This window comes from Thioclava sp. NG1 (assembly GCF_003122275.1).
GTDB lineage: Bacteria > Pseudomonadota > Alphaproteobacteria > Rhodobacterales > Rhodobacteraceae > Thioclava > Thioclava nitratireducens.
In genome coordinates this window covers 55,873-169,507 of sequence record NZ_QFBB01000001.1, presented here as the reverse complement: position 1 = coordinate 169,507, position 113,635 = coordinate 55,873, and the positions used below count along the sequence as shown (strand labels likewise).

The following is a 113,635-nucleotide window of genomic DNA, read 5'->3' as shown; positions in this document are numbered from 1 at the left end:
CGGCGATGGAACTGATTTTCAAATCCGGCCGGCCGCTGCATGTCGATGCCGCCGGCAACCAGCTTTACGAGCCCGCCGAGGGCGCGGAAAACCACATCAACGCGATCCCGCTGGATGATCCGAAGACCTACAAGCTTTACGCGGACGCGAAGACGGTCGCGGTGTTCCAAGTGGAATCGGAGGGCATGAAATCGGCGCTGCGCCAGATGAAGCCTACCTGTATCGAGGACATCGTGGCGCTGGTGGCGCTCTATCGCCCGGGTCCGATGGAGAACATCCCGGTCTATTGCGAGGTGAAGAACGGTCTGCGCGAGATCACTTCGGTGCATCCGACCATCGACCATATCCTCGAAGAGACGCAGGGCATCATCGTCTATCAGGAGCAGGTGATGCAGATCGCGCAGGTCATGGCGGGTTACTCGCTTGGCGGCGCGGACCTTCTCCGTCGCGCGATGGGTAAGAAGATCAAGGAGGCGATGGACGCCGAGCGTCCGAAATTCGAGGCGGGCGCGGCCAAGAACGGGGTCGACAAGAAAAAGGCCTCCGAGGTGTTCGACCTTCTGGAGAAATTCGCCAATTACGGCTTCAACAAATCCCACGCAGCGGCTTATGCGGTGGTGTCCTATTACACCGGCTGGCTGAAGGCGAACCACGCGGTCGAGTTCATGGGCGGCGTGATGAACTGCGATATTCATCTGACCGACAAGCTCGCGATCTATGCCGACGAGGTGCAGAAGAAGCTGGGGATCGAGATCATTCCGCCTTGCGTGAACCGTTCGCTCTCGACCTTTGACGTGGTCGATCAGAAGCTGGTCTACGCGCTGGGCGCGCTGAAGAATGTGGGCGTGGACGCGATGCAGATGATCGTGACCGCGCGCGGCGACGAGCCGTTCAAGGATCTGTTCGATTTCGCGCGGCGTGTCGACATGAAGCGCGTCGGTAAACGCCCTCTCGAGATGCTGGCGCGGGCCGGGGCTTTCGATCTGCTCGATCCGAACCGCAAGCGCGTCTTCGAGTCGCTGGAATCGCTGATGGCGTGGTCGGGCGCGGTGATCGAGGCGCGCGAGTCGGCGCAGGTGTCGCTCTTCGGCGAGGCGGGCGACGATCTGCCGCCGCCGCGTCTGGCCGATACCGACGACTGGCTGCCGGGCGAGCGTCTGGCCGAGGAACACAAAGCCATCGGCTTCTACCTCTCGGGCCACCCGATCGAGGATTACCTGCCCGCGCTTAAGCGCAAGAAGGTGCTGAGCTGGGAAGAGGTGCAGCAAAAGGCCGTGGGCGGTCCCTTCGTCACCAAGATCGCGGGCGAGGTCGCCTCGGTGCGCGAGAAGAAATCCGCCAAGGGCAACCGCTTCGCCTTCGTCGCGCTGTCGGATGCCTCGGGCCCCTACGAGGTGGCTTTCTGGTCGGAGGCGCTGGAAGCCTGCCGCGACGTGCTGGAAACCGGTAACCTTCTGGTGCTGACCGTGAAGGTCGAGGTGGATGGCGAGTCGGTGCGCATGGTCGCCAACGCGGCGCAGACCGTTGACAAGGCGACGGCGGATGCGGGCTCCTCCGGGCTGCTGGTGCATATCGACGACAATGATGCGGTCGCCTCGGTGGCGAGCCTCGTCGAGCGGGTCGCCCGCGAAGGGAAGGTCCATTCGCGCGGGCCGATCAGCTTCATGGTCTATGACAACGAGCGCGGCTGCCGCTACCAGATCACCGCGATGCCCGAGGCGCCGGTCAATGCGCAGGTGAAAGGAGCGCTGCGCAGCCTGCGCGGGGTCAGCGAGGTCGAAGAGGTCTGAGCCTCACAGGCTGCGCGCCACCCATGCCAGCCGCAGCGTGATCGCGGCGGCCAGGGCGGTGGCGAACTCGCCCCAGCGCAACAGTGCCACGCCGCGCAGCAGATCGGGCTCGTTGATCCCGTCGCGCACCGCACCGGAGATCATGCCCATCTCCAGCCACGCGGCCGCACCCAGCAGCCCTGTTGCGAGGAAACTCAACGAAACCAGAAACATCGTCTGCCGATGGGCGCGCGTCTGCCAGATCAGCGCGCTCATCAGCGGCACGGCGAAGAAGACCTGCATCGCGAGGATGCCGCTTCCTTGCCACAGCTCGAACCGATCGATCGTCGAACGGAGGTCGATGCCCGGGGGCCAGACCAGCAAAGCGGTGTAGATGAGCGCCTGCGCACTCACGAAAACACCGTTTAGCCCCCAGAGCGCCGCGTCCATTACCAGTGCGGTGGTTTCTGATCGGCCAGAGGGATAGAGCCGCCGGTGTCATATTCGCGCTCGGCCTCGCGCTCCATCAGCAGGCCCAGATGCCGCTCCAGCCGTTCGATCTGACGGGCCTGCGCGACGATGACATCGGACAACTCGTCCACCGTTTGCGTCAGATAGGCGATCTGTTCTTCCGCCCGTTCGAGCCGTTCCTGCATCTGCCGTTCCTATTGCTTGCCGGGGCCTGCCCCTTGGGCTACACCCTCGCGCGAGATAAGATCAGGTGCAAGCCGATGGCGAAACAGAAAAAGCAGCCCCGTCCCAAGGCCGAGACCCCGAAGGGCTTCCGCGACTATTTCGGCACGGAGGTGACCGAGCGCGCCGATATGCTGGCGAAGATCGCAGAGGTCTATCGCACGCATGGCTTCGAGGCGCTGGAAACCTCGGCCATCGAGACGGTCGAGGCACTGGGCAAATACCTCCCCGATGTGGACCGCCCGAATGCGGGCGTCTTCGCGTGGCAGGAGGAAGACGACGGCAAGTGGCTGGCGCTGCGCTACGACATGACGGCGCCGCTGGCCCGCGTCGCGGCGCAATACCGCAACGATCTGCCGACACCCTATCGTCGCTTCACGATGGGCCCCGTCTGGCGCAACGAAAAGCCCGGCCCGGGCCGGTTCCGCCAGTTCTATCAATGCGATGCCGATACCGTGGGCGCGCCCTCGGTGGCCGCCGATGCCGAGATTTGCGGGATGCTTTCGGACGCGCTCGAAGCCGTCGGCATTCCGCGCGGCGATTATGTCGTGCGGGTGAACAACCGCAAGGTTCTGAACGGTGTGATGGAAGTCGCGGGCGTTCTCGACCCCGCCGATCCGACCAAGTTCGAGGAAGAGCGCGGCATCGTTCTGCGGGCCATCGACAAGTTCGACAAGTTCGGCGAGGAGGGCGTGCGCCTTCTGATGGGCGAGGGGCGTCTGGACGACTCCGGCGACTTCACCAAGGGCGCGGGGCTGTCCGAGGCACAGGCCGATACGGTCATGGGCTTCATGGAGGCCAAGCGCAAAGACAACGCCACCACCGTCGCGCGGCTGCGCGAGCTGGTCGAAGGCTCTGCGCTGGGTGCGGAAGGCGTGGATGAACTGGAGCAGATCGCGTCGCTTCTCGACGCGCAGGGCTACGGCCCCGACCGCATCGTGATCGATCCGTCGGTCGTGAGGGGGCTGGGCTATTATACCGGCCCGGTTTTCGAAGCCGAACTGACCTTCGAGATCACCGACGAAAAGGGCCGACCGCGGCAATTCGGCTCGGTCGCAGGTGGCGGGCGCTATGACGATCTGGTCAAGCGCTTCACCGGTCAGGTCGTTCCTGCCACCGGCGTCTCGATCGGCGTCGACCGCCTTCTGGCCGCGCTCCGCGCCAAGGGTCGCATCGGCGGCTCTGCTCAGGGCCCGGTCGTCGTGACCGTGATGGATCGCGACCGGATGGCAGAATACATGGCGCTGGCGTCGACGCTGCGCGGGGCAGGGCTGCGCGCCGAGGTCTATCTGGGCAACCCGAAGAACTTCGGCAACCAGTTGAAATATGCCGATAAACGCGAAAGCCCGGTGGCGATCATCCAAGGCTCGGACGAGGCCGAGCGCGGCGTCGTCCAGATCAAGGATTTGATCCTCGGCGCGAAGATCGCGCAGGACGCGACGGTTGAAGAATGGAAATCCCAACCGGCGCAATTCGAGGTTCCGACCGCGGAAATGGTCGCAAAAGTGCAAGAAATCCTCGCACGCTACGAGGCCGAGTAATGGCGGAAAAGGCGCAAGCGCGGGCACAGGCAGGCCGTCTGCTGGAGCAATTCCTCGCCGCCGGTGCGGTCGAGGTCACGCCCGATATCCTGCAGCCCGCCGAGGCGCTTCTCGACCTTTACGGCGAGGATATCCGCGCCCGCGCCTATGTCACCGCCGACCCGCTGCGCGGCGAGATGATGCTGCGCCCGGATTTCACCGTGCCGGTCGTGCAGGAGCACATGGCCAATGGCGCCGAGCCTGCGCGCTACGCCTATGCGGGCGAGGTGTTCCGCCGTCAGGATCATCGCGGCGCCGCGCGCGCCCATGAGTATTTTCAGGCCGGGTTCGAGATTTTCGACCGCGCCGACCCGGAAGCTGCCGATGCCGAGGTCTTCGTGCTGTTCTCGGGGCTTCTCGCCAAGCTGAACCTGTCTGCCACGATCGGGGATATGGGGCTGCTGCGCGCTGCCGTCGATGGGCTGGATACCATGCCCGAGCGCAAGGCCGCGCTCGCCCGCCATATCTGGCGCCCCAAGCGGTTCCAGCATCTGCTCGCGCGTTATTCGGGTCAGGTCGAGGTGCCCAAAGCCCGCGCCGATCTGCTGAGCGGCCAACGCTCCGGCGCGCCTTGGATCGGGCTGCGCTCGCGCGAAGAGATGGAGGCGCGGATCGCCACGCTCGCCGCCGATGCCGCTGCTGCGCCGATCCCGACCGACGCGGTCGCCGCGATGGGCAAGCTCGCCGAGCTGCGCTGTGCTGCGGATCAGGCGCCTGCCGCGCTGCGCGCTCTCGGCATCCAAGCGATCGAACCCGCCATCGCGCGGCTCGAAAAGCGGCTCGACGCGCTTGCCACCCGCGGCATCGACCTCGCTGCGATCAATTTCGACGCGAGCCACGGTCGCTCGACCATGGAATACTACGACGGCTTCGTCTTTACCTTCACCGCCGCCGATCCGGCACTTCCGCCGGTCGCCTCCGGAGGACGCTACGACGCGCTGACCCGGCAATTGGGGCAGGGGCGCGAAATCCCCGCCGTGGGCGGCGTGATCCGTGCAGGGTTGATGGCCGATCTGGAGGCGCAAGCATGATCAAACTCGGCGTGCCCTCCAAAGGGCGTCTGATGGAGAAGACCTTCGACTGGTTCGCGGAGCGCGGCATCACGCTAAAGCGCACCGGGTCCGAGCGTGAATATGCCGGCGCGGTCGAAGGGGCGGACGGCGTGCAACTCGTGCTCCTGTCGGCCGGAGAGATTCCGCGCGAACTGGCGGCGGGGCGTATCCATCTGGGCGTCACCGGCTCCGATCTCGTGCGCGAGAAGCTCGCCGATTGGGAAAGCCAGGTCGCCGATCTCGCGCCGATGGGCTTCGGCCATGCCGATCTGATCATTGCGGTGCCGGACTGCTGGTCGGACGTCGACAGCCTCGAAGACCTCGACGCCGCCGCCCACCGCTTCCGCGCCACCCACGGCTTCCGCCTGCGGATCGCCACCAAATATCACCGGCTGGTGCGTGAATTCCTGACCCGCGAAGGCGTAGCCGACTGGCAGCTTGTCGACAGCCAAGGCGCGACCGAGGGGACCATCGCGAACCTCACTGCCGAGGCCGTGGCCGACATCACCTCCAGCGGGGAGACGCTGCGCGCGAACCACCTGAAAATCCTCTCAGACGGGTTGATCCACCAGTCTCAGGCGACGCTGTTCGCATCGCGCGCCGCCGACTGGTCTGGCAAGGAAACCCGCCTCGCGGATCTCGCGAAGCAGATCGGTCTCGACGCGCCCGCGCTCTGATCTTCTTCTTGGCGTAAATATACCGGGGGATGAGGCGGGATCAGCAAGGACGCCCTGTCGAACGTCCGAAGCGCACGCGAAGGGCACGAGAGCGGTGCAGCGCCCCCTGCGCTCAATAGCCGCGCGAGCGATCCACGAGATAGAGGAACGGCTCGCCCGCCTCGCCCCTCCGGATATTTTCGGCAATCACCTCGGAGGCGGTCTCGGCCCGGCTCTCGGCGGCGATATGGGGCGTCACCGTCACCTGCGGATGCGCCCAATAGGGGTGCTCGGGGGGCAGAGGCTCGACGCGGAACACATCGAGCGTCGCGTGGCCGATCTGGCCGCGGTCCAGCGCTGCGAGCAGCGCGTCATCGTCGATCAGCGTCCCGCGGCCCGGATTGACGAGCCGTGCGCCTTTCGGCATCTGCGCCAGCGTGTCCGCGTTCAGAAGGTTGCTGGTTTCGGGCGTGTCGGGCAGGATCGAGACGAGAATCTCGGCGCGCGACAGCGCCTCCGCTAGCCCATCGTCGCCGCTCAGGCAGGTTATCCCGGGGATGTCCTTCTGCGTCCGGCTCCAGCCCGTGACGGCAAAGCCCAGCCCCGCCAGCGCTTCGGCGCAGGCTTTGCCCAACGCTCCCAAACCCAGCATCACCACCGAGCGGTCGCGCGCCAAGGGCGGCACGCCGTCGTCATGGCGCCAGACGCCGTCCTGCTGGGCGAGTGTCGCGTCAATTCCGAGGTGATAGCGCAGCACATGGCCGGTCACGTAATCGACCATGCCGCGCTCCAGCCCCGCATCCACCATCCGACACAGCGGCTGGGTCAGGGTGTCGTTGCCCACGACACGCTCCACCCCGGCCCAGAGATTCAGTACGGCTTTCGCGCCGGTATAGGCGGTGAAATCCTGCACCGGGCCTTGCGGTGAATAGACGACATAGTCGATCTGAGCCGGGTCGCTCTCGCCGGGCTGCACGATCTGCGCCTCGACGCCGGTCGCGGCGATCGCCTCGGTCAGCGGGGTTTCGTAACGGCCCCAGTTCTCGGGCTTGTCGGCGAAAAGGACGCGGATCATCTTTGCCTCGGTCTATGGATATGGGCGCTTTGCACCAACCCGAAGGCGGCAAGCAGGATCATCATCGCGGTGCCGCCGTAACTCACCAGTGGCAGGGGCACGCCCACGACGGGCATCAGCCCCATCACCATCGCCATGTTGATCGCGAAGAAGAAGAAGAACGTCCCCGCGACCCCGAAACTGAGGAGTGAGGCGAAGCGGTCCTTCGTGGCCATCGCGGTATAGAGGGCGAAGCCGATGATCCCGGTGTAAAGCATCAGCAAGCCGAAGGCGCCGACGAAGCCGAACTCCTCGGCGAGCGTGGTGAAGATGAAGTCGGTGTGCTTCTCCGGCAGGAAGTTCAGCCGCGATTGCGTGCCCTGCATGAAGCCGCGCCCCGACCAGCCACCCGAGCCGAGCGCGATCTGCGCCTGCATGATGTTGTAGCCCGCGCCAAGCGGGTCCGAGCCCGGATCGAGGAAGGTGTCGATGCGCTTGTATTGGTAGTCGTGCAGCAGCTGGTATTCCGTGCCCCGGCTTTCCATCACGCCGAAGACCAGCCCGACGACCAGCGCGATCACGGTGCCGAAATACCAAAACGACACCCCGGCCGCGAACATCACGAAGGCCCCGCCCAGCACCAGCATGACGGCGGTGCCGAGGTCGGGCTGGGCCAGCACGAGGAAGGTGGGCGCGAGAATGATCACCGCCGGGATGAAGACCCAGAGCGGGCGCGAGACCTTCTCGACAGGCAGCCAATCGTAATAGGCGGCGAGGAGCATCACGAGGGTGATCTTCATCAACTCGGAAGGCTGGATGCGCAGCGGGCCGATCTCCAGCCAGCGCTGTGCGCCCATACCGATTGCGCCGAAGAATTCCACCGCAACCAGCAACAGAAGCGCCACGAAATAGGCCAAGGCCGAGACGTTGCGCCAGAACCATACTGGAACGAAGGCCACGGTGAACATCGCGATCATGCCGAGCGCGAAGCGCTTCATCTGCGGTTCGGCCCAGGTGTGGATATTGCCACCCGCAACTGAGTAGAGCATCAGGAAGCCGGCGCAGGCGACCGCCGTCAGCAGGATCACCAGCGGCCAGTTCAGGTAGAAGATCTTGCGCCAGCCGACCGGGACGGTCTTTAGGTTGCTCTCGAGATAACTCATGCGCGCGATCGCTCCTGCGGCTTCTGCACGGTGTCGGGATCGACGAGATCGAGCGTTTCGTTCAGCTCCTTGGCCTTCGCGCGGGCGAAGGACGGATAGGCATCGTCCGGGGGCAGGCCGCCCGCCAGCGCGAACAGCAACACGTCGCGCGCGATCGGGGCTGCTGCCGTCGAACCGCCCGAGCCGTGTTCCACCACGACCGAGACGGCGTAGCGCGGATTGTCGACGGGGGCGAAGGCCACGAAGAGCGCGTGGTCGCGGCGGTTCCACGGCAGTTGGTCGTTGCGGATCACGCCACGGGCGCGCTCGGCCTTGGTGATGTTGCGGACCTGGGAGGTGCCGGTCTTGCCCGCCATCTTCCATTCCTTCATCGCGATGCGCGACCCGCGCGCGGTGCCGCGCGAGGAGTTCACCACTGCGGTCATGCCTTTGCGCACGCTGTCGAGATAGGCTTTCTCAACGCCGAGATCGTCGGTAACGCGGATCGGTTGCTCCACCCCGTCACGGGCGCGGATCAGGCGCGGCTCTACCTTCCGACCCGAGGCGATGCGCGCCGCCATGATCGCGAGATGCATCGGCGAGGCCAGAACATAGCCCTGACCGATCGCCGCGTTCGCGGTGTCGCCGATCAGCCAGTCCTTGCCGTAGCGCTCCTGCTTCCATTCCTTGGTCGGGGCCACGCCCTCTTTCACCGCGGACATCGGCAGGTCGGGCCGGACGCCCACGCCCAGGCGCTTGGCCATGTCGCTCATCTTGTCGATGCCGACGCGCTGCGAAAGCTCGTAGTAATAGACGTCGCAGGACTGCTCCATGCTCTTGGTCATGTTCACATGGCCGTGGCCGGCGCCCTTCCAGCAGTGGAAGCGGCGGCCCGCGATCTCGACATAGCCGGGGCACCAGATGGTTTCCTCCGGCGTCACCAGCCCTGCCTCGAGCGCGGCAAGTGCGGTGACCATCTTGTAGGTCGAGCCCGGAGGGTAGAGACCCTGGACGGTCTTGTCGGCGAGCGGCCGATGGTCGTCCTGCGTGAGGCGCTGGTAATCTGCGACGGAGATGCCGCGCACGAAGAGGTTGGGATCGAAGCTGGGCGCGGAGGCGCAGGCCAGCACGTCGCCATTGGTCACATCCATCACCACGGTCGCGGCGGATTCGTTCTCCAACCGCTGCAGCGCGTAGTTCTGCAGTCGATAGTCGAGCGTCAGTTGCAGATTCTCGCCCGGCTTGCCGGGCTCGCGCGAGAGTTCACGCATCTCGCGCCCGGCGGAGTTCACCTCGACGCGGCGCTGGCCGGCCTGACCGCGCAGAACGCTTTCCTCTTTCGACTCGATGCCGGTCTTGCCGAGCTGGAATTTCGGGATCAGCAGCAGCGGATCGGGGTCTTCCATCTTGCTCAGATCGTAATCCGAGACCGGGCCGACATAGCCGATCACATGGCCAAAATCCTCGCGGCGCGGATAGAGGCGCGACAGGCCGACATCGGGGCTGACACCGGGCAGCGAGGGGCCGTTCACCGCGACGCGCGAGAACTCGTCCCATGTCAGGCGGTCGGCCACCGTGACCGGCGTCGTCGGCGGGCGGCGGCGGATATCGTGCAGGATGTCTTTCGTATCGCCATCGGTAATCGGGATCAGACGGCGCAGCGCAGCGAGCGTCGCATCGACGTCGTCTGTATCCTCGCGCGTGATCGTGACGCGGTAATTCTGCTCATTACCGGCCAGAAGCACACCGTTGCGGTCGAAGATCAGCCCGCGCGCGGGCGGGATCAGCCGGATTTTTACCGAGTTGCCCTCGGCCAGCAGCCGGTATTGCTTGGCGTCTTCGAGCTGCATCTTGCGCATCCGCGCCGCCAGCACGGCCACGACCGCCGCCTGCGCGCCGCCCAAGAGCAACCCGCGCCGCGTGATGCGGCGGGTGCTGACTTCGGTCTCTTTCGGGGATCGTCTCATTCTGGGCCCCCTCACATTCGATGTCCGTAGGCGTCGACCTCGCCCGGTGCCGCGCGGCGCAGGCCGAAGGCCACCCGCGACACCAGCACCACCACCGGATAGGCGGCCAGCGTCACCAGCATCTGGAACAGCTCCAGCCCGAGGCTTGGCTGATCGACCATCGTGACAAGCAGGACGATGCGCTTCACCGACACCATAGCGAGCAGCACGCCCGCGACCAACGCCCATTCCAGCGCGAAGGGCAGATCGCGCAGGCTTTGTTCGCGGCGGCGCAGGAATTCGGTCGCGCCGAGGACGATCAGCGTCCAAAGTCCGATGGGCCGCCAGAACATGATGTCTTCAAGCAGAAAAACCAGAACGATCAGCAGGGCCGGGGCGTATTCGGGACGCCGCAGCACCCAGGCCAGCGTCAGCGCCAAGGTCAGGTCGGGGCCCGGCAGGCCGCCCGGCGAATGGTCGACCGGCATCAGGCGCACGAAGATCAGTACGAGGCCGATCACGACGAAAAGCGTGCGGTAGCTGACGCGGCGGCGGGTGATGGGGTCGATCATTGGCTGCCCCCGTTTCCGCCCTCCGACCCACCATCGGGTTCGAGTGCGCCCGCGGCGGCCTCGGCGCGCGCCTTCTCGGCCGCTTCCTGTTCGATGACTTTCGGGTCGGGCGCGATCAGCCCGCCCGCGTTCTCGATCCGCTCGGCCGGGTGCGAGCGCAACACGCGCAGGAAATCGAGCCGTTCGTAATCGGCGGCGAGGCGCACGCGCAGCCGCTTGTCGCGGCCCTGGAAGACCTGACCGACCAGCAGCCCCGCCGGGAAGACCCCGCCATCGCCCGAGGAGATCACGCGGTCGCCCGGGCGCACGCGGTCGGGATGTTCGAGGAAATCCACGAACGGGTAGGGGGAGTTGTCGCCCGCAAGGATCGCGTTCTGCCCCGAGGCCGGGATCGTGACCGGGATGCGGCTCGAGGCGTCGGTCAGCAGCAGCACCCGCGAGGTCGAGGAGCCCACGCCCGAGATTCGCCCCACGAGGCCCAGCCCATCCATCGTGGCCCAGCCATCAACAATGCCGTCGCGCTTGCCGACATTCAGCAGCACCGATTTCCGGAACGGCGAGCCGCTATCGGCCAGCACACGCCCCGACACAGAGGTGAGTTTCGGGTCGAGCCGCACCTTGTTCTGGGCAAGCAGCTTGGCGTTCTGCTGCTCCAGCTGAACGGCGGCTTCCTTCCACGCCTTCATCTGTTGCAGCTCGCGGCGCAACTCCTGGTTCTGCTCGTAGATGCGGGAATAGGACTGAAAGCCCTCGACCATGTCGGTGAGCTTGGTGACCGGGGCCATCACCCAATCGAAGCTGGGCACGAAGCGATCCACGAGGGCAGAGCGGAACCGCTCCATCCGCGGGCTGTCGATGCGCCAGACCAGGAAGAGAGCCAGTAGCACGACGACAAGAACCGCAACGCCCAGTCGGCGCAGCGGTCCGATATAGTCCTGATCGTCGCGATTTCTGGCCAAATCCGTCTCCGGTCAGATCACTGGCCGGGCGTGGTGCAATCCCGGGCCCGGCTCAGCTGTCGTAGTCAATGACGTGGCGAAGCTGCTTTTCATATTCAAGCGCCTTGCCGGTGCCGAGCGCAACACAGTTGAGCGACTGGTCGGCGATCGAAATCGAAAGGCCGGTCTGCTCGCGCAGCGCCAGATCGAGTTCGCCCAGAAGCGCACCGCCCCCCGTCAGCATCACGCCACGGTCGACGATGTCGGCGGCGAGGTCCGGCGGGGTGGTTTCGAGCGCCTGCATCACCGCGTCGCAAATCGACTGGACCGGCTCGGACAGCGCCTCGGCGACCTGGGCCTGCGTGATCTCGGTTTCCTTCGGCACGCCGTTCAACAAGTCGCGTCCGCGCACGTGAAGGCTCATGCCGCGCCCGTCATCGGGCATCCGCGCGGTACCGATCGTGGTCTTGATCCGCTCGGCGGTGGATTCGCCCACAAGAAGGTTCTGGTTGCGGCGCAGGTAGGAGATGATCGCCTCGTCCATCCGGTCGCCGCCCACGCGCACCGAGCGCGCATAGACGATGTCGCCCAGCGAAAGGACCGCGACCTCGGTCGTGCCGCCGCCGATATCGACCACCATCGAACCCGTGGGGTCGGTGATCGGCATGCCCGCACCGATGGCGGCCGCAATCGGCTCTGCAATCAGGCCGGCGCGGCGCGCACCTGCCGAGAGAACCGACTGACGGATCGCGCGCTTCTCCACCGGGGTCGCGCCATGCGGAACGCAGACGATTATCTTCGGCTTCGAGAAGGTCGAGCGCTTGTGCACCTTGCGGATGAAATGCTTGATCATTTCCTCGGCGCTGTCGAAATCCGCGATGACGCCGTCGCGCATCGGGCGGATCGCCTCGATAGAGCCGGGGGTCCGGCCGAGCATCAGCTTGGCGTCTTCACCGACCGCCAGCACCTGCTTCTTGCCGTCCTTGACGTGATAGGCGACCACCGAGGGCTCGTTCAGCACGATCCCTTTGCCTTTGACATAGACCAGCGTGTTCGCCGTCCCGAGGTCGATCGCCATGTCCGAGGAGAAGATCCCACCAACCATATTACGCCTGTCCCATCCCAAATTTCTTAGAAATACCGCGACTCGCGCCAAGCCACGGCCCGCGCCTCGTATAGTCAAAGCGGCCCTTACGGGGAAGCGGATTTGCGCCGTAGGCGAGGCCCCCTTGCGGTTATCCGCTGAGGCAAGGTCAAGCGATTGACCTTTTTCAACATTTCGGGCGGATTTCCCCGCGGAAATGCGCTTGAAATTGCAGATATGCGATGCGTCACGAAATCGTGCTGAAAACGGGAAAATCGCGCCGGGTCGACATGAAAACGGGCAGCCGTTCTCGGGCTGCCCGAAAGCTGTGCAACTGGCGGTGGGCTCAGAGCTTGTAGCTCACCGTTTTCACGTCCGCGTCGGGCGCGGTTTTCTGGCTGCGGAAGCGCAGGCGGTTGAGTGCGCCGACATAGGCCTTCACGCTCGCGAGGATCGTGTCGGTGTCCGACGCGGCCCCGGTGCCGATCCGCCCATCTTCCTCGAGGCGCACCGAAACGGTCGCCTGCGCGTCGGTGCCTTCGGTGACCGCGTGCACCTGATAGAGCTTCAGCTTGGCTTGCGTCGGATAGATTTCCTTGACGCAGTTGAAGACCGCGTCGACCGGGCCGTCGCCCTGGCACTTGCTGGATTTTTCCTCACCATCGACGAGCATCTTCAGCTCGGCTTCCTGACCGTCCGAGCCACAGACCACGCGCAGCCATTTGACCTGCAGGTAGTCGTCGGCGGTGTTCGCGGCGCTGTCGGTCATCAGCGCGATCAGGTCCTCGTCGTAGATTTCCTTCTTGCGGTCGGCCAGCGCCTTGAAGCGGACGAAGACGTCCTTGAGCTGGTTGTCGCCCAGCTCGTAGCCCAGATCCTTGAGCTTGGCGCGCAGCGCGGCGCGGCCCGAATGCTTGCCCATCGCGATATTCGCCTCGTTAAGGCCGATATCGGCGGGCTTCATTATCTCGAAGGTTTCGACATTCTTCAGCACGCCATCCTGGTGGATGCCGCTTTCGTGCAGGAAGGCGTTCTTGCCGACGATCGCCTTGTTGAACTGCACCGGGAAGCCCGACACCTGCGCCACGCGGCGCGAGATGTTCATGATCTTCGTCGTGTCTATATGGGTCTGGTAGGGCATGATGTCCTGACGAACCTTCATCGCCATCACCACCTCTTCGAGCGCGGTGTTGCCCGCGCGCTCACCCAGACCGTTTATCGTGCATTCGATCTGGCGCGCGCCTGCATCGACCGCGGCCAGCGCGTTCGCCGTCGCCATGCCCAGATCGTTGTGGCAGTGCGTCGCGAAGATGATCTCGTCGGCGCCCGGCACCCGCTCGAGCAGCATCCGGATCAGGTCGGCGGATTCGACCGGCGCGGTATAGCCCACCGTGTCGGGGATGTTGATCGTGGTGGCGCCCGCCTTGATCGCGATTTCGACGACGCGGCAGAGATAGTCATGCTCGGTCCGGGTGGCATCCATCGGCGACCACTGCACGTTGTCGCACAGGTTGCGCGCGTGGCTGACGGTCTCGTGGATCACGTCGGCCATCTCGTCCATCGTCAGGTTCGGGATCGCGCGGTGCAGCGGCGAGGTGCCGATGAAAGTGTGGATGCGCGGCGACTGCGCGTGCTGCACGGCTTCCCAGCAGCGGTCGATATCAGGCAGCCTCGCGCGGGCGAGCCCGCAAATGGTCGAGAACTTGGCGCGTTTCGCTATATCGCTGACGGCTTCGAAATCGCCCTCGGAGGCGATCGGGAAGCCGGCCTCGATGATATCCACGCCCATTTCGTCGAGCAGATCGGCGATTTCGAGCTTCTCGTCATGGGTCATCGTCGCACCCGGCGATTGCTCGCCGTCACGCAGGGTCGTGTCGAAAATCAGAACGCGGTTTTTGTCGATCATGGTCTGGGCCATCTGCTAGTCTCTTTCGTCTTGGCTCTTAGCGTTACTTGGGCCCGAAGGCCAGCATTGCGCGGTGGCTTTCGGGAGTTGTCCGGGCGCTGGCTACCCCTGAGCGTTCGCGCCCGAAGGCACGCTCAGAGGCTGCTAAGAAGAAGGAGACCACGGGGCATCGCGCCTTGGGCGAACGCCCCGGCTGCGGTGAGTTGAATATGCTTAACCCGTGTCATGAGGGGCACTATAGGCGCCAAGTGATAAATGAAAAGCAAAAAAGGAACCGCTGGAGGCGGGGCCGCGTAGCCTTTGGGCGCATATAACGGAGGCGACAGTGGCAGGTCAGGCAATCGTGATCGGAGATACGGGCGGGATCGGCGCGGCGATCCGGGCGGAGCTGGAGGCGCGCGGCTTCGCGGTGACGGGGCTGTCGCGGTCGCGCGACGCGTTCGATGTCACGGATGAACGCGCAGTCGAGGCGGGGCTGCGCGGGATCGACGGGCCAGTCGATCTGATCTTCGTGGCCTCGGGCGCGCTCGGTACGCCGGAAAAGGCCTTGTCGCATCTGACCCCCGAGGAATTGCAGAGCCAGTTCGCCGTGAACGCGATGGGTCCGGCGCTGGTCTTGAAACATGCAGCCCGCCTTCTGCCCCGGGACAAGCCCGCACGGTTCGCGGCGCTCTCGGCGCGGGTCGGCTCGATCGGCGATAACGGTTTGGGCGGTTGGTATAGCTATCGGACCTCGAAAGCGGCCCTGAACCAGCTGCTGCATGGCGCGGCGATCGAGCTGGGGCGCTCTCACAAGCAGCTCGTGATCGCGGCGCTGCATCCGGGCACGGTAGACACCCCCTTTACCGCAGATTACCCGCGCGACAAGCTCGCCCCCGAAGACGCCGCGCGCCGGTTGCTGGATGTGTTGGGCGCGCTGACGCCCGCGCAATCGGGCGGCTTTTACGACTACGCAGGCAAGGAGATTCCATGGTAACCCGAAACGCCATCGTCACCGGCGCCGCGCGCGGCATCGGTCGCGCCATCACCGAGGCGCTGCTGGATCGCGGCTGGCAGGTCGCGGCGCTCGATCTGGATATCGGCCCGCTGGAGGCGCGCGAAGGCTTGCAGGCGATCCGTTGCGATCTGGGGAGCGAAGACGATGTTCGGTCTGCGGTCGCCGAGGCCGGGTTCGAGACGCTCGATCTGCTGGTGAACAATGGTGGGCCGGCCGATCCCGAATGCGGACCTTTGGAGGAGCTGACGCTGGAGGCGTGGCACAAGTGGATCGACCCGCATCTGACCGGGACGTTCCTGATGGCGCGCGAGGCTTTGCCCGCCTTGCGCAAGGGTCGGGGGGCAGTGGTCAACATGGCCTCGACGCGCGCGCTGCAATCCGAGCCCGATACCTTCGCCTATGCGGCGGCGAAGGGCGGCGTTACATCACTGACCCATGCGATGGCGGTGAGCCTTGGGCCGGAGGTGCGGGTCAACGCGATCGCGCCCGGCTGGATCAATTCGAGCGGCGAGGCCTTGGGCGAAGCGGATCACGCGCAGCATCCCGTGGGCCGTGTGGGTGAGCCAAGTGACATTGCCGAGGCCGTGCTCTACCTCGCTGACGCGGGCTTCGTGACGGGGCAGGTGCTGGTCGTCGATGGCGGCATGACCCGGAAGATGATCTATGACTAAGCTGATCGCGGTGCTGGGCGATCAGCTGAGCCATGACGGCGCGGCTTTGCGCTGCGGCGACAAGAGCGCGGACGTGGTCGTGATGGCCGAGGTGCGCGAGGAAGCGACCTATACCGGCCATCACAAGCAGAAGCTGGCGCTGACCTTCGCCGCGATGCGCCGCTTCGCCGACGAGTTGGAGCGCGACGGCTGGCAGGTCCGCTACACCAAGCTGACCGATGACGACAACGCGGGCTCGTTGGTTGGCGAATTCGCGCGCCGCGCCGAAGAAGAGGGGGCCGACGAGGTCATCACACTCGCCCCCGGCGAATGGCGGCTTCGTCAGGCCTTCGAGAGCGCGCCGATCAAGATCCGGCAACTGCCCGACGATCGCTTTATCTGCTCTGAAAAGCGCTTCGCGGAGTGGGCCGAGGGGCGCAAGGAGCTCCGGATGGAGTGGTTCTACCGCGAGATGCGTCGCGAAACAGGGCTCTTGATGGAAGGTGACGACCCGGCGGGCGGCGAATGGAATTTTGACAAGGAGAACCGCAAGCCCGCCCAGCCCGACCTGTTCCGCGAGCCCGCGCCGACCTTCCGCAAGGATGCGCTCGTGCAGGAGGTGCTCGAGATGGTCGAGGCGGAATTTCCCGATAATTTCGGATCGCTCGACGAATTCAACTGGCCGGTCAGCCGCGCGCAGGCCGAACGCGCGCTGGAGCATTTCATCGCCCATAATCTGCACGATTTCGGGGCCTATCAGGATGCGATGTTGGCCGGGAACCGGCTGCTGCATCACTCGATCCTGTCGTCGAGCATCAATCTCGGTCTGCTTTCGCCGCTGGAGGTCTGCAAGGCCGCGGAAGAGGCCTACAAGGCGGGGGACGCGCCGATCAATTCGGTGGAAGGGTTCATCCGGCAGATTCTCGGTTGGCGGGAATACATGCGCGGCATTTATTTCCTCGAAGGGCCGGATTACACCTCACGTAACGCGCTCAACCACAAGCGCGATCTGCCGTGGTTCTATTGGTCGGGCGAGACGGAGATGGTCTGCATGAAGGCCGCGATCGGGCAGACCCGCGATCTGGCTTATGCGCATCATATCCAGCGGCTGATGGTCACGGGCAATTTCGCGCTGCTGGCAGGCATCGACCCGCGCCAAGTGCAGGACTGGTATCTCGCCGTCTATATCGACGCCTATGAATGGGTGGAGGCGCCGAACACGGCGGGGATGAGCCAGTTCGCCGATGGCGGAGTGGTGGCCTCGAAACCTTACATTTCCTCGGGCGCCTATATCGACAAGATGTCCGATTACTGCGGCGGCTGCGCCTATGACGTGAAGGCGAAGGACGGGGAAAAAGCTTGCCCGTTCAACAGCCTTTACTGGCATTTCCTCGACCGGCATCGCGACCGGTTCGAGGGCAATCCGCGCATGGGGCTGGTCTATCGCAACTGGGACAAGCAGAAGACAGAGACCCGTGAGGCCAAGCTGAAGACGGCGGAGGCGCTGCTGGAGAAGCTCGACAGGGGCGAGGCCTTGTAGGGCGCTCGGCCCGGTCTCGCGTCCGGATCAGTTTGCAGACGGAGCGGATTGCGCGTCCGGTTCGTTCGCCGGGGCTGGTGACGTCTCGGTACTGGCATCGGGCGTCGGCTGCGTCGCAGGCGCGCTGGTATCCTGGAGCTTGTCATTCGACCACTCGCCGCTCGCGACGTTCCCGGAGGCGTAGGTCATCGTGCCTTGCCCCTCGCGCTTGCCATTCGCGAAGCTGCCCTCGTAGGTGTCGCCATTGGCATACGTTGCGCGGCCTTGCCCGTCGATCGCACCGTTGCGCCACTGGCCCTCATAAGTGAACCCGTCGGGCATGGTCAGCTTGCCGGTCCCGTCGCGCTGGCCGTTCTTGAAACCGCCCTCGTAGGTCGTGCCGTCGGCATAGCGCGCGACGCCCTGACCCTCGCGCTGCCCGTTCACCCAATCGCCCTCGTAGCTGTAGCCGTCCGGGTAGGTCATCTTGCCCTTCCCGTCATTGCGCGCGTTCTTGAACTCGCCCTCGTAGACGAGCCCGTTCGCGTAGCGCGCCGTGCCGGTGCCCTGTATGACGCCATGCGCCCAGCCGCCCTCGTAGCTGGAGCCGTCGGGATAGGTGATCTTGCCCTGACCGTCGGGCAGGTCGTTCTTGAAGCTGCCCTCGTAGACCGAGCCGTCGGGGTATTTCACCTTGCCCTGACCTTCGATTCGGCCTTCCTTCCACTGGCCCGTGTATACGTAGCCGTCCTTGCCGTGGAAGGTGCCGGTGCCGTGGCGCTTGTCGAGGAGGAACTCGCCTTCGTAAGTGTCGCCATTGGCATAGGTGACCTTGCCGGTCCCGTGACGCTTGCCGTTGACCATCTGGCCTTCATAGACGTCGCCATTGGGTTGGGTGAGCGTGCCGCGGCCGTTCATCTGGCCGGCCTTCCACTCGCCGACATAGGTCAGCCCGTCCGCCATTGTGAGCGTGCCGGTGCCGTCGCGCTGGCCATGCGCCATCTGGCCCTCGTAGGTAGAGCCGTCGGGATAGGTGATCTTGCCCATGCCTTGCTTGACGCCGCCTAGCCAGTCGCCCTCGTAGCGATAGCCGTTCGCGCTCTCGAGCGTGCCCTTGCCGTCATGCATCGCGTTGCGGAACTGGCCCTTATAGACCGAGCCGTTGGCATAATGCGCGGTGCCGGTGCCGGTGATCTGACCGTTGAGCCAGTCGCCCTCGTAGGTGCCGCCATCGGCGAAAGTGATCTTGCCCTTGCCGTTGGGTTTGCCGTGGTCGAACTGGCCCTCGTAGACCGAGCCGTTGGGGAAGCGCGCGCGGCCCTCGCCCTTGATCTCGCCCATCACCCATTGGCCTTCGTATTCGTAGCCCGAGGGAAGCTTGTAGCTGCCGTAGCCGTCCTGCTTGCCATCGGTGAAGGTGCCCTTGTAGAGGCCGCCGTCGTCGTATTGCTTGGTGATGACCTCTTGCGCCGACGCGATCTGCGCGGCGCATCCGATCAGAACTGCCAATGTCGCGATGCGAAGCTGCGCGCCTGCCATGGTGCCCCCTGATGGTGCTGCCTGTGCCCCGGTCTCGCGAGCGCGTGGATTCGCGCTCTGCCGGGCTTGGGGAAAGGTTAATTGCGCGGGGGTAGCCTGACAAGCGGGCAGGGCGGTCGTGTCGGGGCCGCATAAGGGAAGGGGGGGCGAATGCAGGGCAGCCATCCCCTTTTCACCCCATCGTTTTCTGCTAAATGAGGGGGCGATAACAGCCTCGAGGACGCTTATGGCCGATCGTTTCCGCCTCACCATGGCCCAGCTCAACCCCACCGTGGGCGCGCTGGAGGCCAATGCCGAGAAGGCCTTCGCCGCATGGCAGGAGGGCAAGCGCGCAGGCGCCGACATGGTCGTGCTACCCGAGATGTTCCTGACCGGCTACCAGACGCAGGACCTGATCGCGAAGCCCGCCTTCGTGCGCGACGCGGTCGCCGCGATGGAGGCGCTGGGCGCGCGGATTTCCGATGGCCCAGCGCTGGGCATCGGCGGGCCCTACTGGACGGAGCAGGGGCAGTATAACGCCTATTGGGTCTGGAAAGACGGCGCGCTGGTCGCGCGGATGCTCAAACACGATCTGCCGCATCACGGGATTTTCGACGAGTATCGCATCTACGATACCGGCCAGATCTCCGGGCCCTACGCGATCAACGGCGTGCGCATCGGGACGCCGATCTGCGAGGATGCGTGGCATCCGGATGTGGCCGAGACGCTGGCCGAGACCGGGGCCGAGATCCTGATCGTGCCGAACGGTTCGCCCTATCACCGCAACAAACTCGACGTACGGATGACCCACATGGTCGCGCGCGTGGTCGAGACCGGGCTGCCGCTCGCCTATCTCAACTCGGTCGGTGGGCAGGACGATCAGATCTTCGACGGGGCGAGCTTCGTGCTGAACCGTCACGGGCAATTGGCCGCGCAATTCGCGCCTTTCGACGAGATCATCGACCATGTCGATTTCGAGCGTGACGGTGAGGGCTGGGCCTGCGTCGCGGGCCGGGACGATCCGCAACCCTCGGAATGGGAGCAGGACTACCGCGCCATGGTCGAAAGCCTTGGCGATTACCTGCGCAAGTCGGGCTTCTCCAAGGTCGTTCTCGGCCTGTCGGGCGGGATCGACTCCGCGCTGGTCGCGACAATCGCAGCGGACGCGCTGGGGCCGGAGGCCGTGCATTGCGTGATGCTGCCCTCGGAATACACCTCGCAGGGATCGCTCGATCACGCGGCCGATCTGGCGACGCGGCAGGGGATGCGCCTCGACACGGTGCGGATCGACGGGGCGCGCGATGCGGTCTCGGATGCGCTTGCCCATCTGATGGAGGGCACTCAGCCCGACGTGACCGAGGAAAACATCCAGTCGCGCCTGCGCGGGGTCATGCTGATGGCACTGTCGAACAAGTTCGGCGAGATGCTTCTGACCACCGGCAACAAGTCCGAGATGGCCGTGGGCTATGCGACGATCTACGGCGACATGGCGGGCGGCTACAATCCGATCAAGGATCTCTACAAGACCCGCGTCTTCGAGACCTGCCGCTGGCGCAACGCCAATCACCGCGAATGGATGAAGGGCCCCGAGGGCGAGGTGATCCCGCGCGCGATCATCGACAAGCAGCCCTCCGCGGAACTGCGCCCCGACCAGAAGGACGAGGACAGCCTGCCGCCCTATCCGGTACTGGATGGTATTCTCGAAGGACTGGTGGAGGGCGACGCATCGGTCGCCGATCTCGTTGCCGAAGGCTACGATCGCGACACCGTCAAGAAGGTCGAGCATCTGCTCTATATCTCGGAATGGAAGCGTCACCAGTCCGCGCCTGGCACGCGTCTCTCGAGCAAGGCCTTCTGGCTGGATCGCCGCTACCCGATCGTCAATCGCTGGCGCGACCACCACTGAGGGCCACGGTCGTGCAGCGCCTCAGTGATCGTCGAGCCACGTCAGGCGGGCGACGCGCGGCCGGGTTACGATGAAATTGTCGAACGAGATCGCGTCGTGGAAGCCCACGAAATGCTTGCTCGGGTCTTTGCCGATCGATGCGAGATAGGCCTTGTAGGCCTCGGACAGCTTGAACGGCAGGTCGTAGGCGTAGGAGGTCTCCACGATCAACGCCTGATCGCCCGCGGCGAGGATCGGAATGCGATCCGCTTCCAGGTCGAGCGCCTCCTGCGTGTAGCTTTGCGCCAACCCGGTCGCGTAGGAATCCTCGAGCTGTACCTTCTTCGCGTCGCTGCCTTCGGCAGGATCGTTGCAGGTGTGGCCCAGATCCAGCGGATCGTCCCAGCATCTCACCAACGTCACGCGAATCCAGCTGCGCGACGGGTCATTATTGCCGGTCGTGAAGTCGAACACTTTCTTGATGCCCGCGACATATTTTGGGCCGATCGGATCGCGCTCGCGCGAGATCAGGTCCGAGACCGTCACATTGGCCCGGGTCGCGGCGCCGCGGATCTTGAATACGTCATAGATTTCGATCGACAGGATCAGCCAGCCCGACAGCATGATGAAGGCCAGAAGCCCCTCGATCGGGATGGAGCCGGTTTCGTCCTTGCGGAAACGGTGGAGCAGATTGCGCAACTTTGGCATCAGCATCGCTCAGGTTCCTCCACTGCCAGCGGTTGAAGCGACCGCCGGTTCGATCACGATCGCGGTCGTTGCAACCAGAGCGTAATCGCCATCCGCGCCGACCGGCGATGCCTTCAGGAAAGCCTGGGCGATGAAGTCTTCCAGCATCATCGGTTTCTCGCGCAAACAGACCCGCACGAGGATCAGCTGATCGGGAATGGCGGCCTCCAGCGTGCCGGCAGGTGGCGGCTTGGTCACGTCCGAGAAATCCTCGCAGCGCACCGGATGGTTGGCGATGGAGGACGTCCAGTCGGTCTTGTCCACCTGAAACATCTCGACGGAAACCCGATTCATGCAGGTGCTGCCGAAGAAGCCTGCCTGTTTGCAGATTTCATGGCGTAGCGTCTTTTCGTCGATGCTGGAATAGTTGCCGATACGGACGATGCGGCTCGTGGCTTCGGTCGCGCGGGTCAGCAGGGTCTGCTTGATGAAGATCACGCCCAGCTCGATCCCGGCGAACATGAAGAAGATCAGGAACACGATCCAGAACAGGGCGGGGATCGTCACCGCCCCGTCCTCCGCCCTCAGGAAAGCTCGCTTATGTCTCTGCCTCAATGCCATGCTCTGCACCCTCCGGTCAGTTGGTCAGGCGCAGGGTCGAGATCTGCGTCGCGATCGAGGAAAACGCATCCGCGAGATTGGCGGAGTCAACGTCGTATTGGTAGCTCGGGCCGGAGCTGCAGTCGGCCAGTGCGGTCTTGCCGCTCTGGGGGGCATCGACGGCGACGGTAAAGACGATGATTTCCTTGTCTTTCGCGGCCTTGCAGACGTCGTGCAGGTTCTTGTCCTTCTCCGAGAACATCGAAGAGATAGCCATCTCATCGTAAATCGACGCCACGGATTCCTCCGGATCGAGGCGCTGGCGCGGCGGCAGGAGGAAGGTCTGAATTACGTATTGGAGCGACCATCCCTTGCTCCAGATCGTACGCCAGTCGATCGCGTTCAGGTCGCGGTGAACGAACTGTTTTTCCTGGTACCAGCCATACGAGCAGGATTCGCGCCCCCAGTAGTCGGTGGTGCAATAGCGTCCATAGACCCACTTCGTGGTCGTATCGCCGATCTCCTCGGGCGCATACCAATTGCGGTCGGCGAAAGAATAATAAGGCTTTTCGCCCAGATCCTGACGTTCCTGAGAGAACCAGTACATTTTCGACATGGTCGTGTAGTCATCGTTGAACGACGTCGAACTCACCGTCGAATAAAGGCCGGAATTGCCGGTCCGATACTGCATCCGTGTCGAGAAGGAGCGCGTGTTCTGACCATCGGTCATCAGAATCATCACCTTCATCGAGCGTTCGTCGACGCTCAGCCCGGTGGCGGGATAGGGCAGGGGGCGGTCGGCCACGTCAGACGAAATCGTTCCAGCCTCGACCAGCGCCGTGGCGGCCGGTTTCGCCGACGGGTCGAGCAGCGCAAAGCCCCAGCGGGCCCCGATGTCGATCGCGGTGTCGCCGCCTGCGCGCAGCGAAGAGATCTTGTTGAGAATATCGCTCTGGTTGTCCTCGAATGCCATGATGTCGCCGTAGCTGTGCTCGTAGCAGTTCTCGCCTGAATCGCTGATGCGCTTCTGGACATACATGTTCTGGCCGACGAAATCGTAGCTCCAGCCATACATGGTGCGCTGCAACCCGGAGGTCGGCAGGCTCACGCTGTTGAAGCCCTGAAGTTGCACGTCGGCGCAGGTGTTGTAGCTGTGATCGGTCGAAAGATTATAGGCCGAGGCCAGATCGGGGCCGAGAGAGACCTGCTGGTTGTAGGGCACGATCGAGATGGAAAGGCGTCCGGCGGGCGCCCCGGGCGGTTGCACGTTGTCAAACATCTTCTTCGTGAAATTCGTCGCGGCATCGCGCAGCGATGCGATTTTCGTCACGCCGTAATAGGAGCCGGAATCGGTCTGGCCCATCGAACCGGACACGTCGAGCACCATCGAAATCTCGACATTGCCGATCGATTCCTCGGCTTGCGCGTGGGTGTTCGAGCGGAAGGATTTGACGCCGAAGCCGATCAGGTCGCCGAAGATCGTCGGCATGTCATCCTGCGCGGTCATCGACACGCGGCGATATTCCTTCTGCGCGCCCTCTTCGACTTCGGGTTGGATGTTGAGATAGTCGAGGCCGCTCGCGGAAAGGTAATCCTTTGCCACGAGCGCAGGGTCGAGCGTCTGATCCAGATTGGCTGCCGCGAGAGCGGCCCGGTCGAGCGAACTTTGGATGAGCGTACGGCGTTCGTCCTGGCGCACGAAGTCGATCGCGATGCCGCCAATGACCATCAGCACGATCAGGACCTGCAGACTGAAGATGAAGACCGCTCCATCTTCATCCTGCGCGAACCGCCCCATTCGGGCGCGCGTGTTCTCGATACGGCGTGCCAAGCCGTTCTGTCCGTATTTGTCCCTCATCCAGACCTCCTTCTCCATGTCAGTTGGCCTCGCCGCCAGCGGAGAAAACTCGCAAAAAAAACACCGAACTAAGCTCCGTAATTCCTACGGCGAAATTAAGGCAAAACCTTGTCTAACTTCATGGAATTGTTGTGCTTTAACTGTGAAATGCGACTTCCGGGGCGCCACCGTTTCCCAAAAGTGGGTCAATCGCGCGGCCCTGAGAGGGCAAGCCCTGTCTTTGGAACCGAGTCGTTTAAACTGGGTTAACTTGTCTGAAATTATGCGGTCTGCGGCTTTCGCTGACGCAAAGTTCATGGCCGCGAGTGGCGCGAAAGCTGTGGGTAGCTCTGCGCCTCCTCTCGACTCTGCCGGGCTTGGGGCCAATATAGAGGCCATGAGTTTGCCGCCCGGATTTCTCGACGAATTGCGCAGCCGTTCCTCGATCGCTCAGGTCGTGGGGCGCAAGGTCATTTGGGATATGCGCAAGTCGAACCAGGCGAAGGGCGACATGTGGGCGCCATGCCCGTTCCACCAGGAAAAATCGGCCTCGTTCCATGTCGATGATCGCAAGGGCTATTACTACTGCTTCGGCTGCCACGCGAAGGGCGACGCGCTGAGCTTCGTGCGCGAGACCGAGAATGTCAGCTTCATGGAGGCGGTGGAAATTCTCGCCCGCGAGGCCGGGATGCAGATGCCCGCCCGCGATCCGATGGCGCAGGAGAAGGCCGATCTGCGTACTGAGCTGGCCAACGTGATGGAAGAGGCGGTGAAGTATTTCCGCCTTCACCTGAACACGCAGGCCGGAAACGCCGCGCGCGACTATCTGGCCGGTCGCAGCCTGAACAAACCCGCCATCGACCGTTTCGAGATCGGCTTCGCCCCGCCCGGTTGGCAGGGGCTGCGCGATGCGCTCAAGGCGAAGGGAATTTCCGACGACCTGATCAAGGGCGCCGGCCTCGCGAAGGAGAGCCAGAAGGGGCGCGAGCCCTTCGACGTCTTCCGCAACCGTATCATCTTTCCGATCCGCGATCCGCGCGGTCGCTGCATCGCCTTCGGCGGGCGCGCGATGGATCCGAACGATCCGGCGAAATATCTCAATTCGCCCGAGACCGCGCTCTTCGACAAGGGGCGCTCGCTCTATAACCACGGTCCCGCGCGCGAAGCCTGCGGCAAGGGAGCGCCGCTCGTGGTCTGCGAAGGCTACATGGATGTGATCGCCATGGTCGAGGGCGGCTTCGGCGGGGCGGTCGCACCGCTGGGCACCGCGATCACCGAAGATCAGTTGCGCCTGATGTGGCGCATCCATGACGAGCCGATCATCGCGCTCGATGGCGATACGGCGGGCCTGCGCGCGGCGCTGCGGGTGATCGATCTCGCGCTGCCGTTGCTGGAGGCGGGGAAGGGCGTGCGCTTCGCGATCATGCCGCCGGGGCTCGACCCCGACGACGTGATCCGCAAGCAGGGCCGCGAGGCGATGGAGACGATCCTGTCCGAGGCAAAGCCGATGGTCTCGCTGCTGTGGCAACGCGAGACCGAGGGCAAGGTCTTCGACAGTCCCGAACGCCGCGCTGCCTTGGACAAGAGCCTGCGCGCCGCGATTTCGCGCATTCAGGATCCCTCGATCCGGGGCCATTATGGCGACGAAATAAAGCGCCTGCGTTGGGAGCTGTTTGGCACCGGTCCCCAAGGCGGTCCACAGGGGCATTCTCCGGGCGGGGCGCAGCCTTCGCGTGGCGGTTTTATCCCAGGCGGTTTCGGCTCTGGCGGCAAGCGCGGCAAAGGCCGTTTCGGTGCGCCGCCGCCTGCCTTGCCCGAGACGCGCGCCTCATTGCTCGCGACAGCGCCGAACGACGTGGCAGAGCATCTGCGCGAAGCGATGATCCTCGGCATCTGCGTCACGCATCCGGCCCTGATCTCGGAATTCGAAGCGGAACTCGAAGCCGTTCCACTGCGCGATGAGACACATGACCGGCTACGACACCGGATGCTTATGCATGTGGCCACACCCGCCCCGGAAATCGCGAAAAACCTGTACGCGGAAATGGCGGCTGACCTTGAAAAGCTGTTGAACCTGCCCCATTTGCGCTCTGCCCCCCCGGTTCGCAACGCCGAGAACCTCGATCTGGCACGCATGTGCCTGACCGAGGAATTGGCCAAGCTGGACGCCGCTCGCGCCGTGCGCGAAGAGGTCGCCGACGCTATGGAGGATCTGGCGGGGCTTGCCGACGAAGGCGTGACTTGGCGTCTGGCGCAAGCAGCATCGCTGCGCCATCGCGCCGAGAGATCGAAACTGGAGGACTCCTCCGATATGGGCGAAGATCAGGCGGCGCTGTCCGCGACGCTTCAGGCCATGATCGACGGGGAAATCTGGCGTAAGAAACAATGAGCCGGATGGCAGCGGGCCTTCGGATTATGGGAAAGCGAATTGTTGCGGACACATTCAGTATCAACTTTATGTCCACAGCCCCTCGCGCCCCTGTGATTCGCCGCTGCGATTCGATACACAGACGAGATATGATTCGCTTTCGTCATAGCTTGAGCACAACCAAGCCCTGACCGAGGAGCCCACATGGCCGCCAAAGACATCGACGACAATAAATCCGACACCCCGAGCGACGACGCGACGTCCTTCGACATGAGTCAGGCCGCCGTGAAGCGGATGATCGCCGAGGCGAAGGAACGTGGGTTCATCACCTATGACCAACTCAACAAGGTGATGCCGCAAGATCAGGTCTCCGGTGACCAGATCGAGGATGTGATGTCGATGCTCTCGGAGATGGGCATCAACGTCATCGAGGCGGAAGAAGCCGACGAGGAAGAGGGCAGCAGCCAGGGCGGCCAGGTCGCGACGACCGGGTCCGGTTCGCGCGAAGTCGCGGTGTCGACCACCACCTCGGAAACGCTCGATCGCACCGATGACCCGGTACGGATGTACCTGCGCGAGATGGGCTCGGTCGAGCTTCTCTCCCGCGAGGGCGAAATCGCCATCGCCAAGCGCATCGAGGCTGGCCGCAACACGATGATCGCGGGGCTTTGCGAAAGCCCGCTGACCTTCCAGGCAATCACGATCTGGCGCGATGAACTTCTCAATGAAGAAATTCTCCTGCGCGACGTGATCGACCTCGAGACCACTTTCGGCAATTCGCTCGAAGGGGTCGAAGGCGAAGAGGAAGAGATCGAAGGGCCCGCCGTCGAGGGCGAGCCGAAATCGGACGACGACAGCGGCAAGTCGGAGCCCGAGCTCGACGCCGACGGCAACCCGATCCAGTCCGACGATGACGACGAGGATGAAGGCGCGAACCTGTCGCTCGCCGCGATGGAAGCCGCGCTGAAGCCGCGCGTTCTCGAGACGCTCGAACTGATCGCTGGTGATTACGCGCTGCTTGCCGAGATGCAGGACCTGCGGATGTCGGCGACGCTGAACGAGGATGGCTCCTTCTCGGTCACCGAGGAAGCCGCGTATCAGAAACTGCGCTCCGAGATCGTCGAACTGGTGAACTCGCTTCACCTGCACAACAACCGGATCGAAGCGCTGATCGACCAGCTCTACGGTATCAACCGCAAGATCATGTCGATCGACAGCGGAATGGTGAAGCTCGCCGATCAGGCTCGCATCAACCGTCGCGAATTCATCGAAGAGTATCGCGGCTACGAGCTCGACCCGAGCTGGTCCGAGCGGATGCAGGCAAAGTCGGGCCGCGCATGGCAGGCCCTGTTCGAGCGCTCCGCCGACAAGGTCGAAGAGCTGCGCGCCGAGATGGCTCAGGTCGGTCAGTATGTCGGTGTCGATATCTCCGAATTCCGCCGTATCGTGCAGCAGGTCCAGAAGGGCGAGAAAGAAGCCCGTCAGGCCAAGAAAGAGATGGTCGAGGCGAACCTTCGTCTCGTGATTTCGATCGCGAAGAAATACACCAACCGCGGCCTGCAATTCCTCGACCTGATCCAGGAAGGTAACATCGGCCTGATGAAGGCGGTGGACAAGTTCGAATACCGCCGCGGCTACAAGTTCTCGACCTATGCGACGTGGTGGATCCGTCAGGCGATCACCCGCTCGATCGCGGATCAGGCGCGCACCATCCGTATCCCGGTCCACATGATCGAGACGATCAACAAACTGGTCCGCACCGGTCGCCAGATGCTCCATGAGATCGGCCGCGAGCCGACGCCGGAGGAACTGGCCGACAAGCTGCAGATGCCGCTCGAGAAGGTCCGCAAGGTGATGAAGATCGCCAAGGAGCCGATCTCCCTCGAGACGCCGATCGGCGACGAGGAAGACAGCCAGCTTGGCGATTTCATCGAGGACAAGAACGCCGTTCTGCCGCTCGACAGTGCCATTCAGGAGAACCTGAAGGAAACGACGACGCGGGTTCTGGCCTCGCTCACCCCGCGCGAGGAGCGGGTTCTGCGGATGCGCTTCGGCATCGGCATGAACACCGACCACACGCTCGAAGAGGTGGGCCAGCAGTTCTCGGTCACTCGCGAACGTATCCGACAGATCGAGGCAAAGGCACTGCGCAAGCTCAAGCATCCGAGCCGCTCGCGCAAGCTGCGCTCGTTCCTCGACCAGTAAGCCTAACTATTTTGAAACGCCCCCGATTTTAGGGGGCGTTTTCATGTCATCCGGGGGAGGGGCGTATGAAAACCTTCATGACGTTTATCGTGACCGCGCTGCTGGCTGCCGGTTCCGCTCATGCGGCCGAGCGCGCGCAGTTCTACATTCCGGACAAGCCCGCGAAGCTGGTCTATCTCTTTACCTGCGAGGCGGATAGCCGAGACGAAATCGACGCGAATTGGGAAAAGGCCAAGGCGATCTTCGCCAGCGACCATCAGGCCGAGGCCGCGCGCCTCGAGACCGAGACCAAGGCGCAGCGCGAGTCCGGTCACGCCCCGAGCCAAGCGGCGATCGACGCTCATAACGTCGAATACAACACGCACAAGGCGGCAGTCGAAGCCGACCTCGCGCCGCTGGGCTGCACCATGAACGGTTTGATGCACATGCCTTGAGCTGACAGGGTCGCGTGATCGCCACTTTCGCGTCACGCAAGCAGTTGCTAGGCTTGATGAAACTTCGACGGAGCCACCCATGAGCCGCCTTCTTCTGCTTACCCCTCTCGTTCTCGCCGCCTGTCAGGTCGGCACGATGCAACCGGGCGCGCCGCGCATGGATCAAGCGGGCACCTGTTTCCTCTACGTGCAGGAAGAGGGTGGCGGCACCTATTCGGTGGTGTCCGGGGTGGGGGATGGAACGCCGCAGCCCAAGGCCATGGTCAAGCGCGGCCTCAGTGCATCCGAGGCAGACGCCGTCTGGGCAAAGGAGCGCAAGATCATGAACATCAATCCCGAATGCCTCGCGATCGTCGCGACCGATCGGTCCGAGGCGCGTCCGGCGCCGAAAAGCTGATGCATCATCGGTTCGAGATCGCGACGACGGGCCCGGGTCTTTACGAGTTCACGCGCGACGTCGCGGCTTGGGTCGCGCGGGCCGATGCGGAGGAGGCGTTGCTCACGCTGTTCATCCGCCACACCTCGGCGAGCCTCGCGATCCAGGAGAATGCCGATCCGGAGGTCCGCACCGATCTGACCGAATTCTTTCATCGGTTGGTGCCGCCCTCGACCGACCCGAGCATGTCCTACCTCACCCATACCTATGAGGGCCCGGACGATATGCCGGCGCATATCAAGTCGGCGCTTCTACCCGTAAGCTTGCAGATTCCCGTCATTTCCGGGCGTATGACGCTCGGAACGTGGCAGGGAATTTACCTTTTCGAACATCGAAGCCGTGCGCACCGTCGCGAGGTCATGGCGCTCCTGCGCTGAGTCTCATTCGCCACAGCCTGCCGCCACATCTGGGGGCGGCAGATTTTTCCTACCCAAACGATCGACGCTAGGCTAAGGTCTTGTGGATAAGGGGGGCATGCAGACCCTATCGTGAGGCGGGACAACGAACGGGGGAAAGCGAATGCGCTGCCCATTTTGCGGAAATGTCGATACTCAGGTGAAGGATAGCCGCCCGGCGGAAGATCACGTCGCGATCCGGCGACGTCGGTTCTGCCCGGCCTGCGGCGGTCGGTTTACCACCTACGAACGCGTTCAGCTGCGCGATCTCGTGGTGATCAAGACCTCTGGCAAGCGTGAGGATTTTGACCGCGACAAGCTCGAACGCTCGATCCGGATCGCGATGCAGAAGCGCCCCGTCGAACCCGAGCGGATCGACCAGATGATCTCCGGGATTGTGCGGCGTCTGGAAAGCATGGGCGAGACCGACATCTCCTCGAAGGTGATCGGCGAGATCGTGATGGAGACGCTCGCGCGGATCGACACGGTCGGCTACGTCCGGTTCGCCAGCGTTTACAAGAACTTCCAGGAAGCGGACGATTTCGACAAGTTCGTCTCCGAATTGCGTCCGCCGGGGGCGGGCGACCCGGAGTGACCCAGAACGACCGGCGGTTCATGTCCATGGCCCTGACGCTCGCGCGCCGGGGCCTTGGCAATGTCTGGCCGAACCCGGCCGTAGGCTGCGTGATCGTGAAGGATGGCCGCGTCATAGGGCGCGGCTGGACCCAACCGGGCGGGCGGCCCCATGCGGAGGTGCGTGCGCTCGCGCAAGCGGGGGAGGCGGCGCGCGGCGCGACTGCCTATGTCACGCTGGAACCTTGCGCCCATTACGGAAAGACGCCGCCCTGCGCGCTGGCTCTGTCAGAGGCCGGCGTGGCGCGGGTCGTCTCGGCGATGGAAGACCCCGATCCGCGGGTCTCGGGCGGCGGCCATACGATGTTGCGCGACGCCGGAGTCGCAGTGGAGACCGGGCTCATGGAGGCGGAGGCGCGTGAGCTTCAGGCCGGCTTCCTGTCACGCGTCACGCGCGCCCGGCCGTGGCTCGCGCTCAAGCTCGCCAGCAGTTTCGACGGACGTATCGCCACCTCCACAGGTGAGAGCCAATGGATCACCGGGCCAGAATCGCGTGCGCTCGTCCATGCCATGCGCGCAGAATTCGATGCGGTCATGGTGGGCGGCGGCACCGCGCGGGCCGATGATCCGCTGCTGACCGTGCGCAGCTTCACGCCCTTGCGCCAGCCGCTGCGGATCGTGGCGTCTGCAAGGCTCAATCTCCCGCGCAATCGGCTTGCTGGGTCACTGGACGCCGCGCCGCTCTGGCTGATCCACGGAGGGGCGGCGCCCAAGGAGGCGAAAGCCTTCTGGCGCGAAGCGGGGGCGGAACTGATCGAAGTGGCCGAGACAGTTGGCGGCGGTCTCGATCCGCTGGCGCTGATGGAGGCTCTGGCCGGGTTCGGCCTGACCCGCGTGTTCTGCGAAGGCGGTGGGAAGTTCGCGGCCTCTTTGATCAATGCGGAGCTGGTGGACGAGTTGATCGGCTTCACGGCGGGCATGGTGCTGGGCGCGGATGGTCGCGCCGGGGTTGGCGATATGGGGGTGAGTGAGCTGGCTTGTGCACCGCGCTACCGGCTGGTCGAGAGCCGCCCGATTGGCGACGACCTGCTTCACCGCTGGCGGCGCCAGACCCACGCGTAGGACGCGAACACCCCCTGCAGCTTCGCGCCGATCCGGTTGAGCGGTCCACGGGGCAGGGCGCGGCCCTCGCTCAGGCGATCCAGAGCGACCTCGACCGGGCAGGGAAGGCCGCTGACCGGGTCGAGGTAGCGCGGATAGGCGATCAGCGCGGCATGGGCGAGGTGCAGCAGATCGGGGCGCGCCGTTCTGCGCGCGGGCACTGGCCCGAGATCGCGCGTCAGCCCCCACCCGGCATAGAAGGGCGCACCGAGCGTCGTGACGGCTTTGCCGCGCAGCAACGCCTCGAAGCCGAGACCGGAGGTCATGGTCCAGACCTCGTCCACCGCTTCGATCAGCGCGGCGGTGTCGGCGTCGGGCAGGATCAGGTCGGCGTAGGTCTTGGCGACATCGTCGGGTACCGCGCCGGGGCGGAGGCCAGCGACGACATCGGGATGAGGTTTGAAAAGGATGACTGAATGGGGTTTTTCGGCCCTGGTCCTCTCCAAAAGCATCGCATTTGTGCAAGTCTCCCCCCCGCCGAGTCGGATCGAGGCGTCGTCTTCGACTTGCCCCGGCACCAAGATTTTGTGGCCTTCTGGCAGATTGGGAAGCGCGCCGCCGAGATTGTATTTCGTCAGCTTGTTCGCGGTGATCCGGTCGATGAGCTTGCGCGCGCGGGCCTCGCCGCCCGGGGGCAGGGGGCGGGCGATCAACGCTTCCAGATCACTGGGCCGGGTCGGGTCGTAATAGATGCCGGTCCGATCCGCGATCAACGATAGCGGCGGCACGAGTTCTGCACCGAGGCCCCGCGAGCGGAGGAAGCCGTCTTCAACACGGATCGGTGTGCTGTTGGCAGGTGCCTCACGCGAAGCCCAATACAGAAAGGGACGCGCAGGGTCGGGCGTCTCGCTGAAGCGCAGCGGTCCGTGGCGGCCGAAAAATTTGCGCAGATGCGGACGTTTCCAGATCGACATGCCGCCCGCGACATAGCCCCGCCGATCCTCGCGATAGGCGCGGGTTTCGGCCTCGAGCTGATCCACCGCTTCCTCAAAGCTGCACTGGCGCTTGCGACAAGGATCGAACCAGATCGGCGCGAGGATATGCGACACTGCGAAGATTTGCGCGCGGGTCAGGCTACGCGACCGGCGCGGCACGGGGGTTTCGTCCTGCGTGAGGCCCCAGCTTGCGTAGAATGGTTGCCCGAAGACGCGGGGCTTGTGGCCTGCGAGGATCGCCTCGTAGCCCATCAGCGACGAGACGGTATAGACCGCGACGGCGCCCTCGAGTAGCTGCCAAGGGGATACGGGCGCGTCGTAAATCTCGGAATTCGCGTCGCAATCCTCCGGGCTGTAGTGGCCCGGGCGAAGGCCGGCGCGGGTTTCGGGGTGGGTCTTGATCAAGATGCGCGCGCCGGGGTTTTCGATCCGAGCATAGGCCAGCATCTCCCGAAATGTCGCCGCTGTCGCCCTGCCATGGGCGATCGAAGCATCGTTCCGCGTCTGGTCGATAACCAGAACGTAGCCCGGATCGGGGACGGGAAGGTCCGGGTCGAAATTGTTGTATTTCGACAGGTCTGAGGCCTTCAGCCGGGCGATCCCGTCGCGGGCCCGCTGCAAGATGGCACTATCGTCGAGCGGCTCGGTCGCAAGGAGATATTCGAGCCGCGAGGGCTGGGCGCTGTCGAAATGCACGCCCATCGGATCGAGGATCAGGCCCAAGGGCGGCGCGCCGGTCCGGCCCGGCTGGATCGAGCGCAGGAACGCATCCTCCACCCGGATCAGCGGCACACCGCGTTTTGCGGCCACCGCCTCTCCGCGCGCCGCATAGGGCGACCGGCCCCAGACGATCACGCCGTCTTCGGGGCCGGGGACGCCAAGGCGCGGGGCGTGGCCCGCCGCCCGCAAGATCTGGCGCAGGCGCGGCTGTCGCAGCACGCCGCCATTGTAGAAAAAAAGCCGCCGGGGGATCGTCCCGGCGGCCTCGTGTTCGCTGTCGCGGTGCATCAGTTCCCGGCAAGCGTGTTGAGCGTGTTCACCGTTCCCAGCGGCTGGGTAAGGGCCGAGAGCGTCTTCTGCCACTGCACGAAGGGCGCCTCGGTGACGTAGACTGTGTCTCCGTCGCGGATCGCGAAATCGCGCGCCATGAACATGCCGTTGGGCTGGGTCAGGTCGAGCACGTAGATCATGCGCTGATCGCCGACCAGATCGGAGCGCCCCAGAACCTTGTCCGCGATCTCGGCAGGCTCGTTGCGAAGGACGAAAACACCGGTCGGATCGGCGAGGTTCGACTGCAGCCCCCCCACGGTCGCGATCGCCTCGAGCGCCGAGAGGGTCTGGGTCTCGAAGGGGACGCGCGATTGCGTGCCTGTCGCGCCGAGCGCGGTGAAGGCGCGCTGGTCTTTCTCGACCAGAATCACGTCGCCATTGCGCAGCGCGATATCCATCTTCGGGTTCTCGTAGAGGTCCTTCAGCCAGACCGATTCCGAGCGGCTGCCCCGTTTGACGGTGACACGTGCGACTTCGGCGGGGATGCCGACACCACCGGCGCGCGCGATCATCGCCGAGAGCGTGCGCGTCGGCCGCTCGATCGGGTAGACGCCCTGACCGTTGATTGCGCCCATGACCGAAACGGTCGCCCCGTCACCCGCCACGCGGGACACCAGAACCTGCGGGTCCGGGGTCTGCGCATCGAGCTTGGTGGTGATGATGCGACGCAGCCCGTCGGGCGTGTTGCCCGCGGCCTTGATGCGGCCCGCATAGGGCACGAAGATGAAGCCCGCTCCGTCGACCTGCACCTGCTGCAGCTGGGTCGCGTTGGCGCCTTTGCTGGCCAGAAGCCCGTCATCGACGTTTTCCCAGATCGACAGCGAAAGCGTGTCGCCCGGGCGGATTGTATCGGAGCCGATCTGGCCCGCGTTGACGAAATCGGAGGTGAAGCCGAGAGCCGGCTGCACGGCGGTTGCGCGGGTGACGAAATCGTTCACCTTGACGACGAACGCGTCGCCCTGGCGCATCACGGAGCCTGCAAAGAGTTCGCGCTTGTTGGGGCCGGAGCGCGGAAGGCTACAAGATGCAGTCAAAAGAGTGGCGGAAAGGCCCGTCAAAACGGCCCTGCGGGAAGGGGTAATGGTCACTGCTCGAGCTCCTCGTTCGGGATGCTGCTTATCATTTTGTGATCAAGCTACCGAAGCCCCGGGAAAAAAACGAGAAAAATTATCGCACCACCTGCAACTGTTGCCGTGGGGCCGCGTTGCCCGCGACCAGCGCATCATAGGGATCTTCGACCGCCAGCATCATGTCGACCACCTGTCTCAGCAGGGCGCGGCGGCCTTTCGCAGAGTAGAACCCGCCCGGAACCTGGCTCGTTTCCAGCAGGTAGTGGCGGTAGTCGCGATAGGCGCGGCTGTCGGGGCGGGCCGGGCTTGCGAAGAAGGCTTCGAGCGGTTGGGCGGATGTGAATTCCGGCTTGTCGAAGATCGCTCGGCCCAGCGATTTCAGCGGCAGTCCACGCCACAGCGCCTGTTGCGCCGCGGTGGAATTGACCGTGACCGCAGAGCGCGCTTGCGCCAGCAGCCCCGCCAGCTTGCCGCCGCGCACGAAATGCACGCGCGACGCCAGCCCATGCGCGCGGGCCGCCTTGCGGATCGTGTCGCGGATCGGCGCGCGCCCGTCTTCGAGCGGATGGGCCTTGAAGACGAGATGATGGTGGGGCGGCGCGCCTTTCGCGAAATTCTCCATCACCAGATCGATGAACTCGGTCTGGCTCGCGAAGGGCGAATGCATCCGGAAGCTGGAATCGTGTTCGAGCTGCAGCAGCACCAGATGATAGGGAAAGCCGCCATGCCGGATGCGCCGCGTCGCGCGTCTGCGCTCCAGCATATGCAGCGGCATCAGCAGCAGGCGGCGCAGCCAGAGCCGGAATTCCTGAAACACGGTGATGTCGCGATGCGGGCGGAAACGGCGATAGGGGCCGGGGCGCAGCATCACGAAGAAATGGTAGAGCGCGCCGTAGAACACGTGGTGGCGCATATCGCCCCAGCGGGGCGGCGCGTCGGGAAACTCGATTTCGGACTGTGCGAGAGCGGTGCGCATCTGCGCCACCGACATCTCCATCAGCCGGGAATGTCCGTTCGAGCCGCCGCGCTCGTAAGTGACCCAGTAGGGGCGGACGTAGCCCTCTTCGAAGACATGCACGCACAGGCCCATAGCCTTCGCGACCTCGACGGCCTGCGCATGGATCGGGCGGGTGTCGCCATAGAGCACGAGATCGGTGATGCCTTTCTCGGCGATCAGGACGCGCAGGTAACCGACCCACTCCTCCGGCGGGGCGTCGAAGCGCAGATAGGAGGCGCTGTCGAACCAGAAAACTTCGTCCCCGCGATTAAACCCCACGCGCCAAACCGTCGCCCCCGCCTGCCGCAGCATCGCGCCAAGCTCATGAAAGAAGGGACCATGAGGCCCCTGCAGCATCAGGAAGTGGCGATTTTCGAAGCGGTTCATCCAGTCATGTGTCCTTGGCCTGCCTCCCTGATTGCGCAGGATCCGCGCGAAGTCACGGAGTTTGTGGGGTAATCCCTTAAATATTGGACAATTTTAGGGCAGGCGCTGTGCGGGGCTGCGCATAGCGTGACGGGACGACGGGGCGCTCATCTCTTGCGAAGGCGCGCCCTGCGGGCTAGCTAAGGTCCGAAATCTGAGGGGATATGCCATGTTCACCGGGATCGTGACCGATATCGGAGAAATTCTCGAGCTGGAGCAGCGCGGCGATCTGCGCGCGCGGATCGGCACAAGCTATGACGTGGGCAGCATCGAACTGGGCGCGTCGATCGCTTGCGACGGCTGCTGTCTGACCGTGATCGCCACCGGCACCGAGCCGAAAAACTGGTTCGACGTGGAGATCTCCGCCGAGAGCCAGGCCAAGACCAATATCGGCGGTCGCGGCAATGACGCCAGCGGCGGCTGGCAGGTCGGGCAGAAGATCAATCTCGAACGCGCGCTGAAAGTAGGCGACGAGCTGGGCGGTCATATCGTCTCGGGCCATGTCGATGGCGTGGCCGAGATCGTGGCGATGGTGGATGAGGGCGACAGTACGCGGTTTACCTTCCGCGCGCCTGACGCCCTCGCGAAATACATCGCGCCGAAAGGCTCGGTTGCGCTGAACGGTACCTCGCTCACCGTGAACGAGGTCGACGGCGCGACGTTCGGCGTGAACATCATCCCGCACACCAAACAGGTCACCAACTGGGGCCACGCCAAGGCAGGCGACCGGATCAATCTCGAGATCGACACGCTCGCGCGTTACGTCGCGCGGCTGCAGGAGTGGAACGCATGACCTCCGACGGAAAGCCCCTCACCCCGGTCGACAAGTCCGGCACCCATGACGTCCCCGGCGAGGTCGAGGAAAGCCTGCGCCACGCCATCTCGCCTGCCGAAGAGATCATCGCCGAGGCAAAGGCCGGGCGCATGGTGATCCTCGTCGATCACGAGGATCGCGAGAACGAGGGCGACCTCTATATCCCCGCCGAGAAGTGCACCCCCGAAGCGGTGAACTTCATGGCGACATACGGGCGCGGGCTGATCTGCCTGCCGCTCACTGCAGAGCGCGTCGACCAACTGGGCCTTGCGCCGATGGTGCGTGCCAATTCGATGCGCCATGAGACCGCCTTCACCGTTTCGATCGAGGCGCGCGAGAACATCACCACCGGGATTTCCGCCCATGACCGGGCGCAGACGATCAAGGTAGCGATCGATCCGAGCAAGGGGCCGCAGGATATCGCCTCGCCCGGCCACATCTTCCCGCTGCGCGCGCGCGACGGTGGTGTGCTGGTGCGCGCGGGCCATACCGAGGCTGCCGTGGATGTCGCCCGTCTGGCCGGGCTCAAACCCGCTGGCGTGATCTGCGAGATCATGGGTGATGACGGCCACATGCTGCGCCTGCCGGGGCTGATCGCCTTCGGCAAGAAACACGGGCTGAAGATCGGCACGATCAGTGACCTGATCGCCTATCGTCGCCGTCACGACAATCTCGTGCGCGAGGGCGTGCGCCAGATGGTAAGTTCCAGCCATGGCGGCGACTGGGAGATGCGCGTCTTCACGGATATGGCGGAAGGCGTCGACCACATCGTTCTGGTGAAGGGCGACATCTCGACGCCCGAGCCGGTTCTGGTGCGCACCCATTCGCTCAATATCCTCGATGATGTGCTGGGCATCGGTCCCGGTCCTGCCGACGAGGTGCGCCGCGCGATGGAGATCGTGGCTGCCGAAGGTCGCGGACTGGTCTGCCTCTTCCGCGACCCGTCGAACCGCCTCCTGCGCGAAGAGGATCAGGGGCCGCGCACGATCAAGCAGATCGGTCTGGGCTCGCAGATCCTGTCCTCCATGGGGCTTCACGACCTGATCCTTCTCACCGACAATCCGCAGACGAAATATGTAGGCATCGACGCATACGGCCTGCGTATCGTCGGCACCCGACCCATCACGGAGTAAGACATGGCCGGAATTTCGCATTATACGCTCGAGCTGCCGAAATTCGACAGCGCGCCGCGCCTGCTGATCGTGGTCGCGCCCTATTACAAGGATATCGCGGACAACCTGATCGCGGGCGCGAAGGCCACCGCCAAAGAAGCTGGCGCCCATGTCGACGTGATCGAAGTGCCGGGAGCCTTGGAAATTCCGACCGCGATCGCGATGGCAGCGCGGATGGCCGATTACGACGGCTTCGTCGCGCTTGGCTGCGTAATCCGGGGTGAGACCACCCATTACGAGACCGTCTGCAACGACAGCTCGCGCGGGCTGACCCTGATGGGGCTCGAGGGGATTTGCATCGGCAACGGTATCCTGACGGTCGAGAATTACGAGCAGGCCGCCGTGCGCGCCGATCCCGCCGATCAAAACAAAGGTGGCGGCGCGGCTGCTGCGGCCTTGCATCTTGTCTCATTGTCGCGCAAATGGGCGCGCCGGACGAAGGGCATCGGCTTCAAGCCTGCCGAATCCTTCCGTATCGCCGGCGACACTGACGGATCGAATAACGCATGACCGACGACGCCTCCTCCGACGCGCCCCAAGACGCCCCGAAACCGCGCAAGCTCACTCAAGAGGAGAAGCGCCAGATGAAATCCGCCTCGCGTCTTTACGCGGTTCAGGCGCTGTTTCAGATGGAAGCGGCCGGGCAGGGCGCGGACAAGGTGCGCCGGGAGTTCGAGACCTATCGCTTCGGTGCGGTGGACGAGGACGGTACCGAGATGGCCGAGGGCAATCCCGACCTGTTCCGTCGCCTGATCGACGATGCGGTGACGTGGCAGGCGAAGATTGACCAAGCGACCGACCGCGCGCTCGTGGCGAAATGGCCGATCGACCGGATCGACCCGGTGCTGCGCGCCCTGTTCCGCGCCGCCGGGGCCGAGCTGATCACCCCCGCGACGCCGCCGCGCGTCGTCATCACTGAGTTCGTCGATGTGGCGCGCGCCTTCTTCCCCGAGGGCAAAGAGCCGAAATTCGTCAACGCGGTGCTCGATCACATGGCGCGCGCGCTGCAGCCCGACGCGTTCTGAGCGAACGCACCCCGCCCCTTCGCGACACCATGTCACGGGCAAACCCCCGCCGATCTCGCCGTCACGGCATGTTTCCCCGTTTGAAACTTGGGAATATGCACTAAATTGTGAGGTAAGCAGGAGGATTTTTCATGCCCGAACTGGTCCGGCTTTACATCAAGAACGTCGTCATCGGCTTCTTCATCGCGCTCGCCTTCGTTGGCCTGCTTCTCGGCTTCAACGTCGGCAATCTGCGTCACCTGATTTTCACCTCGGATGTCGGTTACATCGCGATGGCGCTGCTGATCGTCTTCAACACGGTCGTCTTCTCCGGTGTGCAATTCGCGATCGCCGTGATGCGCATGGCCGAGGATGAGGACAGTTCCGGCGGCGGTAAGCGTGACGGTATCCCCACCGATATGGCCGCCGAGCAACTGGCGATCCCGGTGCCCGTCGATACGCCCAAGTCGCGCCGGCAGATGCAGCTGCGTCGCTGAACCTGCCCACGTCCCAAGACGACAAAAGCCCCGACCGATCCGGCGGGGCTTTTTGCTATCTGGCGGGAAGCGAAGTGACGGAAACCGCAGCAGACGTGTAGACGAGAGTTCCCGGAGACCTGAAAAGTCAGGTGGGCGCCAGATACCGAGGCCAGGACCCCGGCAGAGCCAGCTCCCTCAGGAATGGTATAGGCCACTGGAAAAGGGTCTTTCACGGAAAGAGCAGTAACCGTCAGACCCCGAGATAGGGGCGAAAACGCGTTCCGACAAGGGGGCGAATTCAACGAGGTGAACGACGCATGGCGACGACTGCGTCTCATGGGCGGAATTGCCTGCAGGGTCAGGGCGCGCCGCAGCGGCGGCTGGACATTTGTTCATACTTCGTTCATGGTTTCCGCATGACACAAATTCCGCTTTCCGATCTGCAGCCGGGGCAGGTGCTTGCGCGCGGGACGGCCCGGGCGCTGTCCGAGCTTGGCCTCGACAGCGTGCCGGAGATGGTGCTGCGCCCGCGGCTGCGCGCCGATCTGATGGCAATCGACCGGAAAGGAGAGATCTGGATCGTGGAGTGCAAGTCGAGTCGCGCCGATTTCACTTCGGACCGGAAATGGGACGGCTATCTCGAATGGTGCGACCGCTACTTCTGGGCAGTGGACCAGGATTTCCCGACCGATCTGCTGCCCGAGGGAACCGGACTGTTCATCGCGGATGGCTACGGTGCCGAGATGATCCGCGAGGCGCCACTCTCCAAGCTCGCGCCAGCGCGGCGCAAGGCGCTGACGCTCGATTTCGCGCGCGCGGCGGCGCGGCGGTTGCAGAGGCTGTACGATCCGGGCGCGAATCCGCCCGGAGTCTGACGCCCGGGCTCAGCGCTTCTTGCCTTTGCCCTTGCCGCCCTTGCTCATCTCGCGCGCGGCTTCGGCAGCGGCTTGCAGTTCTTCGGCGATCTCCATCGCCTCGTCGGGATCGAAATCGAGCGGCAGCTCTATGCCTTCGCCCTCGACATAGATCCGCACCATCCCGAGCGAGGTCGGGCCGATTTGCAGATTCGCGGAGATGTCGCTTTCCTTGTCGATGCTCATCGAAAACTCCTGAGAGGTTGGATGGAAAATGCACCTAACCCCCGCGACGTGCGCAGGCAAGACTTGGTGCGAATTTCTCGTCATCGGACACTTGCATTCCGCGCGAGAGGGGGCTAAATCCCGCGCCAGTGCCGCCTTAGCTCAGTTGGTTAGAGCGCTGGATTGTGGATCCAGAGGTCCCCCGTTCAAGCCGGGGAGGCGGTACCATCCTCCCCTGAAAACCGTTATAGATGATATTTCGCCTCATGCGCTGGACTTTTCCGCGCAGTGATCAATCTTGTCTCCTCGAACAATGCGGAGGCTGAATGCCCGTCTATACTGAATACGAATTGCCGGACACGCTCGTCAGCTATTGCGACAAGTCGAATGTCGCGCTGACCATCGCCGCCGTCGATCGTGAGGACGTGCCGCTTGTCTACGTGAATCAGGCGTTTCTCAATCTGACCGGGTATTCCGCTGATGAGGTTTTGGGGCAGAACTGCCGCTTCCTGCAGGCAGGCGCCGCGACCGAAGAAGAACGCGCCGCGATGCGGGAGTTCATCGACGACGAGGAGATTTCCGCGGGTCGCTTTCGCGTTACCAACAGCCGCGCGAATGGCGAGACTTTCGAGAATTTCGTCTTCATGACGCGGTTGCGCAAACCCGATGGCGAAACGCGGTTGATTCTCGGGTCGCAGTTCGACCTGACCTCCGCCGCCGAACGTCAGAACGTGAAGGCTGATCTTGCGGCGAATGACTCGAGCCTGCTGCGCAATGCCGACGATCTTGCCGCGATCTCGCGCGGGTTTGGCCTGGCGATGATCGGCTCCGCCAAGGTCCTGTCGGAGAGTCTTTCAACCATGGCTACGATCATCTACCGTGAGGGCTGAGAATGGCTGCGGCCACGGTTATGTGTTCGACACTATGTCAAATGTTATTGCAGGGTTCTGAGACCAGTGACACCGATCTGCGGATGAACTGCAAAGATAACTATAGAGAAGGGCGCGCGGGCCGCGTCCTTTTGATCGCGCGCTGCGCGGATCGGCGGGCCATAAGGTGACCGACACCCCCGAGGATCTATATGTTGTCGGCATCGGCGCCTCCGCCGGTGGGCTTGAAGCGCTTCGCGATCTGCTGGAGCCTGCGCGTTCGGACGACCCGAGCGCCTATGTCGTCGTCCAACACCTCGATCCGAACCACGAATCCCTGCTGGCCGAGTTGCTCGGCCGGTCGACCTCGCTGGAAGTGCTACAGGCCGAAGATGGCGCCAAGCTGGAGGCTGGGCACGTCTACACGATCCCACCGGGCTATGGGCTGGAGGTAGAGAACGGCCATCTGAAGCTTTCGGAATTCGCCCAGCCGCGCGGTCTGCGCCGACCGATCGACGATTTCTTCGTGTCGCTGGGGCAGGATCTCGGGCGTCGGGCAGTCTGCGTGATCCTGTCGGGGACGGGCACGGATGGCTCGGTTGGGTTGCGCGCGGTCAAGGAACACGGCGGGTTCTGCATCGCGCAGGATGCCACGGCGCGCTACGACTCGATGCCCAATTCGGCTGTCGCGACCGGGATGGTCGACGTGGTCAGCGCGCCTGCCGATGTGATCGCGCGTATCACCGAATTCCGCAATGTCGATCCCGAGCAGGTCAATACCGCGCCGCCGGTTTCAGGCACGCTGGACGAGATCTGCTCTGCGCTGAATCGCCTGACGGGGCATGATTTCTCGCAGTATAAACGCTCGACGCTCGAGCGCAGGATCCAGCGCCGGATGCAGGTCGTGGGCATTCTTCATCCGCGCGAATATCTCGAACGGCTCGAACGAGAGGAAGACGAGCCCCTGGCACTGCTCGGCGATCTTCTGATCAACGTCACCCGCTTCTTCCGCGACAGCGAGCATTTCGAGGCGCTCAACGAGGCAGCCATCAAGCCGATGGTCGAGAAGGCCGAGGATGGCGGCGCGCTGCGCATCTGGGTGCCCGGCTGTTCGAGCGGCGAAGAGGCTTACACGCTGGCGATGCTCATCGATCGCGCGATCCATGCGAGCGGCAAGGAAATCGATTTCCAGATCTTCGCTACCGATATCGACGAACGGATGCTCGCGATCGCACGCGAGGGACGTTATCCGGTCTCGGTTCTGCTCGATCTGCCGGAAATGTATCGCGACACCTATACGGTCGGACGCGATGGCAATTTCCAGATCACCGTCGCGCTGCGCGACCGGGTGCGCTTCTCGCCACATTCGCTGATCAAGGATCCGCCATTTTCGCGTCTCGACATGGTCTCCTGCCGCAACTTGCTGATCTATTTCGGTGACAAGCTGCAGGCGCGGGCGCTGCCGATCTTCCATTACGCGCTCAACCCGGGCGGCGTTCTCTTCCTCGGCCCATCCGAGACGATCGGGCGGCACGAGGAGCTGTTCGAGCCGATCGACGGGGCGATGCGCATCTTCCGGAGCATTGGACCACGGTCACCTTACCCGACCGAACTGCCTATGCGCTCCGACCCTCATACGCGGCTTGCTCCGCTTCGACCAAAAACGACTGATAGAAGACCCAGAGACTGGAACACGACCTTGGCCAGCAATCGTATCCTCGATCTTTATGCGCCCGCGACGCTGAATGTCGATCGCGATGGAGCGATCCTCGCCGCCACCGGGCGCTTGGGCAAGTATCTCGAGATCGATCCGTCCGAGACCGGGCAGGGCTATGCGCAATCGCTCGCACGGGCGGGGCTGCGCGAGGCGCTTTCCGCCGTCATCCACGAGTCGGCTGAACTCGGGACGCGCAAGATCGTCCGCGACGTCGAAGTGATCTCGGAAACCGGGCGGCAGCGCGTCGACGTGCTCGCCGATCCGCTCTCGGACGACACGCTGCTGATCGTGTTCCGCGACCGTGGCCCGTTCGAGGCGCTCGACGAATACGATTTCGACGAGATCGCGCCCTCCGAGAGCCATGTGCAGGTCTTGGAAGCGGAGCTGCGCGCCACCCGCAACCGCCTGCGCACCACCGTCGAAGAGTTGGAAACCGCTAACGAAGAGCTCAAATCCTCCAACGAGGAAATGATGTCGATGAACGAGGAGTTGCAATCGACCAACGAAGAGCTCGCGACGGTCAATGACGAGCTGAAGACCAAGGTCGAGGAGCTTTCGACCGCGAATGCCGACCTGCGCAATATCTTCGATTCCAAGCTTCATGCGCTGGTGACGGTTGATCGCAAGCTACGCCTGCGCAACTTCACCGACGGCGCGAGCGAGATGATCCGCCTGCGCGGCAGCGATCGTGGCCGACCGCTCGGCGACATCAAGAACATGCTCGACACGCCGGAAGTCATGATCGAGTTGATCGATGCGGTGCTCGAGGGCGAGCTGCCGCGGCCCTGTCGGGTCAAATCCACCGAGCTCGACAAGGTCTGGTCGCTTGCCGCCACGCCTTATCTGAATGCGCGCGGCAATGTTGAAGGCGCGACGCTCGTCTTCACCGACATCACCGAGGCGCTGCGTCTCGAGACCGAACTCACGCAGAAGGGCGAACGGCTCCAACTCGCGCTGGAAATCGCACAGATCGGCATCTGGTCGATCATCGAGCCTAGCGGCGAGGTGGAGGTCGACGAGGCTGTCGCCGCATTCTTCGAACTCGAGGCTGCGGGCACCTATCCGCTCGAGCGGTTCTTCGAACGCGTGGCCGAGCATGACCGGGACGCCGTAGAACAGGCGGTGCGCGAAGCGCGCGAGAAGGGCGTCGATATGGAGGTCGACCACGAGCTCGACCTTCCCTCCGGGACGAAGCGCCACCTGCGCGCGACTGGCCGGATGATGGGCGAAGGCAAGGAAAGCCGTCTGTTGGGCCTCAGCGTCGATATCACCGCCGATGAAGAGGCCGCGCAGATGCGCGAATTGATGCTGCGCGAGATGAACCACCGGGTGAAGAACCTGTTTTCCATCGTTTCGGGCATGCTGCGCATCGCGGGACGTACCGCCTCGAGCCCGCGCGAGCTGGTCGATGACGTCGGTCAGCGGATCAACGCGCTCGCGCGCTCGCACGATCTGGCGCGCACCCGGACGAGCGGCGCGGCTATTCCGCTCCGCGAGGTTATCGAGACGACCCTCGCGCCGTATGACGATCCCTCGAAGTTCCTGATCGATGGGCCGGAGGTCGATGTTCCGACGCATCACCTGACCGCACTTGCGTTGATTTTCCACGAATGGAGCACCAATGCCGCGAAATACGGGGTATTGGGGCCACGCGAGGGCGATCTCGAGATCACTTGGTCGAAGGAAAACGACGACACTGTGATACTTTCGTGGAACGAGCGCTACCGTGAGGCGTTGCAGCTCGACACGAACAAACAGGGCTTCGGCTCGACGTTGGTCGATATTTCCGCCAGCCAGATTTCGGCGCGGGTCGACACGCGTCAGACGCCGGAAAGCCGTTGCAACAGGATTATCTTCGCACATGAAATCGACGGCGACGCTGACTGAGAAAGCACCGAGCGAGGTGCTCCTTGTCGAAGATGAAGCCGTCGTCGCGCTTGATCTTCAATTCATGCTGGAAGATCTCGGGATGGAGGTCTGGGGACCCTGCGCCACGGTTCGCGCGGGTCTGGACTTGGTCCGCGAGCGTCTGCCCGGTGCCGCGATCCTCGACGTGATGCTGGCCGATGGTGAGGTCTACGAACTCGCCGACCGGCTCCACGAGGCGGGGGTACCGCTCCTGTTCCATTCCGGACATGCGGAGGCCTCTCAGCTGCGCGAGCGCTACCCCGGTGCCGCGGTCTGCCCGAAGCCCGCTATGCCGTCCGAGATCGAAGCGAAGCTCGCGAAATGGTTCATTCCATCTGATTGAATTCGTCCAACTGCGACTGATCGATCCGCGCCAGAAGATCGCCCGCGGCGTGGCTGACATGGTGGTCGCGGTGGCGTAGCGCGTAGAAGGGCCGCGGGGCAAGTTGCAGCTCCCAATCTCTGACCGTGCCGAGGCTCAGCGCCCGCGCGACGACATGGGCCGAGAGAATGGTGATCCCGGCCCCCGCCTCGACCGCGCTCAGCACCGCCTCGTTCGATGGCAAAACCAGCGCGGCCGAGAGCGCACCGGGCGCGACGCCCAGGTCGGCGAGGGCGGCTTCGGCGGTGGAGCGCGTGCCCGAGCCGGGTTCGCGCAGAACCCAGTTCGCTTCGCTCAACGCGCGCGCATCCAGTTTGCCGGGCGGCGGGGCCGCACTGACCAATATCAGCTGATCCGCGCCGATCTGAACGCGCTCCAGCTTCGCATCCTCGACATCGCCTTCGACCAGCGCGAGATCGTGCAGGCCCGCGCGCAGCCGGTCCGCGGCTTCCTGTGTATTGCCGATTTCCAGCGTCACCTCGATCCCCGGGCGCGCCTGCCGGAAGGCGGCAAGATATGGCGGCAGCCAATAGCCCGCGATGGTCTGACTGGCGACTAGACGGATATGCCCTCGTTCGAGCCCGCGGGTCTCGGCGAGCATCGCCTCCGCCTCGGCGAGCCGTGCCAGCACCGCGCGCGCCTCGGGCAGAAAGGCGCGACCTTCCTCGGTCAGAGAAATTCCCCGCCCAATCCGGTCGAACAGGGCGATCTGATGACGCGACTCCAGGGCCGCGATGGCGGCGGAGGCGGTGGATTGCGTCATGTTCAGCCGCGCCGCGGCGCGGGTCATGTGCTGCTCTTCCGCGACCGCGACAAATACGCGGAGCTGTTCAGGCGTCATTCCTGTGTCCCTTTAATTAATCGATTTAACCGATCATATCGACAAAAACATTTTGTTTGAAGAATGAATTTTGGCGGGCAAATACGGGGTACGTGCTGAGCCCGAGGAGACCGTCTTGCCGCTTCATTCGATCCTGCCCTGCCGTTTCGCCCGTCCGCAGCTCGCGCTTCGCGCTTACGCTCCTGGGGTCGGGTTGAGCATCGGCGTCGCCGCGCTCGCGGCGTTGGGCGGTATGGCAGAGCACGCGCTGTTCGGGGCGGAATGGCTGGAGCCGTTGGTGCTGGCGATCCTGATCGGGGCGGTGGTGCGCTCCCTCTGGGCTCCGCCTGCACGTTTCGAGGCCGGTATCCGCTTCTCGGCCAAGACGGTGCTGGAGATCGCGATCGTGCTGCTCGGCGCCTCGGTGAGCGCACAGACCCTGTTGTCGGTCGGTCCGGGCTTGCTGGCCGGGATTGTCGCCGTGGTCGCGCTCATGGTGCCCACCGCATATCTGCTGGGGCGGGCCTTGCGCCTGCCGGCCCGGATGGCATTGCTGATCGCCTGCGGCAACGGTATCTGCGGCAATTCCGCCATCGCCGCCGTCGCCCCGGTGATCGACGCAGACAGCGACGATGTCAGTGCCGCGATCGCGTTCACCGCCGTGCTCGGCGTGGCGGTGGTTCTGTTGCTGCCGGTCGTCGGCCATGTGGCGGGAATGAGCGTCAACGGTTACGGGATCCTGTCGGGGATCACCGTCTATGCGGTGCCGCAAGTTCTGGCTGCAGCGGCGCCGATGGGGGCCGGGGCGATCCAGCTCGGCACGCTGGTGAAGCTGGTGCGGGTCCTGATGCTGGGGCCGATCACCGTGGTACTGTCGTTCCTCGCGCCGCACCTGCCGGCGGATGGACGCACTGCCGCACCGGAAGGGCGTGTGCGGCGTGGACTCATGCCGCCGCTTTTCATCCTCGGGTTTCTCGGGATGATCGTGCTGCGCTCTGCCGGGGCGCTGCCGGAAGTCGCGCTGGCGCCGATGGGGCAGGGGGCGTCGATCCTGACGGTGATCGCGATGGCAGCGCTGGGGCTTGGCGTCGATGCTCGGGCGGTGGCAGCCGCCGGGCCGCGCGTGATCGCGACGGTGACGCTGTCGCTGGTGATGCTCGTGGCGGCTGGTCTCGGCCTTGTGAGCTTGCTCGCCGCCTGAGCTCTCGCGCTGGATGTACGGCCAGATCGCTCCGTTTCGCAATTTCGCACGGCTCCCTGTGCAGGGGACCCATGTTGATCCTCGCGACACAGAAGATATGTGGGATGGGACAAAACGTTAGCAGGCTAACTTTATTCCCGAGGCCCCCATGTCCGACCGTGCCGCAGAACTATCCGTGCCCAGCGAAGCCGCCCGCCGCGACCGTGCCGAGTTGACGCGCACGATGATGCTGACGGCGCGTTCGGTGCGCGCGATGTTCGACGCACAGGCGCGGGACATGGGGCTGACCTTCGCGCGGGCGCAGGCCATCCTTGCGATCTCGCGCGACGAGGGGATGAGCCAGCGGCAACTGGCGGAAACGCTGGTGATCGAGACGCCGACGCTGAACCGCACGCTCGACGGGCTGGAGAAGCTCGGCTTCGTGGAGCGGCGCGCCGATCCCAAGGACAAACGCGTCCGCCAGATTTTCCTGACCGATCACGCCCGTGCGAACGCCTCCGAGATCGAGACCTTCGTCGAGGCGCTGCGCGCGCAGCTCTACGAAGGACTCGACGCCGACGAGGTCGCCCGCGCCCGCAAGACGATGGAGCGGATGCAGGCCAACCTCGAAAGGATGCGCGGCCAATGAATTCCCAGATTCGCAATCTCAACGGCCCGGATGCGCGTCCGACGGCCGCCGAACCGGTATCGCCGGACGAGCGGACGCTGCGCGAGCGCGCGCGGTCTGAAGAGGCGGAGACGCGACCCGCAACCGAGGCCGCCGCAGAGCGTGAAGTCAAGCAAGACGAAGCCACAGCGGCAGAGACCGCAGAGCCGGACGCCGCGCCGCAGCCCGCCGCTCCGCCAGAGCCCGACCATTCCGGTGCAAAGCGGATCGTCTATGCCAGCGCAGCCGTTTTCGTGGCGCTGTCGCAATCGCTCGCGACCGGTTTCGTCTCGGCCAACCTGCCGCAGCTGGCGGGCGATCTTCACGCCACCACGAACAACACCTATTGGGTGATGGCGGCCTTCATGGCGCCGCGCGCCTCTATGCCGCTGATGCTGATCCGTATCCGCGACCAGTTCGGTCTGCGGCGCTTCGCCGAGGTGGGGATCGTCTGCTTCGTGCTGGCGATGGTGCTGAATCTCTGGGTCGACGACCTGCATTCCGCGGTGATCGTGGCGTTCCTGAGTGGCTGCGCCGCCGCGCCGCTGTCGAGCCTCGGCTTTCTCTACATGCTGGAGGCCATACCCGCTGCACAGCGTCTGAAGGTGGCTATCCCCGCCGTTCTGACGATGATCATGGTGGGCAGGCCTCTGGCGCGGGTGCTGCTGCCGGACCTCACCGCGAATGCCAGTTGGCACGCGGTGAGCCTTTTCCAGATGGGCATGGCGCTGGTGGCGCTGGCGCTGATTTTCGCGCTGCCGCTGACGCCGCGCCCTCTGCAAAAGGTGCTCAAACCGCTCGATTTCGTCTCCTTCAGCCTGCTCGCGTTCGGGTTCGGGGCGTTCACCAGCGTCTTCATGTTCGGGGCGCTAGATTACTGGACGCAGACCGAATGGTTGGGCGTGGCGCTCGTGGCGGCCATCGGGATGGTCGCGGGCGCGGTGCTGATCGAGATGCAGCGCCCCAATCCGCTGATTGATTTCCACTGGCTGCTGAGCCCGCCAATCCTGCATTTGGCGGGAACGCTTCTAGTGTTCCGCATCGCGCTCGCCGAGCAGAGCGCGGGCGCGGTCGGCTTCCTGCGCACCATGGGGCTTCAGCCCGGGCAGGAGCAGTTGCTGTTTGGGATCATCGCGCTGTCGATGCTCGCCGCGACCGGCGTGCTGATGCTGACCAATAGCGGGGCGCGTGCGCCGCTGTTTCACGGCATCGCACTGGTTCTGATCGCGGCTGGGGCGTGGCTCGATTCGCAATCGACCGCGCTCACCGGGCCCGAGCAGATGTATCTCAGCCAGGCGATGGTCGGTTTCGCGGGCATCCTGTTTCTGCCGCCCGCGATGGCGAAAGGGCTGGGGGCGGCCTTCGCGAAGGGGCCGCATTACCTGCTGAGCTTCGTCGTGCTGTTCCTGGCCACGCAATCCATCGGCGGGGTCATCGGCTCCGGCCTGTTCCGCTCGCTGGTGGTCGACCGCACCGCCTATCACATGGCGCAGCTTTCGCCGCAGATTTCGCCCGACAATCCGATGTTGAGCCAGACCCTCGCGCAGAGTGCTGCTTCGCTTGGTGGCCAGACCGCGGATGCAGGCGCACGGGCCGGGGGCGCGCTGTCCTCCGTCGCCTCCGCGGTGCAGCAGCAGGCCGCGATCCTCGCTTATGACGATGCGTTCCGCGCGGTCTTCTGGTTCGCGCTGGCGGCGCTCGCCGGGCTGATCGCCCATGTCGCATTGCAGCGAAGCTGGCCGCTCCCGCGCCTTACGCCCTCCACCCCTGTTTCCAAGAGTTGATCCTATGTCCCAGACCCGCCGCTATATCGCTTCTGCCCTGATCCTTTTGATCGCGCTCGCCGGTGTCGCGACCGTGCTCTATGCATGGCGCCTTCCGCCTTTCCGTTCCGACGTCGCATGGACCGACAATGCTTATCTGCAGGGCAAGGTCACGCCGATCTCCGCGCAGGTCGCGGCCGAAGTCACGGCGGTGCCTGTCAGCGACTTCGAGGAGGTCAAGAAGGGCGATGTGCTGGTGCGGCTGGACGATCGCGCGTTGAAAGCGGCGGTGGAACAGGCGCAGGCCGCGCTTGAGACGGCGAAGGCCGCGCAATCCAACGGGGCGCAGGCGGTGAACTCGGCCAAGGCGACGCTGGAGGCGAAACAGGCCGCGCTGGCCTCGGCGAAAGCGGCGCAGGCCACCGCGCAGACCGCGCGCGATCGGGCCTCGAAGCTGACGAAGAAAAGCTATGTCTCGCAATCGGATGCCGATCAGGCGCAGCTTACGCTCGATCAGGCGAAGGCGGGCGTGCAAGAGGCGCAAAGCGCCATCGATGTGGCCCAACAAGCGGTTCAGACGGCGGAATTGAACAAACGCTCGCTCGCCGCGAAGACCGATGCCGCGCAGGCGTCGCTGGATGCGGCGCAGGTGGCGCTCGATCATGCGGTGATCCGTGCGCCCCAGGATGGGCGACTGGGTCAGGTTTCGGCTCGGGTCGGCAAGTTTGTCAGCGCCGGGAGCACGCTGGTTTCGCTCGTGCCCTCCGACCTCTGGCTGATCGCGAATTACAAGGAGACCCAGCTGGCAGGGCTGCGCGTGGGTGAGCCGGTGACCTTCACCGTCGACGCTCTGGGGAAGATCGAGTTCAAAGGTCATATCGAACGGTTCTCGCCTGCCACGGCAGGGCAGTTCAGCCTGCTGTCGGGCTCCAATGCGACCGGCAACTTCACCAAGATCGCGCAGCGCGTGCCGGTGCGCATCTCGATTGACCCGGATCAGCCGCAGACTGCGAGACTGGCCCCGGGACTGTCGGCCGAGGTCAGCGCGCCGCAGCACGGATCCTGACCTTGCGACAGCTATGCGGAAGATGCAGCGCGGCTATGTCGAATAAGCTATTTCTGCGGCGCAGCATCTGTGCGAAAACAATCCCAACGCAGCGGGCAATTCGCTGCACCAGTTCCTGAGGCTCTCTCCTCCTCCCTGAGCCTCGGAAATTGGCGGTGGCCTCTCTCCTCCTCCCTGAGGTCACCGCCTCCTCCTCCCCTCCGATGACTGACGTGGGCCGCTTAACCGCGGTATTTCCTGTGTGGGAAGCGCTTGACGGTGGCCTGTGTCATGCGGGCTGCGTCGCGCGCTTACTTGACCGCGACGAGACGCTCATAGCTCGAGGGCGGATTGGTGCTGTTGATCACCTCGATCACATGATCGCCCGACTGGAAAAGCTGACTGCGGTAATCCTTGCTCTTCGTCATGTCGCCCAAGAGAGGGCTCTTGTCGGGGTTGTAGATTCGGTAGGTGAGGGGGCTTCCTGCACCATCACCCGAAGGTTCAGATCCTGCCCGTCCCGCGCGTTGAGCAGGTAACGGCGCGATTTCCCGGGCTGGAGCCCCCCGTGAAGTCGCGCATCCGAACTGCCTGAGGCGAAACGCACGTGTTCCTGACCTGAGCCTGTCACTATCTTCGGTTTCGGACTCGGGGCGGCCTCCGCTCGAGTCGGTGTCCCGGTGCCTTCGATCAAATACTCTCCCGCAGCCCAGCCCTCGAAGCCAGGATCGGCGAGCGTCGCAACTTGGCACCAACGGCGCCCCTCTGCCATGCGACACCCGAGATTGCGCAGATTCTGCCCATCCGCGAGGCGGGTGACGATGCTTGCCCCGGTCGACGGGGCCGAGCGCATGTTCAGGGTCGCGACGTCGTTGATCGGATCGGGTGAACCCACCCGTGATGATCGCCTCGTCCCCAAGCCCCTTGCCGGGCGCGCGAGAGGGGGCGTTCATGATGACAGGGTACCGGTTCGTGCTTAACCAGGATCGCGACCGTCGCGACGATTGGGCCGAGAAGCTCCTGTCCCTCTATCGCGACATCGACGGGTTTCTGCTCGAGCACAGCCCCGAAGGGCCGTACCTGTTCGACGAGTTCGGGCTTGCCGAAACCGTATTCACTCCGATGTTCAAGAGGTTCTGGTTCCTCGACTATTACGAAGGTTTTCAGTTGCCCGAGGGTGCCGGGTAGGACCGGGTCCGCGTGTGGCGGGAAGCCTGCATGGCCCACGAGGCGACGGAGCAGGTGAGCCGCGAAGAGATCGTCAAACTCTATTACGACTACGCGCACGGAGCAGGAAATGGGGCGCTCCTCGACGGGCGGTCGGTCTCGAGCTTCATCTTCACGCCGCCTTGGCAGGACCGGCCGTGGCCGCCGCGCGACAAGTATTCCGGCGCCGCAAGTGACGAGGCGCTCGGCCTCGTGGCCTGAACGCTTCGGAGGGACGGAGGGCACCGAAACTCCTTCGTTTCCTAGCTGTAGCCATGCCTTTTGGCACTCCTTGGGCCCCGCACTCGAAAAAGACGTTTGACAAAAAATTGGAACGTTCCTATTTAATTTGGAACGTTCCTAAAATTGTTTTAGCGGACGTGCGGTTGAACAGGGAGAAGCGGACTATGGGCACGATTGTCAGTGCGTCGGAAGCGGTAGGGAAGATTGCGGATGGTGCTGTCATCACGGTTTCCTCGTCTTCGGCGTTGGGGTGTCCCGACTCCGTGCTCAAGGCGATCGGCGAGCGCTTCGATCGGGAGCAGCATCCGAAAAACATCACCACAATCCACCCGATCGCCGCGGGGGACATGTACGGGGTGAAGGGCATCGACCACATCGCGAAGGATGGTCTGCTCGATACCGTTCTGGCAGGATCCTACCCGTCGGGCTCCTCGAACCTGCCGATGCCGGAAATCTGGAAGATGGTCGTTGAGGATCGGGTGGCAGCCTATAACGTGCCCTCCGGCATCCTGTTCGATATGCATCGCGAGGCGGCGGCGCGCCGTCCGGGCGTGATGACCAAGGTCGGCTTGAAGACCTTCGTCGACCCCGAGCGCGAGGGCTGTGCGATGAACGATCGCGCAGCAGGCGCGCCCATCGTGCGCCGGGTGGAGTTCGATGGTGACACCTGGCTCCATTTTCCGAATATTTACCCCGACGTCTGCATCCTGCGCGCCACCACCGCGGATGAGCGCGGCAATCTGACCTATGAGCACGAGGGGGCCTATCTCGGCGGGCTCGAGCAGGCGATTGCCGTCCGCAACAATGGCGGGCTGGTGATCGCGCAGGTGGAGCGCGTCACGGCTGCGGGCTCCCTGCGCCCACACGATGTCCGGGTGCCGGGGCATCTTGTGGACTGCGTGGTCGTGGACGAGGATCAGAAACAAACCTGCGAGACCCCCTACGATCCGGCGATCTCGGGGCAAGTGATGCGTCCGTGGTCGAGCTTCGAATTGGCCGAACATGGCATCGAGAAGGTCATCGCACGGCGCGCGGCAATGGAGCTTCGCGGCGGCATGACCGCCAATCTCGGTTTCGGGATTTCGGCGATGGTGCCGCGCATCCTGCTCGAAGAGGGCCACCATGATGCGGTCACCTGGGCGATCGAACAAGGCGCAGTGGGCGGGATGCCCTTGACCGGATTTGCCTTCGGCTGTGCGTCGAACGCCGATGGCTACGTGCCCTCGCCGCAGCAATTCATCTATTTCCAGGGCGCCGGGTTCGACATGTCCTTCCTGTCCTTCCTCGAGGTCGATGTGCAGGGGAATGTGAATGTCTCCAAGCTCGGCAAGAAACCTTACCTCACCGCAGGCTGCGGCGGCTTCGTCGACATCACCGCCCATGCGCGCAAGATCGTCTTCTCGGGCTGGTTCGAGGCAGGCGCGCAGATGGAGATGGACGAGGCTGGCATTCGCGTCCGCGCGCCCGGCAAGTTCACCAAGATGGTCGACCGGGTCGAACATGTGACCTTCTCCGGGGAGCGTGCGCGAGAGCAGGGGCAGGAGGTGCTCTATATCACCGAGCGCTGCGTGATGCGGCTCGATGACAAGGGGCTCATCGCCACCGAAATCATGCCGGGGATCGATCCTGAGCGCGATATCGTCGGCGCTTCCGAGGGGCGGGTGCGCGTGGCGGAGAATGCCGTCACCATGTCCACGACGTTGCTCGCCGACGCCCCGATGGGGTGGACGCCATGAGTGACATTCACCTGATCATCGACGGCGCGGTGGCAGAGCTGCGTCTCGACAACCCGGCGAAGATGAACGCCCTCACGGTCGAGATGCTGAGCGCGCTCGAGGCGCATCTCGATCGGATCGAAAGAGACGTCGAGATTCGCTGCGTGCTGGTGAGCGCCGAGGGCGACCGGGCTTTCTGCACCGGGGCGGATATCAACGGATGGGGCGATCTGAGCCCGGCCGAGTTCGCGCGGCATTGGGTCCGCGATGGACACCGGATTTTCGACCGGCTCGCGCGCCTCTCGAAGCCGACGATTGCGGTGCTGAACGGACACGCCTTCGGGGGCGGTCTCGAACTTGCCGCAGCCTGCGACCTTCGGGTCATGGCACCCGGCGCCAGCCTTGCCCTCCCGGAAGCTGGCGTCGGGATCGTTCCCGGCTGGTCGGGCACGCAGCGGCTGATGCGTCTGCTGCCCGAACCGATGGTGAAGGAGATGGCGCTTTTCGGTCACCGCGTGAAGGCCGACCGGGCGCTGGCGGTCGGCTTCGTGGCCGCGGTCTCCGAAGATCCGCGCGCGGCAGCGCAGGCCCTGATCGACCGTGCGCTCGGGCTGTCGCCCCGCGCCGTCGAAATCACGAAATCGATGATCCATGTCGCGGCGGGTGAAGATCGTGGTGCCATGGCTGAGGCGCTCGGAAGTGCCGCCATTTCGGCCAGCGAAGATCGCGCCGAAGGGGTCACGGCCTTCCGCGAGAAACGCAAACCTAATTTTTCGGGACTTTGAACATGACCGAGCTGAACCTGATCTCTGCCGTTGACGCCGCGATCCCCGCAGAGCCCTTCATCTGTCGTCACCTGATCGCAGGCGAGTGGCGCGACAGTGCCTCCGGTGAGAGCTACGATCGGATGTCCCCGGCGCATGGCTGCCTCGTCAGCCGCGCGGCACTGGGCGCCGAAGCCGATGCGGAAGCCGCGATCGTTGCGGCCCGCGAGGCTTTCGACAGCGGCGTCTGGAGCCGGATCTCGGGCAAGGAGCGTGCGACCGTGCTGCTGCGCGTCGCCGATCTGATCGAGGGCAATGTCGAGCGGATGGCGCTGCTGGAGACTCTCGAGAGTGGCAAGCCGATCTCGCAATCGCGCGCCGAAGTGTCGGGCGCGGCCGATCTGTGGCGCTACGCGGCGTCGTTGGCGCGCACGATGCATGGCGATAGCCACAATACGCTGGGGCCCGACATCCTCGGTGTCGTCGTCAAAGACCCAATCGGTGTCGTGTCGATGATCACGCCGTGGAACTTCCCGTTCTGGATCCTGAGCCAAAAGCTGCCCTTCGCGCTCGCCGCCGGCTGCACCACGGTAATCAAACCGTCCGAGCTGACGCCGTCGACCACGGTGATGCTCGGGGAGCTGTTGTTCGAGGCAGGGATGCCGCCGGGCGTCGTGAATATCGTTCTGGGCTACGGGGCGTCCGTGGGCAGCGTGATGACGACGCATGAGGCGGTTGACATGGTAACATTCACCGGCTCGACCGCGGTCGGCAAGGCGATCTCGGCGGCTGCGTCGAGCACGTTGAAAAAGGTCGCACTGGAGCTGGGCGGGAAGAATCCGCAGGTCGTGTTCCCCGATGCCGATATCGAGAGCGCAGCCGATGCGATCACCTTCGGCGTCTATTTCAATACCGGGCAATGCTGCAATTCGAGCAGCCGGATCATCGTCCATGAAGATATCGTGGATGAGGTGGTCGAGCGCGTCGTGGAGCTGTCGAAGCGCGTGGCCTTCGGCGATCCGCTTGACCCGCGCACGCAGGTCGGGGCGATCATCTCCGTCCAGCATCAAGGCAAGATCGACGACTACGTCCGCGCCGCGGTCACCGAGGGGGCCGAGATCGCGCTGGGGGGCGGGCCGATGACCGTGCCGGGGCTCGAGGGGCAATTCTATCAGCCGACAGTCGTGCGCGGCGTTTCGCCGGAGATGGCGATCGCCCGAGAAGAGGTGTTCGGGCCGGTTCTCTCGGTGCTGACCTTCCGGACGATGGACGAAGCTGTAGCGCTAACGAACGACGCAAGCTACGGTCTGTCTGCGGGCGTTTGGAGCGAGAACGTCCACACCTGTCTCGAGTTCTCGACTCGGGCGCAGGCGGGGACCGTCTGGACGAATACTTGGATGGACGGCTTTCCGGAATTGAGCTTCGGCGGAGTCAAGCAATCCGGTCAGGGGAGAGAGATCGGACGCTATGGCCTGGAGGAGTTCTTCGAGATCAAGACGCTCGTGATGCGCATCGGTCGCACGCGGGAGCCTTGGGTGAGACCCGAATGACCTGAAGGGTCGCGCGGGAGGGATGTGTAACGACAACGCAACAGGGAGGAAAATCAATGCGTAGTTACATCGGACGGACACTGAAAATGGCGAGCGTTCTGGCGCTCGTCGCAGGGTCGGCGCAAGCGAAGGATGTGGAGGTCCTTCATTGGTGGACGTCGGGCGGCGAGGCGGCCGCTCTCAACGTTCTCAAGGACGATCTGCAGAAGGAGGGGATCGGCTGGAAGGACATGCCCGTCGCCGGTGGCGGCGGCCAGAGCGCGATGACGGTGCTGCGCGCGCGCGTAACCTCCGGTGATCCGCCGACCGCGGTCCAGATGCTCGGCTTCGACATCTCCGACTGGGCACAGCAGGGCGCTTTGGCCCAGCTCGACAAGGTGGCGGCCGATGGCAACTGGGATGCCGTCGTGCCCGAGGCGCTCCAGAAGTTCTCGAAATACGACGGTCACTGGGTCGCGGTTCCGGTGAACGTGCACTCGACCAACTGGGTCTGGTCGAACAAGAAGATGCTTGCCGATCTGGGGATCGAAGAGCCGAAGACCTGGGATGAGTTCATCGCTGCGATGCAGAAGGTGAAGGATTCCGGGAAGATCGCGCTCGCCGCTGGTGGCCAGCCCTGGCAGGAAGCGACGATGTTCGATGGCGTCGTGCTCTCGGTCGGTGGCCCCGACTTCTATAAGAAGGCCTTCATCGATCTCGATCCCGAGGCGCTCGGCGGTCCGCAGATGGTCGAATCCTTCAAGCGCATGGAGCAGCTCCACAGCTTCGTCGACCCGAACTTCTCGGGCCGCGACTGGAACCTCGCGACCGCGATGGTCATCAATGGCGAGGCCGCCTTCCAGATGATGGGCGACTGGGCCAAGGGTGAATTCCTGCGGGCCGGCAAAGAGGCCGAGGTCGATTTCGGCTGCTTCCGGACCCCGGGCACGGCGGACGATGTGACCTTCAACGCCGACCAGTTCGCGATGTTCAAGGTGGGCGAGGACGCACAGGCCGCACAGGACGCAATGGCGAAAGCCGTGATGTCGCCCTCGTTCCAGATCGCCTTCAACACGGTGAAAGGCTCTGTTCCCTCGCGCACGGACGTGTCGGACGAAGAGTTCGACGCTTGCGGCAAGAAGGCGATGGCTCAGCTGAAATCGGCGAGCCAGAACGGCACGCTTCTGGGCTCTATGGCGCATGGCCATGCTGACCCGGCTTCGGTGAAGAACGCGATCTATGACGTGGTGACGGCGAATTTCAACGGCGACTATGACGCCGAGACCGCCGCCAAGGAACTCGTCAAGGCCGTGTCGCTGGCCCAGTAAAAGGCCCTCGGGCCGGTCTCTGAGACCGGCCCGTACGTCACCGATCCGTCTCATTTCCCTAAAGGAGAGAGCAATGGCCCGTCCGGTCCAGTCAGACTTGCGTACCCGGCTTCAGGAATGGATTCCCAAGATCGTTCTCGCGCCCTCTGTCGCGTCGATGCTGATCTTCGTCTACGGCTTCATCGTTTTCACCGGCTACCTGTCGTTCACGAACAGCCGAATTCTTCCAACGTTCGACCTTGTCGGGTGGCACAATTACTGGCGTCTCTTCCAATTGCCGACCTGGACGATCGCGGTGCAGAACCTCGCGATCTTCGCCTCTCTCTACATCGCGATCTGTATCGCGATCGGCCTTTCTCTCGCGATCTTTCTCGATCAGAAAATCCGCGGCGAGGGGCTTCTGCGCCCGATCTTCCTTTATCCGATGGCGCTCTCGTTCATCGTGACGGGGACGGCGTGGAAATGGCTTCTCGATCCGGGCATCGGGATCGAGCACACGCTGCATCTTTGGGGCTGGGAGAGCTTCCATTTCGGCTGGATCAAAAGCTCGTCCATGGCGATCTACACCGTGGTGATCGCCGCAGTCTGGCAAAGCTCGGGCTTCGTCATGGCAATGTTCCTCGCCGGGCTCCGCGGGATCGACAACGAGATCCTGAAAGCGGCGCAGATGGACGGCGCCTCCAACTGGAACCTCTATCGCCGCATCATCATTCCGCAGCTTCGGCCCGCGTTCCTGTCGGCCTTCGTCATCCTCGCGCACCTCGCGGTCAAATCGTATGACCTCGTGATCGCGCTGACCGGTGGCGGCCCGGGCCGGGCCACCGAGTTGCCCGCGACCTTCATGTATTCCTACACTTTCACCCGCAACGAGATGGGCGTGGGCGCAGCGTCGGCGGTTATCATGCTGATGACCATCGCCGCGATCATGATCCCCTATCTCTACGCCGAACTGAAGGAGCCGAAGTAATGTCCGGCGCCGTCGATACCGGGGTCGCGATCCGCACAAATCGCGTAACCCGCACCTTCATCTATCTTTTCCTGCTGCTGTTCGCGCTGTTCTACCTGCTGCCGCTCGCGGTGATGCTGATCAACTCGGTCAAACCTCTGAGCGAGATCACCGGCGGCAACATGATGGCGCTGCCCGATGTCTGGACTTTCGAGCCCTGGCGCGAAGCCTGGTCCTCGGCCCAGATCGGCGTGCAGCCGACCGGCCTGCGCCCCTACTTCATCAACTCGATCCTGATCGTGGTTCCGGCGGTGGCGATCTCGACCATCATGGGCGCGCTCAACGGATACGTGCTGACCAAGTGGCGGTTCCGCGGCGATACGATCCTCTTCGGGATGCTGCTGTTTTCCTGCTTCATCCCGTTCCAGATCGTGCTGATCCCGATGGCGCGGGTGCTGGGCATGATCGGGCTCGCAGGCTCGGTGCCGGGGCTGATCCTCGTCCACGTCGTCTACGGGCTTGGCTTCACGACGCTATATTTCCGCAACTACTACTCGGCCTTCCCGACCGAGCTGGTGCGCGCGGCGCAGATTGACGGGGCCGGGTTCTTCCGGATCTTCTACCGCATCCTTCTGCCGCTGTCGGGGCCGATCATCGTGGTCACGATCATCTGGCAGTTCACCAATATCTGGAACGACTTCCTGTTCGGGTCGTCCTTCGCCGGGCAGGCCAGCCAGCCGATGACCGTCGCCTTGAACAACCTCGTTCAAAGCTCGACCGGCGTGAAGGCCTACAACGTCCACTTCGCGGGTGCGATCCTTGCGGCGCTGCCCACTCTCATCGTCTACATCGTCTCGGGGCGCTTCTTCGTGCGCGGCCTGATGGCGGGCTCAGTCAAGGGGTAATGCCAATGGGTCTCCTCGATATTTCAAACGTCACCAAGTCCTACGGCGCGGTCGAAGTGCTGCACAGCGTCGACATCTCGGTCGATGAAGGTGAATTCCTCGTGCTGGTCGGCCCGTCCGGCTGCGGCAAGTCGACGCTTCTGAGCATGATCGCAGGGCTGGAAGGAATCACCTCCGGCGAGATTTCGATCAAGGGACGCACGATGAACGGTGTGCACCCGTCGAAGCGCAACATCGCGATGGTGTTCCAGTCCTACGCGCTCTACCCGAACATGACCGTCGGCCAGAACATCACCTTCGGCCTTGAGATGCACGGCACCCCCAAACCCGAACGCGAAGAGGCGATGAACCGGGTGGCGGAGATGCTGCAGATCGACAATCTGCTCGACCGCAAGCCGGGGCAGCTTTCGGGCGGTCAGCGCCAACGCGTCGCGATGGGACGTGCGCTGGTGCGTGACCCGGACGTGTTCCTCTTCGACGAACCACTGTCGAACCTCGATGCGAAACTGCGCGTCGACATGCGCACCGAGATCAAGAAGCTGCACCAGAGCCTTGGCACCACGATCGTCTACGTGACCCACGACCAGATCGAGGCGATGACGCTCTCGACCCGGATCGCGGTGATGAACAAGGGCTATGTGCAGCAGCTCGGCACGCCGAAGGAAATCTACGACACGCCGTCGAATGTGTTCGTGGCGACCTTCATGGGCAGCCCCGCGATGAACGTGGTTCCGGCGCGGATCGTGGTGAAGGACGGTGCGCCCCACGCGGCCGTGACGGGCCATGACGGGGGGGAGCAACTGCTCCGCTTCCCGCAAGCCAATCTCGCCCAGTGGGACGGGCGCGAGATCCTTCTCGGCATCCGACCGGAGACGATTACGGATCCGGAGGGCGCGGATCGCAACGCCGCCCATATAGCGCCGCTGCGCAATCATATTGGCGTAACCGAACCTGCCGGGTCGGACACCTTCGTGACGATGACGCTGGGCGGGCGCGACGCCATCGCCCGGATGCGGGCCGATGTAACCGTGCGGGCGGGCGAGGTCTTCGATTTCGCGGTGAACATGGACAAGGCGGTGGCCTTCGATCCCAAGACGGAAGAGCGCATCCAGCCATGAGCGATGCCGACGTCATCATCATCGGTTCGGGCATGGGCGGTGCCACCACGGCGGCGGCGCTGGCCGAGACGGGACGGCGCGTGCTGGTGCTCGAGCGTGGCGAACGCCTGCCCGACACGCCGGATGCGCGCGATCCCGACGCGATCTTCGCGCGCGGTCATTACCGGCCCGAGGAAACCTGGCTCGATGGCGATGACGTGCCGTTCAGCCCCGGCAATTACTACAATGTCGGCGGCAATTCGAAGTTCTACGGCGCCGTTCTGATGCGCTATCGCAAGGCGGATTTCTCGCCAGTGGAGCATCAAGGCGGGACCACGCCGGGTTGGCCGATCGCCTATGACGAGATCGAGCCGTTCTACCAGAGGGCCGAGGCGCTCTATCAGGTGCGCGGTCAGCTTGGAGAGGATCCGACGGAACCGCGCCATTCCGGCCTCTACGCACATCCTCCGGTCCCGGACGAGCCCGATATCGCGGCGCTCCGGCGGCGGCTGAAATCGGTCGGGCTGCACCCATCCTCCCTGCCGCTCGGGGTCGATATCGACCGTTGGCTCTCGTATGGGCAGACGCCTTGGGATGCGTTCCCCGATACCTGCGGCGGCAAGATGGATGCCGAAAGCGTCGGACTGGCGACGGCGCTGAAATCCCAGAACGTCGAGCTGATGACGGGCGCGCGGGCGCGGCGTCTGATCGTCGATGCCGAGAGCCGCATAAGCGGGGTCGAGATCGAGAAAGACGGGCAGGTCCGCACGCTCGCGGCGTCGGTCGTGGTGCTCTCCGCCGGGGCGGTGCAAAGCGCGGCCCTTTTGCTGGCCTCTGCGACTGAGCGCCATCCGACCGGGCTGGCGAATGGTTCCGATCAGGTCGGGCGCAATTTCATGAACCACAATTGCTCGGCCGTGCTGGCGCTGCACCCGCTGCGCCGGAACCGCGCAATCTACCAGAAGACGCTGGCGATCAACGATTTCTACCTCTCGGGCGGGACGAACGGCGCGCCGCTAGGCAATATCCAGCTGCTCGGCAAAATCTCCGGTCCGATCCTCGCCTCGGCCTCGCCGCTGCCGCGTCCGGTGGCAAGCTGGATCGCCAACCGCTCGGTCGATCTCTACGCGATGTCTGAAGACCTGCCCAATCCCGAGAGCCGCGTGACGCTGAAGGAGGGCAAGATCCGGCTCGATTGGAAGCGCTCGAACTGGGAGACCCATCTCGAACTCGTCGACATGCTGCGCCGAAAGCTGCGCGCTGCGGGCTATCCGATCGTGCTCGCGCGGCCCTTCGACCGGCAGACCCCGTCACATCAATGCGGGACGGCGCGGATGGGTAGCGATCCGGCGTCGAGCGTCGTCGACACGTTCTGCCGCAGCCATGATCACCCGAACCTGTTCATCGCCGATGCGTCCGTCCTGCCGACCTCGGCTGCCGTGAACCCCGCCCTTACCGTCGCGGCGCTCGCCCTGCGCGCGGCCGAGCATATCGCACAGACAGAGCTCGCCGCCTGAGCCACCGGGCTGCGGCGAGAGACTTGGCCAAGGAGGCCAGCATGAAGACGACTTACGATTTCATAATTATCGGCGGCGGTTCGGCGGGCTCGGTACTGGCCGGGCGTCTCTCCGAGAACCCGTCGGCGGACGTCCTGCTGCTCGAGGCGGGCGGCAGCGATCGCCACCCGTTCTATCATCTGCCCGCGGGCTTCGCGAAGATGACCAAGGGCATCGGCAGCTGGGGCTGGGAAACGGTTCCGCAGCGACACATGCAGAACAAAGTCTTTCGCTACACCCAGGCCAAGGTGATCGGCGGCGGCTCCGCGATCAATGCTCAGGTCTATACCCGCGGCAATGCGCTCGATTACGACGAATGGCGCCAGATGGGGTGTACCGGCTGGGGCTATGAAGATGTGCTGCCCTATTTCCGCAAGGCCGAGGATAACGCGAGCATCGAGAACCGCTATCACGGCAAGGGTGGCCCGCTCGGTGTGAGCGATCCGCGCGCGCCCCTGCCGGTCTGCGAGGCCTATTTCGAAGCGGCCGCCGAGCTCGGCATTCCGCGCAATTACGACGTGAACGGTGAGAAGCAGGACGGGGTCGCCTATTACCAGCTGACCCAGCGCAATGTGCGCCGCTCCTCGGCTGCGATGGCCTATGTCGCGCCGAACCGTCACCGCGAGAACCTCACGGTGAAGCTGGGTGCGCAGGTGCGCCGGCTCGTGGTCGAGAATGGCCGCGCGACCGGGGTCGAGCTTGTCGATGGCACGCGCCTACGGGCAGAAAGTGAAGTGCTGCTATGTTCTGGGGCGATCGGTTCGCCGCGGCTGCTGCAGCTGTCGGGTATCGGACCGGCGGATGAGCTGGCCTCGCTCGGGATCGATGTCGTCTTCGACCAGCCGGAGGTGGGGTCCAATCTGCAGGATCACCTCGACCTCTACTGCATCAGCGAGCTTTCCGGCCCCTACAGTTATGACCGCTATGCGAAGCCGCATTGGGCGGCGTTGGCGGGGCTGCAATATCTGTTCGGACGGAAGGGGCCGGTTGCGTCGTCTTTGTTCGAAACCGGTGGCTTCTGGTATGCCGATCCCAAGGCGCGGTCGCCGGATCTGCAGTTCCATCTCGGACTCGGGACCGGCATTGAACATGGCGTGGTTTCCATGCCGCAGGGCGGTATCACGCTCAATTCCTGTTACCTGCGCCCGCGCTCGCGCGGCAGCGTCCGCCTGCAAAGCGGCGATCCGGCGGTCGCGCCGTTGATCGATCCGAACTACCTGCAGGACCCGCTCGATCGCGAAATGTCGATCCGGGGGCTGAAGCTGACGCAGGAAATCCTGTCACAAGCCCCGATGCGCAAATATATCCTCGCCGAGCGCCTTCCCGGTCCCGACGTGCGGACCGACGAGGACTATTTTGATTTCATCTGCACCCATTCGAAAACCTCGCATCACTGCGCAGGGACATGTCGCATGGGCGCCGATGCGGGGGCTGTCGTAGACCCGACATTGCGGTTCAACGGGATCGAGGGGCTGCGCGTCGTCGACAACTCGATTATGCCGCGTGTGATTTCGTCCAACACCAACGCTGCGGCAATCATGATCGGCGAGAAAGCCGCCGATATGATCCGCGCGTCACATGGAGGCTGACATGACAGTGCGCCACATCGTTCTCGTCAAATTCAAACCCGGGCTGAGCGAGGAAGAGATCGCACCGCTCTGGGAGGAGCTGCGCGCGATTGAGGGCAAGGTCGACGGCCTCGGTGCAATCTGCGCGGGCCGCTCCGAGAGCCCCGAGAAGATCGAGCGCGGTTACATGCATGGCTTCACCGTCGATTTCCGCGACTGGGAGGCGCTCGCCGCCTACCAGGAACATCCCGATCACCGGGCGCTCGGGGCGAAGCTCGTGGCCAACGCTCAAGGCGGGATCGACGGTATCCTCGTCTTCGATTTCGAGATCGCAACTCCGTCGCAGGGGGCGTGACATGGCGCCGAGCGACCGCAGACCGACGATCATCGACGTGGCCCGAAAGGCCGGGGTGTCGAAATCGACAGTCAGCCTCGTGATCCAGAACAGCCCCTTGGTGAAGCAGAAAACACGCGAGCAGGTGCAGGCTGCGATGGCCGAGATCGGCTATGTCTATAACCGCGCGGCAGCCAATCTGCGCAGCGCCGGAGCAGGGCTTGTCGGCCTGGTGATCAACGACCTGCGCAACCCTTTCTTCACTGAGTTCGCGACGTCGTTGCAGATGGCGCTGTCGAGCCGCGGCTATGCGGCCGTCGTGGCCAATACTGACGAAGACCCGCAGCTTCAGGCGCAGGTGGTCGAGGCGATGATCGAGCACGGCGTCTCCGCGATGATCCTCTCGCCCGCCTATGGCGACGAGGCGCTGAGCTTCGACGCGCTTCAGCGGGCGGGCATTCCGGCGATGCAGGTGCTGCGCAAAGTCGAGATGCGGACCGAGCTTTTCCCCTTCGCCGCGCCGGACTATCCGAACGGGACGCGTATCGCGACCGAGCATCTCCTCGAACAAGGCGCGAAGCGGATCGCCTTCGTCGGTGGTCTGGAGGGCCGGGCCGTCACGCAGGAGCGCATGGCAGGGTATCTGACTGCGATAGAGAGCGCCGGGCTCGAACCCCATGTCCTGACCGGCAGTGCGAGCCGCGCTTTCGGCAGGCAGGCGGCGCATGAGCTGGCGGACGACCATCCGGAGGTGGATGGCGCGGTCTGCTTCAACGATCAGGTCGCGCTCGGGATGATTTCGGGCTGCGCCGAGATCGGGCGCAATGTCGGCCGCGATCTGCGCATCGTGGGCTTCGATGACATCGAGGAGGCCGCCCATTCCTGGCCCCCGCTCAGCTCGGTGCGCTGCGACATTGACGGCTTCGGGAAGCTTGTCGCCGAAACGATCCTCGCCTGGCTCGAGAACGACAAGGTGCCGCCGCCGGAAATCCGCACGCCGGTCTCGCTGGCCATTCGTGGCTCGAGTGGCGAGACGCCTGCGGGCTGAGACGACAGGGAGACGGGAGGCCCGCCCGTTCGGACGAAACAGAGACGAGACCGCGCAGAGAGACACCGGCGCGGACAGGAGAGGAGTGTTCAAATGACAGAGATTCGTGTTGCCGTGCTCGGCGCTTCGGGGTGGATGGGCAAAGTCCACACGATGGCCTATCAGACCTTTCCGCATTTCTTCGGCACTGAAGGTGGCACGGCGCGCGTCGTCACCCTCGTCGATCGCAATCCCGCGCGAGCGCAGGAGCTTGCCGCGCGGGTGCCCGGTGCGCGGATCGTTCAGGACTGGCGCGAGGTGATCGCCGATCCCGAGGTCGATCTCGTGGATATCTGCCTGCCCGACAACCTGCATTACGAGGTTGCGAAAGCCGCGCTCGAAGCGGGCAAGCATGTCTTTTGCGAAAAGCCCCTTGCCGAGTCCGCCGAGGAGGCGCGCGAGCTTGCCGATATCGCGAAGGCGCGCGGCCTTATCACCCGCGTCGGTCACGGCTTCCCGCGCAACCCCGTCCATGATCTTGCGAAGGAGATCATCGATGCGGGCGAAATCGGCGAGATCACGATGTTCAAAGGGTGCCAGCATGTCGACATGTATGGCGACCCGATGGTGCCCTATATGTGGCGCGCCGATGGGTCGCTCGCGCCGACCGGGATCGTCGGGGATACCGGCAGCCATGTCTTCAGCTTCATGGAATTCCTCGTCGGTCGCGTCTCGTCGCTGATTGCCAACAACATCATCGTCACGCCGCGCCGTCCGAAGATCGAAGGTCTGGGGCTCGGTGAGACGGCAGAGCTGACCGGCAGCGAGGAATGGGCCGATATCACCAATCCCGACGCGAGCCAGATTCTGTGCACGTTCGAGAACGGCGCCAACGGGATCGTGGATTTCAGCCGTGTCGCGACCGGGCGCAAATTCATGCAGACCTACGAGATCTACGGCACGAAAGGCAGCCTCGCCTATACGTTCGACGAGGTGAACCGGCTGCGCTTCTACACCAATGCCGATCCGATCGGGCGCCGCGGCTACCGCGAGATCGATGTCGGGCCCGAGCATCCGACCTACGCGGCCTTCCTGCCGCTGCCGAATTTCGCGCTCGGCTATAACGAGACCAAGATCATCGAAGCGGCGGAGGTCATCCGCTCCATCGTCTCCGGCAAGGCGATGTGGCCGACCTTCGAGACAGGCCATCACATCACCCAGATCGTCGACGCCTGCATGAGCTCGTCCCGGCAACGCGCCTGGGTCGATATTCCGCAAAGCTGACCGGACCGCAAACGGAGCCAAGACATGGACAGTGCAATCCCTCAGGAAATCCTCGACGCCCTGACCGATATCGAGATGCCGCGGCTGCGGGCCGACGAGGCGGTCCCGGAGATGCTCGAGATCGCGGGCCTCTCCCTTCCGGTCTATCGCACCGGCTGCCTCGTGGTCGGCAGCGGGGCCGCGGGTCTTCGCGCCGCCGTCGAACTCAAGCGACGCGGCGGCGAGGTCATCGTCGCGAGCCAGAGCGCGTGGGGCGGAACCTCCGCATGCTCGGGCTCCGACAAGCAGACACTGCACACCGCGAATACCGCCGATCACGGCGATGATTTCCAGGCGATGGCGCGGGCGATCCGGGCTGGCGGAGCGATGGACGAGGATACGGCCTATATCGAGGCGGTCGGCTCGCCGCGCATGATGGCCTCGTTGCAATATCTCGGCCTGCCGCTGCCGCAGGACCGGTTCGGCGCGACGCTGCGCTACAAGACCGACCATGACGAGACCGGGCGCGCGACAAGCTGCGGCCCCCGAACCTCGCGGCTGATGGTCAAGGTGCTGGCGGAAGAAGCGCTGCGGCTCGACGTGCCGATCTTCAACCACACGACGGTCGTGCAACTGCTCACCGAAGGGGAGGGGGATGACCGCCGGGTCGCCGGCGCGCTGGCGTTCCGTAAATCCGACCGCAGCGCCGCCAACCCCTACGGTCTCGTGCTGTTTGCCGCGCCGAATGCCGTGCTCGCGGCGGGCGGGCCGGGCGAGCTTTATCGCGATAGCGTCTATCCCAATGGCTGTTTCGGAACGCTGGGTCTCGCGCTCGAAGCGGGGATCGAACTGGTGAACCTCACCGAGAGCCAGTTCGGCATCGGCACGCGCCGCGAGGGGTTCCCTTGGAACCTTTCGGGGACTTACGTGCAGTCCCTGCCGCATATCTATTCGGTCGATGCCGAAGGGCGCGAGCATCATTTCCTCGCGCGGTACTATCGCACCACGCAAGAACTGGCCTCCAACGTCTTCCGCAAGGGCTATCAGTGGCCGTTCCACGCCACGCGGATGCTGGATTTCGCGTCGAGCCTCGTCGATCTGGCGATTTGGCGCGAGAGCGCCGCGGGGCGGCGGGTCTTCATGGATTTCAACCGCAATCCGCTTCCCGTGCCCGGAGATAAGCCTTTCGATCTTACCCGCCTCGACGAAGACGTGCGGACTTATCTCGGCACCGCCGGGGCGGATCAGGAGCTACCGATCGACCGGCTGCGCCACATGAACCCGCTCGCGATCGAACTGTACCGCCGCTACAAGGTGGACATCGCCGCCGCGCCGCTCGAATTCGCGGTAAACAACCAGCATATGAACGGCGGGATCGCGGTCGATCCCTGGGGGCGCTCGAACCTGCGCGGTGTCTATGCCGCGGGCGAGGCGGCGGGCACGCATGGCGTGACGCGTCCGGGTGGATCGGCCCTCAATGCCGGTCAGGTCTTCGGCACCCGGGTGGGCGAGCATATCGGCGCGAGCCGCACGGCCCATGCGCCGGAGGCTGTCGGATCGGAGGCCCTCATTTCGGCTGTGACGGATCTGCTTGCACGGTTGAACACGGACAGCGCGCATTCCGTGAAGTCGGTCCGCGACGAAGTTCAGGCCCGGATGAGCGACCATGCCGGGATGATCTGCAATGGCGCGGACGTCGCCGATGCGCTTGCAGCGGCGCGCGAGTTGAACCGGAAGTTGCGCGCCGACGGCATCGCCCCGGAGCGGTCGGGCGACGGCGCGCGCGCGATCCAGTGGCAGCAGATGGCACTCGCCTCCGAAGCCGTCCTTGCCGCGCTCGACCAGTATATCTCGCAAGGCGGTGGCAGCCGCGGCGCGCGCGCGATCTGCTCTGACGACGGGGAGGCGATCCCGATGGCGCGCGATACGGATCTGGCTGCGTTCCGTTTCAAGACAGAGCGGGAGATCGACAAGCAGACGCAAATCCTGGTCCGTCTGGAGGGGGAGGAGTTGAAGATCGCCACCCGCAAAAACCGAAGCTTCGACGAGAGTGCGCGTGCCTTCTTCGAGCGCGACTGGCCCGATTGGTTGACCGGCCGCATCTTTGACCTCGACGCGAAAGGCCTGCGTGAATGACAGAGACTCCTAAGAAAATGCTCGCCATCGGGGAGGCGATGCTTGAGCTCGCTCCGGTCGAGGGCGGCACGTTTCGGCTCGGCTATGCGGGCGACACGTTCAACACCCTCTGGCATGCGGCGCAACTCCTTGGGCCGCGTGCCCGGGCGGGCTTTGTGACGCGGATCGGAGAGGACAGGCTGTCCGACCGTTTCCTCGCCGAGATGGCGGCCGACGGGCTGGATCTCGCCGCCGTCCAGCGCGACCTCGAGCGCGAGATGGGGCTCTACATGATTGAGCTCGAGGGGACGGAGCGAAGTTTCCACTACTGGCGTCAGCACTCGGCAGCCCGTCGTCTCGCGGATGATCCTGATCTGCTTGACCAGGCTCTGTCCGGCGCAAATTTCGTCCATGTGTCGGGGATCACCCTGGCCATCCTCTCGCCCGAAGCGCGGGACACCCTGTTCGATGCGGTCGCCAATGCGCGCGAGGCGGGCGCGCGTATCTCCTTCGATCCGAACTACCGACCGCGGCTCTGGGCCTCGCCGTCGGAGGCGCGGGATACGATCACGCGCATGCTCGCCCATACCGATATCGCGTTGCCCAGTTTTGACGACGAAGCAGCGCTCTGGGGTGATGTGAACCCGGAACTGACTTTGGAGCGTCTCCGCAGACATGGGCTCGCGGAGATCGCCGTGAAGGATGGCGCGCGTCCGGTCTGGCATTTGGCCGAAGGCCATACCGGTCTCTGCGACACGCCGGTTCTGACGGAGCTGCGCGACACGACCGGCGCGGGCGACGCTTTCAATGCGGGCTACCTCGCCGCCCGCCTCCTCGGGCATCCGGTCGAAGACGCGATCGGCTGGGGGCAGTCGGTCGGCGGAGCCGTTCTGGGCGAGCCGGGCGCGCGTTTGAGCAAGGCATCAGCGCGCACCCTCGCGGCATCACTCGCGGGCCTGTGACGGTTCGTCCGGTGGGCTCCGGTCAGGTGGATGATGTTGTTTCCGTCCGGCGGCCTATCCGCGAATCCGGCTGAATGGTCGGGAATAAATATCCCGGCTGCATGGTAGCTGCATCGCGCGCGAGGGTCACGGCGCGCACGGCCGCGAGTCCAGCCCCCTATTTCTGCGACCGACCCGAAGGCTGAGCACCTCGATGGCGCCGCTGCCTTGTGAGGCGGAGGCTGTCCCCCCGCGACGCGACGCTCGAGCTTTGGTCCTTCCGGGAGTATGCGTCACCTGCGGTCCAAGCGACAGCGCTCGGTGTCGAATTCTTCCTAGGTGATCTCGCCTCCGATGACCGAAAATGCCCGGAACAATGAGCCACACCGCGGGCTTGCTTGAGTGGCTTCGATTTCCCGATCCCCGACGAGCTTGGCTACCTGCCATTCGCTCCGACCGGCGAAGCGCTTTTATTTCACCGCATCAGCCAGCTCTACGAGTGAACGTAGATCATCGTGACGACGAACCTAAACTTCGGCCGAGATTGTCGCTCCTATCCCGCGCAAATTGCGAACAGGCCGGCGCGGGAGGAAATGCCCAGCTTGCCATAGGCGCGCTTGCGGTAGGTGATCACGCTGGAGGGGGCGATGCCGAGCTCCGCCGCGATGGCCTCTGATTTGCGGCCAGAGAGGATGCCGAGGCAGACGGCGCGCTCGCGGTCGCTGAGCACCGTGAGCGCGGCCGGGACACCGGTGTCGAGGGCGCGCTCGAAATGCAGCAGGGCGAGCCGCGCGGCCAAGCGGGCGAGGTCCGGATCGCAGACGCCGCCCTCCGCCTTGACCGCATAGAAGCTGACGAAGAGGCGCAATGTCTCGCCTACGGCGAGCACCGTCGTTTTCGCCTTGAGGCCCGGTGCGTCGAAGAACCGCTCGCGGTAGCCGTCGTCCATCTCCGAGGCCAGGCCCTCCAGACGGTGCAGCTGAACGCTCCCCGAAGCCGCTGTTTCCAGGGCGGGAAGCAGGGGATCGCGTCGGAACCCGCCCGCGATATAGGCCGCCGCCAGTTCTCCGGCGAGCGCCGCATTGGCGAAGTGACGCGACAGCAGGCAGCGTGCCGCCCCTGTCTCGATCGCGAAGATCATCAGCTGATCGACACCCAGCGTCTCGACGAAATCCGCGAAAACCGGCGCGAACGCGTCGGCGCCGAGCGTCTCGAGGCAGGCATCGATCATGCGGGCGGTGGAGGACATGGGCCTTCATAGCATGTCCCCCGACAAAGGGGACAGACAGCGTGCGTCGCGATTGACTATCACCGGGCCAAAGGGAGGACTGAAGCGTGAGACCAGACGGGCGCGGCGAGACGGAGTCGCTCTATTTCGACTACCCGCATTTCGAACCGCCGAGCGATCGCGCAGGCCTCACGCGCCGGGCACGGGTCGCCATCGTCGGCGCGGGGCCGGTGGGGATGGCGGCGGCGCTCGCCCTGGCAAAGGAGGGCATCGCCTCTGTGCTCTTCGACGCGAAGGCCAGCTTCAACGACGGCAGCCGTGCGATCTGCGTGGCACGGCAGAGTTTCTACATTCTCGACCGGATCGGTGCGGTTGCGCCGTTTCTCGAAAAGGCGCTCGGATGGACCACGGGGCGGAGCTTCTACCGTGGGCGGCAAATCCTCGAATTCGACATGCCCGACAGCCCGCGCGAGAAATATCGCCCGATGTACAATATCCAGCAGCAGTTCATCGAGCAGTATCTCTGGGAGACGATCGAGCGGGAGCCGCTGATCGAGGCACGCTGGCAAAGTGAAGTGACAGGGATCGAGGATACCTCGGACGGTGTCACCCTCACCGTGCGCGACCCTAAGGGGGGGTACGACATGGCCGCCGACTGGGTTCTCGCCGCCGATGGGGCGCGCAGCCCGACCCGCAAGATGCGCGGGCTGCGCCTGAAAGGCGAGAATTACGAGGGTCGCTATGTGATCGCCGACGTCCAGATGAACCATGACTATCCGACCATCCGGCGGGCGCTGTTCGACCCGGATTGTCGACGCGGCGGCACCGTGCTGGTCCACAAACAACCCGACAATATCTGGCGTATCGACTATCAACTGCGGGACGACGAAAGCACCGAGGCCGCCATGGCCGAGGGTGAGGTACGGCGTTCCGTCGCCGCCGTACTCGCCGATCTCGGCCATGACGGCGCGTGGGAGCTGGAATGGTGGAGCGTCTATTCCGCCAACACGCTGGCCCTGGACGACTACCGCGACGGCCGGGTGTTCTTCATCGGGGACAGCGCGCATATCGTGCCGATCTTCGGCGTGCGCGGGCTCAATAACGGGCTGGCGGATGCGCAGAACATCGCCTGGAAGCTGGCGCGGGTGATCGCTGGGCGCGTGCCCGAGGGCCTGCTCGACAGCTACGCGCCCGAACGGCGCGGGGCGACGCTGGATGTCTTCGCCAATGCGTCGAAATCGGCCCGTTTCATGACGCCGCCGACCGAGGGTTGGCGGCTGATGCGTGACGCGGCGCTCAGCCTCGCGCTGACGCATCCCTTTGCCGGCGAGCTGGCAAATCCGCGGCAGATGACGCCCTACACCTATGCCGACAGTCCGATCGTGCTGCCCGACGAGAGCGGTTTCGAGGGTGGTCCCGTGCCCGGTGCGGCTTTGCCGGAAGCGCGGGTGGGTGACGGGTTCCTGTCCGACCTTCTGGGCCCGGGGTTCAACCTGTTGACCTTCAATCCGGAGCTCGAGGGTCTGGCGAAGGACGATCTTACCATCGTGGTCCTTCAGGCAAAGACCGAGGCGGAAAGCGCGCTTGGCACCGGTCCGGGCGTGACGTATCTCGTCCGCCCCGACGGCCACGTCGCTGCGCGCTGGCGCGACGCCTCGCCGGAGGCCCTTCGCGCGGCGCTGCACCGGTCCATCGGAGGAGATGAGCCATGACACCCGAACAGCTTGAAACCATCTACGAGGCGCTCGCGACACAGCTGGACGCGATACCCCAACCACAGCGCGAGCTGTTCCTGGCGAAGCTGGTACTGTTGCAGGCGCACGAGGCAGCCGATCCCGACACGACGCTGCGCCACATCGCGGAAGCAGCAAGGGATCTCGACGACTGAGGCGGGCCTATGCGGCGAGGATGGTTCGACCTACGCTTTGCGGAGGCCGAGGAGATCGCGCCGTCGCTCTCCGAATGGGCCGGTTGCTGCCGGGCCGATGTCGCTTAGCCCTTGATCACCCCGTCCTCGCGCCATGCGTCGAAGATCGCGAGCGCGGTTGCGGCGAACTCGGGGTCGTTGATATGCGCGTCCACCTCGTGCAGCGCGACGGTGTCGGGCGCACAGGCGCGGATTTCCTCGAAGAAGCCCGCAAGCCCCTCGGAGTCGTGCAGATCATGACCGGGACGGTCCAGCTCGTGCACCCCGCCCAAGGGCAGCAGCAGCGCGGTCGGTCCCTTTGCCCCAGCCAATTTCTCGCAATGCGCACGCGCCACGGCCCTACGCTCCGCATGATCGAGCACGACCGAGGTCAGCAGCCGGTTATGTGCATGGCTCGGATGTTCCGCCCATTTGTCGGGCAGGGGCTGCCAGCCGATCATGTCGACGAGGTCGTGACAGGCAGGGGCGACGATCTGCGGCGTGCCCGATGCGCCTGCGTTGGTCATCCGGTCGGCGCCTGCGCTGATCGCGGAGCCATGCAGATGGTTGCCGATTTCCTGCGTCGCGAAGTCGAAGACGCAGGCGAAGGCGCCCTGTGCCGCGAGGCTCTCGAAGGCACGCCCGCCCATGCCGGTGGCGTGGAACACCGCGACCTCGTAGCCGCGCGCTTCCAGCTCGGGTTTCAGAGTCACCATGTATTTCAGGAAGGATTTCCCGAAGGATGTCATCCCGATCAGCGGTTTCGACCGGTCGGGCCGTTCCACCGCGCGGGCCGCGCCCAGAACCGCGCCCGCCGCCTGGCTGAGCGAGGCTTTGCAGATCGAGTTCAGCCCGTAAAGCCCGCCCGCCCAGAGGATCATCTGCACATCCGCCGCGATCCGTTCGGGCGGCAGCAGCGGCGAAAAGGAGACCGTCGAGACGATGTATTTCGGCACCCCGATCGGCAGCGCCGCACATAGGTCGAGCGCCAGATCGGTGCCCATCGTTCCGCCCAGCACAACCATTCCGTCGAAGACGCCATCGGCGTGGAGTTGAGCGACCAGCGTCGCGCCCCCGCGCGCCATGATCTGCATCGCCCGGTTTTCGTCGCCGCTCGCAATTGCGGCCTCGATAGAGGAGCCGCCCGCTTCGGCCACCTGATGCTTGCTGTATTCGACCGGGGTCGAGGGGTCGCCCAGCACCGAGACATCCATGCGCAGGACACGCCCGCCCTGTGCCTCGATCACCTCGCGAAGATAGGTCAGTTCATCGTCCTTGGTGTCGTAAGTGCCGACAACGAGAATGGTACGATCGGTCATAGGCGCCCCCTCACAGTTTGATCCAAGCGGTTTTCAGATCGAGATATTTGTCGAACGCATGCAGAGACTTGTCATGCCCGTTGCCCGATTGCTTGACGCCGCCCAGGGGCACTGTCAGGTCGGATCCGCCATAGGTGTTCACATGCACGAGCCCCGCGTGGATGCCCCGGATCATCCGGTGCGCGCGGCTCAGATCTGCGGTCCAGACGGCCGCGGCGAGCCCGTAATCGGTGCCGTTGGCGATTTGCAGGGCCTCTTCCTCGGTATCGAAGGGGATAACCGCCAGAACCGGGCCGAAGACTTCGCGCTGCGCGATCGGATCTTCGGGGGCGACCCCGGTGACTATCGTGGGCTCCATGAAGAAGCCGCCAGTTTCCTCGCGGATGCGCTTGCCGCCGAAGACCTGACGCCCCGCGGCCTCGGCCTCGCTGACGAAGCGCAGGTTCTGCTCCAGCTGGCGGGCGGAGTTCACCGCCCCGGCCTGCGTCGCGGGATCGAGCGGGTCGCCCACCTGCATCGTCTCGGTAAAGGCGCGCAGCTTCTCGACGAACGCGTCATGGATCGACCGCTCGACCAGCAGTCGCGATCCGGCGATGCAGACTTGCCCCGAATTGCGGAAGATGCCGTTGGCGGCGACCTTCACGGCCGTGTCCAGATCGGGCGCGTCGGCAAAGACGATATTGGGGGACTTGCCGCCCAACTCCAGATAGACGCGCTTGAGGTTCGACTTCGCGGCATTTTCCAGCAGACGCCGACCGACCGGGGCGGAGCCGGTGAAAACCATCACGTCGATCTCCATCGACAGCGTCATCGCTTCGCCGACCACCGCGCCTTCGCCCAGTACGACGTTGAAGACGCCCGGGGGTATCCCGGCCTCGAGCGCCAGATCGGCGACCCGGCGCAGCGTGAGCGACGCGGTCTCGGCCGGTTTCAGCACGACCGTATTGCCCGCCGCCAGCGCCGGACCCAGTTTCCATGCGCCAATCATCAGCGGGAAATTCCACGGCACGATCGCGCCGACCACGCCGACGGGTTCGCGATGCACCAGCCCCAGCGCGTCGGGCGCGGTGGGGGCGATCTCGCCATAGATCTTGTCGATCGCCTCGGCATAGTAGCGGATCGTCGCGGCAGCCGAGAACGGTTCGGCCTTCAGCGCCATGCCGATCTCGGTGCCATTGTCGCGCACACCCAGAACGGCGAGTTCGAGCGCGTTCGCCTCGATCAGGGCGGCCCATTTCAACATCACCGCCTTGCGCGCGCCCGGGGCGAGCCCTGACCAGCGCCCGTCGTCGAAAGCCGCCCGCGCACTGGCAATCGCCGCTTCGGCATCGGCAGCCGTGCCGCGCGCCAGCGTGGTGAGTTCCTTCCCGTCGAGCGGGGAGATCACCGGCAGGGTGCCACCGTCGGAGGCGGGCTGCGCCGCGCCCTCGATCAGATGCAGGGCAGGGGGAACGTCGGCGCTGCGCAGCGCGGCGATCTTGTCGATATCGAGCATTGCTTACCTCGTGAAACTGTCGTGCATGTCGTGGTCGTGCGCACCCTCTGGCTCGCGGTTCTGGCGCTCGCGGTAGAGGCTCGCGAAATGGGCGATCAGAAGCCCGCAGATCGCCAGACCAAGGATCGCCGCGATCGGGCGGTCGAAGAAGTCGATCGGCACGTGCACGCGGGCCATCGACGACCGCAGCTTGGTCTCCATGATGCCGCCCAGAACCATGCCCAGAACTATCGGCACGATCGGCAGGTTTTGCCGTTTCAGGATCAGGCCGAGGACGCCAAACGCCGCAGCAATCGCGCAGTCCACGATCGAATTGCGCAACGAATAGACGCCCACGAAGCTGAGCACGAGGATCATCATGCCGAGGAAACGCGTCGGGATCTGGATGATCTTGAGCAGCCAGTTCGACGAGACGAGCATGAACAGCACCACGATGATGTTGAGCAGGATCATCGCGATATAGAGCGCGTAGACGAAATCGAGCTTGTTCTGGAACAGCTGCGGGCCGGGGATCACGTTATGGACGTAGAAGACCGACAGCATCATCGCGGTCAGGGCCTCACCGGGAATGCCAAGCGCCAGAAGCGGGATCATTGCCGCGGCAGGCACTGCGTTATTTGCGGCCTCCGAGGCGATCAGGCCTTCAGGGCTGCCCTTGCCGAATTCCTCGGGCGTCTTCGAGGTCTTCTGCGCGTAGGTGTAAGATAGAAACTGCGCGGTAAACTCGCCGACGCCGGGGATCATCCCCATCATCACGCCGCAACTCGCGGCAAACCCCGCCACCCGCTTGTGGCGCAGCACACCCATCATCGCGCGTCCCATCGAGCCTTCGATGCGTTGCGCATGCGGTGCGGATTCCGGCTCAATCAGCAGCAGGAACGCCTGGCTCAGCGCGAACAGTCCGAGGACCACCACGATCAGGTCGAAGCCCGAGTTGAGGAAGTCGAAACCAAAGGTGAAGCGCATCGTGTATTTGACGGGCTCCAGACCTACGGTCTGCAGAAATATCCCGAAGGCCGCCAGCATGCCGGCCGCGAAAGTCTGGCCGCGATGGGCGAGGATCACCAGGACGATGCCCAGCAGTGCGGCCAGGAAAATCTCGCGCGAGCCGAACATCGGCGCGATCTTCGCAAGCACCGGCGAGAGCAGGATCAGAGCGATGATCGAGGCGATGCCACCGAAGAACGAGGCACCATAGGCGAGGCCGAGCGCGCGCAGCGCTTCGCCCTTCTTCGTCATCGGGTGGCCGTCATAGGTGGTCAATGCGTTGACTGCCGTACCGGGCGTGTTGATCAGGATCGCGGGAAGCGAGCCGCCAAACATCGACGAGCCGTAGATGCCCAGCAGCATGGTCAAGCCGACCAGCGGCGGCATTGCGAAGGTCGCGGGCAGCAGGATGGCGATCGCGACGGCAGGGCCGACACCGGGGATCGCACCGATGACCACCCCGCCGATCGAGCCGATCAAGAGAGCGACCATAACGTCGAGGCGCATCAGCATCTCTGCGCCGGAAAGCAGCATGTCCATCAGGGACGCTCCTTAGAAGTAGGTCATCAGAATTGCGCGGAAGGGCGCAGGCGCGGCCTCGTAGATCATTCCGGCAGGAATTTTTACTTGCAGGAAGCTTTTGAAAAGCACCACGACGACAACGGAAAACAGCACGGAGACCAGCATCCAGCGCCAGCCGCGATAGCCGAGGCGCAGCGTCATCGTGCAGCTGAACAGGATCGTGGCGAGCAGGTAGCCGATGAGCGGCACCAGCGCGACATAGACCATGAACCACACGGCATATTCGAGCGAGCGCAGCCATTGCGCGACTTCGCGCCAGCGCCCGGGAATGCGCTCCGAGACGAACGAGCCGAGCAGGTGAAACATGCTGAACACGACCATCGCGAAGATCGAGACCATCGGCCAGAATGCGGGCTGTGCGTAGGTCTTGGTGCGCTTGACCCATTCGGTCTGCCAGGGCAGGGCGATCAGCAATCCGATCGAGAGTGCGAAGAACAGCACGGCGAAGGCCATGTCTCCGGGACGGCGATAGCGTTTGAACAGATCTTCCAGGTTCTTGGTGCGGATCGCCCGGACCGAGCGGGCACCCGCGCGCGGTGGTTCCTTGCGCGCGGGACCCGAGGAGGACGGCTCATTCGCCATTGATGAGACCGTCGATCGTGCCGAGGGTTTCACTATCATGCGCGATGCGCTGCTGCGCGGTCGCCGCATCCTGCCAGTAGACCAGCGCACCGGTCTGATCGGCCAGTTCCTTGGCCTTGTCCGAACTCATGACCTTTTCGGCGACGGCGGCGATCTTCTGGCGCACGTCTTCGGGGGTGCCTTTCTTGACGAAGAGGCCATCCCACAGCGCCAGGTCGAGATCCGGTTCCAGCTCGCCGACGGTCGGCGTGTCGGGCGTCAGCGGAATGCGCTTCTCTCCGATCGAGGCCATCACGTTCACATCGTCGAGGCAGGGCAGGATCAGTTGCAGCGTCGTGTTGATCACGTCCGCATCGCCCGAAGCCAGCGTGTTGCAGTCCAGCGCGTCGAACGCAGCCTCGGAGCCGAAATCGAAACCCTTCTTCTTTGCGAGCGCGAAGGTCACCTGCGTCGGGATCAGGAAGGAACCGAAATGCCCCAGGGCGACATCGTGGTCCTTGGCGTAGGTCGCGAGTTCATCGATCGTCGCGTAAGGCGCGTCCTTGGAGGCCGCGATGACGAACGGGTAGGTCAGGAAGATGCCCACCGGCTCGAACGGATCGGGGCTGAGCGCGGGGATGCCGACCGAAGGGCCGACCACCGGCACGTCGATCACGAAAGAACCGATAGTGTAGCCATCGGCGGGCGCCTGCGCGACTTCGGCCGCACCGGGGAAGGGGCCGCCGCCGCCGCCGGGCTTGTTCACCACGGCAGCGGGAACGCCATAGGTCTTCTGGAACTCGTCCGCGATCATCCGGGTCAGCACGTCTTCCAGATCGCCCGGCGGGAACGGAACGACGAATTCGACGGGTTTCTCTGGATACTCGGCCTGCGCGGGCAGGCCCGCGGCAAGCGGGAGGCCGAGGGCGAGCGCCCCTGCCAGCAGCTTGAAGGTCGACGTCATGAAGCTCTCCTGTTGAGTGGTTTATTATTTGAACCGTTGGTAGCAAATATTCTTGCATCGGGTTTTCTTTTCTGTCAACGTTTCAGTTGCAACGAACGGAAATTTTACGGGAGGCTGCCAAAGGGCTCGATGGGAACGATCAAAAAGGCATTGGAATTGCTGGATTATATTTCCACTCAGCGTCCCGAGATCGGGCTCGGCGAGTATGTTCGCCTCACGCAGCGCGATAAGGCCACCGTGCACCGCCATCTCGTCGAACTGGCCGAATGCGGCTTTCTGGAACAGAACCCGGAGACGCGTCGCTATCGGCTGGGCCCCGCGATTCTGCGTCTCTATGGCGTGCGCGAAGCGAATATGCCGCTGCGGTCGGTATTGCGTCCGTTCATCGAAGAGATGGCGCAGGAGGTCGGCGAGCTGGTCCATGTCTCTCTGTTGCAAGGCCAACAGCTGTCGCCGGTCGTGCATCACGATCCGCGCCTGCACGGGACGCAGGTCGCGTTCGACGAGTCGCAGCTTCTGCCCCTGCACGCGACCGCCTCTGGTTTGGTGATGCTCTGCTTCGGCGGAGACGATCTACGGGCGCGGGTTCTGGATGCGCCGCTCGAGAGCTTCACCGCCCAGACCGTCGTCGATCCCGATAGTCTGCGCGAAAAGCTGGCGGAATGCCGTGCCAATGGCAGCGTCTGGGTGGAGAAGGGCTTCGACGACGAGGTTTCCTCCCTCGCGGGGCCGATTTTCGGGCTCGGTGGCGCGGTGATCGGCGCGGTTTCGATCGCGGTCCCTTCGTCGCGCGCGGTGGGCGACAAACGCGCAGCCATGGTGGAGGCGCTGCGAAAATGGGTGCCCCGTCTGTCCGAGCTCATGGGCGGTTCGCTTCCTGCGGATTATCAACAGCGCGAGGTGTCGCATGGCTGAGCGCGCGCTCGTGCTCGACTTCGGTGGCGTGATCTCACGCACGCTTTTCGAAACGCATGATCTGACCGAGGTTGCGTTGGGGCTCGCTTCGGGAAGCTTGAACTGGCGCGGTCCGTTCGAGCCTCAGACCGACCCGCTCTGGCGCGCGATGCAGGCAGATGAAATCTCGGAGCGCGACTATTGGCGCCAGCGCACGCAGGAGGTGGCGGCTCTGGTCGGATGCGATTGGAGCGAGATGTCCGATTTCGTGCGCGCGGCGCGCGGGGCGAGCCCTGCCGACGTGATCCGCCCGGAATTCCTCGCGGCGATCGACAAGGCCGAGGCTGCAGGGTGCCGCCTCGCTATCCTGTCCAACGAGCTCGACCTGTTCTACGGCGCCGACTTCCCCAAGAAGCTGCCCTTCCTGCGCCGCTTTGACGCCGTGATCGACGCGACTTACACCAAGATTCTGAAACCCGATCCGCGCGCCTATCAAGGTGTGCTCGACGCGCTCGGCCTTCCGGCCGAAGCCTGCGTTTTCGTCGATGACCAGCTGCGCAACATTCGCGGCGCCGAGGCTGTCGGCATGATCCCCGTTCACTTCGACGTGCAATCTCCCGCCCAGGGCTACGCCACCGCGCTGCGCCTGTTGGGCCTATGATGAGGACCGACATGAAAGACGAGAATTTCCTGAAAGAGCGTAACGCCCGTTCGATCTGGCACCCGATGGCGCACCCTGCGGATAGCCAGAAGAACCTGCCCGAGATCATCGTCGCCGGCGACGGTGTGACGATCACCGATGTCGATGGCCACAAGACGGTCGACGGCGTGGGCGGGCTGTGGAACGTCAATCTAGGGTTCTCGTGCCAGCCGGTGAAGGACGCCATTGCCGCGCAGCTCGACCGTCTGCCCTATTACTCGATCTTTCGCGGCACCACGAATGACGCGGTGATCGAACTGGGGGAGATGCTCGCCGAATTCTTCGCCCCCGACGGGCTGGAGCGCGCCTTCTACACTTCGGGCGGTTCGGATTCGGTCGAGATCGCGCTGCGTCTGGCGCGGCAATATCACAAGGTGCGCGGCGAGGCGGGGCGGGTGAAATACCTCTCGCTCAAGAAGGGCTATCACGGCACCCATACGTTGGGCGCGAGCGTCAACGGCAACGCCAATTTCCGAACCCAGTACGAACCGCTGATGCCGGGCTGCTACCACATCCCGGCACCCTATACTTATCGCAACCCCTTCAACGAGACAGATCCCGAGAAGCTGGCCCAGCTTTGCCTCGCCGCGCTGGAAGACGAGATCAAGTTCCAGGGCGCGGAGACGATCGCCGCGATGATCATGGAGCCGATCCTGGGCGCAGGCGGCGTGATCGTTCCCCACGAAAGCTTCATGCCCGGCGTGCGCGCGATCTGTGACAAATACGGCATTCTACTGATCGCCGACGAGGTGATCACCGCCTTCGGTCGCACTGGCGCATGGTCGGGTTCGCGGCTCTGGGGCGTTCAGCCGGACATGATGACCACCGCCAAGGCGATCACCAACGGCTATTTCCCCTTCGGCGCCGTGATGATCTCGGGCCGCGTCGCGGAAGTCTTCGAATCCGACACCAGCGGCAAGGCGGCGATCGGGTCGGGCTACACCTATTCGGGCCATCCGGTCGGCGCGGCGGCGGCTATCGCCTGCCTGAAGGAAACGCAGGCGCTCAACGTCAAGGACAACGCGGCAGCCCGTGGAACGCAGCTTCACGAAGGGCTCTTGGCGCTTCAGGAGAAACACGACATCGTGGGCGATGTGCGGGGTGGGCGTGGCTTGATGTGCGCGCTGGAGCTGGTTTCGGACCGCGCGACCAAGGCGCCGATCGACAAGGCCAGCATCGCCAAGGTCCACCGCGGTGCCTACGAAACGGGCGCAATGGTTCGGGTGTCGGGCAACAACGTGATCCTGTCGCCCTCGTTGATCGTGACCGAAGGCAATATTGCGACGATCCTCAACGCCCTCGATGCGGGTCTCGCGGCGGTCTGATCGCAGAACGCCCGGTCGGCTGCTTTGGGCCGGGCGATTTCAATTCATCGCATTCACCGCTTGACGCGGGGTTTCCTCGGGATGCGCCGCGGCACTGGAGGGCGGGATCGCGAAGCGCGCGCCAATCCGGGCTGTTTCACGCGCGCTCGTCATGTTCCAGCGCGGCGACGAAAGCTTCAAGCTCATCGAGAAGCCGGGTGATCCGCTCTGCGCCGATTTCGGCCTCGAGCTTGGCATAGATCTCTGCGCTTTGCGGCGAGACGTCACGAAGGAAGGCGGTGCCGGCCTCGCTCAGGCCGACGCGGGCCCGTCTGCGGTCTTCGCCGTCGCGGCGGATTTCGATCAATCCACGAGTCTCGAGCGCGCGCAGCATCCGGGTCAGCGAAGGGGCCAGCACGCAGGCACGTTCGGCCAGCATCGTGGCGTCGAGCGGTCCGCTCTCGCGCAGCACCCGCAACACGCGCCATTGCTGCTCGGTCACGTCATGCGCGTTGAGCATCGGGCGGAACCGCTCCATCACCAATTCCCGCGCCCGCAGCAGGGCGATCGGCAAGGAGCGACGCGGGGCGTTCAACTCGAACCCGTCGGGCCGCTGTCGGGGGGCGCTGTCTTGGGGCATCGAAACCTCGTTCCTGTCAGGTGGCGCGCAAAATCGGTGGGTTTGGAGCAGTTGACAAGTCTGGATAAGCTTAACATGTTAATGAAAAGCACGGGAGGAGAATCGTGCCGCATCTCAAGATCGAATATTCCGCAGGGCTGGCGGAGCGCGTCGATATGTCGGCGGTCTGCCATGCGCTGCATGCCGCGATGGTCGAATGTGGTCTGTTCCCGGTGGCCGGAATCCGAGTGCGCGCCTTCCGCGCCGATCATGCGGTCGTGGCCGACGGATTGCCGGAGAACGACTTCGCCGCGCTGACGCTTTCGGTGGGGGCAGGGCGGGACACGGCGACCTTGCGCGCGGGGGGCGACGCGATTTTTGCCGCCGCCCAGACCGCGCTTGCCGGTCCGCTGGCCACCGAACATTTCGCGCTCTCGCTCGAAATCCGGGTGATCGATCCGGAGCTGAGCTGGAAGCAGACACCGATCCACGCCCGCCTGTCGGGCCAAGCCAAGGGTAAGTGATGACCGATCTGACGGAAAACCTGCGCCGTGCCGAAGGCTATATCGCGCATTTCGCGCAAACCGGCGTGCGCAATCACATCGGAGGCGAAAGCGTCGCGGCCGCATCCGGTGCCACGTTCGACACGCTGTCGCCCGTCGATCTGAAGCCGCTGGCAAAGGTCGCGAAAGGCGGGGTCGAGGATATCGACCGCGCGGTCGCCGCTGCGAAAGAGGCGTTCAAGACCTGGAGCAAGATGCCCGGGACCGACCGCCGCAAGCTCCTGATCAAAGTCGCCGAGGCGATCGAGGCGAATGCCGAGCGCATCGCCTTTACCGAATGCCTCGACACCGGACAGGCGCTGCGCTTCATGTCGAAAGCGGCACTGCGTGGTGCGGCCAATTTCCGGTTCTTCGCGGATAAGGCTCCGGCGGCCGAGGATGGTCAGGCTCTGCGCAACGCGACGCAGATGAACGTGACCTCGCGCCGCCCGATCGGCCCCGTGGGCGTCATCACCCCGTGGAACACGCCCTTCATGCTATCCACCTGGAAGATCGCCCCCGCGCTGGCGGCTGGCTGCACGGTGGTGCACAAGCCTGCCGAATTTTCGCCGATGACCGCCAAGCTGCTGGTCGAGATCGCCGAGGAGGCCGGGCTGCCGAGAGGGGTTCTGAACCTCGTTAACGGCTACGGCGAGGATGCGGGCAAGCGGCTGACCGAACATCCCGACATCAAGGCGATTGCGTTCGTGGGCGAAAGCCGCACCGGTTCGATGATCATGGCGCAGGGCGCGGCGACGCTGAAGCGCGTGCATTTCGAGCTCGGCGGGAAGAACCCCGTGATCGTGTTCGACGATGCTGACATCGACCGCGCCGTCGATGCCGCGAGCTTTATGATCTACTCTCTCAACGGCGAACGCTGCACCTCGTCCTCTCGGCTTCTGGTGCAGGAGAACATCTACGACGAGGTCTGCACGCGCGTCGCCAAGGTGGCGGCGAATATCAAGGTCGGCCATCCGCTCGACCCTGAAACGGTGGTCGGCCCGCTGATCCATCCCGAGCATGAGGCCAAGGTGCTGTCCTATTTCGAGACCGCGCGCAAGGAAGGCGCGACGATCGCGACCGGCGCCAAGAAAGTCGGCGATCAGGGCTGCTACGTCGCGCCCACGCTGTTCACGCAAGCCCGTAACGACATGACCATTGCGCAGGAGGAAATCTTCGGCCCGGTGCTGACCGCGATCCCCTTCGCCGACGAGGATGAGGCGCTCGCCTTGGCCAATGACGTCGATTACGGGTTGGCCGCCTATCTGTGGACTGCCGATCTGGATCGCGCCATGCGGATGACCGACGCGCTGGAGGCGGGCATGATTTGGGTGAATTCAGAGAACGTGCGCCATCTGCCCAGCCCGTTCGGCGGCGTGAAGGCTAGCGGCATCGGGCGCGATGGCGGCGACTGGTCCTTCGATTTCTATATGGAGACGGTCAACGTTTCCTTCCCGCGTCAGGCACATCGCGTGCCGCGCCTCGGCTAACGACAGAGGGCGGTCGGAGGAGGCCGCCCCGATCTTTCCTCAAGGGAGCGAGACATGCCCATTCCGGCCCCGAACCTGTATCCACCGTTCAACATCATCCGTCTCAGCCATGTCGTCTTCGGCGTGACCGATCTGGCCGCCAGCCGCGCCTTCTATGTCGATACGCTGGGGCTTCAGGTGACCGACGAGGACGATCGTCATATCTTCCTGCGTGCGATGGAAGAGCGCGGGCATCACTCGGTCGTGCTGGTCAAGACGCCCGAGGCCAATGTGCGCTCGCTCGCCTTCAAGCTGTTCGACGAGGGCGAGCTGGACAAGGCGCATGACTGGTTCGAGGCCGAGGGTCATTCGGTCGAATGGGTCGAGCGCCCTTATCAAGGCCGCACCCTGCGCACCCATGACTGTTTCGGCATGCCGATCGAGTTCTATTTCCGGATGGACCGGCTGGAGCCGATCCACCAGAAATACGCCCTCTATCACGGCGTCAAACCGCTCCGGATCGACCATTTCAACTGCTTTGCCAGCGATGTCGACAAGGCGGTCGAGTTTTACAATCGCATCGGTTTCCGCGTCACCGAATATACCGAGGACGAAGAGAGCGGGCGGCTTTGGGCGGCATGGACCCATCGCAAGGGCGGGGTGCATGACATCGCCTTCACGAATGGGCTTGGCCCGCGTTTGCATCACACCGCGTTCTGGGTGCCGACGCCGCTCAACATCATCGATCTGCTCGACCTGATGTCGACCACCGGCTATGTCGCCAATATCGAGCGCGGACCGGGCCGCCACGGCATTTCGAACGCGTTCTTCCTGTATATCCTCGATCCCGATGGTCACCGGATCGAGATCTACTGCTCGGATTATCAGACCGTCGATTCCGATCTCGAGGCGATCCGCTGGGATCTGAAGGACCCGCAGCGTCAGACGCTGTGGGGGGCGCCCGCTCCGCGCTCGTGGTTCGAGCATGGCTCGCGGTTTCAGGATGTCGAGCCGGTCGCCAGCGACATGAAGGCCACTCCGATCATCGCGCCGTGAGCGGGCCCCGTACACGAGACCCTTGCAGGAGAGACAGGATGGATGCTCAGGATTTCGAGACATGGTCGCGGCGCGCGGCGGAATGGGGCGTTAAATATCGCGAAACACTCGATGCCCGCCCGGTGCGCGCGCGCACGACGCCCGGCGAGATCTACCGCGCGATCCCGCCCAGGCCGCCCGAGAACGGCTGCGAAATGGAGCGGATCTTTGACGAGTTCGAGAGCCTGATCGAGCCGGGCATGACCCATTGGCAGCATCCGCGCTTCTTCGCTTACTTTCCCAGCAATGCCGCCCCTGTCTCGGTGGTGGCGGAATATCTGGTCACCGCTATGGCCGCGCAATGCATGCTGTGGCAGACCTCTCCGGCCGCGACCGAGCTGGAAACCCGGATGATGGAATGGCTGCGCGACGCGCTGGGGCTGCCCGAGGCGTTCTCGGGCGTCATTCAGGACAGCGCCTCGTCCGCGACGCTGGCGGCGGTCTTGATGATGCGCGAGCGTACGTTGGGCTGGCAGGGAAATCGCGCGGGGCTCAGTCAAGCGCTACGCCTGCGGATCTATTGCTCGGATCAGGTGCATTCCTCCATCGATCGGGCGATCTGGATCGCGGGGATCGGGCAGGACAACCTTGTGAAACTGCCCGCCGATCCGCGTAGTGGCGCGCTCCCGCCCGAAGCGCTGGAGGCGGCGATCCGCGCGGACCTGGCGGCCGGGTATCAGCCCGCCGGGGTAATCGGCTGCGTCGGGGCGACCAGCACCGGGGCCTGCGACGATATTGGCGAGCTGGTCGCGGTCGCGCATGCCCATGATCTGTTGATCCATGTCGATGCGGCCTGGGCGGGTTCCGCAATGATCTGTCCCGAGTTCCGCACGCTTTGGGCCGGGATCGAGGGTGCGGATTCCGTCGTCTTCAATCCGCATAAATGGTTGGGCGCGTCTTTCGACTGCTCGGCCCATTTCATTCGCGACCCCGAGATGCTGGTGCGCACGCTGGCGATCCAGCCCGAGTATCTCAAGACCCATGGTCGCGATGGGGTCGTCAACTATTCCGAATGGTCCGTCCCCCTGGGGCGCCGTTTCCGCGCGCTCAAGCTGTGGTTCCTGCTGCGCTTTCACGGGCTTGAGGGGCTGCGCGCGATGATCCGCGATCACGTTCGCTGGGCGGGGATGCTGCATGACCGGCTGGCTGCAACCCCGGGCGTTGAGATCGTGACCGCCCCGGTGCTGTCGCTGTTCTCGTTTCGCCGCGCGGGCGCATCGGACGACGATACGATCTCGCATCTGAGCGCGATCAACGATGACGGGCGCATCTACCTTACCCAAACGCGGGTCGGCAGCCAGCTTGCGATCCGCTTCCAGGCCGGGTCCTTCGCGATGCGCGAAGCCGATATCGACATCGCCTACAGCGCCATTCTCGATGGCCTGGGACTTTCACAGGAAGGAATGTCATGACGCTGACACTGCCGCGCATCGCGGCGTTTCGCACCGTTGGCACGGATCGCTACGGCGTGGTGCAGGATGGCGGCATCGTCGATCTGACGCCGGAGTTCGGCGCGCGGTTCGCGACCCTGCAGCAGGTCGTCGAGGCCGGCGCGCTGGAAGAGGTGATCGCGGCGGCGGAGGGCCGCGCGCCTGATTGCCGCGCCGACGAGGTCGAGTTCCTGATCCCGATGGCCGCGCCTGAAAAGCTGATCTGCATCGGGGTGAACTTTCCCGACCGCAACGCGGAATACAAGGACGGGCAGGCCGCGCCGCCTTATCCCTCGATGTTCATCCGCTTCCCGCGCAGCTTCACCGGGCATGGCCAGCCGCTGATCCGTCCGCCGGAAAGCTCGCAACTCGATTACGAGGGCGAGGTGGCGATCGTGATCGGCAAGGCGGGTCGCCGGATCGCGAAGGAAGACGCCTACGATCACATCGCCGCGCTGACCCTGTGCAACGAGGGCACGATCCGCGACTGGGTGCGCCATGCGAAATTCAACGTGACCCAGGGCAAGAACTGGGACCGCTCAGGCGCGATGGGCCCGTGGCTGGTGCCGTTCCGCGAGGCCGCGCAACTGGACGACATCGAGCTGACCACCCGCGTCAATGGCGAGATCAGGCAAAAAGACCGCACAGGCCGGATGATCTTCGATTTCCGCTATATCGTGAATTACGTGTCCACCTTCACGACGCTGGCGCCAGGCGACGTGATCGTGTGTGGCACGCCGACCGGGGCGGGAGCGCGGTTCGATCCGCCGATCTGGCTGCAACCGGGCGACGTGATCGAGGTCGAGGCCGAAGGCATCGGTTCGTTGCGCAACTCCGTCGCGGATGAGCCGACATGCTGAGCCCCGATCAGATCGCGCAGGCCGCCGACGAGTTGCTGGCCGCCGAAGAGGCGCGCAGACAGATCGGGCTGCTGAGCCTGCGCCATCCGGAGATGACGCTTGACGACGCCTATGCGATCCAGTCGGCGCAATTGGCGCGCAAGCTGGCGGCGGGGCGGTCGATCCTTGGCTGGAAGATCGGTTTGACCTCAAAGGTGATGCAAGCCGCGCTGAAGATCGAGACGCCGGATTCGGGCGTGCTCTATGATGATATGCTGTTCGCCAATGGCGCAACCGTGCCCGCGGGCCGTTTCATCCAGCCGCGGGTCGAGGCCGAGATCGCCTTCGTGATGAAAGCGCCGCTCGATGCCACGGCGGATCGCGCTGCGGTGCTGGCGGCGACCGATTACGTGGCCCCGTCGCTGGAGATCCTCGACACCCGCATTCTGCGCGCCGATCCCGCGACCGGGCAGGCGCGTGTGATTGTCGATACCGTGTCGGACAACGCGGCGAATGCGGGGATCGTGCTGGGCGAGGCGCGCCACGATCCGGCCAAGGTCGACCTGCGCTGGACCGGTGCGATCCTTCGCAAGGATGGCGAGGTCGAAACTACCGGGCTAGGCGCGGCGGTGCTGGACGATCCGGTGCAGGGGCTGGTCTGGCTCGCGCGGCGAATGGGCCAATACGGCCAGCGGATCGAGGCGGGGCAGGTGATCCTGTCGGGCTCGTTCATCGCGCCGATCGAGTGCCCGCCCGGGACCCGGATCGAGGCCGATTTCGGCACCTTCGGGAACGTCGCTATTGCCTTCGACTGAGACGGCACGTCATCCAAATCCGGCGGATCGCTGTTTGCGAAGTGCGACCCGCGTCTGTTTCGAATAAGCTCCGAACCAACCTTTTCAAGACGGCCCCGGGCATCCCTCCCGCGCGTGCCGAGGTCAACAAGAGAGAAAGTCACGATGGTCGATCTGCCAAGGAATTCGTTCAAAGCCGCGCTGAAAGCCTTCGAGGTCCAGCGGGGCTGTTGGTGCACGATGAGCGATCCGCTCGCCACCGAGCTGATCGCCGGCTGCGGTTACGACTGGATGATGTTCGACACCGAGCATTCGGCGCTCGACCCGCGCAGTGTTTTGCCGCTGCTGCAGGCGGTGGCCCCGTATCCTCTCTCGCCGATCGTGCGGCCCGGCTCTCTCGACGCGGCGGAGATCAAGAAAATCCTCGACCTCGGCGCGCAGACGATCCTCGTGCCGATGGTGCACGACGCAGAGATGGCGCGCGCTGCGGTGGCGGCGGTCGAATATCCGCCGCGGGGCATGCGTGGGGTCTCCGGCATGAACCGCGCCACGCGCTTCGCGACGGTCCCGGGCTATCACAAGGTCGCACGTGAAGAGATATGTCTTGTCGTACAGATCGAGAGCGTCGAGGGCCTCTCCAATCTCGAAGAGATCGCGGCCGTGCCCGGGGTTGACGGAATCTTCGTCGGACCTGCGGATCTGGCCGCCTCGCTTGGGCACCCGGGCGAGCCTTCGCACCCCGAGACTACTGCGGCGGTGCTAGATGCGATCACGCGCATCCGCGCCGCGGGCCTGCCGCCGGGCATCCTGACCACCGACGACGAGGTCTATCAGCGTGCGCTCGAGGCCGGCGCCGTTTTCGTCTCCCGTGACATTGACCTGATCGCACTGCGCAAGGGGCTCACCCTTGGGTAAGGGCACCTTCGGACGCGAAAGAGGTTACGTCTGATGCCATGACGTTACAGAGCTTGGTCAGCGCTGAGATCGGCGACGGCACGTTCTTTTGGAGCTGTTGCATGCCGAGCTGGCTCTGTACCCACGCGACGCGCGCAGCGGTAGAGGAGGATGTCGCCGGCTTTGATCAGGGTGGCGGGCTGGTGACGCCACCCCGATTTCGTCAGCGTGATCGGGGCCTTGTTGCCTGTCGCGCCGTGCTTTGCTCGCCTTCTTGCGATTGCACTTCTCTTACAGCCAAGGAAGCGTAGCGGAAAATTCCAGTTTCAAACGGTCCAATTTTCTCGGGGCGGAGCTGGGCTCAGCCCATCCCGCGGGAGCGTAGACATTCATCGCTGGAGCGCTCCAGGACGGCTTTCATCGCTTTCTTTGCGGCCTCCGGCTCGCGGTTTTCGACGGCCCTGACGATTGCGCTATGAAGGGCGACGACCTTGGCCATTTTGGACGGTCCGCGCTTCTGGTCTTCGGTCTCGCTCGCCAAGAGCGAATAGAGCGCGGTCTGCAGGGGATCGCAGAGTGACTGGAGAAAACGGTTACCCGACAGACGCAGGATCTGGCGATGGAGATCGAGAACCGCGAGCGCGAACTCACCGCGGCTCGCGGCAACCTCCAACGCATCGCAATGCGCCGACAAGGCGGCCAGAAAGGAAACCGGGCGCCGCTGCATCGTGTGTCAGCGCAGCACGCCCGTGTCGAACATGTTCCATTCCGTGGTCGGGTAGACGCGGGTGCCCACCTTCGCCTTGGAAACCAGTATGCTCTTCGCGATCAGCGTTTTCTTCGGTTCGCCGACAATCGATCTCTTCCCCGAGGAAGGCGGCCGAAATCACAGCTGCGGTCGCTCAGGCGGGGGCAAGAACGGCACGAATATAAGGACGCTGTGAGAGGCGCTTTTCCTTCTCTGGATGCAGTGCGTGACGGGGCCCCAACCTACTCGGATCGACCGGGAAGCCCGTCGTGCCTTTCGATCGAGGCCAGGTCATTGTCCCAGTTCGCGCGGCTGGAAACGCAAATATGGGCGGTGGGTCGAATTTCGAGCGGGCTATCGAGTGAGCCCGCTGGGACGACGAGCGAGCCATCATGCGCTTGAGAGAACGGCAGCGCCGACCCGCAGTCTGCACAGAAGCTCTTCACATGCTCTGTCCCGGGAACGCGAAACACCCTGATGTTTTCCGCCCCGGACATCCAGGTGATCTCAGCAGTCGATGAAAACAGGTTCGCGGAATGGGCCGTGCCGCTATCTTTGCGGCAGCGTCCGCAATGGCACAGGAAGAAGCTCTCGAACTCTCCCGATATACGAAACCTTACGGCTCCACACTGGCACTTTCCGTGCACCTCGTTATCCATTCCTAAACCCCCCGACACGCCCCGACTTCCGGCGCAAAGCCTCACAAGGAGCAACGCGAGCGTCAACATCTCACGCACACCCTAATGCCGATGATCGGCATATCGACGATCAGTGAGATCGTTCAGCGTCAAACGGGATGCCGCTGTGAAAACTGACGTCTATTTCGAATTCACCCAAATCTTTTTGATGATCGCACTAATTTTCGGCCGTGCCTTTGCCACGCTCTCAGATATCCTCGATCCACTTTCTTGGGCCCGTTCCACGCTGACGCAGCTCATCCTTGGGATTGAACATCTCGCAAGATTTCAAGGAGAGGCAGCCGCAGCCGATGCAAGCGGTCAGAGTCTTTCGCAGGCGCTGAAGTTGGGCAATCTGCTCGTCGACCCGGTGCGTCCACTTCTCTGACAGCGCCGCCCAGTCTTCCCCGGTCGGAACATGGTCTGTCGGCAGCTTGTCGAGTTCGGTTTTGATCTCTTCAAGCGTCATGCCGAGGGTCTGAGCGAAAGTGATAAAGGCGAGGCGCCGCAGAACGTGGCGTGGGAAGCGTCTGTGCCCGGAGCCAGCCCGCTCGGACGAAATGAGCCCGCGCTCCTCGTAATAGCGCAGCGCCGAGGAGGCGATGCCGCTGCGGCGTGAAATTTGATTGATGGTCAGCGTCGTTTCCATGGTCCGGTCGTTTCTCAAATTTCAGCATTGACCTCAAGTTGGCTTGAACTTTTAGAACGCCGCTCATTCGACAGTCAACGGAGAAAACCAATGCGACAGATTCACGCTTATCCTTCGGCTCAAAAGTCGCAGGCTTTCCACATGCCGGGACAGGTAGGAAGCAGTCGAGACCGGCTGAACGTTGGGAGCGCATCATGACGCCAGAGGCGCACCCGCAAGCTTTGCAGCTGCGCGATGAACTTCATTGCTTGCTCCGCCGCCATAGAGCGACGTCTGTCGTTTGCGCGCTGTTGTGGGCGTTGCTGCGGTCACGGCAGAGATCCAAATCGATCGCTACGACTACCCTTTGCTCGCATATCCGGCGCGACGTTGGCCTACCACCCGCGCCGCCGGACGCGACGCGATATAACGAATTGCACTGACAGGAGATCAGAAATGCCCGTCGAAATCGACAGCGAAACCGCGCCCGCGAACAAGTTGACAGACATGATCGAATGTCATGGCCTCATCCTCTTCACCGAACGCTACGAGGCCTGCGTAGAGTTTTATCAAACCAAGCTCGGTCTGCCGCTTTGGTATGAAAAGCCAGGGCTGACCTGCCTTCGCTTCGGCGACGGATATTTGATGATCGAGACCGGCGGACGCGCCGAAGTCACCCGGAAAGACATTTCTCAGAACCCGGTTGCGTTGCGCTTCAACGTCTCAGACGTGAAGGCTGCAGCCAGCCTGCTGGAGGCTCAAGGCGTGCCAGTCGAAGTCAAAATGCACGACTGGGGCACGACCGGCGCGTTCATCGATCCGGACGGCAACGTGTGCAGCCTGAAGAACGCCGACGATCCCTTCTTTACCGACGAGCAAGGGTAATGATGTGCAGCCTTCCCAAGATAAAGTGGTAGCCGTCAAACGTTCTCTCTCGGACGCGCAGGGTATCTATGGAAGGTGAAGCAACTGCACAGGCGCGAAAATACGGCCACGTAGCTTCAGCAGCTCGGCGTGCTTGACGGGCACCGCAGAGCTGGGTGGGCCACTTCGGCCCAAAGCGGTCCTTGCGTTTCCAGCGAGTTAGCATCCGCTTCGAACGTCAAACGGACACTCATCCTAACACTCGCAGTGCCCTCTGCGGAGGTCGCTTCAACAGTCGCCCGGGAGACACGCGGCAAGCGGAAGCGTCAGTCGGACGCGAGTTCCGCGGTCGCAGGGGGCTAGTCTCACCTCCCCTTTGTGGCGGTGCAAAATCTGTTCGACTATCGCGAGACCAAGACCGGTGCCTTGCCCGTTCCTAAGCTGGGAGAAGCGCCGAAATGCGGTCTCTTCTTGATCGAGCGGGATGCCGACTCCGTCGTCTTGCACTGTGATTATGGCTTCCCCCCCGGATTGTTCCGTTCTAACCGCGATACGGGTCATTGTCGGGCCGCCGTGGTGAAGGGCGTTCTCCAGCAAGTTCCGCACCGCCTCACCGATCAGAACAGGGTCGCCGCTCACGGGAAGGGGCTCGGGGGACGTTTCGAGTTCGAATTCGATGTCACGCGAAAGCGCCGCGGAGCCAAAGCTGCGGCAGGCCTCTTCCACGACCGTATTCAGGTCGAACGCCTCAATGGTGTCCCCGCCTTCGTAGCGAAGCCGCTCGAGCGAGAGGAGTTGGTCCGCCAGTCGGGCGGAGTTGCGCGCCGCCTCGATTAGATCCTGCTGGCGCGCCTCGCGTTCGGCTGGATCGCGCACGCCCGGCAAAGTCTCGGCCAGTGCGAGGAGGGCGGAAGCAGGATTGCGAAGCTGATGGGCCGCATCGGAAATGAAGGCTTGATGGGTTTCTATGCTTCGACGCATCTGCAGCAGCAGCCTGTTGAGAGTCGTAACGATGCCCATGACTTCTTTAGGCACTGGGCGTTTGATGCGGGCGAGATCATCGGGCGAGCGTTTCTCGATCGCGGCCTGAAGATCGTTGAGAGGCCGGAGACCGATCTGGACACCGAACCAGATCAGCAGACTCAGCGCGACCATCAGAACGACGATGACGGCTGCCGCCCGTTGGGCCAACTGGCGAGCGAAGGCACGGCGATCGCTCGCGCGTTGCCAGACCGTGACGACGGTTTCTCCGGTCATGTTGCCAATCGTTCGACGTTCATGCATCCGCATGACGCGCACCAGTTCGCCGCGATATTCCGCCATATAGTAATAGGGCTTCTCCTGCGGCACGTCGGTTTCGGGGCGCGGCGGATAGGCGTAGCCGGTCACGTATATCCCGCCCGGTCCGGTCACGTGGTAAAAGACTTCGCCGCCGCCTGCGTCCGAAATGATATCCCGGGTGCTCGGCGAAAGCGCATCGCCCTCAGAGATCGCGACATCGCGCGAAATTGCCAGTGCCGCGGCGAGGAGACTACGATCAAAGAGCTCTTCCGAGGTTCGTTGCCCCACCGAGAAGCGCCACCACCCTAACAGGATCGAGACCAGCAAGAGTGGCGGGAGGATGACGAGGAACAGCCTCATCCGCAAGGACATGGCCTTGGGCTGCGAGATCATGAAGCTTCCACCTCGAGCATGTAGCCCAGGCCTCGAGCCGTCTTGATCTTGATTCCGTATGGCTCAAGTCGTTTGCGCAGTCGCGAGACATGCGGTTCGATCGCGCTTTCCTCGGCATCCGAGCCGGTGCCGTAGACATGCGTGATCAATGCCGATTTGGAGACGATCCGTCCGCGCCGTTCGAGGAGACATTCCAGCGTGGCGATCTCCTTGCGCGGAATTTCGAGCGGAGTTTCGTCATGCATCAACTGACGGCTGGTGCGGTCGAAGACGAGCGGACCGAACGTGTCGCGCTCCATGAATTCGAGGTTCTTGCGTCGTGCCATCGCCCGCAACCGGGCTTCCAGTTCATCCATCTCGAAGGGTTTGGTGAGGTAGTCATCCGCCCCTGCATCCAGCCCGGCAACCCGCTCGGCCGTTTCAGAGCGCGCGGTCAGCAGGATCACCGGCGCCCCGTCGCCGCGCCTGCGCAGCGCCCGCAACACCTCGATCCCGTCCATCCCCGGTAAGTTCAGATCCAGAACGATCAGATCCGCGCCTTCCTGCGCGAGGAAACGGTCGGCCTCGAGCCCGTCATGCAGAAGGTCCACGGCATGGCCGCGATCCCGCAGGCGGAAGGCGATGGCGCGGGACAGAGCCTCGTTATCTTCGATGACGGCGATGCGCATGGTTACTTCTTTGTCATGTTGCGCAAGTTTCGCGCAAGGTTAGGACGACATGTTGCCGGTGTAGGAGGAGGGATTCGTCCCTTGAGGAGAATAACTACATACCGGCCGGCTTCGAGCCCGCCCGGTTCGAAAGGTCTAAGGGAGGACACTAATGACCATCAAGCAATTCGTATATTCTGCGGCGGCGCTCGCCTTCATGTCGGCACCGGCCCTCGCGGATGTCGACTTCAGCGGCAAGACCATCGAATGGGTCATTCCGTTCTCGGAGACGGGGGGCTCTGCGAAATGGGCCAACTTCTTTGCGCCGCTGCTGGCGCAGGAGCTGCCGGGTAAACCTACCGTGATCGTGAAGTTCATGCCGGGCGCAGGCTCGACCAAGGGCGCGAACTGGTTCCAGGAGCAGCGCTACGAGGACGGCACGCTGCTGTTCGGCACCTCCGGCTCGACGCAGTTCCCCTATCTGCTCGGCGATCCGCGGGTGCGCTACGAGTATTCCGACTGGATCCCGGTCATGGCATCGGGCACGGGCGGCGTGGCTTATCTCAATCCCGAGGCCGGCAAGAAATTCGACGGGTCTGCGAATAACCTCAAGGATCTCAACTTCATCTACGGTTCGCAGGGTGCGACCCGTCTCGACCTCGTGCCGCTTCTCGCATGGCGGATGCTGGGCATGAACGTGGAGCCGGTCTTCGGCATCAAGGGGCGCGGCGACGGTCGCCTGATGTTCGAACGCGGCGAGGCGACGATCGACTACCAGACGACGACCGGCTATCTCGGCGGCTCGCTCTCGATGGTCGAGGATGGCAAGGCCGTTCCGATGATGACTTGGGGCGCGCTCGACGAGAATAACAACATCGTCCGCGATCCGACCTTCCCCGATCTGCCGACCTTCAAGGAAGTTTGCGAAGCCACCGATGGCTGCGAAACCTCCGGCGAAGCCTGGGATTCGTGGAAAGCGTTCTTCATCGCGGGCTTCCCGGTTCAGAAGATCGCGTTCCTGCCGCAGGGCACGCCCGATGACGTGGTCGAAGCCTATACCGAAGCCTTCGACGCCGTGCGCAACCGTCCGGACTTCAAGAAAATCGCGGCACAGCAGGTTGGTAAATACGACGTCTTCGTCGGCAAGGGCGCCGAGCAGGCGACCAAGGAAGGCACGACCGTATCTCCCGAAGCCAAAGCCTATGTGACCGACTGGCTTCAAGAAGCCTACGGCGTTTCGCTGAACTAAGCGAAACCCCCGAGCGGTCCCTTCCTGCGGGACGCGGACCGCTCACTTTCTCATAATCCTAAAATTCGAGGTGGGCGAGATGGATGTCTTCGCAACCGCCGTGCCTGCGCTTGGCGAGGCATGGGCTCTGATTCTGCAACCTGTTGTTCTGGGATACCTGGTGCTCGGGGTCGTCATGGGCTTGGCCGTGGGGGTCTTCCCCGGTCTCGGCGGCATCGCCGGCCTCTCACTCCTGCTGCCATTCATGTTCGGCATGGACCCGGTGCTGGGGCTGGCCCTGATGGTGGGCATGGTCGCGGTCGTGCCGACCTCGGACACCTTCGCCTCCGTACTGATGGGGATCCCCGGGTCCTCGGCGAGCCAGGCGACGGTTCTCGACGGCTTCCCGCTTGCCAAGAAAGGGCAGGCGGCGCGGGCGCTCTCGGCCGCCTTCACTTCGTCCCTCTTCGGCGGTCTCGTCGGTGCGCTGTTCCTGACCATGTTCATCATGGTCGCCCGGCCGCTGGTGCTGGCCTTCGGCCTGCCCGAGATGCTGATGATCTCGATCCTCGGCCTCTCGATGGTCGCTGTGCTCGCGGGGCGCGTTGCGCTCAAGGGCCTCGCCGCCGCGGGGCTTGGCATGCTGATCGGCACGATCGGCGAAGCCGATGCCGGCGGCAGCCTGCGCATGGCGACCTATGACATTCCCTATCTCACGGACGGGCTGCAGCTGGTGATCGTCGGTCTCGGCATCTTCGCCTTGCCCGAAATCGTCTCGCTTCTTCGTCAGGACAGCTCGATCGCCAAGGACGCGACGCTCGGCGCCGGCTGGAGCCAAGGCGTGCGCGACTGGGTCGCCAACAAATGGCTTTCCGTCCGCTGCTCGCTGATCGGCGTGATCGTCGGCGTGATCCCCGGGCTCGGCGGGTCGGTCGTCGACTGGATCGCCTACGGCCACGCCGTTCAGACCACAAAAGACAAGTCGAATTTCGGCAAAGGCGAAATCCGCGGCGTGATCGGGCCGGAGAGTTCGAACAACGCCAAGGAAGGCGGCGGCCTCGTCCCCACGCTGCTCTTCGGTATCCCGGGCTCGGGTTCGATGGCGATCTTCATCGGCGCGCTCGCCCTGCTGGGGTCTGGCGATATCGAGGTCGGTCCCAACATGCTGCGGGACAATCTCGATATCACCTATTCGATCGTCTGGCTGCTGGCGCTGGCAAATGTCGTGGGCACGGTGCTCTGCATCGCGGCCTCGGGCGGGATCGCGAAGCTGACCACGATCCGCTTCACCTATCTCGCGCCGTTCCTGTTCATGCTGATTTCCTTCGCGGCCTTCCAGTCAGGGCAGAATTTCGAGGACATCCTCGCCCTGTTCGCGATTGGCCTCATCGGGATCTTCCTGCGCCGGTTCGACTGGTCGCGTCCGGCGTTCCTGATCGGCTTCGTGCTGTCGAACCCGGTCGAGAAATTCTCCAACCAGGCCTTCCAGATCGCATCCTTCCGGTTCCGCAATTCCTTCTCGGCGGGCGTCGATTACCTGTTCTCGCCCATCGTGATCGTCTTGCTCATCGTGACAGTGGTGTCGGTCTTCCTCGGGCTGCGGCAGGCTAAGTCGATCATGGCCGAGGGTGATGTCCAGTCGGGCTCCAAACGCGCGCCGCTGATCTTCCTGCTGGTGGTCATGGGCTACGTGATTGCTGCGCTCGTCAACGCGAGCCTGATCCCGAACTACAACATGACCGACAAGATCGTGCCGCTCGTGGTTGGGGGCATCACGCTGACGGCGCTGGTGATCCTTCTGGTGCAGATGATCCTGCGCGCCGAGCGTGACGTGATCTTCGCGGACAAGGAAGTCTCCGGAGAGGACGCCGACGCGCCCTACGGCCTGTGGGGAACGCTCGCGTGGTTCGCGGGGCTGATCGCGGCGACTTACGTCGTCGGCTTCATCCTCGCCCTGGCCGGGTTCCTCGTCACCTTCCTGCGCATCCGCGCTCAGGCCAGCTGGCCCAAGACGCTGATCCTCGCCGCCAGCGGCATCGCCCTGATGTGCGTCATGGCCGGCGCGCTGAACCGCGATTTCCCGCCCGGCCTGCTGCAGCACGCAGCCAATCTTCCTTGGCCCCTGAAATGATCCGACGGAGCGAATGAGATGGAACAGACAGCCATTCCCTATGTATTCATGCGCGGCGGCACCTCGCGAGGCCCCTATTTCAACCGCGCCGATCTGCCTGCCGATCGCGAGACTCTGGCCGAGGTTCTGATCGCGGTGCTCGGTTCGGGGCATGCGAACAATATCGACGGGCTCGGCGGAGGCGTCGCGGTGACGACCAAGGTCGCGATGCTCTCGCCCTCGGACGATGACTGGGCGGAGGTCGATTATTTCTTCGCGCAGGTCTCGGTCGAGGATCGGCTCGTCGACTTCAAACCGACCTGCGGCAACATCCTCTCGGGGGTGGGGCCGGCCGCGATCGAGCTGGGTCTCGTGCGCCCCACGGGAGACGAGACCGAGGTGAAGATCCGCGCGGTCAATACCGGGGCGAAGGTTCTCGCGCGCGTTCAGACGCCGGGCGGGGCGATGCGCTACGACGGTGACGCGGAAATCGCCGGCGTGCCCGGCACGGCCGCGCCGATCGCGCTCAATTTCATGGGGGTCGTCGGCTCCTCGACCGGAGCGTTTCTTCCGACCGGGCATCTGCGCGACGAGTTCGACGGTATCGAGGTGACCTGCATGGATGTCGCGATGCCGATGGTGATCGCGCGGGCGCAGGACTTCGGCCTTACCGGCTATGAAAGCGTGGCAGAGCTCGACGCGAATACCGAGTTCTTCGCCCGCATGGAGGCCGTGCGCCTCAAGGCGGGCGCGGCGATGGGGATGGGCGACGTCTCGAAATCGGTGACGCCGAAATTCGGCCTGCTTGCGCCTGCCAAGGCGGGTGGAACCATCGCGACGCGCTATTTCATGCCGTGGAACACGCACCCGTCGATGGCGGTCACCGGCGCGCAATGTCTTGCCTCCTGCGCGCTCACGCCCGGCACTGTGGCCGACGGTCTGCTGGAGCGACCGACCACCAGCCCGGCGAGCGTGGTGCTGGAGCATGCGTCCGGCACGATCGAGGTCCTCGTCGACTTCGAAATGAACAACCACTTCACGCTGAACTCCGCAGGTTTGCTGCGCACCGCGCGCAAGTTGGCCGACGGCCGAGTCTATGTTCCCGCTTCGGTTTGGAAAGGACGCTGACATGCCGATGATGAATCTTCTGGTCGCCTTCAATGGATCGAGCGGGTCGGTCGCCGCCCTGCGCTATGCCGCCTCCATGGCGGCGCAGCGTGGCGCTCATGTGACGGCGATAATGGCCCATGCGGCGCACGAGGTGATCGACCGCCGCTCGCGCTGGATTCCGAAGGAGGCGCGTGCGCTTCTTGAAGCGGCCAATGGCGACATCCTGCGCGAGATCGAGGCGCGGTTCGAGGAAGAGCGCCGTGCTCTGGGGCTTGGCAGTGATCTCGAGTTGAAAGTCGTGGCTGGACGCGTGGACAATGTTCTGTCCGAAGCGGCGCGCTATTACGACATGCTGATCGTGGGCACGCAGGCTGACGATGGCGATGCCCATGTGGTCCTGCATCCCGATCGTATCGCGCTGATGTCGGGCCGTCCGGTGATCGTGGTTCCCGAGGGCTACGATGCGGGCGCAAAGCACAGCCATGCGGCGCTCGCATGGGATGGAGGGCGGGCCGCCGCGCGCGCGCTCTCCGACAGTCTGCGACTGCTCGAGGATGACGGACGGGTCAGCGTTCTGACCGTTGGGCCACATGACGACCGCGCTATCAACGACCTTCTAACCCATCTCTCGCGGCACGGCGTGGCGGCCATTCACGAGGATTGGCCGACGCCGCGACCGGTGGCGGACACGCTCCTCGGCTGGTGCGGGCGCAATGATCCGTCGCTTCTCGTGCTCGGAGCCTTCGAGCATTCCAAGTTTCGCGAAGATTTCCTTGGAGGCGTGACCTCGGAAGTGCTTGCGCGCACGAAAATTCCCGTATTGTTGTCGCATTGAGGAGGCCATGACCCATTTCGAGAAGCTGAGCCGCGTCCGTCAGGACCTCGAGGACATTCGCAAGGAGATCGTCGCGAAGATCGCCCGCGACGAGGGCAAATCCCCCGATCACGTGCTCCTGCACGACCGGGTCAGTCGCGCGATCAAGGCGCTGTCCGGTCAAGGCTAACCATGGGATAGGCAATGAAGGTCCATATTCTCGACGACTGGTTCGACACGCTCCGCAGCTTGCCCTGTTTTCGCATGCTGGATGGGCACGAGGTGACGGTCTGGACGGATCACGAGCCCGATGAGGAGGCGCTTGCGCGCCGCCTCGCGGAGGCCGAATGCGTGGTTCTTTTTCGGGAACGCACGAAGATCACGCGCGGCTTGCTCGAGCGGCTTCCCAACCTGCGCCTGATTTCGCAGCGGGGCACGTGGCCGCATGTTGATGTGGAGGCCTGCACCGACCAAGGCGTTCTGCTGTGTTCGAATACGGGCGGGGATGGCGCGAACTATGCGGCAGCAGAGCTGACCTTCGCGTTGATGCTCGCCGCGATGCGCCAGCTTCCGCAGCAGATGGCCAGCGTCAAAGCCGGCAACTGGCAGATGGGCGTGGGGCGCAGCCTGCGCGGACGGGTGCTGGGCCTTTACGGATACGGGCGTTTGGGGCGGGTCGTCGCGGATTATGCCCGGGCCTTCGGGATGCAGGTCGTCTGGTGGGCCTCCGAGGCGGGGCGGGCGCGTGTCTTGGCCGACGGGGAGACCGTTGCCGAGAGCCGTGCCGCCTTCTTCGCGCAAAGCGACATCGTCTCCCTGCATCTGCGATTGACGCCTGAGACCCGCGGGATCGTCACCGCCGAGGATCTCGCGCAGATGTCCCCGCGCTCGGTGCTGGTGAACACGTCTCGCGCAGGGCTGATTGCGCCGGGGGCCTTGCTGGCGGCCCTTGAGGCCGGGCATCCCGGGCAGGCTGCGGTGGATGTCTTCGACCGCGAGCCAGAGACCGACGCGACAGATCCGCTGCTCGCGCATCCGAACCTCATCGCCACGCCCCATATCGGCTACGTGACCGAGGACGAGTTCGACAAGCAGTTCTCCGACATCTTCGCGCAGGTGAATGCCTATGCGGAGGGCAGCCCGATCCACATGGTCAACCCGTCCGCCTTCGGGTGAGGATCCTCGCCACCACGGGCGCGCCGACGATCACGAGCACGATGCGCGTCAGGTGATGGGTAATGACGAAGCCGAGATCCGCCCCGGTCACGATCGCGAGGACCGTCATCTCCGCCTGACCGCCGGGCGCGAAGGCCAGAAAGGCTGGCACCCGCTCGCCCAGACCCAAAACGGTCACAAGACCGGAAAACCCCGCGGCCAGCACGGCCAGCACGAGCACGTAGGCGATGCCTGCCGACACGATGCGGGTGAGTTCCTTCCAGGTCACGCCGAGGAAATGCACGCCGATCCCGCAGCCAATGAAGAATTGGGCCGCGAGGATTGCCTCGGCAGGCGGGCGGAAATGGATGATCCCGGAGAGCGACAGGGTCGCCGTGACGATCATCGGGCCGAGAATCGAGGCGCCGAACAGCCCGAGCCTCTCGCCGCCTTTCCAGCCGAGCACCGCGGCGACGGCCATGATCGCCAGCTCATACCACGGCAGATCCGCGACCGGCGCGCCGATCGGGTTGCTGAGTTCGGCGCCGTAGAAATGGCTCAGGAAAAACGGCGCCACGGTCACGATGATCAGAACCCGTGTCGCGTGCACCAACGAAAGCGCGCGGGGATTGCCGCCCGCTTCCGTGCCGAAGATCACCATGTCCTGAAGCCCGCCTGGCATTGCGGCGTAATAGGCGGTGGGCGCATCGAAGCCCCAGAACTTCCGGAAGAAGGGCACGCCGATCAGCGCGATCACCGCGATGAAGACAGGGACGAGAGAGACCGAGAGCGCCATGCGCGGCAATTGCGCGATAACCTCGGGCGTGATCGAGGCGCCGACCGCCACGCCGAGGATCGTGCGCGCGCCGACAGAGATCTGGCCGAAGCCCTGAAGCGGTAAATGCGCGAGCGCGCCGGCGAGGCAAAATGCCATCGGGCCGAAGAGGAAGGGAAGCGGCAGATCCAGCGCCCAGAAGAGCGCCGTGCCACAGGCTGCAAGGAGAAATGTAAGGCCGCGCCGCCGCATGGCACCCGCGAAAATATGTTTGCGCAAACTGGCCTCCTGTTCGTCTTGACGTAACTTGTATACTAATGTATCCAACTGGACACAAGATGAACGCGGAGGGCGAAATGGCAAATGAGGACGGCAGCACACCGCAGGGAAACGCTGCTTACGACCGCCTGCTGACCGAATTGCGCGAAGGGCGGCTCAACCCGGGCGACCGCTTGCGGGAAACCGAACTTGCGGAGCGCCTGGGTATGTCGCGAACGCCTGTCCGGGAAGCGATCCGCAAGCTCGAAGCGGATAACATCGTCAGTCACGTTGCGCGGCAGGGCGCCTGCATTCGGCGGCTCGACTATGCCGAAGTCATGGAGCTTTACGAGATGCGCGCGGTGCTCGAAGGCACAGCGGCACGGCTCGCGGCCCGGGCGGCTTCGGATATCGAGATCGACGAGCTCTACGAGATGAACCGGCAGCTGGGCGAGATCGGCAATGTCCCTGAGGCTTTCACGCTCAACCGGCAGTTCCACGCCGCCTTGCTCGACGCAGCGAAGAACCGGTTCCTCACCCGCTCGATCCGCTCGCTGCAAAAGGCGCTGATGATCCTCGGACCCACGACGCTGACCGAGCCGGACCGGGCTGTGAAGGCGGTAGAAGAACATTTCGCCGTGCTCGAGGCCGTCAAGGCGCGCGACGGCGCGCTCGCCGAGGCTGCGATGCGCGCGCACATCGAGGCGGCCCAGAGAGTACGCGTGCGTGCCCTGCGCTCCGAGCCCGGCCAGACCCCCAGCTATGACGGAGATCTGCTGTGACCCTTGCTTCACCTCAACCCGACATTGCCGTCATCGGCGGCGGTAACGCGGCCCTCTGTGCCGCGATCACCGCGGCAGAGGCCGGGGCGCGCGTGTTGATTCTCGAAGCCGCGCCGAAACCCTATCGGGGCGGAAATTCTCGCCATACGCGCAACTTCCGCTGCATGCATCGCGGGCCGCTTGGTCCACTTACCGACAGTTATACCGAGGAAGAATACCTTGCCGACCTGATGAAGGTCACCGGCGGCAAGACCGATGAAGGTCTGGCGCGGCTCGCCATTCGAAGCTCCGAGGAATGCCTGCCCTGGATGGAGGCGCATGGCGTTCGCTTTCAGCCCTCGCTGTCGGGCACGCTTTCGCTGGCGCGGACAAACGCATTCTTCCTCGGTGGCGGCAAGGGCCTCGTGAATGCCTATTACCGCACCGCGGAAGCGCTCGGGGTTCAGGTCGAATACGAAGCGGCCGTCACCCATCTGGAAATCGACGACGATCGCGTGACGCATATCGACTATACGCAGAATGGCGAGACGCGGCGCATCAGCCCGAAATCGGTCGTGGTCGCGTCGGGCGGTTTTCAGGCGGATACCGATTGGCTTGCCCGCGCCTGGGGGCCGGCCGCGAAGAACTTCCTGATCCGGGGCACGCCCTACAATCGCGGCGTCGTGCTCGCGGACCTTCTCGAGCAGAAGGTCGAACAGGTCGGCGATCCGACGCAATGCCACGCGGTCGCGATTGACGGGCGCGCGCCGAAATTCGATGGCGGGATCGTCACGCGGCTCGATTGCGTGCCGTTCTCGATCGTCGTGAACAAGAATGGCGAGCGGTTTTACGACGAGGGGGAGGACGTATGGCCGAAGCGCTATGCGATCTGGGGCCGTCTCGTCGCGGCGCAGCCCGATCAGGTGGGCTATGTCATCATCGACGCGAAGTCGCTCGAACTGTTCATGCCTTCGGTCTTTCCGCCGATCAAGGCCGATACGCTCGAAGATCTGGCGACCAAGATGGGACTGCCGCCTGCAGCCTTGGCCGAGACCGTGGCCGAGTTCAACGCAGCCTGCGGCGACACATCCGGATTTCACCCGACAGAACTGGATGGGGTGTCCACCACCGGAATCACCCCGCCGAAGACCAACTGGGCGCGTCCGATCACCGAGCCGCCCTTTTACGGATACTCGCTGCGCACAGGGGTGACCTTCACCTATCTCGGGTTGAAGGTCGACGAGCGCGCACAATGCTCGATCGGAAACCGCCCCGTTTCGAACCTCTGGGCTGCCGGCGAAACCATGGCCGGTTCAATTCTCGGGCAGGGGTATCTCGCCGGTTTCGGCATGACGATCGGCACCGTTTTCGGACGTATTGCAGGCAAGGAGGCTGCCGCCCATGCAAACTGAGTTTCTCGAAGAGGCGCGCCGTCAGGCCGAGATCTGCAACGCCTGCCGGTATTGCGAAGGATATTGCTCGGTCTTTCCAGCGCTCCATGCCGAGCGCGCCTTCAGCGACGGCGATCTGACGCAGCTCGCCAATCTCTGTCACAATTGCCGCGGGTGCTATTACGCCTGCCAATACACGGCACCGCACGAGTTTGCCCTCAACCTGCCGCAGGCGCTGGCGAATGTTCGGCAGGATAGCTGGGAAGAATTCGCGTTTCCCCGCGCGGCGGGTCAGGCCTTCCAGAAAAGCGGGCTGCGCATAGCGCTCGCGACGGTGCTGGGCTTTGCGCTCCTGATCTGGGCCATGCTCTCGCTCGCAAGCGCAGGGGGCGAGGGTTTTTACGCGGTCCTGGCGCATAACACGATGGTCGCGATCTTCCTGCCAGCCTTCCTGTTCCCGCTGTTCAGCCTCGCGATCAGCCTGCGGCGGTATTGGCGCGCGGTCGGGGCCGGTCCGCTTCGCTTCTCCGATCTTCGGGGAGGCTTTGCCGCCGCCGCGAACATGCGCAACCTCAACGGCGGGCATGGAGATGGCTGCAATTTCGAGGACGAGGACCGTTTTTCCCAAGGCCGCCGGTTCGCGCATCAAGCCGTTATGTATGGCTTTCTTCTGTGTTTCGCCGCCACGAGTGTGGCGACGTTGATGCATTACCTGCTGGATCTGCGCGCCCCTTACCCGCTCTGGTCCCTGCCGAAGCTTCTCGGCCTGTCGGGTGGCTTGCTGCTGACCCTGGGTTGCATCGAGATGATCCGTCTGAAGCTGCGGGCGGATCCCGAACTCGGTGCCTCGGGCGCGACGAGCGGCGAATTCGGCTTTGTCGCTCTCTTGGGCTTTGTCGGTTTGAGCGGATTGGCGCTTTATGGACTCGGTCAAACCCCGCTGATGCCGGCCATGTTGGCCTTGCATCTTGGGGCCGTGCTCGCATTCTTCCTGCTGACACCGTTTTCCAAGATGGCACACGGCTTCTATCGCCTCGCCGCGCTGACTGCCGATGCGCAAAAGAAAAGGGAGGTGGCTCGGTAAGAGGCAGTGGCCGGGCGCGCAAAGCTGTCGTCCGAACGAGAGATGGACCAATGCGCGCTGGTTGTTGAGGATTGCGGCTTCGGGCGCTTAGCAGGCATTGGGCCCGAGCGCAGCTAGTAACCGCTTTCCACTCAATTCGGAATTCGTCGCTCTGCGAGAATTTCTTTAAGCAGTTTATGAACCCGGTCGGCCGTGCGTGACGGAAGCGTTATCCAATTCTCAAAGACGGAATTTCCATAAACCGAAGCCTGAAGTGCCCGGGATGGCTTCGGTTTATAGGATCGAGCGTTATGCCGAGGTTGCCGCAGCGCCCTGCACGAGTACCGGCTCGAAATAGGTCTTCGAGCGCCCGCCGATCGTGATCGGGTCGATCATCGAGACGCATTTCTGGTAATGCGCGGTCTTTCGGTGATCTTCCAACGCATCATCGCTTTGAAAAATTTCATAGACGAAGAAGTTGTTCTCGTCCTCGGGGTCGTGCAGCAGGTCGAAGCGCAGGTTGCCCGGTTCTTCGCGCGTGCCGTCGCAGTTGATCTTGAAGGCTTCGAGGAAAGTCTCGCGCGTGCCCGGCTGCACCTTGATATTCACCAGTTGGATCAGCATTCAGAAGTCCTTTCTTGCAGGTCTCACGTGCCCGGGGCACGCCACATGGATTGGGTGACGCCCTCGGCCACCAGCGCGCGCTGCGCGGCATAGGCGCGTTGCCAGCGGTCGCTTGCCTCGTCGTAGAGGTCGCGCAGCGCGCGGTTCGGTTGGTATTCATCTTCGATGCAGGACCATGCCGCGCCTGCGTCCTTCAGCGAGCCGAACTGGCCGGACCCGGTCGCGGCCGCTGCCGCACAGCCAAGCGCGGTGGCCTCCTTCACCTTCGAGGTGGCGACCGGCAGGCCGGTAACATCCGCAAGGATTTGCGCCCAATGCTGGGATTTCGATGCGCCTCCGGCAAAGACGATGCGCGCGGGGCGCTCGCCGGTCAGGGCGAAGACCGCCTCGAGATTGCGATGCGCGACGATGGCGGCATTCTCCTGCAAGGCGCGAAAGATCGCGGCGGGCCCGGATTTCTCGGGATCGAGCGAAAGGTTGAGCAGCGACGGGGCCGCGTGGATCCATTCGTTGTAGCGCATCACGTCGGACAAGATGGGGATGATCCCATGCGCGCCGGGCGGCACCTCCTTCGAGGCGGCTTCCAGCTCGGAATACCCCTTGCCCTGCCCGAAGGCGTCGCGGAACCAACGCATCGCTGCCCCGGTGAAGAAGCTGATCGCTTCGGCCTGATTGAGATGCGAGACCACATGCGGGTTGACCCGGAGTTTCATGCTCGGGTCGGTCAGGGTCAGCGGGACATTGACCACCTGCTGCCAGAACGTGCCGCCGAGCACCGCGCAATCGCCATTCCCGACAATCCCGAGCCCTAGTCCCCCGGTTTGGCAATCGCCGCCACCCGCCACGACCAGCGTACCAGGCGCGAGCCCGGTCTCCTCTGCCGCCGCGCCTGTTACCGTGCCCACGCATTCTCCGGTCACGACGCCGCGCGGGAAGATGTCGCTGCGCAGCCCCAGTTTATCCATCGCGTCGCCAAGCACCTTGCGATCTGCGAGGCCGATCAGCCCGGTCGTCCCGGCATTTGACGGCTCGGAAGTGAGTTCTCCCGAAAGCCGATAGAGCACCCAATCCGACAGCATCGTCAGGGCCCGGGCCCGGTCGAGCACCTCGGGCATGTGCCGGCGCAGCCAGATCAGCCGGGGGAGGGCTCCAAGCGCGTAGGTTTGGCCTGAGCGCGCATAGATGTCTTCCTCCAGCCCCGGATAGTCCCGCTTGAGTTCGCGGACCTCGGCATCGGCGCGCGCATCGACATTCGCGCAGGCCCAGATTTCCGCACCGCTCTCGTCATGCAGAACGAAGGCCTCGCGCATCGCCGTGGCGCTGACCGAGACGATATCCTTCGGATCGACACCGGACTTCGCGATCACCTCGCGGCAGCAGCGGGCCAGTGCTGCCCAGTTGCCTTCCGTGTCGAAATCCATCGAGCCAGGATAGCGCGGGTCGCTGGCGTGCCACCATTCCTGCCCGGCGGTCGCGATCTCGGCGCCGGTCTCGTCGAACAGGACGGCCCGCCCGCTGCCGGTGCCAGCGTCAAAGGCGAGAAAATAGCGCATGTCAGTCCTCCGCGGCGTCGAGGAGCGACAGCGCGGTCGCCTCATCGGTCACCAGAATGTCGAGAATTTGGCCGCGCAGCGCGGCGAGGATCGGGGTCACCTTGTTTGGGCCCCCGGCGGCGCCGATTACCTGCTCGCAGTCGCGGAGCTGGACTAGATCGACGCCGATCACGCGCTCATGCAGCGGCAGCTCCATGTCCTGCCCGGTCCGGTCGTAGAACCGACAGAGCACATCGCCACGTGCACCGCTGCGGCGCAGTGGCTCGATTTCGCCTGCGGTAATATAGCCTTGCGCAACCACGGTCGCCTGTTCCGAGATGCCGCCTATCCCGACCAGCTTGTAATCGGCCGCGATCGCCTGGTTGAGCAAGGACGAGATCGCAGGCTCTCGCAGCAGGGCGGCGGCCAGTTCCGGCGTCGAGACGACGAGCGGCGCGGGGATGATGTTCGGCGTGCGGTCCCAATGCGCCTCGCGCATCCCCTGCACATAGGTCTGCACGCCGCCCGTCAGCGAAAACAGCTCGATGCGGCGCTCCTGCACCACATGGCCGAGCACCCGGATGGCGTTCGACACGGTGGCGCCCCAGCCGACCGCAAGACTGTCGCCGGGCGCGAGTTTCTGCATGAGGTAATTCGCCGCCGCCTGTCCGATCCGCGCGTCGACATCCGATCCGGCGCTGTCGGGGATCACGCGGCAATCCTTGAGGCGGAATCGCTCCTGCAGACGGGTCTCGATCTCGAGGCAGCCTTGCTGGCGCGAATTTATCCGCACTTCGATCAGCCCGGAGGCGCGTCCCGCATCGAGCAACCGCGATACCTTGATGCGCGAGAGGTTGAGCTGATGCCCGACTTCGCTCTGCGTGAGCCCGTCATTGTAATAGAGCCAAGCGACCCGCGCGAGCAGGGCTTCGTCCGTTTCGTTCGGCGCTAGCTCTTCCATGACGATCGGTCCTCCGAAGTGGTGGGGCAATGTTCAAATAACTCGTTACAAAAACATATGAACAAGTCAATAACTCAAAAACGCCGCATCGCAGCATAAAAAATAAGCTAAAAATTGTTGACAGCGAGTATATCGGATGAACAGATGTTATCACGACAAACAGATGAACATTCGAGGAGACGGGATGTTGATCGAGGGAGGCGCTATGACATCTGTGCTCGCCGAGCTTGGCCGGGTTTCTAAAAGCTACGGCGGCGTGCCCGTGCTTAAGGGCGTGGATTTCGCGGTTCGTGCCGGGGAAATCCATGCGCTTCTGGGCGGCAATGGTGCGGGTAAGTCCACCTTGATGAAAATCCTCGCAGGTCTGGTCGCGCCGACGGCGGGGCGGGTCTCCATCGGTGGAGCGCCCCTGCATCCCGCGACGCCCGCGCAGGCGCAGGCGATGGGGCTGTATCTGGTGCCGCAAGAGGCGCATATCTTCCCCAATCAAAGCGTTCTGGAGAATATCTGCATTGGCCTGCCGCGCCGGGCAGAGGCTTATCGCGCGCGCATTGGCGAGCTGATCGCGGATCTTGGCGTCGCGCTGTCGCCCGATGCCAAGGCCGCGACCCTCGAGATCGCAGACCGACAGATCGTGGAAATCCTGCGGGGCCTCGTGCGCGAGGCGAAGGTGCTGATCCTTGACGAGCCGACCTCGGCGCTTACTCCGCATGAGGTGGACACGCTCTTCGATCGAATGCGGGCGCTTCGCGCGACGGGTCACGGGCTCGTCTTCATTTCGCACAAGCTGCACGAGTTGCGCGCCGTCAGCGACCGGATCACCGTGCTGCGCGACGGCTATGTCGTGCACAGCGCGAAGATGACCGAAAGCAACGATGCGGAGATTCTCGCCGCGATGAGTCCCGGCGTCGCGGCCCTGCGCGACCGCCGCGCCGACAGGACCCGCGCCGAGCGCAAGACGCTCGAAGTCGCGGGGCTACGGGGCGAAGGCTTTGTCGATATCTCTTTCGATGTGCATCACGGAGAAGTTCTCGGTCTGACCGGGGTCGTCGGGGCAGGGCGCACCGAACTGGCTGAAACCCTCGTCGGACTGCGGCCGCGTGCTGGCGGTAAGGTCGCACTCGAGGGCCGCGCTTTCGTCGCCCGGACACCGCGCGACGCGGTGCGTGAGAATGTCGTGCTGCTGTCCGAAGACCGGCAGCAATACGGGCTCTTTCTCGATGCGCCACTTTACTGGAATACCTCTTCGCTCGTGCATTATCTGCTGCCCTTCCTTCTACGTCCCGGCAAAGAGCGCGCGCGCTTCGAAGGCTATCGCAAGACGCTTGGAATCAAATGCGAGACGGCGGAGCAACCGGTGCGCAGCCTTTCGGGTGGAAACCAGCAAAAGGTTCTGCTGTCGAAATGCCTCGCCGCAATGCCGCGGGTTCTGATCCTCGACGAGCCGACGCGCGGCGTCGATGTGGGCGCGCGCAACGATATTTACGAACTGATCGAACAGCTGGCCGACGCAGGCACGGCGGTGTTGCTGATCTCTTCTGATTTCGACGAGGTCGTGCGCCTGTCGGACCGGATCGCGGTAATGGCGGGCGGGCACCTCGCCGGCGAGCTTCCGGGCGGAAGCAGCACCGACGAGATCGCCGAACTGGCCTTCGAATCCAAGGAGGCCGTCCATGCTTGAACGGATCGCCCGCGAACGTGTCGCGACCTTGTTCCTCGTCACGCTGATCGTGCTGTTGCTTGTCGGTGCGGCGGCGCCCGGGTTCCTCTCGGCGCGCACCGCTTCGATCATCTGGTCGAACGGCCTGGTGCTGATGCTCGTGGCGCTGGGGATTTTTCCAGTGATCCTGACGCGCAATATCGACGTCTCGGGCGGCTCGGTGCTCGGGCTCTCGGCGGTGACGCTGGGCCTGACGGTGAACGCAGGGGCGTCGCTCCCGGTGGCGATCGCGACCGCGCTTGGCGCGGGCGTGGCAGCCGGCGCGCTCAATGGCGGGCTCGTGGCGCTGCTTGGCGTGCCCTCCATCGTGGCCACGCTTGGCACGCTTGGCCTGTTCCGCGGCGTGATGCTGATCGCCACCGGCGGCGAGTGGATCGAGGAGCTGCCGCAAGGCGTCAAGGACCTCTCCGGCAAGGGCTTCCTAGGGCTGTCGGCGGTGGGTGTCGTAGCGCTCGCGCTGATCGCGGCGGTCTGGTTGGTGCTGCGCACCCGGCGCGGGCGCTGGATCTTCGCGGTAGGTGACAACCGCGAGGCAGCGCGCCATCTGGGCCTGCCGGTGCGCCGGATCGAGTTTCTCGCCTTTGTCTGGGCGGGCGCGATGTATGCGATCGCGGGTATCGCCTTTGCGGCGCAGATCGGCTTCGTGCCCAATCAGGCGGGCTCGGGGATGGAGCTGCGCGCGATCGCGGCGCTCGTGCTGGGCGGGATCAGCCTGCTGGGCGGCGTCGGATCGGTTGCCGGGGTTGTGATCGGCGTGATCTTCTTCACCTCGATCGACACCGCGCTCGTCTTCCTCAAGATCCCGGCCTACTGGAACGACCTCATCGGCGGAGCGATGCTGCTCGCCGTGCTGCTGATCGACGGTCGACTGCGGATCGCGCTGGAAGCGCGCGACCGCGCGGCGCGTTACCGCCGAGGCGAAACGCCCCCACCCAAAACCCGTGATCTGGAGGAAGCGGCATGAAGCGTCTCGTGATGCGCTGGGAGGTCCTGTTGCTCGGGCTTCTGGTCCTTGAGCTTGTGGTGTTCGGCGCCATCAACCCGCGCTTCCTCAAGTTGAGTTCGCTGCTCTATGGCACCTCGGATTTCGTGCATGTCGGGATCGTCGCGGTGCCGCTGACGCTCGTCATCATCGCTGGCGGGATCGACGTGAGCTTCGCCTCCACCGTCGGGCTCTGTGCGATCACTTTCGGGATTGCCAATTTCTTCGGGATGCCGCTTCCGGTTTCGCTTGCGGTGGGCTTCGCGACGGGTGCGCTCGCGGGGCTGCTGAACGCGACGATCATCCGGCTCACGCGGCTGCAACCGCTCGTGGTGACGCTTGGCGCGCTCTATATGTTCTCGGGCGCGGCCACGGTGCTCTCCGGCGTCGTCGGCGCGAACGGCTATGACGGCATCGGCGGCTTCCCGGCGGCCTTCACCGGGCTTGGCTACCAGATGATCCTCGGCCTGCCGATGCCGCTTTTCGTGTTCCTCGCCTTCTCGCTGGTGATGCTGGTTCTGCTGCATGTCACGCGCTTCGGGCGTCTGGTGTTCCAGATCGGCCAGAACGAATCCGCCGCGCGCCACGCGGGCATGCCCGTCGCTCGGGTGCAGCTGCTGACCTATGTCATTACCGGGCTTGCCGCCGCGCTCGCGGGGCTGCTGCTGTCGGCCTATTTCGGCTCGGCGCGGGTCGATCTGGGCAAGGCAACGCTGCTGCCCGCGATCACCGCCGCCGTTCTCGGAGGCGCCTCGATCTATGGCGGTCAGGGCTCGGTCATCGGCACCATCATCGCCACTTTCATCATCGGTTACCTGCAGCAGGGCCTGCAGATGAGCGGTGTTCCCAGTCAGGTTTCCAGCGCGTTGTCCGGAGCGCTGCTGGTTGTCGTCGTCGCAATGCGCCACGGGGCGTCCTTGCTGCGCGAGTTCATTCCGGTGCGGCCGCGTCCGTCAGAATGACGCGTCCAGAGAGTTCAGAGGAGGAGAACTGAAATGCGTAAATCGACCAAATGGGTGATGGGCACCCTTGCGGCAGGGATGCTGATGGCCAATTCGGCCGCGGCCGAGGACATCGCCTTCATTCCGAAGCTTGTCGGGGTGGGCTACTTCACGTCGGGCGGCAAGGGCGCTGTCGACATGGGCAAGAAGCTTGGCGACAACGTCACTTATGACGGGCCGACCGAACCCAGCGTGTCAGGGCAGGTTCAGTTCGTGAACAACTTCGTCAATCAGGGCTACAAGGCGGTGATCCTCGCCTCGGTCTCGCCCGATGGCCTTTGCCCGGCGCTCAAGCAAGCGATGGCGCGCGACGTGCTGGTGATGACCTGGGACTCGGATGTGAACCCGGATTGCCGCTCCTACTACATCAACCAGGGCACGCCCGCGCAGTTGGGCGGCATGCTGGTGGACATGGCATCCGACGGGCTGAACGGCAAGGACAAGGCCAAGGTCGCCTTCTTCTATTCCTCGCCGACCGTGACCGACCAGAACGCCTGGGTCGCGGCCGCGAAGGAGAAGATCGCGAAGGAGCATCCCGGCTGGGAAATCGTGACCACGCAGTACGGCTATAACGACGCGCAGAAATCGCTTCAGACCGCAGAGGGCATCCTCAGCGCCTATCCCGATCTCGACGCGATCATCGCGCCCGATGCCAACGCGCTTCCCGCCGCAGCCCAAGCTGCCGAAAATCTGGACAAGGCTGGCAAAGTGACGATCGTGGGCTTCTCGACACCCAACGTGATGCGCCCCTATGTGAAGCGCGGAACGGTTGCGCGCTTCGGCCTGTGGGACGTGACCCAGCAGGGTGCGATCTCGGTGGCGGTCGCCGATCACGTGCTCAAGAACGGGCCGCTTCAGGTCGGTGACACGATGGATGTGCCCGGCATCGGCGAAGTGAAGGTCTCGCCCAACTCGGTGCAAGGCTACGATTATGAAGCCAAGGATAACGGCATCGTTTTGCTGCCCGAACGCACCGTGTTCACCAAGGACAACATCGACAACTTCGATTTCTGATCCCCCGTGATCTCACCTGGCGGGGGCGCGGCGACGCGCCCTCGCAAACACGTTGAAAAGGAGCCTCCCATGCAATCGCGCTGGAACGACGCCGACGCCCATTCATTCGCCGAGGCTGCTGAAGCGGCAGGCCAACCCGCGGCACTGGGGCTGCGCGTCTACAGCTCGCGTCTGATCGGACAGAACCCTGAACTGGTGCTGCATGGCGGTGGTAATACATCGGTCAAGATTCCCGATGCGCCGGGCGGAGCGATCATTCATGTGAAGGGGTCGGGGTGGGACCTCGGCGATATCGAAGCGCCGGGCCTCCCGGCGATGCGATTGGAGCCGCTGCTGGAGACGCGGTCCATCCCGTATATGTCGGACGAAGAGATGGTGGCGTTCCTGCGCAGCCAGCTGCTCGACCCGACCGCGCCGAACCCTTCGGTAGAGGCGCTGCTGCACGCCTATATGCCGCAGGCATTCGTCGATCATTGCCATGCAACGGCGATCCTCGCGCTGGCCGATCAAGAGGACATGGAGACGGTGGTGCGCGATCTCTATGACGGTCGGGTCGGCTTCGTGCCCTACGTCATGCCCGGCTACGCGCTCAGCCATGCGTGCAAGGATGCGCTTGCTCGCGACCCGCATGTGGAAGGCCTCTGGCTCGAGAAGCACGGGCTGTTCACCTTCGCCGAGACCGCGCGCGAGAGCTATGAGCTGACG

General features: G+C 64.1%; 106 protein-coding genes, 1 tRNA gene, 1 other RNA gene and 1 pseudogene (2 of these 109 running past the window's edge). 73 read left to right on the top strand and 36 right to left on the bottom strand.

The features are described from left to right. Positions 1-1,790, top strand: the 3' portion of a protein-coding gene (gene dnaE, locus DEM26_RS00795; RefSeq protein WP_109171500.1) for a DNA polymerase III subunit alpha. 1,711 nt of this gene lie to the left of the window's left edge; 1,790 of the gene's 3,501 nt are visible here — the last part of the coding sequence; the start codon falls outside the window, past its left edge; the stop codon is at positions 1,788-1,790. A 3-nt stretch (positions 1,791-1,793) separates the two neighbouring features. On the opposite strand, the gene DEM26_RS00790 is transcribed toward dnaE, so the two are convergent. Beyond that, complete coding sequence (locus DEM26_RS00790; protein WP_075774192.1) at positions 1,794-2,219, bottom strand: hypothetical protein; 426 nt, start codon at positions 2,217-2,219, stop codon at positions 1,794-1,796. After that, a complete protein-coding gene (locus DEM26_RS00785) occupies positions 2,219-2,425 on the bottom strand; it encodes a SlyX family protein (protein WP_109171499.1) in 207 nt (68 codons plus the stop codon). Before DEM26_RS00785 ends, DEM26_RS00790 begins: the two co-directional genes overlap by 1 nt. A 75-nt stretch (positions 2,426-2,500) precedes the next feature. On the opposite strand from DEM26_RS00785, the gene hisS reads away from it, so the two are divergent. From hisS to hisG, 3 genes are read left to right on the top strand one after another with little or no spacing between them, the layout of a single operon-like run. Beyond that, on the top strand, positions 2,501-4,003 hold the full coding sequence (hisS, locus tag DEM26_RS00780) for a histidine--tRNA ligase (RefSeq protein ID WP_109171498.1): 1,503 nt from the start codon (positions 2,501-2,503) through the stop codon (positions 4,001-4,003). After that, positions 4,003-5,073, top strand: a complete 1,071-nt coding sequence (locus DEM26_RS00775; protein ID WP_109171497.1) for an ATP phosphoribosyltransferase regulatory subunit — start codon at positions 4,003-4,005, stop codon at positions 5,071-5,073. Before hisS ends, DEM26_RS00775 begins: the two co-directional genes overlap by 1 nt. After that, complete coding sequence (gene hisG / locus DEM26_RS00770; protein WP_088719685.1) at positions 5,070-5,771, top strand: ATP phosphoribosyltransferase; 702 nt, start codon at positions 5,070-5,072, stop codon at positions 5,769-5,771. Before DEM26_RS00775 ends, hisG begins: the two co-directional genes overlap by 4 nt. Before the next feature lie 112 nt (positions 5,772-5,883). Here hisG and DEM26_RS00765 read toward each other — a convergent pair whose 3' ends face one another. The 7 genes from DEM26_RS00765 to DEM26_RS00735 form a co-directional block, all read right to left on the bottom strand. Beyond that, positions 5,884-6,825, bottom strand: coding sequence for a 2-hydroxyacid dehydrogenase (locus DEM26_RS00765; RefSeq protein WP_109171496.1), 942 nt, complete (start codon positions 6,823-6,825; stop codon positions 5,884-5,886). Beyond that, positions 6,822-7,967 (bottom strand): rod shape-determining protein RodA, encoded by a 1,146-nt coding sequence (gene rodA, locus DEM26_RS00760; RefSeq protein WP_088719687.1) that lies wholly within the window; start codon positions 7,965-7,967, stop codon positions 6,822-6,824. The genes DEM26_RS00765 and rodA overlap by 4 nt, the downstream gene beginning before the upstream one ends. Next, positions 7,964-9,913 carry a penicillin-binding protein 2 gene (mrdA, locus tag DEM26_RS00755; protein ID WP_075774199.1) on the bottom strand — a complete coding sequence of 650 codons (1,950 nt, stop codon included), beginning with the start codon at positions 9,911-9,913 and terminating at the stop codon, positions 7,964-7,966. Before mrdA ends, rodA begins: the two co-directional genes overlap by 4 nt. A gap of 11 nt (positions 9,914-9,924) precedes the next feature. Further along, positions 9,925-10,464, bottom strand: a complete 540-nt coding sequence (locus tag DEM26_RS00750) for a hypothetical protein (protein ID WP_075774200.1) — start codon at positions 10,462-10,464, stop codon at positions 9,925-9,927. Beyond that, positions 10,461-11,423 (bottom strand): rod shape-determining protein MreC, encoded by a 963-nt coding sequence (gene mreC, locus DEM26_RS00745; RefSeq protein ID WP_075774201.1) that lies wholly within the window; start codon positions 11,421-11,423, stop codon positions 10,461-10,463. The genes DEM26_RS00750 and mreC overlap by 4 nt, the downstream gene beginning before the upstream one ends. A gap of 52 nt (positions 11,424-11,475) precedes the next feature. Further along, on the bottom strand, positions 11,476-12,507 hold the full coding sequence (locus DEM26_RS00740) for a rod shape-determining protein (RefSeq protein ID WP_038064670.1): 1,032 nt from the start codon (positions 12,505-12,507) through the stop codon (positions 11,476-11,478). 325 nt (positions 12,508-12,832) lie between these two features. Further along, positions 12,833-14,392: a 2-isopropylmalate synthase gene (locus tag DEM26_RS00735; RefSeq protein ID WP_075774340.1), complete on the bottom strand. Its 1,560-nt coding sequence runs from the start codon at positions 14,390-14,392 to the stop codon at positions 12,833-12,835. Positions 14,393-14,717: 325 nt separating this feature from the next. On the opposite strand from DEM26_RS00735, the gene DEM26_RS00730 reads away from it, so the two are divergent. The 3 genes from DEM26_RS00730 to DEM26_RS00720 are packed head-to-tail and all read left to right on the top strand — an operon-like array spanning position 14,718 to position 17,579. Then, complete coding sequence (locus tag DEM26_RS00730) at positions 14,718-15,368, top strand: SDR family NAD(P)-dependent oxidoreductase (RefSeq protein WP_109171495.1); 651 nt, start codon at positions 14,718-14,720, stop codon at positions 15,366-15,368. Further along, on the top strand, positions 15,362-16,060 hold the full coding sequence (locus tag DEM26_RS00725) for an SDR family oxidoreductase (RefSeq protein ID WP_088734974.1): 699 nt from the start codon (positions 15,362-15,364) through the stop codon (positions 16,058-16,060). The genes DEM26_RS00730 and DEM26_RS00725 overlap by 7 nt, the downstream gene beginning before the upstream one ends. Beyond that, positions 16,053-17,579, top strand: a complete 1,527-nt coding sequence (locus DEM26_RS00720; RefSeq protein WP_109171494.1) for a cryptochrome/photolyase family protein — start codon at positions 16,053-16,055, stop codon at positions 17,577-17,579. The genes DEM26_RS00725 and DEM26_RS00720 overlap by 8 nt, the downstream gene beginning before the upstream one ends. 27 nt (positions 17,580-17,606) lie before the next feature. Here DEM26_RS00720 and DEM26_RS00715 read toward each other — a convergent pair whose 3' ends face one another. Further along, positions 17,607-19,097 (bottom strand): MORN repeat-containing protein, encoded by a 1,491-nt coding sequence (locus tag DEM26_RS00715; RefSeq protein WP_109171493.1) that lies wholly within the window; start codon positions 19,095-19,097, stop codon positions 17,607-17,609. 226 nt (positions 19,098-19,323) lie between these two features. Here DEM26_RS00715 and DEM26_RS00710 point away from each other — a divergent pair, with 226 nt between their 5' ends. Further along, positions 19,324-20,982 (top strand): NAD+ synthase, encoded by a 1,659-nt coding sequence (locus DEM26_RS00710; RefSeq protein WP_109171492.1) that lies wholly within the window; start codon positions 19,324-19,326, stop codon positions 20,980-20,982. 21 nt (positions 20,983-21,003) lie between these two features. Here the strand turns inward: DEM26_RS00710 and DEM26_RS00705 are convergent, their stop codons facing one another. The 3 genes from DEM26_RS00705 to DEM26_RS00695 all read right to left on the bottom strand — a co-directional run bounded on the left by DEM26_RS00705 (position 21,004) and on the right by DEM26_RS00695 (position 24,106). Next, complete coding sequence (locus tag DEM26_RS00705; protein WP_088727264.1) at positions 21,004-21,675, bottom strand: TadE/TadG family type IV pilus assembly protein; 672 nt, start codon at positions 21,673-21,675, stop codon at positions 21,004-21,006. A 3-nt stretch (positions 21,676-21,678) separates the two neighbouring features. Continuing rightward, the gene (locus tag DEM26_RS00700) at positions 21,679-22,215 is read right to left on the bottom strand and encodes a hypothetical protein (RefSeq protein WP_088719693.1); all 537 of its coding nucleotides are present in this window, start codon (positions 22,213-22,215) and stop codon (positions 21,679-21,681) included. Between the two features lie 70 nt (positions 22,216-22,285). Continuing rightward, on the bottom strand, positions 22,286-24,106 hold the full coding sequence (locus DEM26_RS00695) for a TadE/TadG family type IV pilus assembly protein (protein WP_158275067.1): 1,821 nt from the start codon (positions 24,104-24,106) through the stop codon (positions 22,286-22,288). Positions 24,107-24,482: 376 nt separating this feature from the next. On the opposite strand from DEM26_RS00695, the gene dnaG reads away from it, so the two are divergent. The 7 genes from dnaG to ribD all read left to right on the top strand — a co-directional run bounded on the left by dnaG (position 24,483) and on the right by ribD (position 31,618). Continuing rightward, complete coding sequence (gene dnaG / locus DEM26_RS00690) at positions 24,483-26,474, top strand: DNA primase (RefSeq protein WP_109171490.1); 1,992 nt, start codon at positions 24,483-24,485, stop codon at positions 26,472-26,474. Positions 26,475-26,657: 183 nt separating this feature from the next. Beyond that, entirely contained in the window at positions 26,658-28,658 is a 2,001-nt protein-coding gene (rpoD, locus tag DEM26_RS00685; protein WP_088719696.1) for an RNA polymerase sigma factor RpoD, read from the top strand. Between the two features lie 65 nt (positions 28,659-28,723). Beyond that, positions 28,724-29,092, top strand: a complete 369-nt coding sequence (locus tag DEM26_RS00680; protein ID WP_075774211.1) for a hypothetical protein — start codon at positions 28,724-28,726, stop codon at positions 29,090-29,092. 79 nt (positions 29,093-29,171) lie between these two features. Then, positions 29,172-29,489, top strand: a complete 318-nt coding sequence (locus DEM26_RS00675) for a hypothetical protein (RefSeq protein WP_075774212.1) — start codon at positions 29,172-29,174, stop codon at positions 29,487-29,489. Then, positions 29,489-29,905, top strand: a complete 417-nt coding sequence (locus DEM26_RS00670) for a secondary thiamine-phosphate synthase enzyme YjbQ (protein ID WP_075774213.1) — start codon at positions 29,489-29,491, stop codon at positions 29,903-29,905. The genes DEM26_RS00675 and DEM26_RS00670 overlap by 1 nt, the downstream gene beginning before the upstream one ends. A gap of 142 nt (positions 29,906-30,047) precedes the next feature. Then, on the top strand, positions 30,048-30,518 hold the full coding sequence (gene nrdR, locus DEM26_RS00665; RefSeq protein WP_075774214.1) for a transcriptional regulator NrdR: 471 nt from the start codon (positions 30,048-30,050) through the stop codon (positions 30,516-30,518). Continuing rightward, positions 30,515-31,618 (top strand): bifunctional diaminohydroxyphosphoribosylaminopyrimidine deaminase/5-amino-6-(5-phosphoribosylamino)uracil reductase RibD, encoded by a 1,104-nt coding sequence (gene ribD / locus DEM26_RS00660; RefSeq protein ID WP_109171489.1) that lies wholly within the window; start codon positions 30,515-30,517, stop codon positions 31,616-31,618. Before nrdR ends, ribD begins: the two co-directional genes overlap by 4 nt. Here the strand turns inward: ribD and DEM26_RS00655 are convergent. The 3 genes from DEM26_RS00655 to DEM26_RS00645 form a co-directional block, all read right to left on the bottom strand. Continuing rightward, positions 31,588-33,600, bottom strand: a complete 2,013-nt coding sequence (locus DEM26_RS00655) for a capsular polysaccharide biosynthesis protein (RefSeq protein ID WP_109171488.1) — start codon at positions 33,598-33,600, stop codon at positions 31,588-31,590. The two genes, ribD and DEM26_RS00655, sit on opposite strands and share 31 nt — an antisense overlap. Then, positions 33,600-34,730: a polysaccharide biosynthesis/export family protein gene (locus DEM26_RS00650; protein WP_369907702.1), complete on the bottom strand. Its 1,131-nt coding sequence runs from the start codon at positions 34,728-34,730 to the stop codon at positions 33,600-33,602. The genes DEM26_RS00655 and DEM26_RS00650 overlap by 1 nt, the downstream gene beginning before the upstream one ends. A 79-nt stretch (positions 34,731-34,809) precedes the next feature. Continuing rightward, positions 34,810-36,096 (bottom strand): capsule biosynthesis protein, encoded by a 1,287-nt coding sequence (locus DEM26_RS00645; RefSeq protein ID WP_109171487.1) that lies wholly within the window; start codon positions 36,094-36,096, stop codon positions 34,810-34,812. Positions 36,097-36,304: 208 nt separating this feature from the next. Here DEM26_RS00645 and DEM26_RS00640 point away from each other — a divergent pair, with 208 nt between their 5' ends. From DEM26_RS00640 to DEM26_RS00620, 5 genes are all read left to right on the top strand, one after another. After that, positions 36,305-36,928, top strand: a complete 624-nt coding sequence (locus tag DEM26_RS00640) for a riboflavin synthase (RefSeq protein WP_075774219.1) — start codon at positions 36,305-36,307, stop codon at positions 36,926-36,928. Continuing rightward, complete coding sequence (ribB, locus tag DEM26_RS00635; protein ID WP_075774220.1) at positions 36,925-38,082, top strand: 3,4-dihydroxy-2-butanone-4-phosphate synthase; 1,158 nt, start codon at positions 36,925-36,927, stop codon at positions 38,080-38,082. The genes DEM26_RS00640 and ribB overlap by 4 nt, the downstream gene beginning before the upstream one ends. 3 nt (positions 38,083-38,085) lie before the next feature. Further along, entirely contained in the window at positions 38,086-38,631 is a 546-nt protein-coding gene (locus tag DEM26_RS00630) for a 6,7-dimethyl-8-ribityllumazine synthase (protein WP_109171486.1), read from the top strand. Beyond that, positions 38,628-39,146, top strand: a complete 519-nt coding sequence (gene nusB, locus DEM26_RS00625) for a transcription antitermination factor NusB (RefSeq protein ID WP_075774222.1) — start codon at positions 38,628-38,630, stop codon at positions 39,144-39,146. Before DEM26_RS00630 ends, nusB begins: the two co-directional genes overlap by 4 nt. A 131-nt stretch (positions 39,147-39,277) precedes the next feature. After that, positions 39,278-39,622 carry a hypothetical protein gene (locus tag DEM26_RS00620; RefSeq protein WP_088719704.1) on the top strand — a complete coding sequence of 115 codons (345 nt, stop codon included), beginning with the start codon at positions 39,278-39,280 and terminating at the stop codon, positions 39,620-39,622. Positions 39,623-39,699: 77 nt separating this feature from the next. On the opposite strand, the gene ssrS is transcribed toward DEM26_RS00620, so the two are convergent. After that, positions 39,700-39,854: non-coding RNA, 6S RNA (ssrS, locus tag DEM26_RS20955), on the bottom strand. 166 nt (positions 39,855-40,020) lie between these two features. On the opposite strand from ssrS, the gene DEM26_RS00615 reads away from it, so the two are divergent. Then, positions 40,021-40,479: an MmcB family DNA repair protein gene (locus DEM26_RS00615; protein WP_075774342.1), complete on the top strand. Its 459-nt coding sequence runs from the start codon at positions 40,021-40,023 to the stop codon at positions 40,477-40,479. A gap of 9 nt (positions 40,480-40,488) precedes the next feature. Here the strand turns inward: DEM26_RS00615 and DEM26_RS00610 are convergent, their stop codons facing one another. Further along, a complete protein-coding gene (locus DEM26_RS00610; RefSeq protein ID WP_088719705.1) occupies positions 40,489-40,704 on the bottom strand; it encodes a DUF6324 family protein in 216 nt (71 codons plus the stop codon). Between the two features lie 130 nt (positions 40,705-40,834). Here DEM26_RS00610 and DEM26_RS00605 point away from each other — a divergent pair. From DEM26_RS00605 to DEM26_RS00590, 4 genes are all read left to right on the top strand, one after another. After that, positions 40,835-40,911: transfer RNA gene (locus DEM26_RS00605), tRNA-His, on the top strand. Positions 40,912-41,009: 98 nt separating this feature from the next. Then, a complete protein-coding gene (locus DEM26_RS00600; protein ID WP_109171485.1) occupies positions 41,010-41,573 on the top strand; it encodes a PAS domain-containing protein in 564 nt (187 codons plus the stop codon). A gap of 166 nt (positions 41,574-41,739) precedes the next feature. Continuing rightward, positions 41,740-45,156: a CheR family methyltransferase gene (locus DEM26_RS00595; RefSeq protein WP_109171484.1), complete on the top strand. Its 3,417-nt coding sequence runs from the start codon at positions 41,740-41,742 to the stop codon at positions 45,154-45,156. After that, on the top strand, positions 45,131-45,520 hold the full coding sequence (locus tag DEM26_RS00590; RefSeq protein WP_075774227.1) for a response regulator: 390 nt from the start codon (positions 45,131-45,133) through the stop codon (positions 45,518-45,520). Before DEM26_RS00595 ends, DEM26_RS00590 begins: the two co-directional genes overlap by 26 nt. On the opposite strand, the gene DEM26_RS00585 is transcribed toward DEM26_RS00590, so the two are convergent. Beyond that, entirely contained in the window at positions 45,504-46,400 is an 897-nt protein-coding gene (locus DEM26_RS00585) for a LysR substrate-binding domain-containing protein (protein WP_088719708.1), read from the bottom strand. The two genes, DEM26_RS00590 and DEM26_RS00585, sit on opposite strands and share 17 nt — an antisense overlap. 115 nt (positions 46,401-46,515) lie before the next feature. On the opposite strand from DEM26_RS00585, the gene DEM26_RS00580 reads away from it, so the two are divergent. From DEM26_RS00580 to DEM26_RS00565, 4 genes are all read left to right on the top strand, one after another. Then, on the top strand, positions 46,516-47,580 hold the full coding sequence (locus DEM26_RS00580; RefSeq protein WP_199224611.1) for a YeiH family protein: 1,065 nt from the start codon (positions 46,516-46,518) through the stop codon (positions 47,578-47,580). Between the two features lie 148 nt (positions 47,581-47,728). Next, positions 47,729-48,208, top strand: a complete 480-nt coding sequence (locus DEM26_RS00575) for a MarR family winged helix-turn-helix transcriptional regulator (protein ID WP_077701293.1) — start codon at positions 47,729-47,731, stop codon at positions 48,206-48,208. Next, a complete protein-coding gene (locus DEM26_RS00570) occupies positions 48,205-50,010 on the top strand; it encodes an MFS transporter (RefSeq protein ID WP_109171483.1) in 1,806 nt (601 codons plus the stop codon). Before DEM26_RS00575 ends, DEM26_RS00570 begins: the two co-directional genes overlap by 4 nt. A 4-nt stretch (positions 50,011-50,014) precedes the next feature. Beyond that, complete coding sequence (locus DEM26_RS00565) at positions 50,015-51,055, top strand: HlyD family secretion protein (protein ID WP_109171482.1); 1,041 nt, start codon at positions 50,015-50,017, stop codon at positions 51,053-51,055. Between the two features lie 403 nt (positions 51,056-51,458). Here the strand turns inward: DEM26_RS00565 and DEM26_RS20870 are convergent, their stop codons facing one another. After that, complete coding sequence (locus DEM26_RS20870; RefSeq protein WP_369907715.1) at positions 51,459-51,887, bottom strand: SH3 domain-containing protein; 429 nt, start codon at positions 51,885-51,887, stop codon at positions 51,459-51,461. Between the two features lie 98 nt (positions 51,888-51,985). Here DEM26_RS20870 and DEM26_RS20545 point away from each other — a divergent pair, with 98 nt between their 5' ends. The 17 genes and pseudogenes from DEM26_RS20545 to DEM26_RS20950 form a co-directional block, all read left to right on the top strand. Next, positions 51,986-52,222, top strand: coding sequence for a glutathione S-transferase family protein (locus DEM26_RS20545; protein WP_199224610.1), 237 nt, complete (start codon positions 51,986-51,988; stop codon positions 52,220-52,222). 30 nt (positions 52,223-52,252) lie between these two features. Then, complete coding sequence (locus DEM26_RS20540) at positions 52,253-52,462, top strand: hypothetical protein (protein ID WP_199224609.1); 210 nt, start codon at positions 52,253-52,255, stop codon at positions 52,460-52,462. 185 nt (positions 52,463-52,647) lie between these two features. Further along, complete coding sequence (locus DEM26_RS00550) at positions 52,648-54,219, top strand: acyl CoA:acetate/3-ketoacid CoA transferase (RefSeq protein WP_109171480.1); 1,572 nt, start codon at positions 52,648-52,650, stop codon at positions 54,217-54,219. Continuing rightward, the gene (locus tag DEM26_RS00545) at positions 54,216-54,983 is read left to right on the top strand and encodes an enoyl-CoA hydratase/isomerase family protein (RefSeq protein WP_109171479.1); all 768 of its coding nucleotides are present in this window, start codon (positions 54,216-54,218) and stop codon (positions 54,981-54,983) included. Before DEM26_RS00550 ends, DEM26_RS00545 begins: the two co-directional genes overlap by 4 nt. 2 nt (positions 54,984-54,985) lie before the next feature. Next, positions 54,986-56,512 (top strand): aldehyde dehydrogenase family protein, encoded by a 1,527-nt coding sequence (locus tag DEM26_RS00540; protein WP_109171478.1) that lies wholly within the window; start codon positions 54,986-54,988, stop codon positions 56,510-56,512. A gap of 56 nt (positions 56,513-56,568) precedes the next feature. Further along, positions 56,569-57,819 (top strand): ABC transporter substrate-binding protein, encoded by a 1,251-nt coding sequence (locus DEM26_RS00535; protein WP_109171477.1) that lies wholly within the window; start codon positions 56,569-56,571, stop codon positions 57,817-57,819. Positions 57,820-57,892: 73 nt separating this feature from the next. Next, entirely contained in the window at positions 57,893-58,786 is an 894-nt protein-coding gene (locus DEM26_RS00530) for a carbohydrate ABC transporter permease (protein ID WP_075774234.1), read from the top strand. Next, positions 58,786-59,670: a carbohydrate ABC transporter permease gene (locus DEM26_RS00525; protein WP_078541537.1), complete on the top strand. Its 885-nt coding sequence runs from the start codon at positions 58,786-58,788 to the stop codon at positions 59,668-59,670. The genes DEM26_RS00530 and DEM26_RS00525 overlap by 1 nt, the downstream gene beginning before the upstream one ends. Before the next feature lie 5 nt (positions 59,671-59,675). Further along, a complete protein-coding gene (locus tag DEM26_RS00520; protein ID WP_088735009.1) occupies positions 59,676-60,788 on the top strand; it encodes an ABC transporter ATP-binding protein in 1,113 nt (370 codons plus the stop codon). Next, positions 60,785-62,284: an FAD-dependent oxidoreductase gene (locus DEM26_RS00515; protein ID WP_109171476.1), complete on the top strand. Its 1,500-nt coding sequence runs from the start codon at positions 60,785-60,787 to the stop codon at positions 62,282-62,284. The genes DEM26_RS00520 and DEM26_RS00515 overlap by 4 nt, the downstream gene beginning before the upstream one ends. A gap of 41 nt (positions 62,285-62,325) precedes the next feature. Beyond that, positions 62,326-63,912, top strand: coding sequence for a GMC family oxidoreductase (locus DEM26_RS00510; protein WP_109171475.1), 1,587 nt, complete (start codon positions 62,326-62,328; stop codon positions 63,910-63,912). A 1-nt stretch (position 63,913) separates the two neighbouring features. Further along, positions 63,914-64,246 (top strand): Dabb family protein, encoded by a 333-nt coding sequence (locus tag DEM26_RS00505; protein ID WP_088722447.1) that lies wholly within the window; start codon positions 63,914-63,916, stop codon positions 64,244-64,246. A 1-nt stretch (position 64,247) separates the two neighbouring features. After that, positions 64,248-65,273 (top strand): LacI family DNA-binding transcriptional regulator, encoded by a 1,026-nt coding sequence (locus DEM26_RS00500; protein WP_109171474.1) that lies wholly within the window; start codon positions 64,248-64,250, stop codon positions 65,271-65,273. A 93-nt stretch (positions 65,274-65,366) separates the two neighbouring features. Next, a complete protein-coding gene (locus DEM26_RS00495; RefSeq protein ID WP_078522170.1) occupies positions 65,367-66,536 on the top strand; it encodes a Gfo/Idh/MocA family protein in 1,170 nt (389 codons plus the stop codon). A gap of 24 nt (positions 66,537-66,560) precedes the next feature. Next, positions 66,561-68,651 carry an FAD-dependent oxidoreductase gene (locus DEM26_RS00490; protein WP_109171473.1) on the top strand — a complete coding sequence of 697 codons (2,091 nt, stop codon included), beginning with the start codon at positions 66,561-66,563 and terminating at the stop codon, positions 68,649-68,651. Beyond that, positions 68,648-69,592 carry a sugar kinase gene (locus DEM26_RS00485; protein ID WP_109171472.1) on the top strand — a complete coding sequence of 315 codons (945 nt, stop codon included), beginning with the start codon at positions 68,648-68,650 and terminating at the stop codon, positions 69,590-69,592. Before DEM26_RS00490 ends, DEM26_RS00485 begins: the two co-directional genes overlap by 4 nt. 377 nt (positions 69,593-69,969) lie before the next feature. After that, a pseudogene (locus DEM26_RS20950) lies at positions 69,970-70,071 on the top strand (ATP-binding protein); the annotation flags it as partial. A 53-nt stretch (positions 70,072-70,124) separates the two neighbouring features. Here the strand turns inward: DEM26_RS20950 and DEM26_RS00475 are convergent. Beyond that, positions 70,125-70,820, bottom strand: coding sequence for a helix-turn-helix transcriptional regulator (locus DEM26_RS00475; RefSeq protein WP_109171471.1), 696 nt, complete (start codon positions 70,818-70,820; stop codon positions 70,125-70,127). Between the two features lie 86 nt (positions 70,821-70,906). Here DEM26_RS00475 and DEM26_RS00470 point away from each other — a divergent pair, with 86 nt between their 5' ends. Next, a complete protein-coding gene (locus tag DEM26_RS00470) occupies positions 70,907-72,511 on the top strand; it encodes an FAD-dependent monooxygenase (RefSeq protein ID WP_109171470.1) in 1,605 nt (534 codons plus the stop codon). Further along, a complete protein-coding gene (locus tag DEM26_RS00465; RefSeq protein WP_088719723.1) occupies positions 72,508-72,687 on the top strand; it encodes a DUF2783 domain-containing protein in 180 nt (59 codons plus the stop codon). The genes DEM26_RS00470 and DEM26_RS00465 overlap by 4 nt, the downstream gene beginning before the upstream one ends. Positions 72,688-72,791: 104 nt before the next feature. Here the strand turns inward: DEM26_RS00465 and DEM26_RS00460 are convergent, their stop codons facing one another. The 5 genes from DEM26_RS00460 to DEM26_RS00440 are packed head-to-tail and all read right to left on the bottom strand — an operon-like array spanning position 72,792 to position 78,613. Further along, positions 72,792-74,024 carry a Tm-1-like ATP-binding domain-containing protein gene (locus DEM26_RS00460; protein ID WP_109171469.1) on the bottom strand — a complete coding sequence of 411 codons (1,233 nt, stop codon included), beginning with the start codon at positions 74,022-74,024 and terminating at the stop codon, positions 72,792-72,794. Between the two features lie 10 nt (positions 74,025-74,034). After that, entirely contained in the window at positions 74,035-75,519 is a 1,485-nt protein-coding gene (locus tag DEM26_RS00455; protein WP_109171468.1) for an aldehyde dehydrogenase, read from the bottom strand. 3 nt (positions 75,520-75,522) lie between these two features. Then, complete coding sequence (locus tag DEM26_RS00450) at positions 75,523-77,046, bottom strand: tripartite tricarboxylate transporter permease (RefSeq protein ID WP_088722455.1); 1,524 nt, start codon at positions 77,044-77,046, stop codon at positions 75,523-75,525. Between the two features lie 12 nt (positions 77,047-77,058). Next, positions 77,059-77,670 carry a tripartite tricarboxylate transporter TctB family protein gene (locus tag DEM26_RS00445; protein ID WP_109171467.1) on the bottom strand — a complete coding sequence of 204 codons (612 nt, stop codon included), beginning with the start codon at positions 77,668-77,670 and terminating at the stop codon, positions 77,059-77,061. Beyond that, a complete protein-coding gene (locus DEM26_RS00440; RefSeq protein ID WP_088719728.1) occupies positions 77,660-78,613 on the bottom strand; it encodes a tripartite tricarboxylate transporter substrate binding protein in 954 nt (317 codons plus the stop codon). The genes DEM26_RS00445 and DEM26_RS00440 overlap by 11 nt, the downstream gene beginning before the upstream one ends. 12 nt (positions 78,614-78,625) lie before the next feature. On the opposite strand from DEM26_RS00440, the gene DEM26_RS00435 reads away from it, so the two are divergent. The 3 genes from DEM26_RS00435 to DEM26_RS00425 are packed head-to-tail and all read left to right on the top strand — an operon-like array spanning position 78,626 to position 81,532. Then, entirely contained in the window at positions 78,626-79,528 is a 903-nt protein-coding gene (locus DEM26_RS00435; RefSeq protein WP_233242983.1) for an IclR family transcriptional regulator, read from the top strand. Beyond that, a complete protein-coding gene (locus DEM26_RS00430; protein ID WP_109171466.1) occupies positions 79,521-80,168 on the top strand; it encodes an HAD-IA family hydrolase in 648 nt (215 codons plus the stop codon). The genes DEM26_RS00435 and DEM26_RS00430 overlap by 8 nt, the downstream gene beginning before the upstream one ends. A gap of 11 nt (positions 80,169-80,179) precedes the next feature. Beyond that, positions 80,180-81,532 (top strand): aminotransferase class III-fold pyridoxal phosphate-dependent enzyme, encoded by a 1,353-nt coding sequence (locus DEM26_RS00425; protein WP_109171465.1) that lies wholly within the window; start codon positions 80,180-80,182, stop codon positions 81,530-81,532. Positions 81,533-81,668: 136 nt separating this feature from the next. Here DEM26_RS00425 and hpaR read toward each other — a convergent pair whose 3' ends face one another. Next, positions 81,669-82,151: a homoprotocatechuate degradation operon regulator HpaR gene (hpaR, locus tag DEM26_RS00420; protein ID WP_075774254.1), complete on the bottom strand. Its 483-nt coding sequence runs from the start codon at positions 82,149-82,151 to the stop codon at positions 81,669-81,671. Between the two features lie 104 nt (positions 82,152-82,255). Between hpaR and DEM26_RS00415 the strand changes: the two genes are divergently transcribed. From DEM26_RS00415 to DEM26_RS00385, 7 genes are all read left to right on the top strand, one after another. Continuing rightward, positions 82,256-82,654 (top strand): 5-carboxymethyl-2-hydroxymuconate Delta-isomerase, encoded by a 399-nt coding sequence (locus DEM26_RS00415; protein WP_075774255.1) that lies wholly within the window; start codon positions 82,256-82,258, stop codon positions 82,652-82,654. Then, positions 82,654-84,162 carry a 5-carboxymethyl-2-hydroxymuconate semialdehyde dehydrogenase gene (hpaE, locus tag DEM26_RS00410; RefSeq protein ID WP_109171464.1) on the top strand — a complete coding sequence of 503 codons (1,509 nt, stop codon included), beginning with the start codon at positions 82,654-82,656 and terminating at the stop codon, positions 84,160-84,162. Before DEM26_RS00415 ends, hpaE begins: the two co-directional genes overlap by 1 nt. 54 nt (positions 84,163-84,216) lie before the next feature. After that, the gene (hpaD, locus tag DEM26_RS00405; protein ID WP_109171463.1) at positions 84,217-85,197 is read left to right on the top strand and encodes a 3,4-dihydroxyphenylacetate 2,3-dioxygenase; all 981 of its coding nucleotides are present in this window, start codon (positions 84,217-84,219) and stop codon (positions 85,195-85,197) included. 38 nt (positions 85,198-85,235) lie between these two features. Continuing rightward, entirely contained in the window at positions 85,236-86,648 is a 1,413-nt protein-coding gene (locus tag DEM26_RS00400) for a pyridoxal phosphate-dependent decarboxylase family protein (RefSeq protein WP_109171462.1), read from the top strand. Next, positions 86,645-87,526, top strand: a complete 882-nt coding sequence (locus DEM26_RS00395) for a fumarylacetoacetate hydrolase family protein (protein ID WP_109171461.1) — start codon at positions 86,645-86,647, stop codon at positions 87,524-87,526. Before DEM26_RS00400 ends, DEM26_RS00395 begins: the two co-directional genes overlap by 4 nt. After that, positions 87,523-88,320 (top strand): 2-oxo-hepta-3-ene-1,7-dioic acid hydratase, encoded by a 798-nt coding sequence (locus DEM26_RS00390; protein WP_199224617.1) that lies wholly within the window; start codon positions 87,523-87,525, stop codon positions 88,318-88,320. The genes DEM26_RS00395 and DEM26_RS00390 overlap by 4 nt, the downstream gene beginning before the upstream one ends. A gap of 144 nt (positions 88,321-88,464) precedes the next feature. Further along, the gene (locus DEM26_RS00385; protein WP_088719737.1) at positions 88,465-89,214 is read left to right on the top strand and encodes an HpcH/HpaI aldolase family protein; all 750 of its coding nucleotides are present in this window, start codon (positions 88,465-88,467) and stop codon (positions 89,212-89,214) included. 340 nt (positions 89,215-89,554) lie between these two features. Here DEM26_RS00385 and DEM26_RS00380 read toward each other — a convergent pair whose 3' ends face one another. From DEM26_RS00380 to soxR, 3 genes are all read right to left on the bottom strand, one after another. Beyond that, positions 89,555-89,920 (bottom strand): FadR/GntR family transcriptional regulator, encoded by a 366-nt coding sequence (locus tag DEM26_RS00380; RefSeq protein ID WP_109171459.1) that lies wholly within the window; start codon positions 89,918-89,920, stop codon positions 89,555-89,557. Between the two features lie 263 nt (positions 89,921-90,183). After that, positions 90,184-90,600, bottom strand: a complete 417-nt coding sequence (locus tag DEM26_RS20865) for a GFA family protein (protein WP_109171458.1) — start codon at positions 90,598-90,600, stop codon at positions 90,184-90,186. Between the two features lie 226 nt (positions 90,601-90,826). After that, on the bottom strand, positions 90,827-91,267 hold the full coding sequence (soxR, locus tag DEM26_RS00370; RefSeq protein ID WP_075774263.1) for a redox-sensitive transcriptional activator SoxR: 441 nt from the start codon (positions 91,265-91,267) through the stop codon (positions 90,827-90,829). 435 nt (positions 91,268-91,702) lie between these two features. Here soxR and DEM26_RS00365 point away from each other — a divergent pair, with 435 nt between their 5' ends. Then, positions 91,703-92,131, top strand: coding sequence for a VOC family protein (locus tag DEM26_RS00365; RefSeq protein ID WP_233242982.1), 429 nt, complete (start codon positions 91,703-91,705; stop codon positions 92,129-92,131). 267 nt (positions 92,132-92,398) lie between these two features. On the opposite strand, the gene DEM26_RS00360 is transcribed toward DEM26_RS00365, so the two are convergent. Further along, on the bottom strand, positions 92,399-93,784 hold the full coding sequence (locus DEM26_RS00360; RefSeq protein WP_233242981.1) for a sensor histidine kinase: 1,386 nt from the start codon (positions 93,782-93,784) through the stop codon (positions 92,399-92,401). Next, entirely contained in the window at positions 93,781-94,452 is a 672-nt protein-coding gene (locus DEM26_RS00355) for a response regulator transcription factor (protein ID WP_075774265.1), read from the bottom strand. The genes DEM26_RS00360 and DEM26_RS00355 overlap by 4 nt, the downstream gene beginning before the upstream one ends. A 151-nt stretch (positions 94,453-94,603) precedes the next feature. On the opposite strand from DEM26_RS00355, the gene DEM26_RS00350 reads away from it, so the two are divergent. From DEM26_RS00350 to DEM26_RS00330, 6 genes are all read left to right on the top strand, one after another. Continuing rightward, positions 94,604-95,680, top strand: a complete 1,077-nt coding sequence (locus DEM26_RS00350; RefSeq protein WP_075774266.1) for a tricarboxylate transporter — start codon at positions 94,604-94,606, stop codon at positions 95,678-95,680. A 79-nt stretch (positions 95,681-95,759) separates the two neighbouring features. Further along, entirely contained in the window at positions 95,760-97,790 is a 2,031-nt protein-coding gene (locus DEM26_RS00345) for a tripartite tricarboxylate transporter permease (RefSeq protein WP_075774267.1), read from the top strand. Between the two features lie 18 nt (positions 97,791-97,808). Beyond that, on the top strand, positions 97,809-98,897 hold the full coding sequence (locus DEM26_RS00340) for a 4-oxalomesaconate tautomerase (RefSeq protein ID WP_109171457.1): 1,089 nt from the start codon (positions 97,809-97,811) through the stop codon (positions 98,895-98,897). Between the two features lies 1 nt (position 98,898). Continuing rightward, positions 98,899-99,714 carry a universal stress protein gene (locus DEM26_RS00335; protein ID WP_075774269.1) on the top strand — a complete coding sequence of 272 codons (816 nt, stop codon included), beginning with the start codon at positions 98,899-98,901 and terminating at the stop codon, positions 99,712-99,714. Positions 99,715-99,721: 7 nt separating this feature from the next. Continuing rightward, entirely contained in the window at positions 99,722-99,883 is a 162-nt protein-coding gene (locus DEM26_RS20535) for a hypothetical protein (RefSeq protein ID WP_167733399.1), read from the top strand. Positions 99,884-99,897: 14 nt separating this feature from the next. Next, a complete protein-coding gene (locus tag DEM26_RS00330; RefSeq protein WP_109171456.1) occupies positions 99,898-100,869 on the top strand; it encodes a D-2-hydroxyacid dehydrogenase family protein in 972 nt (323 codons plus the stop codon). On the opposite strand, the gene DEM26_RS00325 is transcribed toward DEM26_RS00330, so the two are convergent. After that, positions 100,847-101,875 carry an AbrB family transcriptional regulator gene (locus tag DEM26_RS00325; protein WP_075774350.1) on the bottom strand — a complete coding sequence of 343 codons (1,029 nt, stop codon included), beginning with the start codon at positions 101,873-101,875 and terminating at the stop codon, positions 100,847-100,849. The genes DEM26_RS00330 and DEM26_RS00325 overlap by 23 nt on opposite strands. Positions 101,876-101,979: 104 nt before the next feature. Here DEM26_RS00325 and DEM26_RS00320 point away from each other — a divergent pair, with 104 nt between their 5' ends. The 3 genes from DEM26_RS00320 to tcuB are packed head-to-tail and all read left to right on the top strand — an operon-like array spanning position 101,980 to position 105,117. Then, a complete protein-coding gene (locus DEM26_RS00320; protein WP_109171659.1) occupies positions 101,980-102,663 on the top strand; it encodes a GntR family transcriptional regulator in 684 nt (227 codons plus the stop codon). Beyond that, positions 102,660-104,054: an FAD-dependent tricarballylate dehydrogenase TcuA gene (gene tcuA / locus DEM26_RS00315; protein ID WP_088725724.1), complete on the top strand. Its 1,395-nt coding sequence runs from the start codon at positions 102,660-102,662 to the stop codon at positions 104,052-104,054. The genes DEM26_RS00320 and tcuA overlap by 4 nt, the downstream gene beginning before the upstream one ends. Continuing rightward, complete coding sequence (tcuB, locus tag DEM26_RS00310) at positions 104,044-105,117, top strand: tricarballylate utilization 4Fe-4S protein TcuB (protein ID WP_109171455.1); 1,074 nt, start codon at positions 104,044-104,046, stop codon at positions 105,115-105,117. The genes tcuA and tcuB overlap by 11 nt, the downstream gene beginning before the upstream one ends. Before the next feature lie 288 nt (positions 105,118-105,405). On the opposite strand, the gene DEM26_RS00305 is transcribed toward tcuB, so the two are convergent. Genes DEM26_RS00305 through DEM26_RS00295 form a run of 3 tightly spaced genes read right to left on the bottom strand, consistent with a single transcriptional unit; the run spans position 105,406 to position 108,213 of the window. Continuing rightward, on the bottom strand, positions 105,406-105,720 hold the full coding sequence (locus tag DEM26_RS00305; protein WP_075774274.1) for an antibiotic biosynthesis monooxygenase: 315 nt from the start codon (positions 105,718-105,720) through the stop codon (positions 105,406-105,408). Positions 105,721-105,743: 23 nt separating this feature from the next. After that, entirely contained in the window at positions 105,744-107,273 is a 1,530-nt protein-coding gene (gene lsrK / locus DEM26_RS00300; protein WP_109171454.1) for an autoinducer-2 kinase, read from the bottom strand. Position 107,274: 1 nt separating this feature from the next. Then, positions 107,275-108,213: a sugar-binding transcriptional regulator gene (locus tag DEM26_RS00295; protein ID WP_088719744.1), complete on the bottom strand. Its 939-nt coding sequence runs from the start codon at positions 108,211-108,213 to the stop codon at positions 107,275-107,277. Between the two features lie 205 nt (positions 108,214-108,418). Between DEM26_RS00295 and lsrA the strand changes: the two genes are divergently transcribed. The 5 genes from lsrA to DEM26_RS00270 form a co-directional block, all read left to right on the top strand. Continuing rightward, the gene (gene lsrA, locus DEM26_RS00290; RefSeq protein WP_109171658.1) at positions 108,419-109,894 is read left to right on the top strand and encodes an autoinducer 2 ABC transporter ATP-binding protein LsrA; all 1,476 of its coding nucleotides are present in this window, start codon (positions 108,419-108,421) and stop codon (positions 109,892-109,894) included. After that, positions 109,887-110,897, top strand: coding sequence for an ABC transporter permease subunit (locus DEM26_RS00285; RefSeq protein WP_088719745.1), 1,011 nt, complete (start codon positions 109,887-109,889; stop codon positions 110,895-110,897). The genes lsrA and DEM26_RS00285 overlap by 8 nt, the downstream gene beginning before the upstream one ends. Next, complete coding sequence (locus DEM26_RS00280) at positions 110,894-111,877, top strand: ABC transporter permease subunit (protein WP_075774278.1); 984 nt, start codon at positions 110,894-110,896, stop codon at positions 111,875-111,877. The genes DEM26_RS00285 and DEM26_RS00280 overlap by 4 nt, the downstream gene beginning before the upstream one ends. A gap of 33 nt (positions 111,878-111,910) precedes the next feature. Beyond that, positions 111,911-112,930 carry an autoinducer 2 ABC transporter substrate-binding protein LsrB gene (lsrB, locus tag DEM26_RS00275; RefSeq protein WP_088719747.1) on the top strand — a complete coding sequence of 340 codons (1,020 nt, stop codon included), beginning with the start codon at positions 111,911-111,913 and terminating at the stop codon, positions 112,928-112,930. Between the two features lie 69 nt (positions 112,931-112,999). Then, positions 113,000-113,635 carry the 5' portion of a class II aldolase/adducin family protein gene (locus DEM26_RS00270; protein WP_109171453.1) on the top strand. It continues 606 nt past the right edge of the window, so 636 of the gene's 1,242 nt are visible here — the first part of the coding sequence; it begins with the start codon at positions 113,000-113,002; the stop codon falls past the right edge of the window.

Bases quoted from the DNA above. Each gene is read 5' to 3' on its own strand.
- DEM26_RS00790 (WP_075774192.1), bottom strand. From the start codon at position 2,219: ATGGACGCGGCGCTCTGGGGGCTAAACGGTGTTTTCGTGAGTGCGCAG.
- DEM26_RS00785 (WP_109171499.1), bottom strand. From the start codon at position 2,425: ATGCAGGAACGGCTCGAACGGGCGGAAGAACAGATCGCCTATCTGACG.
- hisS (WP_109171498.1), top strand. From the start codon at position 2,501: ATGGCGAAACAGAAAAAGCAGCCCCGTCCCAAGGCCGAGACCCCGAAG.
- DEM26_RS00775 (WP_109171497.1), top strand. From the start codon at position 4,003: ATGGCGGAAAAGGCGCAAGCGCGGGCACAGGCAGGCCGTCTGCTGGAG.
- hisG (WP_088719685.1), top strand. From the start codon at position 5,070: ATGATCAAACTCGGCGTGCCCTCCAAAGGGCGTCTGATGGAGAAGACC.
- DEM26_RS00765 (WP_109171496.1), bottom strand. From the start codon at position 6,825: ATGATCCGCGTCCTTTTCGCCGACAAGCCCGAGAACTGGGGCCGTTAC.
- rodA (WP_088719687.1), bottom strand. From the start codon at position 7,967: ATGAGTTATCTCGAGAGCAACCTAAAGACCGTCCCGGTCGGCTGGCGC.
- mrdA (WP_075774199.1), bottom strand. From the start codon at position 9,913: ATGAGACGATCCCCGAAAGAGACCGAAGTCAGCACCCGCCGCATCACG.
- DEM26_RS00750 (WP_075774200.1), bottom strand. From the start codon at position 10,464: ATGATCGACCCCATCACCCGCCGCCGCGTCAGCTACCGCACGCTTTTC.
- DEM26_RS00740 (WP_038064670.1), bottom strand. From the start codon at position 12,507: ATGGTTGGTGGGATCTTCTCCTCGGACATGGCGATCGACCTCGGGACG.
- DEM26_RS00735 (WP_075774340.1), bottom strand. From the start codon at position 14,392: ATGATCGACAAAAACCGCGTTCTGATTTTCGACACGACCCTGCGTGAC.
- DEM26_RS00725 (WP_088734974.1), top strand. From the start codon at position 15,362: ATGGTAACCCGAAACGCCATCGTCACCGGCGCCGCGCGCGGCATCGGT.
- DEM26_RS00720 (WP_109171494.1), top strand. From the start codon at position 16,053: ATGACTAAGCTGATCGCGGTGCTGGGCGATCAGCTGAGCCATGACGGC.
- DEM26_RS00715 (WP_109171493.1), bottom strand. From the start codon at position 19,097: ATGGCAGGCGCGCAGCTTCGCATCGCGACATTGGCAGTTCTGATCGGA.
- DEM26_RS00710 (WP_109171492.1), top strand. From the start codon at position 19,324: ATGGCCGATCGTTTCCGCCTCACCATGGCCCAGCTCAACCCCACCGTG.
- DEM26_RS00705 (WP_088727264.1), bottom strand. From the start codon at position 21,675: ATGCTGATGCCAAAGTTGCGCAATCTGCTCCACCGTTTCCGCAAGGAC.
- DEM26_RS00695 (WP_158275067.1), bottom strand. From the start codon at position 24,106: ATGAGGGACAAATACGGACAGAACGGCTTGGCACGCCGTATCGAGAAC.
- dnaG (WP_109171490.1), top strand. From the start codon at position 24,483: ATGAGTTTGCCGCCCGGATTTCTCGACGAATTGCGCAGCCGTTCCTCG.
- rpoD (WP_088719696.1), top strand. From the start codon at position 26,658: ATGGCCGCCAAAGACATCGACGACAATAAATCCGACACCCCGAGCGAC.
- DEM26_RS00680 (WP_075774211.1), top strand. From the start codon at position 28,724: ATGAAAACCTTCATGACGTTTATCGTGACCGCGCTGCTGGCTGCCGGT.
- DEM26_RS00675 (WP_075774212.1), top strand. From the start codon at position 29,172: ATGAGCCGCCTTCTTCTGCTTACCCCTCTCGTTCTCGCCGCCTGTCAG.
- DEM26_RS00670 (WP_075774213.1), top strand. From the start codon at position 29,489: ATGCATCATCGGTTCGAGATCGCGACGACGGGCCCGGGTCTTTACGAG.
- nrdR (WP_075774214.1), top strand. From the start codon at position 30,048: ATGCGCTGCCCATTTTGCGGAAATGTCGATACTCAGGTGAAGGATAGC.
- DEM26_RS00655 (WP_109171488.1), bottom strand. From the start codon at position 33,600: ATGCACCGCGACAGCGAACACGAGGCCGCCGGGACGATCCCCCGGCGG.
- DEM26_RS00645 (WP_109171487.1), bottom strand. From the start codon at position 36,096: ATGAACCGCTTCGAAAATCGCCACTTCCTGATGCTGCAGGGGCCTCAT.
- DEM26_RS00640 (WP_075774219.1), top strand. From the start codon at position 36,305: ATGTTCACCGGGATCGTGACCGATATCGGAGAAATTCTCGAGCTGGAG.
- ribB (WP_075774220.1), top strand. From the start codon at position 36,925: ATGACCTCCGACGGAAAGCCCCTCACCCCGGTCGACAAGTCCGGCACC.
- DEM26_RS00630 (WP_109171486.1), top strand. From the start codon at position 38,086: ATGGCCGGAATTTCGCATTATACGCTCGAGCTGCCGAAATTCGACAGC.
- nusB (WP_075774222.1), top strand. From the start codon at position 38,628: ATGACCGACGACGCCTCCTCCGACGCGCCCCAAGACGCCCCGAAACCG.
- DEM26_RS00620 (WP_088719704.1), top strand. From the start codon at position 39,278: ATGCCCGAACTGGTCCGGCTTTACATCAAGAACGTCGTCATCGGCTTC.
- DEM26_RS00615 (WP_075774342.1), top strand. From the start codon at position 40,021: ATGACACAAATTCCGCTTTCCGATCTGCAGCCGGGGCAGGTGCTTGCG.
- DEM26_RS00610 (WP_088719705.1), bottom strand. From the start codon at position 40,704: ATGAGCATCGACAAGGAAAGCGACATCTCCGCGAATCTGCAAATCGGC.
- DEM26_RS00600 (WP_109171485.1), top strand. From the start codon at position 41,010: ATGCCCGTCTATACTGAATACGAATTGCCGGACACGCTCGTCAGCTAT.
- DEM26_RS00590 (WP_075774227.1), top strand. From the start codon at position 45,131: ATGAAATCGACGGCGACGCTGACTGAGAAAGCACCGAGCGAGGTGCTC.
- DEM26_RS00585 (WP_088719708.1), bottom strand. From the start codon at position 46,400: ATGACGCCTGAACAGCTCCGCGTATTTGTCGCGGTCGCGGAAGAGCAG.
- DEM26_RS00575 (WP_077701293.1), top strand. From the start codon at position 47,729: ATGTCCGACCGTGCCGCAGAACTATCCGTGCCCAGCGAAGCCGCCCGC.
- DEM26_RS00570 (WP_109171483.1), top strand. From the start codon at position 48,205: ATGAATTCCCAGATTCGCAATCTCAACGGCCCGGATGCGCGTCCGACG.
- DEM26_RS00565 (WP_109171482.1), top strand. From the start codon at position 50,015: ATGTCCCAGACCCGCCGCTATATCGCTTCTGCCCTGATCCTTTTGATC.
- DEM26_RS20870 (WP_369907715.1), bottom strand. From the start codon at position 51,887: ATGCGCTCGGCCCCGTCGACCGGGGCAAGCATCGTCACCCGCCTCGCG.
- DEM26_RS20545 (WP_199224610.1), top strand. From the start codon at position 51,986: ATGATGACAGGGTACCGGTTCGTGCTTAACCAGGATCGCGACCGTCGC.
- DEM26_RS20540 (WP_199224609.1), top strand. From the start codon at position 52,253: ATGGCCCACGAGGCGACGGAGCAGGTGAGCCGCGAAGAGATCGTCAAA.
- DEM26_RS00550 (WP_109171480.1), top strand. From the start codon at position 52,648: ATGGGCACGATTGTCAGTGCGTCGGAAGCGGTAGGGAAGATTGCGGAT.
- DEM26_RS00545 (WP_109171479.1), top strand. From the start codon at position 54,216: ATGAGTGACATTCACCTGATCATCGACGGCGCGGTGGCAGAGCTGCGT.
- DEM26_RS00540 (WP_109171478.1), top strand. From the start codon at position 54,986: ATGACCGAGCTGAACCTGATCTCTGCCGTTGACGCCGCGATCCCCGCA.
- DEM26_RS00535 (WP_109171477.1), top strand. From the start codon at position 56,569: ATGCGTAGTTACATCGGACGGACACTGAAAATGGCGAGCGTTCTGGCG.
- DEM26_RS00530 (WP_075774234.1), top strand. From the start codon at position 57,893: ATGGCCCGTCCGGTCCAGTCAGACTTGCGTACCCGGCTTCAGGAATGG.
- DEM26_RS00525 (WP_078541537.1), top strand. From the start codon at position 58,786: ATGTCCGGCGCCGTCGATACCGGGGTCGCGATCCGCACAAATCGCGTA.
- DEM26_RS00520 (WP_088735009.1), top strand. From the start codon at position 59,676: ATGGGTCTCCTCGATATTTCAAACGTCACCAAGTCCTACGGCGCGGTC.
- DEM26_RS00515 (WP_109171476.1), top strand. From the start codon at position 60,785: ATGAGCGATGCCGACGTCATCATCATCGGTTCGGGCATGGGCGGTGCC.
- DEM26_RS00510 (WP_109171475.1), top strand. From the start codon at position 62,326: ATGAAGACGACTTACGATTTCATAATTATCGGCGGCGGTTCGGCGGGC.
- DEM26_RS00505 (WP_088722447.1), top strand. From the start codon at position 63,914: ATGACAGTGCGCCACATCGTTCTCGTCAAATTCAAACCCGGGCTGAGC.
- DEM26_RS00500 (WP_109171474.1), top strand. From the start codon at position 64,248: ATGGCGCCGAGCGACCGCAGACCGACGATCATCGACGTGGCCCGAAAG.
- DEM26_RS00495 (WP_078522170.1), top strand. From the start codon at position 65,367: ATGACAGAGATTCGTGTTGCCGTGCTCGGCGCTTCGGGGTGGATGGGC.
- DEM26_RS00490 (WP_109171473.1), top strand. From the start codon at position 66,561: ATGGACAGTGCAATCCCTCAGGAAATCCTCGACGCCCTGACCGATATC.
- DEM26_RS00485 (WP_109171472.1), top strand. From the start codon at position 68,648: ATGACAGAGACTCCTAAGAAAATGCTCGCCATCGGGGAGGCGATGCTT.
- DEM26_RS00475 (WP_109171471.1), bottom strand. From the start codon at position 70,820: ATGTCCTCCACCGCCCGCATGATCGATGCCTGCCTCGAGACGCTCGGC.
- DEM26_RS00465 (WP_088719723.1), top strand. From the start codon at position 72,508: ATGACACCCGAACAGCTTGAAACCATCTACGAGGCGCTCGCGACACAG.
- DEM26_RS00460 (WP_109171469.1), bottom strand. From the start codon at position 74,024: ATGACCGATCGTACCATTCTCGTTGTCGGCACTTACGACACCAAGGAC.
- DEM26_RS00455 (WP_109171468.1), bottom strand. From the start codon at position 75,519: ATGCTCGATATCGACAAGATCGCCGCGCTGCGCAGCGCCGACGTTCCC.
- DEM26_RS00450 (WP_088722455.1), bottom strand. From the start codon at position 77,046: ATGGACATGCTGCTTTCCGGCGCAGAGATGCTGATGCGCCTCGACGTT.
- DEM26_RS00445 (WP_109171467.1), bottom strand. From the start codon at position 77,670: ATGGCGAATGAGCCGTCCTCCTCGGGTCCCGCGCGCAAGGAACCACCG.
- DEM26_RS00440 (WP_088719728.1), bottom strand. From the start codon at position 78,613: ATGACGTCGACCTTCAAGCTGCTGGCAGGGGCGCTCGCCCTCGGCCTC.
- DEM26_RS00430 (WP_109171466.1), top strand. From the start codon at position 79,521: ATGGCTGAGCGCGCGCTCGTGCTCGACTTCGGTGGCGTGATCTCACGC.
- DEM26_RS00425 (WP_109171465.1), top strand. From the start codon at position 80,180: ATGAAAGACGAGAATTTCCTGAAAGAGCGTAACGCCCGTTCGATCTGG.
- hpaR (WP_075774254.1), bottom strand. From the start codon at position 82,151: ATGCCCCAAGACAGCGCCCCCCGACAGCGGCCCGACGGGTTCGAGTTG.
- hpaE (WP_109171464.1), top strand. From the start codon at position 82,654: ATGACCGATCTGACGGAAAACCTGCGCCGTGCCGAAGGCTATATCGCG.
- hpaD (WP_109171463.1), top strand. From the start codon at position 84,217: ATGCCCATTCCGGCCCCGAACCTGTATCCACCGTTCAACATCATCCGT.
- DEM26_RS00400 (WP_109171462.1), top strand. From the start codon at position 85,236: ATGGATGCTCAGGATTTCGAGACATGGTCGCGGCGCGCGGCGGAATGG.
- DEM26_RS00395 (WP_109171461.1), top strand. From the start codon at position 86,645: ATGACGCTGACACTGCCGCGCATCGCGGCGTTTCGCACCGTTGGCACG.
- DEM26_RS00385 (WP_088719737.1), top strand. From the start codon at position 88,465: ATGGTCGATCTGCCAAGGAATTCGTTCAAAGCCGCGCTGAAAGCCTTC.
- DEM26_RS00380 (WP_109171459.1), bottom strand. From the start codon at position 89,920: ATGCAGCGGCGCCCGGTTTCCTTTCTGGCCGCCTTGTCGGCGCATTGC.
- DEM26_RS20865 (WP_109171458.1), bottom strand. From the start codon at position 90,600: ATGGATAACGAGGTGCACGGAAAGTGCCAGTGTGGAGCCGTAAGGTTT.
- soxR (WP_075774263.1), bottom strand. From the start codon at position 91,267: ATGGAAACGACGCTGACCATCAATCAAATTTCACGCCGCAGCGGCATC.
- DEM26_RS00365 (WP_233242982.1), top strand. From the start codon at position 91,703: ATGCCCGTCGAAATCGACAGCGAAACCGCGCCCGCGAACAAGTTGACA.
- DEM26_RS00360 (WP_233242981.1), bottom strand. From the start codon at position 93,784: ATGATCTCGCAGCCCAAGGCCATGTCCTTGCGGATGAGGCTGTTCCTC.
- DEM26_RS00355 (WP_075774265.1), bottom strand. From the start codon at position 94,452: ATGCGCATCGCCGTCATCGAAGATAACGAGGCTCTGTCCCGCGCCATC.
- DEM26_RS00350 (WP_075774266.1), top strand. From the start codon at position 94,604: ATGACCATCAAGCAATTCGTATATTCTGCGGCGGCGCTCGCCTTCATG.
- DEM26_RS00345 (WP_075774267.1), top strand. From the start codon at position 95,760: ATGGATGTCTTCGCAACCGCCGTGCCTGCGCTTGGCGAGGCATGGGCT.
- DEM26_RS00340 (WP_109171457.1), top strand. From the start codon at position 97,809: ATGGAACAGACAGCCATTCCCTATGTATTCATGCGCGGCGGCACCTCG.
- DEM26_RS00335 (WP_075774269.1), top strand. From the start codon at position 98,899: ATGCCGATGATGAATCTTCTGGTCGCCTTCAATGGATCGAGCGGGTCG.
- DEM26_RS20535 (WP_167733399.1), top strand. From the start codon at position 99,722: ATGACCCATTTCGAGAAGCTGAGCCGCGTCCGTCAGGACCTCGAGGAC.
- DEM26_RS00330 (WP_109171456.1), top strand. From the start codon at position 99,898: ATGAAGGTCCATATTCTCGACGACTGGTTCGACACGCTCCGCAGCTTG.
- DEM26_RS00325 (WP_075774350.1), bottom strand. From the start codon at position 101,875: ATGCGGCGGCGCGGCCTTACATTTCTCCTTGCAGCCTGTGGCACGGCG.
- DEM26_RS00320 (WP_109171659.1), top strand. From the start codon at position 101,980: ATGGCAAATGAGGACGGCAGCACACCGCAGGGAAACGCTGCTTACGAC.
- tcuB (WP_109171455.1), top strand. From the start codon at position 104,044: ATGCAAACTGAGTTTCTCGAAGAGGCGCGCCGTCAGGCCGAGATCTGC.
- DEM26_RS00305 (WP_075774274.1), bottom strand. From the start codon at position 105,720: ATGCTGATCCAACTGGTGAATATCAAGGTGCAGCCGGGCACGCGCGAG.
- lsrK (WP_109171454.1), bottom strand. From the start codon at position 107,273: ATGCGCTATTTTCTCGCCTTTGACGCTGGCACCGGCAGCGGGCGGGCC.
- DEM26_RS00295 (WP_088719744.1), bottom strand. From the start codon at position 108,213: ATGGAAGAGCTAGCGCCGAACGAAACGGACGAAGCCCTGCTCGCGCGG.
- lsrA (WP_109171658.1), top strand. From the start codon at position 108,419: ATGACATCTGTGCTCGCCGAGCTTGGCCGGGTTTCTAAAAGCTACGGC.
- DEM26_RS00285 (WP_088719745.1), top strand. From the start codon at position 109,887: ATGCTTGAACGGATCGCCCGCGAACGTGTCGCGACCTTGTTCCTCGTC.
- DEM26_RS00280 (WP_075774278.1), top strand. From the start codon at position 110,894: ATGAAGCGTCTCGTGATGCGCTGGGAGGTCCTGTTGCTCGGGCTTCTG.
- lsrB (WP_088719747.1), top strand. From the start codon at position 111,911: ATGCGTAAATCGACCAAATGGGTGATGGGCACCCTTGCGGCAGGGATG.